This window comes from Rummeliibacillus sp. NPDC094406 (genome assembly GCF_044763875.1).
Taxonomy (GTDB): domain Bacteria; phylum Bacillota; class Bacilli; order Bacillales_A; family Planococcaceae; genus Rummeliibacillus.
Genome location: NZ_JBIWGZ010000006.1, coordinates 173,015 through 278,754 on the forward strand (window position 1 = coordinate 173,015; position 105,740 = coordinate 278,754).

The 105,740-nt window shown below is 35.7% G+C and carries 94 protein-coding genes, 8 tRNA genes, 1 pseudogene and 1 other annotated feature (1 of these 104 cut by a window edge); of the genes and pseudogenes, 26 read left to right on the forward strand and 77 right to left on the reverse strand.

Annotated elements, in window-relative coordinates:
* Window positions 1-972, reverse strand: partial view of a lipoate--protein ligase gene (gene lplA, locus ACIQ4I_RS16030; protein ID WP_403097796.1) — the 5' portion only. The gene continues 21 nt to the left of window position 1, outside the view; only the first 972 of its 993 coding nucleotides appear in the window; its start codon is at window positions 970-972; its stop codon lies beyond the left edge, outside the window.
* A 139-nt stretch (window positions 973-1,111) separates the two neighbouring features.
* Here lplA and yhfH point away from each other — a divergent pair, with 139 nt between their 5' ends.
* Window positions 1,112-1,237 (forward strand): protein YhfH, encoded by a 126-nt coding sequence (gene yhfH / locus ACIQ4I_RS16035; RefSeq protein ID WP_397539902.1) that lies wholly within the window; start codon window positions 1,112-1,114, stop codon window positions 1,235-1,237.
* A 424-nt stretch (window positions 1,238-1,661) separates the two neighbouring features.
* On the opposite strand, the gene ACIQ4I_RS16040 is transcribed toward yhfH, so the two are convergent.
* The 11 genes from ACIQ4I_RS16040 to hemE form a co-directional block, all read right to left on the reverse strand.
* Window positions 1,662-2,696, reverse strand: a complete 1,035-nt coding sequence (locus ACIQ4I_RS16040; protein ID WP_403097799.1) for an LLM class flavin-dependent oxidoreductase — start codon at window positions 2,694-2,696, stop codon at window positions 1,662-1,664.
* A 13-nt stretch (window positions 2,697-2,709) separates the two neighbouring features.
* Entirely contained in the window at window positions 2,710-3,546 is an 837-nt protein-coding gene (locus ACIQ4I_RS16045) for a VOC family protein (RefSeq protein WP_403097801.1), read from the reverse strand.
* 422 nt (window positions 3,547-3,968) lie between these two features.
* Window positions 3,969-6,440 (reverse strand): YhgE/Pip family protein, encoded by a 2,472-nt coding sequence (locus ACIQ4I_RS16050; RefSeq protein WP_403097803.1) that lies wholly within the window; start codon window positions 6,438-6,440, stop codon window positions 3,969-3,971.
* A gap of 69 nt (window positions 6,441-6,509) precedes the next feature.
* A complete protein-coding gene (locus ACIQ4I_RS16055) occupies window positions 6,510-7,079 on the reverse strand; it encodes a TetR/AcrR family transcriptional regulator (protein WP_403097806.1) in 570 nt (189 codons plus the stop codon).
* A gap of 112 nt (window positions 7,080-7,191) precedes the next feature.
* Window positions 7,192-7,677, reverse strand: coding sequence for a FixH family protein (locus ACIQ4I_RS16060; protein ID WP_403097809.1), 486 nt, complete (start codon window positions 7,675-7,677; stop codon window positions 7,192-7,194).
* 3 nt (window positions 7,678-7,680) lie between these two features.
* A complete protein-coding gene (locus ACIQ4I_RS16065) occupies window positions 7,681-9,072 on the reverse strand; it encodes a HAMP domain-containing sensor histidine kinase (RefSeq protein WP_403097811.1) in 1,392 nt (463 codons plus the stop codon).
* Complete coding sequence (locus ACIQ4I_RS16070) at window positions 9,069-9,752, reverse strand: response regulator transcription factor (protein ID WP_403097814.1); 684 nt, start codon at window positions 9,750-9,752, stop codon at window positions 9,069-9,071. The genes ACIQ4I_RS16065 and ACIQ4I_RS16070 overlap by 4 nt, the downstream gene beginning before the upstream one ends.
* Window positions 9,749-10,711 carry a YncE family protein gene (locus tag ACIQ4I_RS16075; RefSeq protein WP_403097816.1) on the reverse strand — a complete coding sequence of 321 codons (963 nt, stop codon included), beginning with the start codon at window positions 10,709-10,711 and terminating at the stop codon, window positions 9,749-9,751. The genes ACIQ4I_RS16070 and ACIQ4I_RS16075 overlap by 4 nt, the downstream gene beginning before the upstream one ends.
* 236 nt (window positions 10,712-10,947) lie before the next feature.
* Window positions 10,948-12,372: a protoporphyrinogen oxidase gene (gene hemY, locus ACIQ4I_RS16080; protein ID WP_403097819.1), complete on the reverse strand. Its 1,425-nt coding sequence runs from the start codon at window positions 12,370-12,372 to the stop codon at window positions 10,948-10,950.
* A gap of 9 nt (window positions 12,373-12,381) precedes the next feature.
* Window positions 12,382-13,314 carry a ferrochelatase gene (hemH, locus tag ACIQ4I_RS16085; RefSeq protein WP_403097821.1) on the reverse strand — a complete coding sequence of 311 codons (933 nt, stop codon included), beginning with the start codon at window positions 13,312-13,314 and terminating at the stop codon, window positions 12,382-12,384.
* A gap of 20 nt (window positions 13,315-13,334) precedes the next feature.
* Window positions 13,335-14,384: a uroporphyrinogen decarboxylase gene (gene hemE, locus ACIQ4I_RS16090; RefSeq protein WP_403097824.1), complete on the reverse strand. Its 1,050-nt coding sequence runs from the start codon at window positions 14,382-14,384 to the stop codon at window positions 13,335-13,337.
* A 296-nt stretch (window positions 14,385-14,680) separates the two neighbouring features.
* On the opposite strand from hemE, the gene ACIQ4I_RS16095 reads away from it, so the two are divergent.
* Together ACIQ4I_RS16095 and ACIQ4I_RS16100 are read left to right on the forward strand one after the other, a co-directional pair.
* The gene (locus tag ACIQ4I_RS16095) at window positions 14,681-15,199 is read left to right on the forward strand and encodes an antibiotic biosynthesis monooxygenase family protein (RefSeq protein WP_403097827.1); all 519 of its coding nucleotides are present in this window, start codon (window positions 14,681-14,683) and stop codon (window positions 15,197-15,199) included.
* A 111-nt stretch (window positions 15,200-15,310) separates the two neighbouring features.
* The gene (locus ACIQ4I_RS16100; protein WP_403097829.1) at window positions 15,311-16,501 is read left to right on the forward strand and encodes an amidohydrolase; all 1,191 of its coding nucleotides are present in this window, start codon (window positions 15,311-15,313) and stop codon (window positions 16,499-16,501) included.
* A 47-nt stretch (window positions 16,502-16,548) separates the two neighbouring features.
* Here ACIQ4I_RS16100 and ACIQ4I_RS16105 read toward each other — a convergent pair whose 3' ends face one another.
* The 5 genes from ACIQ4I_RS16105 to ACIQ4I_RS16125 form a co-directional block, all read right to left on the reverse strand.
* Complete coding sequence (locus tag ACIQ4I_RS16105; protein WP_403097832.1) at window positions 16,549-17,415, reverse strand: DMT family transporter; 867 nt, start codon at window positions 17,413-17,415, stop codon at window positions 16,549-16,551.
* Between the two features lie 38 nt (window positions 17,416-17,453).
* Window positions 17,454-18,464, reverse strand: coding sequence for an LLM class flavin-dependent oxidoreductase (locus tag ACIQ4I_RS16110; RefSeq protein WP_403097834.1), 1,011 nt, complete (start codon window positions 18,462-18,464; stop codon window positions 17,454-17,456).
* Window positions 18,465-18,552: 88 nt separating this feature from the next.
* Window positions 18,553-18,864 carry an ArsR/SmtB family transcription factor gene (locus tag ACIQ4I_RS16115; protein ID WP_403097837.1) on the reverse strand — a complete coding sequence of 104 codons (312 nt, stop codon included), beginning with the start codon at window positions 18,862-18,864 and terminating at the stop codon, window positions 18,553-18,555.
* A gap of 142 nt (window positions 18,865-19,006) precedes the next feature.
* Window positions 19,007-20,188, reverse strand: coding sequence for an ABC transporter permease (locus ACIQ4I_RS16120; RefSeq protein WP_403097840.1), 1,182 nt, complete (start codon window positions 20,186-20,188; stop codon window positions 19,007-19,009).
* Window positions 20,181-20,921, reverse strand: coding sequence for an ABC transporter ATP-binding protein (locus ACIQ4I_RS16125; protein ID WP_403097842.1), 741 nt, complete (start codon window positions 20,919-20,921; stop codon window positions 20,181-20,183). Before ACIQ4I_RS16125 ends, ACIQ4I_RS16120 begins: the two co-directional genes overlap by 8 nt.
* A gap of 104 nt (window positions 20,922-21,025) precedes the next feature.
* Between ACIQ4I_RS16125 and ACIQ4I_RS16130 the strand changes: the two genes are divergently transcribed.
* The 6 genes from ACIQ4I_RS16130 (at window position 21,026) to ACIQ4I_RS16155 (ending at window position 25,286) form a co-directional block, all read left to right on the forward strand.
* Complete coding sequence (locus ACIQ4I_RS16130; protein ID WP_403097844.1) at window positions 21,026-21,451, forward strand: HIT family protein; 426 nt, start codon at window positions 21,026-21,028, stop codon at window positions 21,449-21,451.
* 1,024 nt (window positions 21,452-22,475) lie between these two features.
* The gene (locus ACIQ4I_RS16135) at window positions 22,476-23,003 is read left to right on the forward strand and encodes a tryptophan transporter (RefSeq protein ID WP_403097846.1); all 528 of its coding nucleotides are present in this window, start codon (window positions 22,476-22,478) and stop codon (window positions 23,001-23,003) included.
* 183 nt (window positions 23,004-23,186) lie between these two features.
* Complete coding sequence (locus ACIQ4I_RS16140) at window positions 23,187-23,567, forward strand: YtxH domain-containing protein (RefSeq protein WP_403097849.1); 381 nt, start codon at window positions 23,187-23,189, stop codon at window positions 23,565-23,567.
* A 113-nt stretch (window positions 23,568-23,680) separates the two neighbouring features.
* On the forward strand, window positions 23,681-24,202 hold the full coding sequence (locus tag ACIQ4I_RS16145) for an HTH-type transcriptional regulator Hpr (RefSeq protein ID WP_403098001.1): 522 nt from the start codon (window positions 23,681-23,683) through the stop codon (window positions 24,200-24,202).
* 284 nt (window positions 24,203-24,486) lie between these two features.
* Complete coding sequence (locus ACIQ4I_RS16150; RefSeq protein WP_403097852.1) at window positions 24,487-25,035, forward strand: DUF3267 domain-containing protein; 549 nt, start codon at window positions 24,487-24,489, stop codon at window positions 25,033-25,035.
* A gap of 65 nt (window positions 25,036-25,100) precedes the next feature.
* On the forward strand, window positions 25,101-25,286 hold the full coding sequence (locus ACIQ4I_RS16155; RefSeq protein ID WP_119414565.1) for a hypothetical protein: 186 nt from the start codon (window positions 25,101-25,103) through the stop codon (window positions 25,284-25,286).
* A gap of 94 nt (window positions 25,287-25,380) precedes the next feature.
* Here ACIQ4I_RS16155 and ACIQ4I_RS16160 read toward each other — a convergent pair whose 3' ends face one another.
* Window positions 25,381-25,512, reverse strand: a complete 132-nt coding sequence (locus ACIQ4I_RS16160; protein ID WP_403097855.1) for a YjcZ family sporulation protein — start codon at window positions 25,510-25,512, stop codon at window positions 25,381-25,383.
* Window positions 25,513-25,662: 150 nt separating this feature from the next.
* Here ACIQ4I_RS16160 and ACIQ4I_RS16165 point away from each other — a divergent pair, with 150 nt between their 5' ends.
* Window positions 25,663-26,544 (forward strand): peptidylprolyl isomerase, encoded by an 882-nt coding sequence (locus ACIQ4I_RS16165; RefSeq protein ID WP_403097857.1) that lies wholly within the window; start codon window positions 25,663-25,665, stop codon window positions 26,542-26,544.
* Window positions 26,545-26,632: 88 nt separating this feature from the next.
* On the opposite strand, the gene yhaM is transcribed toward ACIQ4I_RS16165, so the two are convergent.
* The 3 genes from yhaM to ACIQ4I_RS16180 are packed head-to-tail and all read right to left on the reverse strand — an operon-like array spanning window position 26,633 to window position 31,697.
* Window positions 26,633-27,571, reverse strand: a complete 939-nt coding sequence (yhaM, locus tag ACIQ4I_RS16170) for a 3'-5' exoribonuclease YhaM (RefSeq protein WP_403097860.1) — start codon at window positions 27,569-27,571, stop codon at window positions 26,633-26,635.
* Complete coding sequence (locus tag ACIQ4I_RS16175) at window positions 27,568-30,462, reverse strand: ATP-binding protein (RefSeq protein WP_403097862.1); 2,895 nt, start codon at window positions 30,460-30,462, stop codon at window positions 27,568-27,570. The genes yhaM and ACIQ4I_RS16175 overlap by 4 nt, the downstream gene beginning before the upstream one ends.
* 11 nt (window positions 30,463-30,473) lie before the next feature.
* Window positions 30,474-31,697, reverse strand: a complete 1,224-nt coding sequence (locus ACIQ4I_RS16180; RefSeq protein WP_403097865.1) for a metallophosphoesterase family protein — start codon at window positions 31,695-31,697, stop codon at window positions 30,474-30,476.
* A 158-nt stretch (window positions 31,698-31,855) separates the two neighbouring features.
* On the opposite strand from ACIQ4I_RS16180, the gene ACIQ4I_RS16185 reads away from it, so the two are divergent.
* Window positions 31,856-32,041: a YhzD family protein gene (locus ACIQ4I_RS16185; RefSeq protein WP_403097868.1), complete on the forward strand. Its 186-nt coding sequence runs from the start codon at window positions 31,856-31,858 to the stop codon at window positions 32,039-32,041.
* 113 nt (window positions 32,042-32,154) lie between these two features.
* Here the strand turns inward: ACIQ4I_RS16185 and ACIQ4I_RS16190 are convergent, their stop codons facing one another.
* On the reverse strand, window positions 32,155-32,943 hold the full coding sequence (locus tag ACIQ4I_RS16190) for an enoyl-CoA hydratase (RefSeq protein ID WP_403097871.1): 789 nt from the start codon (window positions 32,941-32,943) through the stop codon (window positions 32,155-32,157).
* Between the two features lie 484 nt (window positions 32,944-33,427).
* Window positions 33,428-33,662: a binding site (T-box leader), on the forward strand.
* 112 nt (window positions 33,663-33,774) lie between these two features.
* Between ACIQ4I_RS16190 and ACIQ4I_RS16195 the strand changes: the two genes are divergently transcribed.
* Window positions 33,775-34,947, forward strand: coding sequence for a pyridoxal-phosphate-dependent aminotransferase family protein (locus tag ACIQ4I_RS16195; RefSeq protein WP_403097874.1), 1,173 nt, complete (start codon window positions 33,775-33,777; stop codon window positions 34,945-34,947).
* A gap of 15 nt (window positions 34,948-34,962) precedes the next feature.
* On the forward strand, window positions 34,963-36,549 hold the full coding sequence (gene serA / locus ACIQ4I_RS16200; RefSeq protein ID WP_403097877.1) for a phosphoglycerate dehydrogenase: 1,587 nt from the start codon (window positions 34,963-34,965) through the stop codon (window positions 36,547-36,549).
* Between the two features lie 67 nt (window positions 36,550-36,616).
* Here serA and ACIQ4I_RS16205 read toward each other — a convergent pair whose 3' ends face one another.
* The 14 genes from ACIQ4I_RS16205 to ACIQ4I_RS16270 form a co-directional block, all read right to left on the reverse strand.
* Window positions 36,617-37,216: a histidine phosphatase family protein gene (locus tag ACIQ4I_RS16205; protein WP_403097880.1), complete on the reverse strand. Its 600-nt coding sequence runs from the start codon at window positions 37,214-37,216 to the stop codon at window positions 36,617-36,619.
* 228 nt (window positions 37,217-37,444) lie between these two features.
* Complete coding sequence (locus ACIQ4I_RS16210) at window positions 37,445-38,236, reverse strand: HAD family hydrolase (RefSeq protein WP_403097883.1); 792 nt, start codon at window positions 38,234-38,236, stop codon at window positions 37,445-37,447.
* 325 nt (window positions 38,237-38,561) lie between these two features.
* Window positions 38,562-39,461 carry an ABC transporter ATP-binding protein gene (locus tag ACIQ4I_RS16215; protein WP_397539936.1) on the reverse strand — a complete coding sequence of 300 codons (900 nt, stop codon included), beginning with the start codon at window positions 39,459-39,461 and terminating at the stop codon, window positions 38,562-38,564.
* Window positions 39,454-40,512, reverse strand: coding sequence for an ABC transporter ATP-binding protein (locus ACIQ4I_RS16220; protein WP_403097886.1), 1,059 nt, complete (start codon window positions 40,510-40,512; stop codon window positions 39,454-39,456). The genes ACIQ4I_RS16215 and ACIQ4I_RS16220 overlap by 8 nt, the downstream gene beginning before the upstream one ends.
* 15 nt (window positions 40,513-40,527) lie before the next feature.
* Window positions 40,528-41,454, reverse strand: a complete 927-nt coding sequence (locus ACIQ4I_RS16225; protein WP_403097889.1) for an ABC transporter permease — start codon at window positions 41,452-41,454, stop codon at window positions 40,528-40,530.
* A complete protein-coding gene (locus tag ACIQ4I_RS16230) occupies window positions 41,451-42,383 on the reverse strand; it encodes an ABC transporter permease (protein ID WP_403097892.1) in 933 nt (310 codons plus the stop codon). Before ACIQ4I_RS16230 ends, ACIQ4I_RS16225 begins: the two co-directional genes overlap by 4 nt.
* Window positions 42,384-42,663: 280 nt before the next feature.
* Window positions 42,664-44,307, reverse strand: coding sequence for a peptide ABC transporter substrate-binding protein (locus ACIQ4I_RS16235; protein ID WP_403097895.1), 1,644 nt, complete (start codon window positions 44,305-44,307; stop codon window positions 42,664-42,666).
* 393 nt (window positions 44,308-44,700) lie between these two features.
* A complete protein-coding gene (locus tag ACIQ4I_RS16240; RefSeq protein WP_403097898.1) occupies window positions 44,701-45,597 on the reverse strand; it encodes an ABC transporter ATP-binding protein in 897 nt (298 codons plus the stop codon).
* Window positions 45,590-46,648: an ABC transporter ATP-binding protein gene (locus ACIQ4I_RS16245; protein WP_403097900.1), complete on the reverse strand. Its 1,059-nt coding sequence runs from the start codon at window positions 46,646-46,648 to the stop codon at window positions 45,590-45,592. The genes ACIQ4I_RS16240 and ACIQ4I_RS16245 overlap by 8 nt, the downstream gene beginning before the upstream one ends.
* 20 nt (window positions 46,649-46,668) lie before the next feature.
* The gene (locus tag ACIQ4I_RS16250) at window positions 46,669-47,604 is read right to left on the reverse strand and encodes an ABC transporter permease (protein WP_403097902.1); all 936 of its coding nucleotides are present in this window, start codon (window positions 47,602-47,604) and stop codon (window positions 46,669-46,671) included.
* Entirely contained in the window at window positions 47,604-48,533 is a 930-nt protein-coding gene (locus tag ACIQ4I_RS16255; RefSeq protein ID WP_403097904.1) for an ABC transporter permease, read from the reverse strand. The genes ACIQ4I_RS16250 and ACIQ4I_RS16255 overlap by 1 nt, the downstream gene beginning before the upstream one ends.
* A gap of 119 nt (window positions 48,534-48,652) precedes the next feature.
* Window positions 48,653-50,281, reverse strand: coding sequence for a peptide ABC transporter substrate-binding protein (locus ACIQ4I_RS16260; protein ID WP_403097906.1), 1,629 nt, complete (start codon window positions 50,279-50,281; stop codon window positions 48,653-48,655).
* 522 nt (window positions 50,282-50,803) lie between these two features.
* Complete coding sequence (locus ACIQ4I_RS16265) at window positions 50,804-51,631, reverse strand: DUF2785 domain-containing protein (protein WP_403097908.1); 828 nt, start codon at window positions 51,629-51,631, stop codon at window positions 50,804-50,806.
* 497 nt (window positions 51,632-52,128) lie between these two features.
* The gene (locus ACIQ4I_RS16270; protein ID WP_403097910.1) at window positions 52,129-53,259 is read right to left on the reverse strand and encodes a glycerate kinase; all 1,131 of its coding nucleotides are present in this window, start codon (window positions 53,257-53,259) and stop codon (window positions 52,129-52,131) included.
* Between the two features lie 127 nt (window positions 53,260-53,386).
* Here ACIQ4I_RS16270 and ACIQ4I_RS16275 point away from each other — a divergent pair, with 127 nt between their 5' ends.
* Complete coding sequence (locus ACIQ4I_RS16275) at window positions 53,387-54,487, forward strand: CdaR family transcriptional regulator (protein WP_403097912.1); 1,101 nt, start codon at window positions 53,387-53,389, stop codon at window positions 54,485-54,487.
* 43 nt (window positions 54,488-54,530) lie between these two features.
* On the opposite strand, the gene ACIQ4I_RS16280 is transcribed toward ACIQ4I_RS16275, so the two are convergent.
* The 3 genes from ACIQ4I_RS16280 to ACIQ4I_RS16290 all read right to left on the reverse strand — a co-directional run bounded on the left by ACIQ4I_RS16280 (window position 54,531) and on the right by ACIQ4I_RS16290 (window position 58,004).
* Window positions 54,531-56,048 carry a coproporphyrinogen III oxidase gene (locus ACIQ4I_RS16280; RefSeq protein ID WP_403097914.1) on the reverse strand — a complete coding sequence of 506 codons (1,518 nt, stop codon included), beginning with the start codon at window positions 56,046-56,048 and terminating at the stop codon, window positions 54,531-54,533.
* A 215-nt stretch (window positions 56,049-56,263) separates the two neighbouring features.
* Window positions 56,264-56,614 carry a YlbF family regulator gene (locus tag ACIQ4I_RS16285; protein ID WP_403097916.1) on the reverse strand — a complete coding sequence of 117 codons (351 nt, stop codon included), beginning with the start codon at window positions 56,612-56,614 and terminating at the stop codon, window positions 56,264-56,266.
* Window positions 56,615-56,864: 250 nt separating this feature from the next.
* Complete coding sequence (locus ACIQ4I_RS16290; RefSeq protein ID WP_403097918.1) at window positions 56,865-58,004, reverse strand: DUF445 domain-containing protein; 1,140 nt, start codon at window positions 58,002-58,004, stop codon at window positions 56,865-56,867.
* Between the two features lie 166 nt (window positions 58,005-58,170).
* On the opposite strand from ACIQ4I_RS16290, the gene ACIQ4I_RS16295 reads away from it, so the two are divergent.
* Entirely contained in the window at window positions 58,171-58,374 is a 204-nt protein-coding gene (locus tag ACIQ4I_RS16295; protein ID WP_403097919.1) for a YheE family protein, read from the forward strand.
* Window positions 58,375-58,584: 210 nt separating this feature from the next.
* Here ACIQ4I_RS16295 and ACIQ4I_RS16300 read toward each other — a convergent pair whose 3' ends face one another.
* The 4 genes from ACIQ4I_RS16300 to ACIQ4I_RS16315 form a co-directional block, all read right to left on the reverse strand.
* The gene (locus ACIQ4I_RS16300) at window positions 58,585-59,355 is read right to left on the reverse strand and encodes a hypothetical protein (RefSeq protein WP_403097921.1); all 771 of its coding nucleotides are present in this window, start codon (window positions 59,353-59,355) and stop codon (window positions 58,585-58,587) included.
* 23 nt (window positions 59,356-59,378) lie between these two features.
* Window positions 59,379-63,188, reverse strand: coding sequence for an AAA domain-containing protein (locus ACIQ4I_RS16305; RefSeq protein WP_403097923.1), 3,810 nt, complete (start codon window positions 63,186-63,188; stop codon window positions 59,379-59,381).
* Window positions 63,189-63,639: 451 nt separating this feature from the next.
* The gene (locus ACIQ4I_RS16310; protein WP_403097924.1) at window positions 63,640-65,382 is read right to left on the reverse strand and encodes an ABC transporter ATP-binding protein; all 1,743 of its coding nucleotides are present in this window, start codon (window positions 65,380-65,382) and stop codon (window positions 63,640-63,642) included.
* Window positions 65,382-67,121 (reverse strand): ABC transporter ATP-binding protein, encoded by a 1,740-nt coding sequence (locus tag ACIQ4I_RS16315; RefSeq protein WP_403097926.1) that lies wholly within the window; start codon window positions 67,119-67,121, stop codon window positions 65,382-65,384. Before ACIQ4I_RS16315 ends, ACIQ4I_RS16310 begins: the two co-directional genes overlap by 1 nt.
* A 601-nt stretch (window positions 67,122-67,722) precedes the next feature.
* Here ACIQ4I_RS16315 and ACIQ4I_RS16320 point away from each other — a divergent pair.
* Both ACIQ4I_RS16320 and ACIQ4I_RS16325 read left to right on the forward strand, forming a co-directional pair.
* Window positions 67,723-69,075, forward strand: a complete 1,353-nt coding sequence (locus ACIQ4I_RS16320; protein WP_403097928.1) for a hemolysin family protein — start codon at window positions 67,723-67,725, stop codon at window positions 69,073-69,075.
* Window positions 69,076-69,167: 92 nt separating this feature from the next.
* Window positions 69,168-70,064: a cation diffusion facilitator family transporter gene (locus ACIQ4I_RS16325; protein ID WP_403097930.1), complete on the forward strand. Its 897-nt coding sequence runs from the start codon at window positions 69,168-69,170 to the stop codon at window positions 70,062-70,064.
* A 110-nt stretch (window positions 70,065-70,174) separates the two neighbouring features.
* On the opposite strand, the gene ACIQ4I_RS16330 is transcribed toward ACIQ4I_RS16325, so the two are convergent.
* Window positions 70,175-71,191, reverse strand: a complete 1,017-nt coding sequence (locus ACIQ4I_RS16330) for a DUF2332 domain-containing protein (protein WP_403097932.1) — start codon at window positions 71,189-71,191, stop codon at window positions 70,175-70,177.
* Window positions 71,192-71,614: 423 nt separating this feature from the next.
* Here ACIQ4I_RS16330 and rsgA point away from each other — a divergent pair, with 423 nt between their 5' ends.
* Entirely contained in the window at window positions 71,615-72,694 is a 1,080-nt protein-coding gene (gene rsgA / locus ACIQ4I_RS16335; protein WP_403097934.1) for a ribosome small subunit-dependent GTPase A, read from the forward strand.
* 172 nt (window positions 72,695-72,866) lie between these two features.
* Here the strand turns inward: rsgA and ACIQ4I_RS16340 are convergent, their stop codons facing one another.
* Both ACIQ4I_RS16340 and ACIQ4I_RS16345 read right to left on the reverse strand, forming a co-directional pair.
* Window positions 72,867-73,514, reverse strand: coding sequence for a response regulator (locus ACIQ4I_RS16340; protein ID WP_397539961.1), 648 nt, complete (start codon window positions 73,512-73,514; stop codon window positions 72,867-72,869).
* Window positions 73,515-73,528: 14 nt separating this feature from the next.
* Entirely contained in the window at window positions 73,529-74,644 is a 1,116-nt protein-coding gene (locus tag ACIQ4I_RS16345; RefSeq protein WP_403097936.1) for a GAF domain-containing sensor histidine kinase, read from the reverse strand.
* A gap of 240 nt (window positions 74,645-74,884) precedes the next feature.
* Here ACIQ4I_RS16345 and ACIQ4I_RS16350 point away from each other — a divergent pair, with 240 nt between their 5' ends.
* Both ACIQ4I_RS16350 and ACIQ4I_RS16355 read left to right on the forward strand, forming a co-directional pair.
* Entirely contained in the window at window positions 74,885-75,310 is a 426-nt protein-coding gene (locus ACIQ4I_RS16350) for a disulfide oxidoreductase (RefSeq protein WP_403097938.1), read from the forward strand.
* On the forward strand, window positions 75,311-75,829 hold the full coding sequence (locus ACIQ4I_RS16355; RefSeq protein WP_403097940.1) for a thioredoxin family protein: 519 nt from the start codon (window positions 75,311-75,313) through the stop codon (window positions 75,827-75,829).
* A 450-nt stretch (window positions 75,830-76,279) separates the two neighbouring features.
* Here ACIQ4I_RS16355 and ACIQ4I_RS16360 read toward each other — a convergent pair whose 3' ends face one another.
* Window positions 76,280-77,608 (reverse strand): DUF2252 domain-containing protein, encoded by a 1,329-nt coding sequence (locus tag ACIQ4I_RS16360; protein ID WP_403097942.1) that lies wholly within the window; start codon window positions 77,606-77,608, stop codon window positions 76,280-76,282.
* A 170-nt stretch (window positions 77,609-77,778) separates the two neighbouring features.
* A complete protein-coding gene (locus tag ACIQ4I_RS16365; protein ID WP_403097944.1) occupies window positions 77,779-78,606 on the reverse strand; it encodes an aldo/keto reductase in 828 nt (275 codons plus the stop codon).
* A gap of 154 nt (window positions 78,607-78,760) precedes the next feature.
* On the opposite strand from ACIQ4I_RS16365, the gene ACIQ4I_RS16370 reads away from it, so the two are divergent.
* Window positions 78,761-80,059 (forward strand): NCS2 family permease, encoded by a 1,299-nt coding sequence (locus ACIQ4I_RS16370; RefSeq protein ID WP_403097946.1) that lies wholly within the window; start codon window positions 78,761-78,763, stop codon window positions 80,057-80,059.
* A gap of 44 nt (window positions 80,060-80,103) precedes the next feature.
* On the opposite strand, the gene ACIQ4I_RS16375 is transcribed toward ACIQ4I_RS16370, so the two are convergent.
* The 3 genes from ACIQ4I_RS16375 to queG all read right to left on the reverse strand — a co-directional run bounded on the left by ACIQ4I_RS16375 (window position 80,104) and on the right by queG (window position 82,282).
* Window positions 80,104-80,259, reverse strand: a complete 156-nt coding sequence (locus ACIQ4I_RS16375; protein WP_403097947.1) for a multidrug ABC transporter ATPase — start codon at window positions 80,257-80,259, stop codon at window positions 80,104-80,106.
* Window positions 80,260-80,656: 397 nt separating this feature from the next.
* Window positions 80,657-81,130: a tRNA (uridine(34)/cytosine(34)/5-carboxymethylaminomethyluridine(34)-2'-O)-methyltransferase TrmL gene (trmL, locus tag ACIQ4I_RS16380; protein WP_403097949.1), complete on the reverse strand. Its 474-nt coding sequence runs from the start codon at window positions 81,128-81,130 to the stop codon at window positions 80,657-80,659.
* 15 nt (window positions 81,131-81,145) lie between these two features.
* The gene (queG, locus tag ACIQ4I_RS16385; protein WP_403097950.1) at window positions 81,146-82,282 is read right to left on the reverse strand and encodes a tRNA epoxyqueuosine(34) reductase QueG; all 1,137 of its coding nucleotides are present in this window, start codon (window positions 82,280-82,282) and stop codon (window positions 81,146-81,148) included.
* A gap of 62 nt (window positions 82,283-82,344) precedes the next feature.
* Here queG and ACIQ4I_RS16390 point away from each other — a divergent pair, with 62 nt between their 5' ends.
* A complete protein-coding gene (locus ACIQ4I_RS16390) occupies window positions 82,345-83,034 on the forward strand; it encodes a B3/B4 domain-containing protein (RefSeq protein ID WP_403098003.1) in 690 nt (229 codons plus the stop codon).
* 85 nt (window positions 83,035-83,119) lie between these two features.
* Here ACIQ4I_RS16390 and ACIQ4I_RS16395 read toward each other — a convergent pair whose 3' ends face one another.
* From ACIQ4I_RS16395 to ACIQ4I_RS16460, 14 genes are all read right to left on the reverse strand, one after another.
* Complete coding sequence (locus ACIQ4I_RS16395) at window positions 83,120-84,127, reverse strand: ABC transporter ATP-binding protein (RefSeq protein WP_403097952.1); 1,008 nt, start codon at window positions 84,125-84,127, stop codon at window positions 83,120-83,122.
* Between the two features lie 7 nt (window positions 84,128-84,134).
* Entirely contained in the window at window positions 84,135-85,067 is a 933-nt protein-coding gene (locus ACIQ4I_RS16400) for a C40 family peptidase (RefSeq protein ID WP_403097953.1), read from the reverse strand.
* A gap of 1 nt (window position 85,068) precedes the next feature.
* Window positions 85,069-86,157 (reverse strand): dipeptide epimerase, encoded by a 1,089-nt coding sequence (locus ACIQ4I_RS16405; protein WP_403097955.1) that lies wholly within the window; start codon window positions 86,155-86,157, stop codon window positions 85,069-85,071.
* A 20-nt stretch (window positions 86,158-86,177) separates the two neighbouring features.
* On the reverse strand, window positions 86,178-87,101 hold the full coding sequence (locus ACIQ4I_RS16410; protein ID WP_403097957.1) for a S66 peptidase family protein: 924 nt from the start codon (window positions 87,099-87,101) through the stop codon (window positions 86,178-86,180).
* A gap of 111 nt (window positions 87,102-87,212) precedes the next feature.
* Window positions 87,213-88,838, reverse strand: a complete 1,626-nt coding sequence (locus ACIQ4I_RS16415) for a peptide ABC transporter substrate-binding protein (RefSeq protein ID WP_403097959.1) — start codon at window positions 88,836-88,838, stop codon at window positions 87,213-87,215.
* A 55-nt stretch (window positions 88,839-88,893) separates the two neighbouring features.
* The gene (locus ACIQ4I_RS16420) at window positions 88,894-89,943 is read right to left on the reverse strand and encodes an ABC transporter ATP-binding protein (protein ID WP_403097961.1); all 1,050 of its coding nucleotides are present in this window, start codon (window positions 89,941-89,943) and stop codon (window positions 88,894-88,896) included.
* Between the two features lie 5 nt (window positions 89,944-89,948).
* Window positions 89,949-90,884 carry an ABC transporter permease gene (locus tag ACIQ4I_RS16425; protein WP_403097963.1) on the reverse strand — a complete coding sequence of 312 codons (936 nt, stop codon included), beginning with the start codon at window positions 90,882-90,884 and terminating at the stop codon, window positions 89,949-89,951.
* On the reverse strand, window positions 90,881-91,819 hold the full coding sequence (locus ACIQ4I_RS16430) for an ABC transporter permease (RefSeq protein WP_397539979.1): 939 nt from the start codon (window positions 91,817-91,819) through the stop codon (window positions 90,881-90,883). The genes ACIQ4I_RS16425 and ACIQ4I_RS16430 overlap by 4 nt, the downstream gene beginning before the upstream one ends.
* Before the next feature lie 33 nt (window positions 91,820-91,852).
* Window positions 91,853-92,677, reverse strand: coding sequence for a M55 family metallopeptidase (locus tag ACIQ4I_RS16435; RefSeq protein ID WP_403097965.1), 825 nt, complete (start codon window positions 92,675-92,677; stop codon window positions 91,853-91,855).
* Between the two features lie 360 nt (window positions 92,678-93,037).
* Window positions 93,038-93,958 carry a S66 peptidase family protein gene (locus tag ACIQ4I_RS16440; RefSeq protein ID WP_403097967.1) on the reverse strand — a complete coding sequence of 307 codons (921 nt, stop codon included), beginning with the start codon at window positions 93,956-93,958 and terminating at the stop codon, window positions 93,038-93,040.
* Window positions 93,959-94,254: 296 nt separating this feature from the next.
* Entirely contained in the window at window positions 94,255-94,521 is a 267-nt protein-coding gene (locus ACIQ4I_RS16445; protein ID WP_403097969.1) for a hypothetical protein, read from the reverse strand.
* 361 nt (window positions 94,522-94,882) lie between these two features.
* Entirely contained in the window at window positions 94,883-96,268 is a 1,386-nt protein-coding gene (locus tag ACIQ4I_RS16450; RefSeq protein ID WP_403097971.1) for an NAD-dependent succinate-semialdehyde dehydrogenase, read from the reverse strand.
* 14 nt (window positions 96,269-96,282) lie between these two features.
* Window positions 96,283-97,587, reverse strand: a complete 1,305-nt coding sequence (gene gabT / locus ACIQ4I_RS16455) for a 4-aminobutyrate--2-oxoglutarate transaminase (RefSeq protein ID WP_403097973.1) — start codon at window positions 97,585-97,587, stop codon at window positions 96,283-96,285.
* A 195-nt stretch (window positions 97,588-97,782) separates the two neighbouring features.
* Complete coding sequence (locus ACIQ4I_RS16460) at window positions 97,783-99,189, reverse strand: APC family permease (protein ID WP_403097975.1); 1,407 nt, start codon at window positions 99,187-99,189, stop codon at window positions 97,783-97,785.
* 383 nt (window positions 99,190-99,572) lie between these two features.
* Between ACIQ4I_RS16460 and gabR the strand changes: the two genes are divergently transcribed.
* Together gabR and ACIQ4I_RS16470 are read left to right on the forward strand one after the other, a co-directional pair.
* On the forward strand, window positions 99,573-100,979 hold the full coding sequence (gene gabR / locus ACIQ4I_RS16465) for a MocR-like transcriptional regulator GabR (protein WP_403097977.1): 1,407 nt from the start codon (window positions 99,573-99,575) through the stop codon (window positions 100,977-100,979).
* A gap of 142 nt (window positions 100,980-101,121) precedes the next feature.
* Window positions 101,122-101,397 (forward strand): histidine kinase, encoded by a 276-nt coding sequence (locus tag ACIQ4I_RS16470; RefSeq protein ID WP_403097978.1) that lies wholly within the window; start codon window positions 101,122-101,124, stop codon window positions 101,395-101,397.
* Between the two features lie 220 nt (window positions 101,398-101,617).
* Here ACIQ4I_RS16470 and ACIQ4I_RS16475 read toward each other — a convergent pair whose 3' ends face one another.
* Both ACIQ4I_RS16475 and ACIQ4I_RS16480 read right to left on the reverse strand, forming a co-directional pair.
* Entirely contained in the window at window positions 101,618-102,484 is an 867-nt protein-coding gene (locus tag ACIQ4I_RS16475) for a glycerophosphodiester phosphodiesterase (protein WP_403097980.1), read from the reverse strand.
* A 256-nt stretch (window positions 102,485-102,740) separates the two neighbouring features.
* Window positions 102,741-102,863, reverse strand: a pseudogene (locus ACIQ4I_RS16480) (hypothetical protein); the annotation flags it as partial.
* Window positions 102,864-102,998: 135 nt separating this feature from the next.
* Here ACIQ4I_RS16480 and ACIQ4I_RS16485 point away from each other — a divergent pair.
* Window positions 102,999-103,280, forward strand: a complete 282-nt coding sequence (locus ACIQ4I_RS16485) for a hypothetical protein (RefSeq protein WP_403097982.1) — start codon at window positions 102,999-103,001, stop codon at window positions 103,278-103,280.
* A gap of 328 nt (window positions 103,281-103,608) precedes the next feature.
* Window positions 103,609-103,950 (forward strand): hypothetical protein, encoded by a 342-nt coding sequence (locus ACIQ4I_RS16490; protein WP_403097984.1) that lies wholly within the window; start codon window positions 103,609-103,611, stop codon window positions 103,948-103,950.
* Between the two features lie 109 nt (window positions 103,951-104,059).
* Here ACIQ4I_RS16490 and ACIQ4I_RS16495 read toward each other — a convergent pair whose 3' ends face one another.
* The 10 genes from ACIQ4I_RS16495 to ACIQ4I_RS16540 form a co-directional block, all read right to left on the reverse strand.
* On the reverse strand, window positions 104,060-104,578 hold the full coding sequence (locus tag ACIQ4I_RS16495) for a hypothetical protein (protein WP_403097986.1): 519 nt from the start codon (window positions 104,576-104,578) through the stop codon (window positions 104,060-104,062).
* A gap of 83 nt (window positions 104,579-104,661) precedes the next feature.
* Window positions 104,662-104,844, reverse strand: a complete 183-nt coding sequence (locus tag ACIQ4I_RS16500) for a hypothetical protein (RefSeq protein WP_403097988.1) — start codon at window positions 104,842-104,844, stop codon at window positions 104,662-104,664.
* Between the two features lie 118 nt (window positions 104,845-104,962).
* Window positions 104,963-105,043, reverse strand: a tRNA-Leu gene (locus ACIQ4I_RS16505).
* Between the two features lie 34 nt (window positions 105,044-105,077).
* A tRNA-Cys gene (locus tag ACIQ4I_RS16510) sits at window positions 105,078-105,151 on the reverse strand.
* 16 nt (window positions 105,152-105,167) lie between these two features.
* Window positions 105,168-105,242: transfer RNA gene (locus ACIQ4I_RS16515), tRNA-Gly, on the reverse strand.
* Between the two features lie 8 nt (window positions 105,243-105,250).
* A tRNA-Gln gene (locus tag ACIQ4I_RS16520) sits at window positions 105,251-105,322 on the reverse strand.
* Window positions 105,323-105,326: 4 nt separating this feature from the next.
* Window positions 105,327-105,402, reverse strand: a tRNA-His gene (locus tag ACIQ4I_RS16525).
* Between the two features lie 43 nt (window positions 105,403-105,445).
* Window positions 105,446-105,521: transfer RNA gene (locus ACIQ4I_RS16530), tRNA-His, on the reverse strand.
* 32 nt (window positions 105,522-105,553) lie between these two features.
* Window positions 105,554-105,627 (reverse strand) — tRNA-Trp (locus tag ACIQ4I_RS16535).
* A gap of 19 nt (window positions 105,628-105,646) precedes the next feature.
* Window positions 105,647-105,730, reverse strand: a tRNA-Tyr gene (locus ACIQ4I_RS16540).
* Window positions 105,731-105,740: the final 10 nt, after the last annotated feature.

Sequence of the window (105,740 nt, forward strand, 5' to 3'; positions counted from 1 at the left end):
GTCTTCTTTTGAAACGCCACCAAAGTATTTTGGAATATCAATGCCTTCTAAGGCATCCGAAATTGTATGTGGTTCATATTTTTTTCCATTTAGTACATTTTCGATATCTTCCATATCTCCGACACCAAAGAAGTCGCCGAAAATATGAACTTCTTCCATGATACCTTTGTTTACTTCTAAACGTAAATCAATAAATCCAGAAGAGAATTTTTTTGTACGTTGAATATTGAATTTCGGTGATTGACCATAGTTCCAATCCCATTGTTGATAGCGTTCTTCAGATAGTTTATATATATTTTTCCAATCTTCTTCTGTCAGTTCGTAATATTGAATGTTTTCTTCGCCGCCAAAAATGGATTTTAAAATCTCCATTCTGAATTCCTCTACTGAGATTGGGTTTTCCATAAAATCTACAATATTAGCAACACGAGAGCGGACTGATTTTATACCTTTGGATTCAATTTTTTCTTTCTTCACTTTTAGCGCTGATACAACAGCATCTATATTGCAATTATACATGAGTGTTCCGTGACTGAACATGCGGCCTTTTGTTGAGAACATTGCATTTCCAGAGATTTTACGTCCTTCTGCAAGGATATCATTACGACCAGATAATTCCGAATCAATACCTAATTTTTTCATAGCATCTACGACAGGTTGTGTGAACTTTTTAAAATTTTGAAATGACTCACCGTCATCCTTTGTCAAAAAGCTAAAGTTTAAATTGCCTAAATCATGATACACAGCTCCACCACCAGATAATCGACGCACTACGATAACACCATTCTCTTCCACGTAGTCTGTGTTAATTTCTTCAATTGTATTTTGGTTTCTTCCAATAATAATTGAAGGCTGATTAATATAAAACAGTAAAAAAGAATCTTTTTCAACATTCATTGTTTTTAACGCATATTCCTCTATCGCTAAGTTAATGCGTGGATCATTAATTCCTTTGTTATCAATAAAATACATACTTTTCACTCCTTATATATTGTCATAAATTATTTTAACTTAATTTTAAACTTTTGTATTGACACAAACATCTGTGTTATAATACAATACATAATAACAAAACAGTAATATAACAGTATTGATAAGGAGGAGATTTTCAATGTTAGAAAACGTTGTTGAATTTTTTAAGAACTTACCAGATAAACACTGTGTAGAATGTGGCGAAAAAATTGAAGAACAAAGCGAGTGCTATACAAACACTTGTGAACATTGCAACACTCTTTAATCTTTTACTAGTCTTTTATATTACGTACTAAACGCTTCCCCAAAAACGTTTAGTAACTCACTTCCTCGTCTTTTGTCTGAACCGCAGAAGATGAACTTATAAGTAAATCGCTTACGTAAAAAGCGTAAAGAGCCTGAACAACTCTTTACGCTTTTTTTATTTATTTGAGTCAATTTCATAATTCCATTTTGTTTTTTTTAATACGAACATTTCAACACATTAACTTTTCAATATTGGGATGTTCCGCTACAGACGGCGCTTTCCACGGGCTTGGCTTCAATCTCCTCGTCACTACGTTCCTGCGGGGCTTTCAGTTCAAGCTTTTCCCGTAGGAGTCGCCTTCTTTCGCTCCACAATTTCCAAAATTGGATATCATTAAATGTTCGTATATTTTATATGAATAATGCATTATGAAATTGATTCATTAATCTTTAATATATTGATTGACTTTAGGCATGATTTTTGTTGCTAATAGTTCAATAGAGTGCGCAACTGTTTCAAACGGTTGACCTCCAATATCTAACTGTGCCAAAAATCTCGTATGACCAAGTAGTTCGTGTTGCTTCAAAATCTTCTCAACAACCTCATCTGGGCTTCCGACAAATAAAGCTGTATTAGGACCTGTCATTTTTTCAAAACCTTCACGATCCAAACGGAAAGTCATACCACGTTGCTTATTAACGTAGCCCCAATAGTTCTTGTAGTATCCATAAAACTCATCTCTAGCTTTCTGACCATGTTCTGTAAAGTAACCATGACCAGTAACAGCTACTTTATATTGCTCTTTCGGATGTCCTGCTGCGATAAATTCACGTTTATACGCTTCTACCAGCGGAACAAAGTAATGTGGATCTCCACCAAGTATTGCAAGTGCTAAACCCATACCAAAGCGTCCGGCTCTCATCGCACTCTCTGGTGTACCGCCAACACCTATCCATGTTGGGATCACTGTTGATGCACGAGGGGAAATTTCTGCATTTTTTAGCGGCGCCCGTAAATTACCATGCCAACTTAATCGTTCTTCCTTATTTAATCGTAGCCATAGCTCCAGATGCTCTTCGAATAACTCATTGTACTGTTCTATGTTATATCCGAATAATGGGAAGGATTCGATAAACGCTCCTCTTCCTGCAATTATTTCTGCACGTCCATCTGATAGTAAATCCAATGTCGCAAAATCTTCATATAATCGAACAGGATCAACTGTACTTAATACTGTTGTAGTACTTGTTAGATGAATATTCTTTGTTTGTTGAGCAATCGCACTTAACACAACCGGTACAGATGAAACAGCATAATCTAAACGGTGATGCTCTCCAACGCCAAATATTTGTAGCCCTAGTTCATCAGCTAATTTTGCTGCTGCCATTACTTCATTAATTCGTTCCTTTGCCGATACAGTTTGACCAGTGTATGGGTTTGGGCCGATATCAGCTAATGTGTATACGCCAAATTCCATTGTCTTCTACTCCTTATTTTTCAACAATTATACGATTGCCAAATGGATCAACTGTAATAAAACCATTTTCTATTTTTTCAACTGATGCACCTATTGTAGTTAATCGTTTCATGATATCTTCATCACGTTCATCTAATTGCACTGTAAAGCTTTGCAAACCGACTTGCTTTTCAGCGGGCTTTGGTGCACCTTCGCCATTCCATGTATTTAATCCGATATGATGGTGATAATCCCCAGTAGAGATAAATAGTGCTTGTCTGCCGTATTTTAGCACTACTTGATAGCCTAATGCTGAGTAAAATTCTTTTGCTTTTTCGAGATTTCCTACATGTAAATGAATATGTCCCATCACAGTATTAGCGGGTAGCCCTCTCCATTCACCCTGTTCACTTTGCATTAAATCTTTAAAATCCAAAGGTTCTGTTTTCATAAATACTTGGTTACCATTCCATGTCCATTCTTCAGGTACACGGTCTGCATAAATTTCAATACCATTGTTGTCCGGATCGCTTAAATAAAGTGCTTCACTCACATCATGATCGGATGCTCCAAAATAGATACCTCTTTGTTGTAGATGCTTAACAATATTCGCCAATTCTTTACGACTAGGTAGAAGAATAGCAAAATGATATAGACCTGTTGTTTTTTGAGGCGATTGATATGCACCTTCTGGTTGAATAATTGATAAAATGCTTGATTGACCATCTGTTGTGAAAGTTACACGGTCTACTGTTTGCTGTAAAATTTGAAATCCAATTATCTCTGTATAATATTTTATAGAACGGTCTAAATCTGCTACTTTTATTTCAACATGTTTCACATACATATTAGGTTTTTCATGATACTTCATGACAGTCCCTCTTTTCTATTAACTTACTTTTCGTAACTTACTATATTTTAGTTATTAAATTATGTCAAGTAACTTGTTTTCCAAAAGACATATGCATTAACTTAGATAAAATAACGGCTAGAAGAAAAAGAGGATGATAGATTCTATAGTTAGAGTAAATTGTATTTTTTGTTTACGCATCCAGTTGATTGGAACGGAGGGCGGCGACTTCAGTGGGAAAAGCGGGACAGTCGAGACCCTGGACTGAGCAACGCGAAGGAAGCGGCTCGGCCCCGCCCACGGAAAGCGTCCGCCCGCAGTGGAAATCGACGGTCTTTTTAGCGTAAAAAAAAGCTGTAGACAAACTCAAAATCTCTTGAGTTTATCTACAGCCTGAGATCAGAAGAATATCCAATCTCAAATTAAAATGCTAATTTATTTTCTTACTCTGCAGCTTCTTCTTTTGAATAACGTTTTGCAAATAGCAAAGCAAAGTATCCACATGTGATCGCCAAGAAGACCACCATGTATATCAATAAGATTCCACTATTAAATCCGAAGAAGCCCATGTCTCCTGTTGAAATAGTTGCTTTAAAGCCTTGTACTGAATATGTCATTGGTAAAATTGGATTGAAAATATGCAATGCTTTTGGTACTAATTCTAATGGGAATGTACCTGCACTTGTTGTTAATTGAAGAATAAGGATAATAATCGCTAAGAAACGTCCTGGATCCCCTAATATTGTAACGAGCATTTGAACTAAAGCTATAAATACATAACTTGAGATCAATGTCATTAATATAAATGCTCCAACATTGGCAATTTCAATTTTCAAACCAAACACAGCAATTGCTACAACAATTAAGGATTGGATTAAACCAACTACTGCTAATACAACTGTCTTACTTGCAAACCATGCGAAACCATTTTTAGGTTTAATGGCTGGTTCTACTAATGGGAAAACAATTGAAATCAGTAATGCCCCAACAAATAAGCCAAGTGAGATGAAGTATGGAGCAAAACCTGTACCGTAGTTTGGTACTTTGTTGACTTCTTGTTTTTCAACATCAACTGGTTCACCGACCATATCATATGTTTTTTGTGTTGCATTTACACTTGAAGCAGTCTTATGTGCATCTGCAAGGTTTGATTGCAATGTACCTGCTCCATCTTTCAATTCAGTTGTACCATCTGCAAGTTGTTGTGAGCCATCTGCAAGTTGTACTGCTCCACTTACGAGTGATTGCGTACCATTACTTAATGTCCCTAAGCCACTTGCTAATTGACCTGATCCTGTTTGTAATTGACCCATACCACTTACAAGTGATTGTGTACCATTACTTAATGTTCCTAAACCACTTACTAACTTTCCTGATCCTGCTTGCAATTGACCAAGTCCATTATTAAGAGAAGTGATACCAGTATTTAGTTGACCAGCACCAGCATCTAATTTTTTTGCACCTGCAATTGAAGTGCTCCAATTAGAAGCAAGTTTATCTGTACCCGCTGCTAATTGTTTTGTTCCTGGAGCTAATTCGCTGCTGACAGATTTGTTCATCTTATCTAAACCAGATGAAACTTGTGCAGCACCTTGTTTTAATGCCGTTAAATCGTTTGTTGTTGGTGCTTTAATGCCTGCAACGTTGTTATTAAGTTGTGTCGTACCTGCGCTTAACTTAGTTGCACCTGCATTTACGTTAGAAGCACCTGTATCAATCGCAGTTGCAGTTTCAAGTAGCGTTTTTTCTTGATCTGCTGGCAGATTCATCGCTTTTATTTGAGCGATTAATTGTTTTGTACCTGCAGCAAGTGATTCTGTTCCTTTTGTTAAGTCTGATGCACCATTGTTAAGATTAGTTACTCCAGTTTGTAGTGATGAAATTTGTGACGGCATTTCTCCTAAACCTGTAACAAGTTGTGAAACACCATTTGAAACATTTTGTGCACCAGGAGCTAATTGTGATAACCCTGAGCTTAATGTACCAACACCATCATTTATTTTTTGTGCACCATTATTTAAAGAATTGATATTCGATGTGTTACCTTCTAATCCTGAAACTAAGGATTCAGTTCCCTTTTTAAGATCTGATGATCCACTTTGTAATTGGCTTGATCCATCTTTTGCTGAATCTATACCACTTTTTAATTCAGTCGATCCACTTGCTGCGGATTTGGCACCATTATTTAATTGGTTGGCACCACTTGCTGCTGAATCAATACCATTTTTCAAATCATTAGAGCCAACTGCTGCGGATTTGGCACCTTCAGATAATTGTGTTGCACCGCCTTTGGCAGACTGGATACCATCATTTAATTGATTAGCACCTTTACCAAGTTCACCTGCACCTTTTTCTAATTTGCCAGCACCGTCTGCTGCATCTCCAAAACCATTGCCCATTTTTTTAATATTAGCATATAGTGTTTTGGCATAAGTAGCTGAAACTTGTTTGTTTACTTCTTTACGAACTAATTCCACCGCTGAACTACCAATTTGTCCCCCTAAGAAGTTAAAACCTTCATTCGGTTTATAAATAATTTTCATTTGTTCAGGGTCATCTTCTAAAATTGAAGCTGCATTTTTTGAAAAATCTTTTGGAATCACAAGTTCCAAATAGTAATCGCGATTTTTTAATCCTTTATTTCCTTGAGCTTCTGATGTTTCAGTAAACTTAAATTCTTTACTCTCTATCAAATTATCGACTAGTTCTTTGCCGAATTGTTCTTCCTTGCCTTCAATAGTAGCGCCTTCATCATTATTAACGATCGCCACTGGCAGGTCCTCTAATTGTGAATAAGGATCCCAAAATGCCCAAAGAAACATACCTGCATACATAACAGGGACAAATAAAACGGCAATTATAGCAACCAGAACTTTTCTAGAATGAAAAATCTTACTCCATTCTGCTTTAATCACAAATTTTTCCTCCTCAAAAACCAATTGACTGATTTCCTCATTCGGTCATTTTCCTGAAAAAAAAGAGTCTCACGGTAAGAGACCTCTGAAAATAGTATCTCGAAACAATGCTACGATCTTCTCTTCAGATAATTCCGAATCATGTGTAGCACCCCAGTCAGCTACAAATCCAATATACGCTTTAAATAAAAGATATGCCACTAATTCAGAATCGCATGGACGTAGTTCTTTTTTCCCAACGGCTATATCTATTTTCTCAGCAATATAAGAAACAATTTCTTTTTCTATACGAACTAACATCATCTTTACAGTTGGTGTTCGCAGTTCTTTTTCTTCTTCTACCAATTTTGCATAGAGTTGATGTACTTCTCTAAACTGCAAAATTTTCATTAAAACATTATGTGCATTTTCTTGAAATGGACGTTCTGGTGAAATTTCTTCTTCTGCTGTCAATTTCATTTCCGAAATCATTTTAACGACAATCTCCTGAAAAAGTATTTCTTTATTTTCAAAAAAAGTATAAATTGTACCTTTCCCTACATTTGCAATTTTCGCCACTTGATCCATTGTTGTTGCTTTGTATCCAAAAAGAGAAAAGGATTTGGAAGCTGCTTCTAGAATTTCTTGTCTCCGATCCATCTTGTTTCTCACCTACTTTCTTCCTTCAAAAATGACCAGAAAACACTTTTGGTCATCTGGTCATTTATTTTACACTTATAATTATTTAGTTTCAAGTCATTTTAGAAAAAAATTAATGATCGTCTGCAGAAGAATCATCCATTCCCATGCTTCCATCATCTTTATCTTCTTTTACTTTGCTCATATCAGGATTTCCTACTACAATTTTTTGTTTTGGCATTGTGTGTAAACCACGTGCAGTAGTATGTGCATATATATAGTAAACCCCATCATGAGCAAATTTAGTTGTAGCTTTATATATACCCTCCTTATCCAATTTCCCCTCCATCATTTGACCATGATCACGATTTCCTGATTCCCATACTTCAAATTTCACTTCATCTGCATCATTTACATTCTTGCCACCTTGCGTAACGTGAGCAATTAAATCTACGTCTTTTCCTGCTTCTACTTTTTCGGGTGTTTGGATATCTACTTTTACTTCAACTGCAGTTCCTTCATTATGTGAAGTAGAATTGTCTGTTTTTGAAGTATCTGCATTATTACAGCCCGCCAGTACAACTGCGATTAACGCTAGACTAATTAACATTTTCTTCATAATTTATAACTCCTCTATTAATGGTATTTGTATCGTTACGATTGTTCCAATACCTAATTCGCTAGTAATATACCAAGTTCCTTTATGATATTTTACGAGTTGATCTACGATAGAAAGCCCTAAGCCACTACCACCATCACTTCTACTACGTGCTTTATTGACTCGATAAAATCTTTCGGCAATATGTGGCATGTCTTCTTCTGGAATTCCAATGCCATGGTCTTGTATGGTAATGATAGCAAGATTCCCTTCTCTTTTGGCACTCATAATAATCTCTGTCTTTTCTTCTGAATATCGAAGAGCATTTTCAATTAAATTGATCAAAATTTGCTGTACTTTTTCTTCATCAGCATTTATGATAATTTCTTCATCTATGTCTGTACGTAAATTGATTGCCTTTTGATTCACTTGTTGCTCTGTGATATGAACCACTTCGCGAATTGTTTCAGCTAATGGTAAGGGATATAAAGTAACAGTATCTGTTTGATTGACAGCTCTTGATAATTGTAGAAGTTCATTCGTCAATTTTTCCAAGCGATTTGCTTCACGTACGATTAAAGCTAACGTTTCTTGTCTTTGTGACTCTTCGATATAACCACGTTCTAATGCCTCACCATAGCCTTTTACATAACTAATCGGTGTCCGTAATTCATGGGAAACTGTAGCCAAGAATAGCTTTTGCTCCTCGTCTTCTTGCTGAATCGATGTCGCCATCTTATTAAAGGTTTGAGCAAGCTGACCAATTTCATCTTTAGAATTCACTTCAACGCGCGTTTCATAATCACCCACTGCCATTTTTTCTGCTGCATTTTGTAAATCTTTTAATGGTTTCATAATATGTTTTATTCCTTTAAATACTCCAAAACCAATTAAAAATATGAAAATTGCTGCACTACCTAATAAAATAAAGACTTCTTTTGAAGCCATTTCTGTTATTTTAGCAAGAGGAAAATAAATATAGATAATTCCTTCTAATCGATTATGATCTGTTAAAGGGATGATAGCTGAAATCACTTGACGATCAAAGCGCTTTTCATACCCTTTTTTTGTAATCGTCTTTCCTTTTAAAAGTTGCTCTCTTTCATCTGGCCCAATCAATGTATCATAATCGATATCAAATGGTACGCAAGCACTTAACTCCCTAGGATTCCGAACCGCAAATACATTGACATTTGAATAGGAATTATAGTGGTCAATTTTGTTGATAAAATCATCGGTTACTTTTCCACCATCATACATTGTTGACAACTTTTCACCAATTTCAACCATTGAATTTTCAGCATCTTTTACATAAAGTCCTTCATAAAGGAAATTTGTAAGAACATACATGAATAATACAGTGATAGCCAAAAATGCTACAATTATTATCCAAATTCTTGTAGATAATTTCGTCATTTCGAAACCTCGAAACGATAGCCTAGTCCCCAAACTGTGTGTATAAATTGCCCAGCCTCATGACCTAGTTTTAATCTCAATGTTTTAATATGTGTATCTACTGTTCTAGTACCACCACTGTAATGTAAACTCCAAATTGTTTCTAATAACTGTTCCCTCGTATAGACAACATTTTCATTGTCCATAAATAAATGTAATAGCTCAAATTCCTTTAATGTTAATGGAATGACTTTGCCAGATACATATACTTTTCGAGAAATTTCATCTAACTCAATTGAATCTTTTACGAGCAGTTTGTTTGTGACTTCTACGACTTCGCCTCTGATTCTCCTTAGTACAGCTTGAATGCGTGCTACTAATTCATTTGAAGTAAATGGTTTTACAACATAATCATCAGCACCAATTGTTAATCCTTTTACTTTGTCCTCATTGGCATCCCTTGCAGTTAGGAAAATAATGGGTACATCTGATGTTTTTCTAATTTCCGTACACACTTCAAATCCATTCATATGAGGCATCATAATATCCAAAATAATCAAGTCTACTTGATGCTCTATTAGTGATTTAATTGCTTCAAGTCCACCATTTGCTTGGAGTGTTTGAAATCCTGATTGGCGTAACATAACATTGATCAGATTTCTCATATCTTGTTCATCATCTACAATAAGTATTGTCGTCATTCTTCTGTCTCCCTTACTAGCAATTGGAATGGACCCTTCCCAACATTAATTGTTTTAGCTATCTTCCCATTTTGTAAAAAATATAAGTGATGGTCATCATAGCCTGCAACTACGACATAGTGTTTAAATAGATTCAACGTAAACGGATTAGCTCCAACCTCTAGTTCACGTTTTACTTTCCCATCCAAGGTCACTTCAGAAATTGTACTTTCGCCATGGCTGATCACATAAACACGATTATCACTTTTCACAAGTCCAACTGGCATCATAGGTAGCTTTATTTGAGATATTTTCTTCCCTGTATTAAGGTCAAATATATCAACTGTTGAATTTGGTTTTATACCTTCCCCATGACCGCCAAGCCAAAGCTGATCATCCTTTACCACGACCATTCCGTTAGATGACTTTTCAATTGGCCATTCCTTAAGTGGTTTTAAACTCTTCGTTTGCAAAATGGAGAGCTTTGTATCTTTATAATTCACTACAATTAGCTGACCATTATGAATCAACATTGACATGGGATAATTGCCGACTTTTTGTTTAGCCATTAACTTTCCTTGTTCGTTATAAGCAGTTATACGATTGGTTTTACCATTAGCTAGATAGATTTGTTTATGTACTTTATCATAGATAGCATTTGTAACACCCACTCCAGTATCTATGGAAAATTCCTGCTTACCCGTTGTTAAATTATAAACAGTTGCTTTTTTGAGCTGAAATCCATATAACAATATTTGCTGCTGGTTAATCAAAGTAGCACCCGTATATCCTTCATCTAGTTTCCAAGTTTCGAACACTTTACCTTGTTCGTTGATAAAACTGATAGATGGTGCTTGTATATTAACCGATGCGATAAAATCTTGATTCTTCGGAATGGAAGGGTAAGCCGTCTTCCCGCAACCTCCCAAAATAATTGCAAAACTCAAAAGAAAGATCATCCAAAACTTTTGCCATCTCACAAGCATCACCCCCTTATCTTATTTTACTGTGAATTTGTGAAAAATAAATGAAGTACAATTGGGCAGATTGTGAACAATTTGATTTGACTTATTGTTCTGAATGATACCCACAAAGACGATCAATCATAAACCTCTGAATAGTTGACAAGATATTGTTTAGCTCTACTCAGAAGCTCATTAGCACCACTCAACCTAGCATTGGCGCTATCCTTTTAATATAAAAACTCCATCTCTTGCTAGAGATAGAGTTTAGTTTGAAATATAGAGGCTAACACTTCTGTTGCTGATTTTTTCCCTTGTACGATACAATCAGTCAGGCTGATGCCTTCATAGGAATTTCCTGCAAGTCGAATAGTTGGATAAGATGCATGTAATTCTTTTTTTGCTTGTTCCACTCTTATTCGATGCCCGATTGTATACTGTGGCATCGAATCTTTAAACCGAGATACAATTGTATTAATTGGTTTCTCATCAATTTTCAACATGCCATGTAAATCTTGTAATACTACTTTTTCAATCTCATTGTCCGATAATTCAACAATGGATTCATCGCCCGAACGACCTACATAGCTTTTCAGCACAGCACAATCTTCCTGTATCGCATGGGGCCATTTACGATGGATAAGAGAACATGCTGTAATCGAATAATCACTATTTCGTGAGACAACAAATCCATCACCATCAAACTTTTTCTTTATGGCATTATTTGAAAAGATCATCGATACAGCCGCAACCGTTTTGACAGGAATATCAAGCAAGCTTTTCAAAAGTCCTTCATGTTTAAATAGCTTTGTAGCTACATGATGAGGAGTAGCTACAATAACACCATCAACAGGAATGGAGTTTTGATTGTTTAATAGTAAGATAATTTGATCCTGCACTTTTGAAATACTTTCAACTCGAACGCCTTTATAAATGACCGCCATTTCTAACGACTTTTCTAAAGCAGAAATTAAACTTTCTAAACCATATTTAAACGTTCTAAAAGTACTTTCAAGCGTACCTTCTTTTAGTTGTGAATTTTCCTTTTGAATTCCTCTGATTACACTACGATGCTTTAGACAGGCCTCAGCAAGATTTGGAAGTGTTTCATGTAAGCTTAATTGATCGATATCACCTGAATAAACACCTGATACAACAGGTTCGATTAAGTTTTCAACGACTTCCTCTCCAAATCGTTTGCGCAAAAATCCCCCTAATGATTGATCTTCTTTTACGTTGGATGGAGGTAATAATAAGTCACAAGCGGCCCTTACTTTGCCACTCCAAGAAATAATATCTGATTTAGCAAAGGGCATAATTTCAGTAGGTATACCTAAAATTGAGCCATCTGGAATTGGAGATAGTTGCTTATTAACAGCTACATAAGTTTTACCAGGCACTTTACTGATAATCTGATTTTCCATTCCTAGCTGCTTTGCTAATTCTTCAATTACTCGATCTTGATCGAGAAAAGAGTCTGGTCCTCGTTCGATGATAAAATTGTCTTTACGAAATGTTTGTATTTTGCCACCTAATCTGTGAGTTGCTTCGATTAGGACAATTTCAAGCGGTAGCTTCTGATCCTTTGCCTGTTGTTGCAAATAGAACGCAGCTGTTAAGCCCGTAATCCCTCCACCGATAACGGCAACCCTTCGCTTTTGTTCAGTCACATCAATCATCACTTTCTATTAGGCATGGGCTAAAGCTTTTTGTACAGCATCTGCCAAAGCGTCTATAAATAATGGATTGTCATTTGGCATTTTCGGACGGTGGTATTTTGCACCTAATTCTTCACATACTGTTTTACATTCATAATCGTTATCGTAAAGTACTTCTAAATGTTCTGCTACAAATCCTACCGGTGTGTAAACAAAAGAACGATAGCCTTTGTTGTTATATAGGTCACGTGTTAAATCTTGAACATCTGGTCCAAGCCAAGGATCTTTTGTTTGCCCTGCAGATTGCCATCCGAATTCCATGTTTTTTACACCTGTACGTTGTTGAAGAATATCAGCTGTTTCGTGTAATTGATCTGCATATGGATCTCCCATAGCAATAATTTTTTCCGGAAGAGAATGGGCACAAACAATTAGACAAGCTGTTTCACGTTCTTCATCAGACATAGCTGTAAATTCTGCATTAATCTTCTCTGTCCAATATTGAAGGAATTTCTCTTCTTTATACCAGCTATCAATTGTGTGAATGGTTAAGTTACCAAGTTCAGTAGCCTTTTCTTTAGCACGCGTATTATAAGATTTAGTTGAGAATGAAGAAAAATGTGGTGCTAAAACAAGAGATACTGCTTCTGTAATACCGTCGTTATGCATTTTTTCAACAGCGTCTTCGATGAAAGGTGCAATATGTTTTAGACCAATATATACTTTATATTCCACTTCATCTTGTACTTCGTTTAGACGAACTTCTAATGCTTTGGCCTGCTTTTCTGTTGTTTCAGCAAGAGGTGAAATTCCTCCAATTGCTTGATAACGACTACGCAAGTCTTCAATATGTTCATCACTTGGACGGTGCCCATGGCGAATATGTGTATAGTAAGGGATTAAATCTGCATCCGTTTTAGGCGTACCATATGCCATAACTAATAAGCCTATTTGTTTTTTCATTTTCATGTCACCTCAAAGTATTATGAATGCGCTTTTATTTTTTGCGCACTATATTCATGTATTAATGATGTCAATCGTTTTAAGACATCAGGATTTACAGATGGAAAGACGCCATGACCTAAATTGAAAATATGGCCAGGTACTTCTAATCCTTGATCGATAATTTCTTTTGTACGTGCTTCAAGTATTGACCAATCTGCTAGTAATAGCGTAGGATCTAAATTTCCTTGTACGGGCTTAGTTATCCCCATTGCTCGTGCTTCATTTATAGGTAAACGCCAATCTAAGCCGACTACATCTAAAGGAAGATCTTGCCATTCTAATGCTAGATGACTTGCACCAACACCAAATAAAATCATCGGTACACCTTCGTCTTTAAGCTCATTGAAAATGCGTGTCATAACAGGTTTGATAAAGATACAATAATCACGATGACTGAGTGCACCTACCCAAGAATCGAAAATTTGGAACGCTTTTGCACCAGCTTTAATTTGAGCTTTCAAATCTGTGATAATCATATCGCCAAGTTTATCCATTAAAACAAACCAAGCCTCAGGCTGAGATACCATAAATGATTTTGTTAAAGCATAGTTTTTAGAAGGGCCACCTTCAATCATATAACTTGCTAACGTAAACGGCGCACCTGCAAAGCCAATTAAAGGTACATCTAATTGTTCTTCAGTTAAAAGTTTGATGGTATCAAGTACGAAAGGCACGTGCTCTTCTGGGTTAAATTCCCTTAGATTTTTTACATCCTTCGCTGAGCGAATTGGATTAGAAATTACTGGACCTATCCCGCCCTTGATTTTAACATCAACACCCATGCCTGGCAGTGGTGTTACGATATCTTTGTATAAAATAGCTGCATCTACACCATAGTTTTGCACTGGTAAATGTGTTACATAAGCACATAATTCAGGTTGATGTGTAATTTCTTCTAATGAGTATTTTTCTTTTATCTTACGATATTCAGGTTGTGAACGACCTGCTTGTCGCATATACCAAACTGGTGTATAGGCTGTCCTTTCACCTCGTGCTGCGCGCAATAGCGTATCATTAAATGTTCCCATGAACAGTAAAACCGTCCTTTCATCAATTCAGTAACTACTTAATTCGACATTCATATCCATTTTTCATGATAGACGTTTCTTTATGCGTTGTATAGTTCAACGGACTGATTGTCAAAAAAATGTATAAAATGGTGACATCTTTTTGACAAAGAATCTAATTATGATTTTTTCAAATTTAAGAGATATACTATTATTAACTTTCATAGGAAACTTTATACTTTTTGTTATTCGGGAATATACTGTGATACAATCCCTGATTTTACCTACAAAAGATGTTATTAATAGGAGGAATTTATATGTTCATATATTTAACTTCAGGAACGCCTGAATTTATGCTGAGCCTACAAAAGAAATATTCAAAAGAGAAAATGATTGTATTATACGGTCAAAGTAGCGCTGTTTTACTTCATGAATCGGCAAAAAAAAGTGTATTTTCTACACCACGAAGTTTTGAAATCATTAGAGAAATCAATGAGTTAGATAAACATGGATTTTTTGTTTTAAATCATATTCCTGTTAAAAGTGAAAGTCGAAAATTATTTGAAGATCGTTTTTATGATCAAATTCATACAATTGAAGACGAACCAGGTTTTATCGCTTTTCGTTTACTACGCCCATTACATGACGAAACCTATATTTCACTTACTGAGTGGAGTGGACCTCATTCATATGAGGCATGGAAAGCATCTAGCACATATAAGGAAATTTACGGAAATAATAATACAACTAATGGCGTTGATCAGAGTAATATTTTCACAAGTGCTCCTTATGTTAAAACATTTATAACAAGTCGTCCCGAAGAAGAAGAGCTATAATAAATTAAAAGTCGAGTGTTTTACTCGGCTTTTTTGTTATACTTGAATTATTCTTTAGTACAATTACTCCCTATTAAATTTTTAAAATTTTTAAACAGGAGTGTGATTAATATGTTAGAACAGTTATTACAAGCAATTTATAAAGAACTTGAAGATTCGTTTGATGAAATGCAAGAAATTCGTCGTTACTTACATATGCACCCTGAAGTTTCTTTCCACGAGTATGAAACGGCAGCATATATTCAAAATTTCTACACACAATTAGATATTCCTTTTGAAGCAAATGTTGGTGGTAATGGCGTTGTAGCACGTCTTACAGGAGGAAAATCTGGAAAAACAGTTGCACTTAGAGCCGATTTTGATGCTTTAGCTATTCAAGATGCGAAGGAAGTTTCATATAAATCAACTGTCACTGGCGTATCTCATGCTTGCGGTCATGACGGCCATACTGCTACATTGCTTGTATTAGCAAAAATCTTATACAAACACCGTTCAGAACTTCCTGGTACATACATTTTCATCCATCAATTTGCTGAAGAAATCGCTCCTGGAGGCGCTAAACCAATGATTGAAGCTGGTTGCCTAAATGGTGTGGATGCTATTTTCGGTACTCATTTATGGTCACAATTTGACTTAGGCTCCATCCATTATCGAAGTGGTCCTATGATGGCAGGAGCAGACAAATTTGATATTAAAATTATAGGAAATGGTGGACATGGTGGTGCTCCACATACAACCGTTGATGCCGTTACTGTTGGAGCAGATTTAGTCGTCCAATTGCAGCAAATTATCGCTAGACGAATTAACCCAACAGATCCTGCTGTACTAACCATCGGTTCGTTCCACTCAGGTAGTGCGTTTAATATTATTGCTGGAGAAGCGACTCTAACCGGTACTGTTCGAACATTTGATATTGCCATTCGAGAACAAATTATCGAAGAAATGGAACGAGTGATTAAAGGAGTCTGCCTTGCAGCAAATGCAGATTATGAGTTTAATTTTTTAAGAGGATATATCCCACTAATTAATCATGAGAAAGAAACGACATTCGTTACTCGTATAGCAAATACAATTCCGGGTGTAACAGAAATAACTGAAATGGATGCTGTTATGGTAGGGGAAGATTTTGCTTACTATGTTGAGAAAATCCCCGGTACATTCTTCTTTACGGGGGCTAAACCGAAAGAAGGTATCGCATACCCTCATCATCATGCAAAATTTGATTTTGCCGAAGAAGCCATGCTAGTTGCTGCTAAAACACTTGGTACAGCTGCAATCCTTTATCATAATGAAGACGAATAAAAAACAATAAGCTATGCGTGATAATTTAATCACGCATAGCTTATTTTCTATTGTCTATTAATAATAAAAATACTTAGTAATATTAGAATCAAACCAACAACTAGAGACCACGTAAAGGGTTCTCCTAAAAAGATTGTTCCAATTGCTACTGCCATAAGTGGTACTAAAAACGTTGCTGCTCCTACTTTACTAGCATCTCCAGAGCCCATCAATTTAAAGTAAAGTGCTGTTGCAACCGTTACAGCTAAAATACATGCAAATGCAAGGCAAAGAATAAAAGTACCGTTCCACTCAATGGCAGAAATATCTTCAGTTACTAAACCCGCAGTTCCTAAAGCTAAACCACCAATAATATTTTGAATAGCTACTAACCATAAACCATGTACAAGATTAGCAGTTTTTCGAACATAGACTACTCCAAGTGCCCAACCAATTGATGTTATCAACGCTAAAAATACACCCAATAGTGAAATATGTCCTGTAAAACTTTCAAAACTAACAACTACAACTCCTAAAAAGCCGAGCAACATCCCTGAAATTTTTGATTTCGTTAATGATTCTTTTAACCACAACCATGCAAGTAAAACAACAAGAACTGGCTGTAAATAGACAATGACCGAAAATAGACCAGAAGGTAAAAATTGTAGTCCTATAATCTGAACTCCTTGGAATATAACTGTATTAAATAAAGCTACAATAAAGTATATGTACCAATTTCGCTTCCATTCGATTTTTTTCCATTGTGGTAATAGAAAAAGGGATAGTAATATTCCCCCAATAAAAGCTCGCAATCCTCCAAATAGTAAGGGTGGCGTATAATTTAAAGCTATTTTATAAATTGGCCAGCTAAACCCCCATATTGCTACTACAGCAATAATGAATATAAGCGATTTCTTTTTTGACATCTTCTCCATAAAGTATCCCCTTTGTTGTTAAAACGTGTGATTAGTATTTATCCCTCTTTCATTGTGGAAGATAAAATTTCATACGAACGTACACGAGCCTTGGGATCATAGATATGTGAGCAAGCCATAATCTCATCAACACCTGTTTCTGCTACAAATTTCCCCAAATCATGTGCAATCGCATGTTGATCACCAATAAATGAATAATGAAGAGATTGCATAACTGCTCTCTTTTCAGATTCTGACCAATAGTTATCTAAATCTTCAACTGGTGGTTGTAACTGGTTTTTTGCACCACGAACTACATTCAAAAAGTACAAATATAAACTTGTCGCTGTTTTTTGTGCTTCCTCATTCGTATCAGCAGCAATGACATTTACACAAGCAATCGTATAAGGTTCTTTTAACTGTTCAGATGGTTGGAAAGAATCACGATACATACGTAGAGCTTCTTGCAAATACGTTGGTGCAAAATGACTCGCAAATGCATAGGGTAATCCTAGCATTCCTGCAAGTCTAGCACTAAATAAGCTTGATCCAAGTAGGTAAAGCGGAACATTTGAACCTTCACCTGGATAAGCATGTACATGTCCATTTGGATTGTCACTTAAATATTGTTGCAATTCTAATACATCTTGTGGAAAATCTTCACCTGATCCTTGTAAGTTACGACGAAGTGCTTGAGCAGTAATTGGATCTGTTCCAGGTGCTCTCCCTAATCCTAAATCAATACGCCCAGGATATAGAGCATCCAATGTACCAAATTGTTCTGCAATCACTAGAGGTACATGATTTGGAAGCATAACCCCACCTGAACCTACTCGAATTTTCTCTGTTCCCTGTGCAATATGGCTGATTAAAAGAGATGTAGCTGAACTAGCAATACTCGGACTATTATGATGTTCTGCAAACCAAAAACGTTTATAGCCAAACTTTTCTACATTTTGTGCAAGCTCCAAACTATTTTGAAACGAATAAGATGCGTCATGACCTTTTAATACTGCAACTAAATCCAATACAGAAAGTTCGATATCCTTCAATTTTTTTTGATTCTCCATATTTCTTACGCTCCTTCAATAAATCGTTATATCTGAATATATAGATACGATAATCTGAGAAAAAGGCAGAAAAACATTTACAAACCGCCTATAAATCCCTTTGTATATACTCACTAAATTCCTTAATGACTTTTTCATTTCTTCTATAATATGTCCATTTGCCGATACGCTTTGACTCCAGCAAACCTGCATTTTGCATCATGTTCAAATAGCTTGAAATCACAGACTGAACAAGCTCTGCTTTATCACGAATACTCCCCACGCATACACCTCCATCAAAATGATCATTCTCTGACAGGTGCTGTTGACGGACAAAATGTCGCTCAGGATCTTTGAGCCACTCTAAAATCATCAATCTTTTTTCATTTGATAATGCCTTAAAAATTAGTATAGGTTCCATAATGCCATTATATCTATTTTTTTAGATGTATCAATCATTTTGCTTTTTTAGCTTTTTAATAAGGCTCTATCTCAAATGTCGTGCTAAGACTTTCAAAATATAAAAATCGACTAATCTCGTTAAGAAATTAGTCGATTCATAATTATTTACTTAAACGTAGAGTTAACTCACCTACGATTAATACAATTAAACCTTGTGCATAGAAGTATGGTGTTCCGATACCAGCAAGCAACACAATCATCGCTTGGACAATTATAGTGTAGCGAACAACTTTCACTGTTGCTTTTTTACGCGAATTCTCAGGCAAAGGATATAGCATGTCCATTCTGAAATCAGTTGATGTTGTTAATGCTTGCTTCAATTGAATTGCTGTTGCAAATGCAAGAGCTGCAGCAACCACACCAATAGCAACTGGAATATGGATAAACGCTGCCGCTAATGCAGAAATAGCTGTTAAACGTAGCCATAAATAAAAATGGTCATCCGTACGAACAAAAGAACGGAAAACTAAGTATTCCTGTGTATTTTGTTTTGCATAAGGAATTAATTTATAAGCCCAATCTAGCCATACTCGGCGTTTAATACTACCATGAATATTCGGAACATCTGTAAAATAATTAGCAAATCGATAAATTCCCATCATTCGATTTTCTTCTAATCGAACAAAATGCTCGTACGGGAATGGTGTTTCTTGTAATTTCTTTTTCCAGAACATTGGATAAGAAACGATGATTAATATCATAATAATGATTGGAATAAATTGAACGTACAAAATGGATGCAATGAATACAAACGAACATACCATTCGAACAATGCGGTCCATCCATACATTATGGCCCTTATAAGCCCATCTGTACGAAAACTCACTATGAATATTCCACAGTTTAAGTAAAATTGAAGCGACCAATCCAACCATAATGGTTGATGGCTCAAGACCTGCTACTTGTCGAAGCATTGGCCAAGTCACCATATAAAGTAATACAACTATTATTATTTGAGAACTAAAAGTATATTTTAATGCTTTATTAAAATATTGAGGTAATTTCGTTTCAAGGGGAAGCAAATATACCTCGTCCGGTTTTCGAATAAGTGTAACAGGACGACTGAAACCTAGAAAAACTCCGATTATTGCCGCTGTTAACCAAATTGCCGGAAAATCACTTGATGCAATTTTTAGCCATTCGCTATATTGATAACCAGCTGCTCCAAGAACAAACATAATTACAATGGCTAAATGCCCAGTAAAGACGAAGCGCATATATTTTTGAACCTCGCCCATATAATGGGTGAACCTCGTACGCCAAACATCATGCAAGCTATTCATCGTCTTGCTCCTTTGTCATTGCAATGTATAAATCATCCAGGGTTGCATTTGGCATGTTGAATGTTCGGCGTAAATCATCCATCGTACCATATGCACGCAAACGACCATTATGCAATAAAAGGATTTTATCGCAATGCTTTTCCGCTGTTGCTAAAACATGCGTTGACATTAAAATAGCTGCCCCATCTTTTTTCTTTTCATCCATTTGATCTAATAATGATTGAATCGCTAATGGATCCAGCCCTAAAAACGGCTCGTCTATAATATATAAAGAAGGATTTACTAAGAAGGCACACATAATCATTACTTTTTGGCGCATTCCTTTAGAAAAATGAGATGGAAACCAATTTAAACGTTTTTCCATTCTAAATTCTTTCAATAATGGTGTTACTCGTTCTTCTAATGTTCCTAAATCAATTCCATAGGCCATTGCTGTTAACTCTAAATGTTCCTTTAGTGTAAGTTCATCATAAAGCACTGGCGTTTCTGGTATATAGGAGAAAGAAGATCGAAATTGATCCATATTGTCTTTGATTGACACACCATTTAGTAAAATCTCTCCTTTTTGGGGTGTCATTAATCCAATAATATGTTTGATTGTGGTACTTTTACCGGCACCGTTTAAGCCAATTAATCCTACTAACTCCCCTGGTTCAATAGCAAAAGATAGATCATGAATAACAGGTTTTCGTGTATAACCACCTGTTACCGATTGTAATTCTAATACCGTCATCCGAAGTCAACTCCTCTTCTTCTTACATTTTATCAAAAATTCCTCTTTCTAGCAGTTCCTATGTGGTAAAATGAATAGCAAAATAGTGAAAGGTGTGTTTTTTCATGAGCGATTGTTTATTTTGCAAAATTATCGACGGCTCTATTCCAAGTACAAAAATCTATGAAGATGAGTATGTCTATGCTTTTATGGACATCGGTCCATTAACAAAAGGGCATACGTTATTAATCCCAAAAGAGCATGTAGCGAATGTTTTTGAAATGTCCGAAGAAACAGCTGCTAATCTTTTTAAAGTCGCTCCTCGCATTGCGAATGCAATAAAAGATACATTCAAACCAGCTGGTATGAATCTATTAAATAACAATGGTGCACCTGCTGGTCAAAGTGTATTCCATTTCCATTTGCACTTTATCCCAAGATATGATGAAACAGATGGATATAAACCTACTTGGGTGACAAAACAAGATGAATTTACACCAGATATATTAAATGCTTTAGCAGAAGAAATAAAAGCACAACTAAATAATTAACGGTGATTTTCTTTCATAAATTAAACTAGATTATTCGTAATTTATTCAGAAAGGTATTCAAATCCGATGTTATCGGATTTGGATACCTTTTGTTTTGCGTGAGATAAATGAAAGTGCTCTTCAACAATAAGCATAGTATCCGGTAGAATCCACTCGCTTTACGCAGGCGAATGAAGTGAGGGCACTGAAAAACGATTTTACCCCTAATTTTTATAGTACAAATATACTACAATATGAAGTGGAATTAGCTCCGCTTTCCGTGGGCGAACTGACGAGCCTCCTCGCTTGTGCTCCTGCATCGCTTCGCTAGCTTCGTCGCAGAGAAAATCTCGCTGCGGGGTCTCGTCTAGCTCGTTTTCCCACAGGAGTCTCCGCTAATTCCACTTCAACGAAGATAGCTATACAAGAGTTTTATTATAAATTTACATCTATTTTTACTTTTTCAGTGCCCTCCCCTTTTTCCGCAGGAGTCTCATTCATTCTACCTCATAAATACGCTTTCAATATTTATATATCCAAAGAAAATCCAATGAAAAAAGAATCCCTATCTACAAGAGTTAAAGTCAAATTTAAAACCAAAAAGAGGGATTCTTCATTTTTTATTTTACACAAATAGATTATTTCCCCTTTTTTAAATTCGTAGAAATGGGTAGGAACTGCGACACTCCTGCGGAAAAACAAGTAAGAAAGACCCCGGAGCGAACCGTGAAGAGGCTTTCTTGCTTGTCTGCAGAAAGGGAGCGGTTTCTACCCACAACCAATGATAAACAGAATCTCAAAAATTATAGAATTTATCCCACATCAATATAAAATACGGTTAATTTATGTATAAATGTTTAGTTCAATCTGTAATCATGAATAACTCAACTTTAGTAATATTTAACAATACCTTTGTTTAGTACAACCCCCTCTTGCCTTTCAAACAATTAAACTGTAAAATCATTATAAGTTTTCGCTTTCGATCATGAGGATACGGAAGGAGAACAATAGTCGAGCTTAGGCAACTGAATAGGAGAGATGAGAAATGAATACGAAAAACTTAGTATTAATGGCATTACTTGTTGGTGTTGGAGCAGCACTATACGTTGTCATTCCAGGGATTAACGGTGGTATGAAGCCAGACTTCATGTTAACAATGATGTTTATCGGAATCCTACTATTCCCTAGAGTAAAAGAAGTATTTTTGCTTGCTATAACTACCGGAGTAATTTCAGGACTGTTTTCTACATTCCCAGGTGGATTTGTACCGAATATTATCGATAAATTTGTCACAGCATTTGTTTTTTACGCAATCGTTGTTTTATTGAAAAAAGCAGCTCAAAAAGTGGCAATATCATCAGTCCTTGCTGGTATCGGTACAATAATCTCAGGAAGTGTATTTTTAGGTTCTGCAATTTTAGTAACAGGTGCTGATATTCCTTTCGGCGTATTATTCTTAACAGTAGTATTACCTGCTGTAGCCATTAATATCGTAGCATTCATAATTATTTACCCAATTATTATGAATCTCGTAAAACGCTCTAAATTTACAACAGCTTTGAATCAGGCATAAAGAACAGAGAAGTTGGCCCTAAAAGCTACTTTGGGTCAACTCTTTTACTTCATATGATTAAATATCAAGAGATATCTCATAGATTATTTCTCTAAATATGAGATATCTCATTTTATTTTTTTAAAAACATGTTTTAATATAGTAAATAGAGGAAATACATATAGTAAAAGGAGACTGAATATTATGAAACCATCTGCATTTTTACTTGGTCTAACTTCCGGACTTCTAGGTGCTGCTACTGCAGTATTATTGACAACACCACAATCAGGAAAAGAGTTACGATCATCCATAAAAACTACGAAAAACAATGCAAATAACCAGATACAAGATTTTAAAAAACAAGTTACAAATATTAAAAATTCCGTTAATAACATTAAAGTTGAAGTAAATGAAACAATTCCTAAGTTTGTAGACGATGCTAAATTATCTGTAGCCAACTGGCAAGAAGAAACAGCTCCTTTACAAGAACAACTGCAACAAGAAATCGAAGCTTTACAAAACTCTGTAGAGGAAATCCAACAACAAATGAATGCTTTTCAAAACAGAAAAGTAAAAAGTGAATAGATTCTTTGAATATTAATATTATTACACTAAACTTTCCCTCTATAACATTTCTTTATTCTATTGTATATTTTTGTAAGGCAATGATATAATATTAAGAAATTACGAAAGCGGTGATAGTTATGTCCGAAGAATTAATTGCGGCTAAAGAAGCCATGCTCTATTCACAACGTATTGCTCAATTATCTAAAGCTCTCTGGAAAGCCGTAGAAAAAGATTGGCAATCATGGATTAAGCCATATGATTTGAATATAAACGAACACCATGTATTACTTATTGCCAATAATTTAAAGGGTGCTTCCATCTCTGATATTGCCAAGTTCGGAGTGATGCATGTATCAACAGCTTTTAATTTTTCAAAAAATTTAGAAGAACGCGGCTTGCTATCATTCTCTAAGCGTGATGATGATAAAAGAAATACATACGTTGAGCTCACCGAGAAAGGTCATTCATTACTTTTAGAGCTTTATGAAAACTTTAACCAAACTAAACATAGTGTTGTTGAGGGTTCTGTACCTTTAAAAGAAATGTATGGAAGATTCCCACAATTCTTAGAATTAATCGCATTAATCCGGAATATATATGGTGATGATTTTATGGATATTTTTGAAGATTCCCTACGAAATATAGAAGACTAGTTAGACGTATCAACTCCAAATACTGCCCTAATGCAATTTTGGTGTTGATACGTCTTTTATTTTGACTATGTTAAGGTACTGTTAAATTTTTTTAACCAAATTGACGGCATTCTAAGTGCAAAATGACTATTTCCTTTCAATATCAATAATCCAATTTAACAGGTCATTTATTTTAAAGAAAAAGGCGACTCGTTCAAGAAAAATTTAAGCTTGATTTTCCATTCAAAAAGCTTTATCGTTGTATCGATGATTTTATTTTATTTTAGAAATTGGAGATGCTAAAGTTGCATTGCTGGAAAACCATTAATGTACAGAAACAATACGGCCATGATCGTATTTTTTTATTTTCCGCCATCTTTGTAATGATGGTATTTTCTCTCTTTTATATTTCAATGACTGCTTATAAAGATAGCCCAGTATCTGATCAATTATTCCCACTATTTGTTTTAGTGTTTTTAATGATCTATCCTGCTCATAAGCTTTTGCATTTTTTACCGTTAATGCGTTATCGCAAAAGATTGCGATTTTCTATAGAAAAACAATTTAAGGTATTGCCTGTATTAGCTATGCGTATTCATGAACCTATTTTAAAATCACGTTATCTTGTAGCTCTAGTGGTACCATTTATTGTATTGAACAGTATACTTATTATAGGAGCAATTATTTTCCCGGCTTTTAGACATTATTTTTCTATATTGCTAGCATACCATTGTGGATTAAGCTTAATAGATTTGCTTTATGTAAAACATTTGATTCGCTCACCCAAAAAAGCATTAATAGAAGAGACAGATAAAGGATTTGAGATCCTTATTCCTGTTACAAGCAAACGATGACAAACTTGTCATTACTGGATCTCTTTTGTTATGCTATAGGGGTAAAATAGAGGGGAGGAAAAGACTTGATCATTGCCATTGTCGTCCTATTCTCGGTATTCTATCTGTTCCAAATAAATCGGATGACGTACGCTCTATGCGCTCAGAAAGAAATTCCCGAGGAAAAACAACCTAAAATTTATCGCACAATTAATGTGCTTATAACAATTTTATTGATTTCATTTTACTTAGAAATGATGTTTACTCTATAAAATAGGCTGCTCATGGTCATGATGCTTTCTCGTGCCCTATTAAACTAAAAGGAAAAAGACCATTTACCAGTCGGTAAATGGTCTTTCCTTTTTATTAGCAGCCTCCGCCGTAACTGCTGTAACCCATAAATGCTGCACCAACGATGATCAATAAGATGAATAGAACAACGACTAGTGCAAAGCTATTGTTTGAACCATAGTTACCACCTTGATAGCCTCCACTCATTGTCTTACACCCCCTTTCTTAACTATCGTATGCACTGACTAAAATCATCTATAGGCACTTTTTATTGCAACCTTTTCCTTTTTTTTTCGTTGTATGGTATAGTTACATTTGCATAAGTTGAAGTGACTTAAGTTGGGAGAGATAAGGAAAATGAAAAAAACAGTTCTATCATTAACACTTGCAGCGTCTGTACTTGCATTGTCTGCTTGCGGCAACGCTGGAAACGAAAAAGTTGCTACTTCAAAAGTAGGCGACGTCACAAAAGATCAACTATACAACGAAATGAAAGACTCAGTTGGTGATTCAGCATTACAACTAATCATTATCGAAAAAGTATTGAACGATAAATACAAAGTAACCGATAAAGAAGTTGACGCTGAATTCAATAAACAAAAAGAGCAAATGGGTAGTAATTTTGAACAAACATTAGCTGCTCAAAACTTGACTGAAAAATCATTTAAACGTAGCATCAAATTGAATCTTTTACAAGAAGATGCTCTAGCTGACGGTGTAAAAGTATCTGATGCAGAAATGAAAGCCTATTACGAAGAAATGAAAAAAGAAGTAAAAGCTAGCCATATTCTTGTTGCTGATGAAAAAACAGCGAAAGAAGTTAAAGCTAAGTTAGATAAAGGCGAAGACTTCGCTACACTTGCTAAAAAATATTCAACTGACACAGGTTCACAAGCTGCTGGTGGTGAGCTAGGTTGGTTTGGTCCAGATAAAATGGTCCCTGAATTTACAAAAGCTGCGTATTCACTTAAAAAAGGTGAAATCAGCGAACCTGTAAAAACTTCATACGGTTACCACATCATCAAAGTAGAAGATATTCGTGATGCTAAAGTTAAAGGTACTTACGAAGATAACAAAGCAGAAATTAAGAAAAAATTACAACTTCAAAAAGCTGATCAATCACAATTACTATCTAAAGTATCTAAATTGATCAAAGATGCTGACGTGAAAATTGAAGATAAAGACTTAAAAGATGCCCTAGCTCAATTTACAGGCTCAACTGAAGCACCAACTAAATAATATTTCTAAAAAAACCCTCGGACAAACTATTGTCCGAGGGTTTTTCACCTTCAACGATTCACAATTAAGCGTTAGGGCTATTTTAAAATTAATCAATTGTAGGTTTATAGAACGAGCGATTATCAAGCGGGAATAATCGTTCAGTGAATTCTCCAGGTTGTGTTTTACCTAGTGCGCGTTTTAATGTGTTCATCTTCGCATCAATATTATCAATATAATGTAACATTTCAGCTTCTTGAAGCATTGGTTTTTTTGGACTGCCCCATTCTTCTTTACCATGGTGAGATAAAACCATATGTTGAAGAAGCATTACTTCTTCCCCTTCAATATTTAGTGCATCTGCTGCGCGAGCAATTTCAGTCACCATAATTGAAATATGACCAAGCATATTTCCTGTTACTGTATAACTTGTTGAAACTGGTCCTGATAATTCTACTACCTTACCAATATCATGTAAGATTATACCTGCATATAGTAAATCTCTGTTTAACGTTGGATATAAATCCGCAATCGCCTTTCCAAGCTTTAACATGGACACCACATGATCTAATAATCCTGAAGCATAATCATGGTGATTTTTAGTTGCTGCCGGGAAAGTCATCAGTGCTTGTTGTTTTTCCATTATTAGGTGTCGTGTAAGACGAGAAATATTTGGATTTTTAATTTCGAAGAAAAACTCCATTAATTGGTCGAATAATTCCTCTTTTGGCGTTTCAGCAGATTGTACTAAATCTGTTACAGAGATATTCTCATCTTGATTTACTGGGCGAATTGTTTTGATTCGTAATTGTAATTTTCCGCGATAATCATGAATTTCTCCACCAAGTCGTACAATACCGCCTGCTTGGTACATTTTCTCTTGCTCATCACCAGTATCCCAAAGTTTTGCTTCAACGCTACCACTTTTATCTTGTAAAATGAGTGTCATAAATGGCTTTCCCATTGTTGTAACACCTTTTGTCGCTTGTTTAATGAGTAAATATTGATCGACTGGTGCTCCTGCTTGTAATGTTGCAACCCCATTCATACCGAAGTCAATCCCCTTTCATTTTTGAGTTCTGCCACATGGATGATATTTGCTTTATCCCATTGATCCTGCATATCTTCATGACAGGTAAAATAAAGTATTTGATGTTCGACTGCAATACTTTGTATTAATTGTACCATGTAAGTAATTCGTAAACGATCAAAATGGACAAATGGATCATCCATAATAATTGGAAATGGCGCAGATTGTTTCAATGAATTCGCTAATGCATAGCGAAGTGCAATATAAGACTGTTCTTTTGTAGCTTGGGATAATTCTGCAATTGAATAGCGAATTCCCTCTACTGATAATACTTCAAATCTTCCTTCTGTATTCATATAAAGTGTTTCATATCGATTATTTGTTAACATTTTAAAGAAAGATTCAGCTTGAAGTAATACTGATGGAAGCTTCTCTTCTTTTAGTTGATATAAAGTTTCTTGAATCGCTGATGAAATAAGCTTCGTAATCGCCCATTCTTTTGCATTTTCATTTAAAGCAGCTTTTTTCTGCTCGAATTTTTGCAATTCATTCCCATAATGATCATCCTGTAAAAGATGTTCTGTTTTTGCCTGAAGGGTTGCTTGCTCTTTTATAAGAACATCTTTTTGTTGTTGAAGCTCTAGCTCTTGTACTTTGTATTGATTTACTTGATTATTTGCATCCTGGATTGTCCAATTAAGTAAGAGCACTTTATTGTCGAACATTTGAAGTTGTGCATCAATTTGCTTTATCTCGAGTGTTGTGTTCATAAATTGTGTATATTGATCAGCAGCTTCATAAAAAGCATCCGAAGTTTGGACACCAGCTTCTTTTAATAGCTTCAATAGTTCACCACGATACGCATCATCGAGCAGCTGTAGCTCTTCTAATTGCTGTTGTAATTGTTTCTTTCGTTCCAGTGAGCTATCCATAGCATGTTTTTGCTCCAACATCTGTTGATAACCTTGCTGTACAACAGTAGACAAATTCTCCATTGTACAAGCAACACTACAGGCATTAGTTGCTTCTTGTAACCGTTGTTCGATAAAAATTAGAAGTTGTGTCCTTTGTTCTGATTTCGTTATCATACGGCTATTCGATTGTTGAAGCTCACGAACATTTCTAAATAACTCTGATAATAATTCCGGTTGTAGATTTCCTTTAATTTGAAATTTAGCTAAAAATAAATTCAATTGTTCTTTACTTTGTACCACATACATTTTAAGTTTACTCAACGCTTTAGCTGCCTGTTGTTGTTCCATTTCTTTATCTTCTAATTGTTCCTCTACTAAAGCTATTCGATCATCATATTGACGAATTGATTGTTCAAGACGATCCATTTCAGCCGTTTTTGAACTTGCTCTCTGTATTTTTCTTTCATATTTTTCTTGTTGACTGCTGTTTTTCGGATGCTTATTTTGACGTCCAAATAACGAAAAGATAATAATCGCAGCAACTATTCCTATAATTGAAACCATCATTTTCTCTTGCGTTATACCAAGAATGATAGAAATCACTGCTAGTACGATGCTTAGTAGCTTCGCTAATTGCTCTGGCCCTTTTTCGTTTTGCTGTTGTAAAATGGCTTTTGCTTCAAGTGCCGCTTCTTTTTCTTTATGCCATTCGTTCAAACGTTCTTTATCTTTTTCGGTAGGCATATCCTCATATAACTCATCAAGTTTTAATGATAATGATTGAATTTCTTCCTGTAATCGGTCTGCTGTACGTTGTTGGAATCGATATTGTTCTTCTTGTTCTTCCAGTTGTTTAATTAGTCTCTTAAACTGATCTTCTTGTTGTAAAGATACTTCTGCTTGTAAGACTGACTGCTGCTCGTCTACATGAATAAGACCTAAAAGTTGAAATTGGGTTTTCATATCTTGCTGTATTGCCTGTATTTCTCTTTCTATCTGACGAATTTGTATTTGCCACTCTCGCCATTCTCCATCACGATCAACGAGCTCTTTTAATATATTCAGACGTTTTTTATCAAATCCTGCACGTAAATCAGACAATAACAAGTCATAATCATATTGAACTTTTTTTAAAGTTGCTTCGTTTGTTAACTTTCGATCTTGCAATTGTTCATATCGATTAATGCCATTAGCAGGAAACGATGTATAAGAAATAGAAGAGATTTTCAATTCTAATTTACGTTTTTCATCCAGTAAAGGTGCAATCTGCCGAAACTCGTTTAACTGATGCATGTCAATTTGTAGTTGTTGTTCTTGTTCTTGTAAATATACTAATTTTGTTTGAATTTCATTAATTCTTTCCATTGACGGTTCATAGCTATCTAACTTTTTACGTTCCTCTTTTAGTTGCTGGTCTTGTTTTACTAAACTAGCTATCTGTTGATTTAAAAGAGGGACTTTGCCTGATTTTTTAAATAACTCTTGCTGCCTTTTTTCCAATTGTTCTTTAACATTTGATAACTGGTCTGCTCCGGTAGTACCTGATGCTAGTAAAACACGACTTAATTCTTCTTCAGATAGATTTTCGATTTGTTGTAATTGATGTACTGAAAAAGAGAAAACGGCTTCAAAACTTTGACGATTATAGCCTCTTACTATTTTCGCTAATAACTCTTCATGGCCTTGTTCACCATTAGACAGATATACGGTTACATCACCTGCAGCCTTTCCTTTTACACGCTCAATGATGCAATCCCCAAATTCTTGATCGGTTAAATGAATTTGTCCACCGTATTTCCCACCTTTTTTCGGTTCATATCGAAGCTGTTGCTGATTTTTCTGAGGGAATCCAAAAAGTATTTGCAATATAAATTGTTGAATCGTCGTTTTCCCCACTTCGTTTAGACCATAAAAAACATTGATTCCTTTTGATAGTTCCACCGTTATATCTTCATGCTGCCCAAAACCATAAATAACCAACTTCCGAATATTCATCACAACACCCCCTATCCTTTCTTCACACTCATATATTGCTTAAATAATCGCTTAGCCTCTGAAACAAGATTATTCAATTCTTCACTTGTTAGTTCTTCTAAATATCGGCTACCTTTCGGGTGTTGATACAAATCTTTAACAACCTCTTTCAGTTGCTGCTGATTCCACTCATTTAATACTTGTATGACAGATTCAGTCGCAAGTGTTGGTTCATACATATTAATCGTGTTATTGTCGATTTCAAGAGCTTGAACCCATACAAACGGAGTGATTTCTTCCTCTTGTTCACGAATGACCTCAAGCCATTCTAAAGCACTCGAATTTTCAAATAGTGACATACCTTTTTCATCAATATTCTTTAACTGAAGCCAGACAACACCAGCTCCATAATGCTCACGAAAATCGCCTAATGATTCTCTACAAGCGCGTAGTACTTCATTGGCATGAATTAGGTTTTCACAGTCTACTTCAACCTTTTCATAAACTATCGCTGAAGTTGGCACAAAAGTACAATCTGCAGCAAAGTTTGCCATCGTTACATCATAAAATCCTTTTAAGCCCAGTTCTTTACGATGTCTACTTTGAATATTTCCAGGATATATAATGGGTGGATCCGTATGCAAAACTTGACGCTTATGAATATGCCCGAGAGCCCAATAATCGTAGTTTTTCGAAAGTAATTCCTCAATTGTAAAAGGTGCATACACATCATGAGAGGTATTACCTTGCAAACTTCCATGCAACATTCCGATATGCACAGCATTCTGTTCAGTTGCTATTGGATATGTATCAATCATTGATTGAGGAACATGACGTTCTGGATAACTAAAACCATATATATTGACCTCTGTTTCTCGAATATTCAGTACCAATTTTGTTGTTTCTTTTGGCAAAACAAACACATTTTCAGGTAAAGAAAAGCGTGTCCACTTTCCTTTTAGATGGTCATGATTACCGTAGCTTATAACGACAGGAATTTGATGTGCAGATAGCTGTTCCATACCATTTTGAAAGTTCTTTTGTGCTCGAAGGCTTCGTTCTTCCCCATCATAAATATCTCCTACAATAAGAACGAAATCCGGTTTTACTTCAATTGCTTTTTGAATGAATGTTGAAAAAGCTTCAAATGTACTATTTCGTAATTTTTCAAAACCGTTTTCAGGAAGTTCGGACATTCCTTTAAAAGGACTATCTAAGTGCAAATCAGCTGTATGAAAAAATCGAATCGAAGACATTCAATCCCTCATTTCTTAATACGAATATTTGTTCTTATTTTATCATATATTTATAAGCATTTATAGCGTTTTATGCTCGTTCATAGCAATTTTTAATATACAAATAGATGGCTATTTTTGTATACTGAATATATATTCAGTATAAGGGGTGGAAATTAATGCAAACATTTCGATTTACAGCTTTCGAAAAGTCTGGAGAAATTATCAGAGATGAAGCATGGGAATTCTCAGATGAGGCAACAGCTAAATCACAAGGGGCAGAGAAAATCGAACAACTTGGTTTATCAGAAAAAACACATCGCTTAGTGAATCCAAGTGGTAAGTTAATTTTATTTCATGTATAAAACTAAAAAAAAGAGACAGTTCTCTATTAAGAGATGTCTCTTTTTTTCATTCGAAATTCAATAAAATTTCATAGCATTTCCCATTTAATCTATATTAAAATAATTGTTAGTTTTTATTTACCTTCAAAGTTCGCAGGACGTTTTTCGACAAATGACTGGATTCCTTCCAAATGATCTTCAGTTTTACGCATTCTTGTTTGAGCTTCTGCTTCCATTTCTAGAATATTACTTAGCTCAGCTTGTTTTTGAGTATGTAATATTTTCTTGGTTTCAATCATTGCTACGAGTGGTGAATGTAGTAGTTTTTGAGCTAATTGCCCTGCTTGTTCGACTGCTGTTCCATTCTCCACTACTTCATCTACTAATCCTAATTTTTTAGCAGCAAATCCATTTAACACTTCTCCAGCCCAAATCATTTGTTGAGCCTTTGGAACTCCTAATCTTTCTTTCATAAAGAAATGGCCTGCTCCATCTGGAATAAGACCAACCCCAATAAAGTTCATTGCTAACTTACTATCTTCTTCTACTAGAATAATATCAGTTGCTAAGGCTAAACTAAATCCAAGCCCTGCAGCAGATCCATGAACTGCTGCAATCGTAACCATAGGCAATGAATATAATGCTTTGACCATTCGTGAAATATCTACCATGATCTCTGCAATATCAAAACTTCCTTCTCCAACTGTACCGAGCATTGCTTTAATATCTCCTCCAGCAGAAAATACTTTCCCGCTCCCCTTTAAAATGAGTACCTGTATAGTCGATTCATTTTGTAATGCTTCAAAACAATTTGCTAATTCATTAAGCATTACACCATCCATTGCATTCATTGATTGTGGTCGATTTAAACTTACAATCGCTAATCTACCATTTCTTTCGACCGTAATCGTTTCAAATCCCATTCTTAAACACCCCTTCGCATACTTATGTTTGAATTATCTGTTTTCATACTAAACAAATTCGATTTTAAATAATAAATACCTTCATTTTGACTATTTAATTTTGTTTTTACATAAAAATAACATTCACCTTTGACATCGCAAATCACGAACAATCTTTTATTATTAAAATAATTCCAATATATTAATATTAAGAGTTTTAACCTTAAACTTATGCTTGAATTTTAATCATCAATTTAATTATTTTAAATATTCAAAATCAACAATAAACAATGATTTGCTCTACTTTTGTAATTGCTTTCATAAACATTATTATGACATTATTGTCCTTTCTGAAAAGACGTACATTTATTTTATATAAATTATAAAAAGTTCGTATTCTACTATGTTTTATTAGCGTTCAAAACAATAATTTTAAGAAATTTCGAAAATAAGGTTGACATTCGATGATTTTGGTTTTAATATTGGGTTAAATTTAATACGACGAAAAAATACGACGACGAAGACATGCTTAACGATTTGAAAATCCCACAGCGAGCTGATGGTAGGTGGAAATCAGTGATTTCAACGGTAAGTTCCACTTCTGAGTAGGTATTCTGAACATTCCAAAGTAGGTATACCCGGTCCATGCACGTTAAGCATATAGCAAAGACTGTCCACTATAAAAGGACAGTAAACAAGGGTGGTACCGCGATTGTTCATACAAGCTTTTCGCCCCTTACGACGGTAAGGGTGTGGAAGGCTTTTTATTTTTTGGCTTAATGGCTCATTTATTCCAACAAGCTAGTCATTAATGCTGAATCAATTTTCCAAAAATGAGAGGAGCAATTATTCATGTTACAAGATTATCAACTATTACGTATTCCAGGACCAACACCAATTCCACCAAGCGTTGAGCGTGCAATGGCTAAGCCAATGATCGGGCATCGTGGCAACGAAACTAGTCAGATGATTCAAAATATTAAACCTAGACTGAAAAAAGTATTTGGTACAACTGAGGATGTCATGATGTTAACAGGCAGTGGTACTTCAGGTCTTGAAGCTGCAATCGTAAACGTTGTGAAACCAGAAGATAAAGTGTTAGTTGTTGCTACAGGTGTATTCGGCAACCGTTTCACAAAAATCTGTGAAGCATACCAAATTAACGTAGAAGAATACAAAGTAGAATGGGGTACTGCATTAAAACCAACTGAAATTGCTGAATATGTAAAAGCTAACCCAGATATCAAAGCTGTATTCTCTACTTACTGTGAAACATCAACAGGTGTTCTAAACCCAGTTGGTGAATTAGCTCAAGCGATTCATGCGGTAAATAACGAAACATTAGTCATCATTGATGGTGTATCTTGCATGGCTGGCGTTGAAACAAAAATGGATGAATGGGGCATTGATGTTGTTGTAACTGGTTCTCAAAAAGCATTTATGCTACCTGCTGGCTTAAACTTTATCGCAGCTAGCGAACGTGCTTGGAAAGTAATCGAATCTAATCCGAAAAAAGGATTCTATTTAGACCTTACAAAATATCGTGATAATTTAGCGAAAGACACTACTCCTTTCACTCCAGCATTATCATTATTATTCGGTTTAGAACAAGTACTTGAAAATTTCGAACAAGAAGGTCTTGAAAATGTATATGCTCGTCATCAATTAATGCGTGATATGACTCGTGCAGCTTTCAAAGCTTTAGATCTTCCACTATTTGCTTCAGACGAAGATGGTTCTCCAACTGTTACTTCTGTAAAACCTGAAGACTTTGATGCAGAAGCATTCCGTAAAGTATTAAAAGCTGACTTCAACTTATCAGTTGCAGGTGGTCAAGCAGATCTTAAAGGGAAAATCTTCCGCGTTGGCCATATGGGCTATTGCGCACCAACAGATGTACTTCAATATCTAGCTGCAATGGAAATTGCACTTGTTAAAGTAGGGAAAAACATTCAACTTGGCGCTGGCATTGCAGCAGCTCAGGCGATTTACTTACAAAATACAACAGAAAAAGTTGCACAATAAGGAGAGAATATAGAGATGGCTATTAACATTTTAATCAGTGACCCACTAAGCGAAGATGGTATTTACCCTCTTCGTCAAGAACAAGAACTAGATTTGAATATTGTGATTAACACTGGCCTTCAACCAGAGGAATTAAAAGCAATTATTAAAGATTTCGACGTATTACTTGTACGCAGTCAAACAAAAGTAACTCGTGACATTATCGAAGCTGCAGATAACTTAAAACTAATCGGCCGTGCAGGTGTTGGTGTTGATAATATTGATCTTAATGCTGCTACTGAAAAAGGGATTATCGTTGTTAACGCTCCTGACGGTAATACAAACTCAGCTGCTGAACATACAACTGCGATGATTATGTCTCTTGCTCGCCACATTCCACATGCCTACTTATCATTAAAAGAAGGTCGCTGGGATCGTAAGAAATTCGTCGGAGTTGAACTTAAAAACAAAACATTAGGTGTAATCGGTTTTGGTCGAATTGGTCAAGAAGTTGCTCATCGTGCAAAAGGTAATCGTATGAATGTTATTGCGTATGATCCATTCCTAACTGCTGAAAAAGCTGAAAAAGCAGGTGTTGATTTTGGTACTGTAGAAGATGTAGCTCGTGTTGCCGACTTTATCACAGTGCACACACCACTTCTAGATTCTACTCGTCATATGATTAATGAAGAAGTTTTCAACGTGATGAAAAACGACGTTCGCATTATTAACTGTGCACGTGGCGGTATCATTGATGAAGAAGCTCTTTACAATGCCATTGAATCAGGTAAAGTGGCTGGCGCTGCTCTAGACGTAATGGAAGATGAACCATTCGTAGGCAACCGTCTGCTAGACTTACCACAAGTAATCGCTACACCTCACCTTGGTGCATCTACTATTGAAGCACAAGAATCTGTAGCTGTAGATGTAAGTAATGACATCTTAAGCTACTTTAAAGTCGGAACAGTTCGTAATCCTGTGAACATGCCATCAGTTCCGAAAGATATGGTCGCAAAAGTAGAACCATTCTTCGATCTTGGTGACAAAATCGGTGCATTCGTTTCTAACCTTACAGATGAAGCTGTAGAAGAAATCAACGTTTACTATTCAGGCGAGCTTGCTAGTTTCGATGTTCGACCATTAACAAACAACACTGTGAAAGGTGTACTTACTCGTAACCTTGGCAATCACGTAAACAACGTAAATGCTCGTTACTTAGCTGAACGTAACGCAATCAAAATTAACGAACATAAATCTACAACTGCGAAAGCATTCTTAAACTCTATCTCTGTTGAACTTGTAACAAAAAATGAAACTCATAAAGTCAAAGGAACATTATTAAACGGCCTTGGTGCTCGTATTGTTCAAGTAGATGAATATGTAGTTGACGTCGTTCCACAAGGTCACTTAATCTTCATCAAACATACCGACAAACCAGGAGCAATCGGCCGTGTAGGTACACTCCTTGCCGAAAAAGATATCAACATTGCAACAATGCAAGTTGGTCGCTCAAACCAAGGTGGAAATGCTATTATGATGCTTTCTGTGGATAATACAGTGGACAACGTAGAATTTTTAACAACTCAAGATAACATCTTTGAAGCAAAAGCAATTAATCTATAACGCATTTTATATAAATAATATGAAGCAGCCTCATTTTACGGAGGCTGCTTCGTTATGGTGCATCATATTAATCCAAATATTTTGTAGAATTTAGAAAATGAATAAATACATCTTGTTCTTTAAACTCTATTAAGTGGATTCCCGTGTCGTCTGTAAAAGTCTTGATACTGTTAGCTAAAGGTATGTTCATCGCACAGTTTAGCAGATTCATTATAGTACCTCCATGAGCAACAATTGCTATACACTCAACTTCTTTATACTCCGATTGAATCTTACTTAAAATACGTTCCACTCGATAACGAAAATCAATTTCCGATTCCCCACCTTCGATTGCTACATGCATCGCTCTTCCTTCTTTTGGATAAGGATATTTTATAGCAGCTTCCTTTCTGGACATTCCTGCTAAGACACCATTATTATATTCCATTAAATCCGGTTCTACTATCAATACACAATTACACTTGTCCTGAAGAATTTCAGCTGTCTTTTGAGCTCTTTGCAACGGGCTCGCTATAATAAGTTCCACATTAAAATGAGCAGAAATATAATTTGCCATTTTCTTAGCTTGATCCAAACCTGTTTCAGTTAACGGATAGTCTGCACGACCTTCATGTACATCCAATAAATCTGCTTGTGATTCTCCATGGCGAATAATTAATAATTTCAATTTCAGATCTCCTTTTTATGTATATTGTCTTAATAACCCCTAACGTTTATAAAAAAAAGAGTAGCCAGCTAGCTACTCTGTATATTCAATATAATCGATAAAGCACTAATACCAATGTTAAAATACTTGCAACAATAGTCATCGGATCTTTCAATAATTTTTTCATAGTCTTCATTTCCTTCCCATCGGTATGAACGACTTTTTTCTTTTAAAGTTTCATAATTTCATCTATTTAATATTATCTAATAATTGAACAAGGTCATGTAGCGAATTAATTTCGTAAGTAGGTGTAATTCCTTCAATATGCTGTTTATCTTCACGATTAATCCAAGCAGAGCGCATTTGAACACGAGAAGAACCAAGAATATCAGTCATTAAATTATCCCCTACCATAATAGCCTCATCTGCATCTACTTTTGCCGTTTCTAAAACACACTTGAAAATGGAAGCTGCGGGCTTCCCTTCGCCAAAATCACCTGAAATAATAATATGGTCAAAATAAGGGGCAATTTCTGGCGTAATTTGCAATTTTGTATTTTGCAAACTTGGTGCACCATTGGTCAGTAAAATAAGTTGATACTTTCCTTTTAAAGTATCTAATACTTCAAATGTTTCTTCATAAACAAAAGGACTTTGTTTTCTTACTTCAACAAAGTATTCTCCTAATTCTGCTCCTAGTGATTCATCACTTACACCAAGTTTCTCTAAGCCTCCAGTCCAAGCAGCTTTACGATAATTTGGCGCTATCTTTTTTAGTTCTTGAAATTGAGGTGTAGGATCATCAAATGTCCCCCATAATCCTTCGAATGGGTTAATTCCAATCATTTGTGTGTAATCAAATGTAGGATATGTACTATATAAATCACGTGCAGTTCGTCGTACAGCTTCTTCTAATTGCTCGACATCGATATCAACAACGGACGCAGCTTTCTCACATGTTAATGAAAATGCTGTGGCAATGCTTTTTTTATCCCATAATAATGTATCATCTAAATCGAATATTACAGTTGAAATTGTCATTCGTATACTCGCTCCCTACCTACTTTTTATGCTGTTAAAGATATCGTAGCATATTTTTAAATTAAAAAAACGGAATTTTCTTTAACTTTTATTTTTTTATTTACAATTAGGAAATACATAACTTTTTTGGTTCTCATATTATTTTATTATTAAGATTTTTGATATATACGAATTCTATGCACATTCATTTATAAATAAAACAATCATGAGCTTTGGCTCCCAACCCATTCAACAAAAAACTCCTGCCGAAAAAATTTCGACAAGAGATTCTTTTGTATATTAAAATTTTTTGAATTTGAAATTACACTATTTTTCCACTTTCGAATTACTCTGCTCGCCATTTCGTGATTTGATCGTCTGTACCATACACAAAATGCCCTTCAACTACTTCATGCAACGTTTGCTCACCATCGACTTCTTCCTCTTTATAGGGGATCCTTGTTCGCTTACTTTCTGAAATAGGATCAGGAAGTGGAATTGCAGATAATAGTGATTTCGTATATGGATGTATTGGATGTCGGTAAATATCTTCTGATGTACCTATTTCGAGAATTTTACCGGCACGCATTACCGCTATTCGATCACTTATATATTTCACCATTGAAAGGTCATGTGCGATAAATAAATAGGTCAAACCATGTTTCTTTTGTAGCTCTTTCAACAAGTTTACAACTTGGGCTTGAATGGAAACGTCAAGTGCTGAGATCGGTTCATCGGCAATGATAAAGCTTGGATTTAAGCTAAGAGCTCTTGCAATTCCAATACGTTGGCGTTGACCACCTGAGAATTCGTGAGCGTAACGATTCATATGCTCACGATTTAGTCCCACTGCTTCGAGCAATTTGCCAATGCGCTCTTTTCGTTCTTTTTTATCTTTGTATAGGCCATGAATATTGAAACCTTCTGCAATGATTTCACCAGCAGTCATTCGTGGATTTAAAGATGCATAGGGATCCTGGAAAATCATTTGCATTTCCTTATTAAAAGATTTTAAATCCTTATGATTCTTTTTATCATGCACATTACGTCCTTTAAAGATAATTTCACCATCTGTAATGTCATATAAACGAATAATGGATCGACCAGTAGTTGACTTTCCACACCCAGATTCCCCTACAAGCCCTAGCGTTTCACCTTTAAAGACATCGAAGCTAATACCATCTACGGCTTTGATCGAACCAAAATACTGTTTTAAATTTTTTACTTCTAATATTTTCTCAGCCATTTTTAGCTTCCTCCTTCTCAAGATAGCCTTCTATTCGCTTACGCACTTCTTCTGGAACAGAAACTTCTGGTGCATCTGGATGTAGTAGCCATGTCTTTGCGAAATGTGTTTCACTCACTTGGAACATTGGTGGCTCTTCTTCATAATCTATCTGCATCGCAAACTCATTACGTGGTGCAAAGGCATCTCCTATTGGAGGATGAATTAAATCTGGTGGTGATCCTGGAATCGTACGCAATAATTCATCTGTATTGTTATCTAAGTCCGGCATTGAACCAAGTAAGCCCCATGTATATGGATGCTTTGGATCGTAGAAAATTTCATTTACTGTACCGTATTCGACAATTTGTCCAGCATACATAACAGCTACATGATCCGCAACATTCGCAACTACCCCAAGGTCATGTGTGATGAAAATAATGGATGTATCACTATTACGTTGAATATCCTTCATCAACTCTAAAATTTGAGCTTGAATTGTAACATCTAGTGCTGTTGTAGGTTCATCGGCTATGAGCAGTTTTGGTTCTGCTGCAAGTGCAATAGCTATTACAACGCGTTGACGCATACCACCCGAAAATTCATGTGGGTATTGTTTGAATCGTTTTTCTGGGAATGGAATCCCTACTTCAACAAGTAGCTCAATTGCACGTTTTTTGGCAAATTCACGTGTTGCTTTTTTGTTGTGTTTTAAAATAACTTCCATGATTTGCTTCCCAACTTTCATTGTTGGGTTTAAAGCAGTCATTGGATCTTGGAAAATCATCGCAATATCGTTACCACGAATTTTCGTCATTTCTTTTTCAGTGCATTTTACTAAGTCCTTGCCGTTAAATAATATTTCTCCGCTTGCATAAATTCCTGGCGGCTGTGGTACGAGCTTCATTAATGCATTACTCGTTACTGATTTTCCTGAACCCGATTCACCTACAATCGCTAGCGTTTGACCCTTTTCTAAAGAAAAGTTAACGCCGCGAACAGCATGAACGAGCCCTGCATATGTTTTGAAATTGATTCGTAAATCTTTTACTTCAATAATCTTTTCGCCCATTCTATTCACCCTTTTCTATTTACGTAATTTTGGATCAAGCGCATCACGAAGACCATCACCTACTGCATTGAAGGCAAAAATCGTAACCGAGATAAATACAGCAGGGAAAATCAGACGCCAAGGTGCTGTTTCTAAAGCGTTGTTCCCTTCAGATGCCATTGTTCCCCAACTTGCCATTGGTGCTGGTACACCTAGTCCTAGATAACTTAAGAAAGACTCCGTGAAAATAGCAGTTGGAATTGTTAATGTCATTGTTACTAAGATTGCACCAAGTGCATTTGGCACTAAGTGCTTCAGAATTATATGTTTGGTACCTGCTCCAAGTGTTCTAGCGGCAAGTACGTATTCTTGGTTCTTAATTGAAAGTACCTCTCCTCGGACAATTCGTGCCATGTTTACCCAACCTGTAATGGAAAGAGCAATGATCATTGGCAACAACCCTGGTTGTAATACTACTAAAAGAATGATTACAACAAGTAAATATGGAACCGCTGTTAAAACGTCGGCAATACGCATCATAATATCATCTAAACGACCGCCAACTAATCCTGAAATTGCGCCCCATGCAACACCAATGATTAAATCAATAATCGCTGCTGTAATACCGATGAATAATGAAATACGCGCACCGAACCAAACACGGACAAATACATCACGCCCAAGATCATCGGTACCAAACCAATGTTTCAATGACGGTGCTTTATTATATACACCTAACTGTTCACGATAGCTGTAAGGAGATAACCATGGAACGATTATAGCCATCAAAATAACGATGATTAATATGATTAAACCAACAATCGCTAGCTTATTATGCGAGAAACGATACATAACTTCCTTCCAGAAGGAAACGGACTTTTCAGCAAGTTTATCTGTTTCTGCATGATTTCCACCAACGATTTTAAATTTATCTTTTGTAATATTTGGTAGCTGTTGTGTCATGATTTTTTCGCTCCTTTCAGCTTAATTCGTGGATCGATGAATCCATATAAAATATCAACGATTAATACTGCGAATAACAAGATAATTGAGTAGAACACGGTTGTCCCCATAATGACTGTGTAATCTCGGTTCGTGATACTTGTAACGAAGTATTTTCCTAGACCAGGGATTGCGAAAATTTGCTCAACTATGAAACTACCTGTAACAACACCAGCAGCTAATGGCCCTATATACGTAACAACTGGTAATAGAGCATTTCGTAGTGTATGTTTGAATACAGTTGTCCATTTTCCTATTCCTTTAGCACGTGCCATTTTCACATATTCACTATGATTTTGTTCAAGCATACTTGAGCGAGTTAGTTTTGCTATAAAGCCCATATGTGTTATAGCAATTGCTAGTGCAGGCAAAATACTGTAGGTAAATCCATTCCATCCGCTTATAGGAAATAACTGTAATTTCAGCCCTACAAAGTATTGTAGTAAACCTGCTAAGATAAATGATGGTACTGAAATACCTAACACTGCAAAGGTTGTTGCTAAATAATCCGGGAGTTTGTTATGGTATAACGCCGCAATTACTCCGATTATTACACCAAATCCGACAGCTAATAGCATGGCTTCAATCCCTAATGTTAGGGAAATTGGGAAGCTTTCAGAAATCATATCGTTTGTAGAGCGACCTTTATATTTCATCGATTCACCAAAATCAAATTGGGCTGTAGCAACTAAATAATCTTTATATTGAATGTACCAGGGGTTATTTAAGCCGTATGACTCGTTCAGCTGTTCTTGAATAGCTGGGGGGAAATTCTTTTCAGATGCAAACGGGCTACCAGGGGCAAGTCGCATTAAGAAGAATGTAATCGTCACAATTACAAATAATGCGATGAAAATATAAACACATCTCTTTAAGATGTACTTGAGCATTTTAATTCCTCCTTTGATTCACATTTGCGAAATAAAGGGCTGCTATTTAATCGATGATCTCGACTAAAAGCAGCCCAACTACCTTGTAGTAGATATGATTTGTCTATTAATTACAATAAAGTGAAACTTCCATTAGTGGGGTTTTCTTCATCCCCATTGATGGTTAGTTGAACCAATCGGGCTTTTACGGGCAGTTATCCCCCACCTATCTTCTTTGCTTCTCTCAATCTTGAGGTGGTGGTATTACTGCCCGTTAATGCGGGATCAATAGTTTTTACTATTATTTTTGAATATCTACAGACTTAAGGTCAATTTCGCCCAATTTGTTTGGTTCCATGTTTTTCACATAATCTTTTTGTACGTAGTTGTTAACATAGAAGTAGATTGGTGCTACAGGGAATTCTTGAGTAATGATTTTGTTACCTTCTTTTAAGTACTCAAGACGTTTTGCTTCGTCAGTTTCTTTCACAGCTTTTTCCATAAGTGATTTGTACTGTGGATTTTCCCAACCAGTATCATTGTTACCGTTTTTAGCAGTATCATATCGTTCTAGGAATGTGTAAGCATCGTTGAAATCAGCAATCCACCCCATACGAGCTGCGTCGTAGTCTAGAGCAGATACTTTATCAAGATATACTTGCCATTCAGAGTTATCGATTTTTACTTCGATTCCTAAGTTTTTCGCCCAACCTTCTTGAATGTATTGAGCGATTGCTTGGTGAGCTTCACTTGTGTTAATCGAAATACCAATCTTAATATCACTTGCTTTTTTAATACCTAATTCTTTCATACCTGCTTCAAGTGCTTTTTTAGCACCATCTATATCGTTATCTTTGAAACCATTATTTTCATCTTCAAAACCAGCGATTGCTATAGGAACATCACTAAGAGCTGCTGGCTGTCCACCTTTAAGAATGTCTTTTGATAAACCTTCGCGGTCAATTGCAAGAGTTAAAGCTTTACGAATGTTCGCGTTTTTAGTGAATTTACCTTTAGTATTGAATTTGTATTCATATACTGCAGCGTAGTCTTTGTTTTTAAGTGTACCGTCTTTTTTGTAGCCATCCATTGCATCAAGTGGAACAACTTGGAATGGAGAACCTAAGTAATCGATGTCCCCACTTTGGAACATACGGTGTGCTGTTGCTTCAGATTCAACCATTTTCATGTTGATCGTATTTAAAGCTACATTGTCTTTATCCCAGTAATCAGCATTCTTTTTAATCGAAATAGAATCACTGTGTTTCCATTCATCAAATGTAAATGGACCATTTGTTACGTAAGTGTCTCCTGCTTCAGCAGCCCACTTTTTATTGTCTTTAACTACTTTTTCATTAACTGGCAAGTAAGTATAGAAGGCAGTTAATTCTAAAAAGTAAGGTGTTGGATTTTCAAGAGTTACTTCTAAAGTTTTGTCATCAACGACTTTAATACCTACAGCATCTTCTTTACCTTTACCATCGTTGTAAGCTTGAGCGCCTTTGATTGGGTAAAGAATTGAAGCGTACTCAGAAGCATTTTTAGGATTTAATGCCCATTTCCAAGCGTAAGCGAAATCTCCAGCTACAACTTGATCGCCGTTTGACCATTTTTGATCACGTAAAGTAAATGTATATTTCAATTTGTCGTCACTTACTTTAATATCTTCTGCAGCAGCGTTTTGTACTTTACCATCTTTGTCAACACGAGTTAAACCTTCAAAAAGACTGCGAAGAATTGCACCAGAAATATTATCATTTGCAAGTTGCGGATTCATGCTTGGCGGTTCTGAAGCAATAGTTAGATTTAATGTTTTATCTTCAGATTTAGTTTCTGTTGTCTTTGATGACTCATCTGTTTTTTCTTTAGATCCACCAAAGTTACATGCTGCTAATACAAGCATTAAAGCTGATAAAAGCACCAGTGATAAAAACTTTTTCTTCATAATAATCCCCCTTATTTTGTTAAAATAATATTATTTATAGCTACTAACTAAAAGTAACTATCTATTACTATAGCAGAGGATAAAATATAAAAAAACAAATTATCTAAATTTTCTAAAATACATCAATTTTCTAAAATTTATGTCATATAAACTATTTATGTATAAATATTATTCTATTATCAAAATATATTAATTTAAAATGTGATTTATGAATTTTTATACATTTTGTGAATTTATCACCCCAGAGACCCCCTGAAAATTTCTTACGCTCTAAAGCGTTAAAGTGTCTGTTTGAGTTAAAAAAAGCCCTCATCAAGAAAATTGATGAGGGGCATTTGAATATTCATTACCAAGCTATTCTCTTATTAATTCCTAAGAGACTATGAGACTGTGTTATTTATACCATTTGGCAATTTGTTGATCTGTGCCATAAACAAAGTGTCCTGGGAATACTTCATGAGTTGAAGCATCATCCCCTGTTTCTTCGTGTTCATAAGGTATACGAGTACGCTTACTTTCAGAAATTGGGTCTGGTAGTGGAATCGCTGAAAGTAGAGATTTCGTATAAGGATGTACCGGGTATTGATAAATATCTTCTGAAGAACCAAGCTCTAAAATTTTCCCACGACGCATTACAGCGATACGATCACTGATATATTTAACCATTGAAAGGTCATGTGCGATAAATAAATAAGTTAAACCATGTTTATTTTGTAGCTCTTTCAACAAGTTTACAACTTGGGCTTGTATGGAAACATCCAGTGCTGAGATAGGTTCATCCGCAATGATAAAACTTGGATTTAAACTTAATGCACGTGCAATACCTATACGTTGGCGTTGACCACCAGAGAATTCATGAGCATAGCGGCTCGCATGTTCTCGGTTTAGCCCTACTGCTTCAAGTAATGAGCCAATTTTCTCTTTGCGTTCTGCTTTGTTTTTATATAAGCCGTGAATATCAAAGCCTTCTGCAATGATTTCTCCGGCTGTCATACGTGGGTTAAGTGATGCATATGGATCTTGGAAGATCATTTGCATTTCACGGTTAAAGTCTTTTAATTCTTTTCGAGACTTTTTGCCATGGATATCTTTCCCTTTGAATTTAATCTCACCGTCTGTAATATCGTATAGGCGAATAATGGAACGACCAGTCGTAGATTTACCACAGCCTGATTCGCCAACTAGACCAAGTGTTTCACCTTTGTAAACATCGAAGTTAATACCATCTACAGCTTGGATTGAACCGAAATACTGTTTTAAATTTTTAACTTCTAAAATTTTCTCAGCCATTTTGAGCACCTTCCTTCGCTAAATATCCATCGATTCGTTTTTGAACCGCTTCTGGCACTGGAACTTCCGGTGCATCTGGATGTAGTAGCCAAGTTTTTGCGTAGTGCGTATCACTTACTTTAAACATTGGTGGTTCTTGTTCGTAATCGATTTGCATTGCATACTCATTACGTGGTGCGAATGCATCACCTTTTGGTGGATTGATTAGATCTGGTGGTGAACCTGGGATTGTACGCAACAATTCATCGGTACTATTATCAAGATCTGGCATTGAGCCAAGTAATCCCCAAGTGTAAGGGTGTCTTGGATTATAGAAAATCTCATTAACTGTGCCGTATTCCACGATTTGCCCAGCATACATAACTGCTACACGGTCTGCAATATTCGCTACGACACCCAGATCATGCGTAATGAAAATAATGGATGTATTACTTTTCCTTTGAATTTCCTTCATCAATTCAATAATTTGTGCTTGGATTGTTACGTCAAGTGCCGTTGTTGGTTCATCCGCAATTAGAAGCTTTGGATTAGCTGCAAGTGCGATGGCAATAACTACGCGTTGGCGCATACCGCCTGAAAATTCATGTGGGTATTGTTTAAAGCGTTGCTCAGGATATGGAATCCCTACTTCATCAAGTAATTCAATTGCACGTTTTTTCGCAGATTCACGGGTAGCTTTTTTGTTGTGTTTTAAAATAACCTCCATGATTTGCTTACCAACTTTCATCGTTGGGTTTAAGGCAGTCATTGGATCTTGGAATATCATCGCAATATCGTTACCACGGATTTTCGTCATCTCTTTTTCAGATAAAGGAATGAGGTCTCGTCCTTCGAATAGGATTTGACCATGATCATAAATGCCTGGTGGTTGAGGAATGAGTTTCATCAAAGCATTACTTGTAACACTTTTACCAGAACCTGATTCACCAACGATGGCAAGTGTTTCACCTTGTTTAAGGTCGAAACTAACACCACGAACCGCGTGAACAATACCTGCATACGTTTTAAAGTTAATTTTTAAATCTTTTACTTCTAATAATGTTTCACTCATTTTCTCACCTACTTCCTTGATTATTTACGTAATTTTGGATCTAATGCATCGCGAAGACCATCGCCAACTGCATTAAAGGCAAAAATCGTTACCGAGATAAAAAATGCTGGGAAGATTAGACGCCAAGGTGCTGTTTCTAATGCGTTATTCCCTTCAGATGCCATTGTTCCCCAACTTGCCATTGGTGCTGGAACACCTAGTCCTAAATAACTTAAGAAAGACTCTGTAAAAATAGCATTTGGAATCGTTAATGTCATTGTTACCAAGATTGCACCAAGTGCATTTGGCACTAGGTGTTTCAAAATAATATGTTTAGTACCTGCACCTAGAGTTCTTGCAGCAAGTACGTATTCTTGATTTTTAATTGAAAGTACTTCCCCACGGACAATACGTGCCATGTTCACCCACCCTGTGATAGAAAGTGCGATGATCATTGGTAGTAAACCTGGTTGTAGCACAACAAGTAAGATGATTACTACTAATAGATAAGGAACTGCAGTTAATACGTCAGCAATACGCATCATAATATCATCAATGCGACCACCTAATAAACCTGCGATAGCGCCCCATGCAACACCGATGATTAGATCAATCACAGCTGCAGTTAAGCCGATAAATAGAGAAATTCGAGCCCCTACCCATACACGTACAAATACGTCACGTCCTAGATCATCAGTTCCAAACCAGTGCTTTGCAGATGGAGGAGCATTATATACGCCTAACTGTTCTCTATAGCTATATGGAGAAAAAACAGGAACGAAAATAGCAAGTAACATAACAATTGCTAAAATAATCAAACCTACAATCGCTAATTTGTTATGAGAGAAGCGAAGCATTACTTCCTTCCAGAAAGACACTGATTTTTCAGAAAGTTTTTCTGTATCCGCATGATTTCCACCAACAATTTTGAACTTGTCTTTTGAAATCTTAGGAGTTTCCTTTAAAGATTGTGTCATTATTTTTTCGCTCCTTTCAGCTTGATACGTGGATCGATGAATCCATATAGAATATCTACTAGTAATACCGCAAATAATAGAATAATTGAATAGAATACTGTAGTACCCATAATTACCGTATAATCACGGTTTGTAATACTAGTTACAAAATATTTTCCTAAACCAGGAATTGCGAAGATTTGTTCCACGATGAAACTACCTGTAATAACACCAGCTGCTAATGGTCCTAGATACGTAACAACTGGTAGAAGAGCATTTCGTAGGGTGTGTTTGAAGACGGTTGTCCATTTACCAATCCCTTTAGCGCGTGCCATTTTCACATATTCACTATGATTTTGTTCAAGCATACTTGAACGAGTTAGTTTTGCGATAAAACCCATATGTGTAATCGCGATTGCAAGTGCAGGCAAAATACTATAAACGAAGCCATTCCAACCACTAATCGGTAATAGCTGCATTTTTAGGCCAACAAAGTATTGTAATAATCCCGCTAAAATAAAGGACGGAACAGATATACCAAGGACTGCAAATGTAGTCCCTAAATAATCGGGGAATTTATTATGATAGAGTGCTGATACAACACCTATTAAAACACCTAAACCAACTGCAAGAATCATTGCTTCAATACCTAATGTCAAAGATATCGGGAAACTTTCACTGATCATATCATTTGTAGAACGACCTTTATATTTCATAGATTCACCAAAATCGAATTTTGCAGTTGAAATTAAATAGTCTTTATATTGAACATACCATGGATTATCTAATCCATATTCCTCATTAAGAGCTTGCTGAATTTCAGGTGGCACACTCTTTTCGCTTGCAAATGGGCTACCAGGAGCAATTCTCATAAGGAAGAATGTAACAGTTACAATTACAAATAGTGCAATCAGTATATATCCAAGTCTTTTTAAAATATACTTAACCATTCGTATAGCCTCCTCAATTTTTCATAATAGAATGGGTTGCCGAGTACTCACCGAAGTGATGCCTGGCAACCCTAATTGTCATTACTTACCAGAAGGCTAGTAATACAAAATGTTATGAATTATTTTTCGATTTTAACATTTTTAAGGTTAATGTTTCCTAGTAGGTCAGGAGCCATACCTTTAACGTAATCTTTTGCAACATATAGATTCGTATAATCATAAATTGGTGCTACTGGATATTCAGACATAAATACTTGTTCAGCTTCTTGAAGAAGTTCTAAGCGTTTTGCTTCATCAGTTTCTTTAGTAGCTTTAGCCATTAAGTCTTTATATTTTGGATTTTCCCAACCAGTGTTGTTGTTACCGTTATCAGCAGTTGTATATGCATCTAAGAATGTGTTTGCATCATTATAGTCACCAGTCCAACCCATTCGAGCAACTTGGTAGTCTAATTTTTTCACTTTGTCTAGGTAAACTTGCCATTCAGAAGTATCCATTGTTACGTCAATACCTAAGTTTTTATGCCAACCTTCTTGGATGTATTGAGCGATAGCTTGGTGAGCTTCGTCAGTGTTAATAGAAAGTTTGATTTTAATATCACTAGCTTTAGAAATACCTAATTCTTTCATACCTTGGTTAAGGGCAGCTTTTGCACCTTCAACATCGTTGTCTTTGAAGAATTGTTTTTGAGTATCCCAACCAGAGATTGATTTTGGAACGATACCATTAGCAGGTTTTTGTTCACCTTTTGTAATGTTATCAATTAATCCTTGACGGTCAATTGCAAGAGTTAATGCTTTACGGATATTTGCGTTTTTCAACACTTTATCTTTTGTATTGAATTTGTAGACATAGCTTGATCCTAAATCCGAAATGTGTAGTGATTTGTCTTTCTTATAAGTGTCAATTTTATCAAGTGATACTGATTGGAAAGGCGCACCGATAAAATCAAGATCACCACTTTGGAACATACGGTCAGCTGTAGCAGCAGATTCAACCATTGTAATTTTGACTGTATCAAGATCTACATTGTTTTTATCCCAGTAGTTTTTAGATTTTTTAAGGGTTACTGATTCGTTGTGTTTCCATTCAGATAATTCGTATGGTCCGTTTGTTACGTAGTTTGCACCAGCATCAGCTGCCCAGTCTTTTTTACCTTCTACTACTTTTTGATCAACTGGGAAGTAAGAGTAGAATGCAGTTAATTTTAAGAAGTACGGTGTTGGATTGTTTAATTTTACTTCTAGCGTTTTGTCATCGATAGCTTTTACACCAACATCTTCAACTTTACCTTTACCAGTGTTGTAAGCTTCTGCACCTTTGATAGGGTATAAGATGTAAGAATATTGCGAAGCATTTTTAGGGTTTAATATCCATTTCCATGCATATTCGAAATCACCAGCTACTACTGGATCTCCGTTAGACCATTTTGCATCACGTAAAGTGAATGTGTAAGTTAATTTATCATCGCTAACTTTTATATCTTTAGCCATAGCATTCTCAACTTGGTCTTTATCATTAACACGAGTTAAACCTTCGAATACCCCGTTTAAAATTGATCCAGATTGATTGTCTGTTGCTAATTGTGGGTTCAAGCTTGGTGGTTCTGAAGTGATTGCAAGGTTAAGTGCTTTTTCACCTGAACCTTTTGAAGAATCGTCTTTAGACTTGTCTCCGCCAAAGCCACATGCCCCTAATACTAAAGTAAGAGCAGCAAGGATTGATAACCACATAAAGTTTTTCTTCATGTTGAAAATCCCCCATTACTAATATTGAATTTTTGCTATTTTTAAATAGCTTGTTATTACTATATCAAACAAATAAACAGAATAAAAGAAGTTGATAGAATATTTTTAAATTCGGGATAATTGAAGGAATTCTAAACTATCATCAATTTCGAAATTAATAGTTACATTTTGCATTTTTATTTAAAAACAATGGTCGAAATAGTCAAATAAATAATAAATATGTTACCGCGTTTATATTTATTAATTACTGTATTTTCAGTCTATTGTCACAATTTAAAAAAATATTAGCGTACTAATTTGATAAAGTGTAATACAAATAATGTAAAATAAGTAATTTATATAGAGATATTTATATTAATAATTTATTGTTCAGTATTTTGTGAATTATTAGTATATTTTTACATATTTTATACTTTCGAAAGCAAAAAGGCCCTGCATTTACATTAGAGTAAATACAGAAGCCTATTTGCAAAATTACTTTTCTGATAAAGTATTCAGGATATCTTTCGAGCTTATTGCAGGTTAAATTTCATCTAAACAACGACCTATTCGTTGTTGGATCAAAGCCCACTTTTCGTTTGAGCTTGTACAGATGTAAAAACTTTTTAAAAAGCTTTTACAGTTGGCATAAAGCCTCCAATATTTTTCCTCGTCAATCTTATCCTTTTGTTGTTTTAAAAAGGAAGGGATTTTCGTGAATAATTCTTCAACAATTTCAGGAGGTAAACCAATTTCAAGCATTTTCATAATTGGAGTCAAGAGGCGTTCATCTTCATCTGCAACATACACGTCAGCAAAAGTGAATACTTTATTTACAAGTGCTTGATAAATAGCTGAAAAATGTTGCACTTTCAATTTAGGATTTTTGACTACTTCATCAATTGCATCTGCGGTATGTGCAACGCTATGAGCCCACCCTTTTTCAGGTACATAACCTCTCAAATCCTGTTCTAAATCTAAATATAGGAGCAACTCAGCTCTTACTTTTTCCAATAATGGTAAAGAAAGAAATGAGCGTTCTAAGTCTTTACTCAATATTAATGCAATTAATAAAACTGAAAAAGAACGTTTAAATATGTTATCCGTACCAACGTCTCCTATTTCATAAAACAAATACTCGTCCCCTAATGCTTTTGTAAGCAAATCAATGAGCACGTCATCTGATAGTTGATCATCATAATGAATAATTTGACTGAACTGACGATAAATTAATCCATCCCTAAGCTCAGGATCTGGTGAACCAATATGCTCCATCATTGCGTCAAGAAGCTCTTGCTGATCATAGTCCTTCCCTGTGCTTTCTTCATTTTGAATATCAAGCAGCTGTTTTTTTAATGTTATTTCATCCATATAAGAAACCTCCAATACGAATATTTCATCGACTGAATCGATATTTGAGTAGTAATTTTTTTGTCGATTACTCTGTATTGACTTTATTATTATAGCATTCTAGTCTAATGATGTCTGATACTTAGCATGTTCCATCGTATGTAATCTATGCTTCACTTATGCATTAGTTATTCTTACCATTAGATAATTTTCCGTATCAGTGCTTAATCGCTATGCTTTCGTCTAAAAGCATAGCTTTCCGGGCATTTTGTTAAGTCGCGCGAAATTGATTCTGTACCTTAAATAAAAAAACTAATGCATTAGTATGCACTAGTCTCTCAAGAATTTATATTACACATATAGTACTCAAATTATCATTGTACCTTGAAGTGAGGTTGCCATTATTTGAGCTTTAAAAGTATCTGTTACTTTTATGCGGCTAAGTTAAGTGTACCCAGAAGAAACTATTGTTTACGCGACTGACAGTCATTGCTCCTGTACCAAGTGCCGTAACAACCCTATAAATTCATTAGTCTTTGAACCGTTTCATGAGTTCTTTGTTTTAAATGAAATGCAGCGTTCGCAATGGATTCTTCACTTGAAACTTTTTCGTTCGCTACACTAGCAATCTCAATAAAATAATTTGCTAGCTGTTTTCTACTTTTCCCCTCTACATATCCAGAAATCAACACAGCTGGTACATGATGTTTTGCTGCTAATTTTGCAATACCAATTGGTGCTTTTCCAGATAATGTTTGTAAATCTGATTTTCCTTCCCCCGTTAACACATACGATGCTGATTGAAGGTGCCCTTCAAAATCAATTGCCGTCATGACAACATCAATTCCTGGTTTTAGTTGTACTGGGAAGAAAGCTAGGAAAGCCCCCCCTATACCTCCAGCAGCACCTGCTCCTGCCTTTTGATGTAGTGCAATACCTGTTTCTTTTTCAATAAGATCTGCTAGATGATTTAAATTCGCATCAATAGTTTTTACCATCTCTTCAGTAGCACCTTTCTGAGGACCGAAAACTATCGTGGCTCCATTTGGACCTACTAGTGGATTATTTACATCACAAGCTATTATAAACTGTGATGCTTTAATCCGTTCATCAAAGTTGCTTGTATCAATTTTTTCTAAGCTTTGTAATGCTTCTGCACCTTCTGCTAATTCCTTCCCTTGAGTATCTAAAAACTTCATACCCAGTGCACGTAGCATTCCCGTACCTCCGTCATTTGTAGCACTTCCGCCAATTCCAACGACAAATTTTCGATAACCTGAGTTTAACGCATGAAGAATTATTTCCCCTGTGCCATATGTTGAAGCTGTTAAAGGATTACGTTCACCCTTTGATAATAGTGTTAAACCTGAGGATTTAGCCATCTCAATCATGCAAGTTTCTTCATCACCAAGAATTCCGTACTCTGCAGAAATCATTCTGCCTAATGGGTCCCGAACTTGAACCGATCTAATCTTCCCATTCGTTGCATTCACAAGAGAATTAAGGGTTCCTTCACCACCATCTGCTACAGGTAATAGTACAGTTTCAATTGTTTCATCTACATTATGGATAGCTTCTGCCATAACTTTTGCCGCATTTGTTGCGGATAATGATCCTTTAAAAGAATCTGGGCAGACAATGATTTTCATGGCAACACCTCCTATAAGTAAAGCGCTTACAAAAAATTATAGTGATAATTCTTTGTTTTTACATTATACTTAGTGTATAAATTTTCTGTCTTATAACAGATATTTTTTAGACATAAAGGAGTATTGAATGATTTCAAAACAATTGGCTAATCAAATAGTCGAGCAAACCATGTTAAGGCTTCATCGGAATATCAATGTAATGAATACAAATGGTATGATCTTAGCTTCTGGCGACCAATTACGTGTTGAAAGCATTCATGAAGGTGCTAAAATTGTAGCAGAATCTGAAAAGCCACTAATCATTACAGAGCAAAACATGCATTTATTTCCGAAAACAAAACCTGGGATTAATCAACCAATCTATTTTCAAAATGAATTAGTAGGTGTAGTTGGTATTACTGGGGATCCAAATGAAATTTTAGAAATTGCCTCACTCGTACAACTTACAACAGAGATGATGGTCCATCAAGCATTGATTGCCACTCAATCTGAATGGAAGCGTAAAATGCGTGAACATATCTTTGAAGATTTGTTAAACCAAGTACCATTAGATAAAGTGATGATTGAACGTTTATCTAAAGTTTCTTTTATACCAGAGCCACCATTTTATCTGATTATTATTAAAGCAACACCTAAACAACAGGCCTATCAATCATTTATAGAATACTTAGAGGATTTCTATATACATGAATCTGTTTTAGTTGGAAAATATCAATCAGATGAACATTTTATATTAACATCTGGAATTGATGGTAAAGTTGTGAGGAAAAACCTAACTACTTTCATAAACCAAACTAAAAAATATGTTCATGTAAAAATGGGAGTAGGACAGACAGTAAATCAGTTGTGTAAGATTCATTACGCTTATGATACTGCTAAAACAGCAATGGAATACAGTAAACCTTCGCAAGTAATTACATTCTATGAACATGTCGAGCTCTATTCATTACTAAAAAAGAAGGATTCACCCGAAGCACAACATTTTACAAATCGAATTTTAAAAAATCTGAACAATAAGTTGATACATACATTAGAAGAATACTTACATTGCAACCAACAACTTCTATTAGCTGCTGAAGTTCTAAACATACATAGACATACATTGTCCTACAGGCTCAACCAAATTCATGAACAAACAGGATATAATCCTCTCGTTTTTCAAGATGCCATTGTATTGCAAATTGCATTATGGCTGAGTAATAAATATAAAAAGAAAGAGAGACATTGACGTCTCTCTTATCTGGATTGCTTTAAATCAAATTAAATTGAAATTATTTACTTACCTCAAAGCCATATAATTCATCCAATGCTTGAATCTTTTTATGAATTGCATCTTCAAAAGTAAGAATATATGCTGCAGGGTCTTTCGGGTTATGATATTGAGTAATCTTACTTGTTTCAGCATTCACAAGTTTTGTTGAAGCACCACACCCCAAACCAATAATCGTTTGGACTTCCTCCATAATGACGATATTATAAATACTTTCTTCACCTGGAATCGAATAACCTACATTCTCTAAGTTACCTAATATATTCTTTTGTCTATATAGATAATACGGTGTATACCCATGTTCAGCTGTCCAATCGTGTGCACGATGCATCATTGCTTCTGCTGTTTTACGATCTGCTACTTTATATTTATCCTTATTGTGTGTCATTTCTGATGCGCGTTTAAATGAAAGTGTATGGACTGTCAAAGATTCCGGCATCATTTTTTCAGATTCACTAAGTGAATGCTCAAATTCATCTATTCCTTCATTCGGAAGCCCTATGATAAGGTCCATATTAATATTATTCATGCCGGCTTCTCTTGCCATCCAGAATTTATCGATTGTCTCTTGAACCGTATGATGGCGACCAATTGCCTTCAAAGTTTCATCTGTATAAGATTGAGGATTAACACTAATGCGATCAATTCCCCATTTTTTCAAAACCGCTAATTTTTCTGGAGTGATGGTATCTGGTCTTCCTGCTTCCACTGTTATTTCTCGAATTGTTTCTGTATGGGGGAATGAATCAAACATAGTTTTATACAATGCATCCATTTCATCTGCTTCAATTGAAGTAGGAGTACCTCCCCCCCAATACACAGACGTGATTCTCATCTCATGCTCCGTTAACCATTTACCCATTTCTTCAATTTCATAATGCAATCCGTCTAAAAATGTAGCAACTTTCCCTTGTTTGCGGTTACTTTGAATGGCATATGCTGGGAATGTACAATATGCACATTTTGTTGGACAAAATGGAATGCCAATATAAATACTTACTTCATTGCCAATTGTGTCTAAGTCAGGAATAGTCTTTAGCTGATTTTTCACAATACTATTTAACATACTAATTTTTTCATCAGTTAAACTAAATTCATCTGTCAGCTTATCATGGATTTCATCATCTGATAATCCAGCTTTTCTAAATTTATGATAAAGCTTTGTCGGACGAATACCTGTTAGAATTCCCCATTGTTGTTTGATTTCTGTCATTTGTTCAAGCGTATCAAGTAAAACATGTGATAATGCACGTTTCAATCGAATTTTTTGCTCTTTATCAGTTCCTTCAGTTTCGAACTTTTGCTCAAAATGACTTTTATAGAATTGCTCATTTACTTGAAGTGTTGCGTCTGCAATAATTGTAAAATGCTCATCAGTATAATGATTGAAATGAACCACCAAATCTGGGGTCATGTCTTTTTTCGCAAGCTTTGTATCTTCGAAAAACAAATTCGTTATATCAAGAAATACACGCATAAAATCTTGTGGGTATTCTTGGTCTATTTTTAATACTTTCATTCAATTTTTCACTTCTCTCTGTAAAGCTTTTTGATAATACATATATATTTTGATGATTTTATCTTCTCTAAATAAAACAATTGTACTTTTCAAAACATCGAATCTATTGTAGCAAATTTTTGTATAAATCTCGAAAGAAATCTTAATTTAAGGGGTATTCGTACATATAAAAAGCCCTCAAGCATTTTTGCCTGAGAGCATTTTGATGTTACATACTAGTCATCCAATTCTTGATATAACCCTTGAACAGGTTTGACAAGTACTCGGTTGATCTCCTCGATTAGACCACTTAAAGCCATTTCAGCTTGTAGCATATTACCGATTTTTTCATTTTGTTGAGATAGTTGTGCTGTTTTTTGAGCATATTGTAGTTCATCTTCTCCAATTTGTTCACCTTTCATTTGTTTTTCTTGTAATGAAAGTTGTACTTTACGGAAGTTTTGGAAAAGTGCTTTTGCATCTTCATCAGCCTTTACAGTAGCAATTGCTTCTTCTAAAGCTTTAAACTCGCTTGTTTTACGGAATGATCCTTCCAAAGCATTAATTTCGTTATAAATATTAATCATTTCATTTCCCTACTTTCTTTTTTATTTGGCACTGTTAAATATGATCGTTGATATTTGAAAAGAAAAGACATTTTGCCTGCACGCCGATCGTAAAGCGTGTAAAAGCTTTGCTCGCGACGAAAACGTAGCGCGTGAACCAAACCGGTGAGACAACAGAGTTGCGCTGGGATTTGGGCACTTAGCGCACTGGCACTTTGTATAAAAATTTAACAGTAGCCTTTAACATAGCCTATTATTTAAGCTAGCTAATTTAGAATATGGTTACAATGATACCTTGTATGACACCAATTACTCCACCAAGAACATAACCTAGTACAGTAATCATTTTGAATTCGCGTTTTGAGATCCCTAACACTAAATCCTCTAATACTTGTACTGGGAATGTATCCACTTGTTCCTTTACAATTTCTTGTAGGTTCAGGCGGTTGATTGCGTCTTCTAGTTTATCTTCAGCCATTACAAAAGCTTTTTCTACTAGTTGAGGTACGACATTTTGGGCTATCCAGTCTGCACCGTCTCTCCAATAGTACACAAGTGGCTTGTCTAAACGGTTTTCTAATTGTAGTTCTTCTTTTACATAGGTTTGGATTCTAGCTGTTGTTGAAGTGAAATCCAATTCTCCTACTAATTGTGTAACAGATTGTACTTTTATCTTTTTCCACTCAGATGTCAATAAGTTCGTTAATAATACCATTGTACCAGGTGCATTTAAAAACTTATTAATTTCTTTTTGGAATCGTCCAACAAGTGAAGTTGAATCTCCCAAGAACATCTGAATCATTCCACCAAGTGTCCCCTTTGAATCTAAAAAGTCATCGATTAAACGTTTAATCGTTTGATAACCTTCCTCTGATTCGAAATAATCTTCGCCTTTTTGCAAAATATAACGAGAAATATCAGGAATCTTTGTTGTGGCTTTTTCTTGCCATGATTCTGGTAGCAAAGCTTCAATTGAATTGGTCGATAAAACATTTTTCAAATGGGCAACTTGATTTACAACAATATTGTCAATCTTACCTTCAATTGTTTGTGGTAAATTAGTTACACCAATTTGCTGTACCCACTCATTAATTGTTTTTTCTTCGGTAAATACATTTTCTTTGATTTTATCATTCAACCATTGTTCAACTATTCGTTTGTTACTTTCAGTGAACAGCTTTTTGCGGAACATTTCTGGAGTCAATAAATAGTTAACAACTGTTTTCCCAAGCTGTATGGCTAATTCATCACGTCTTCTAGGAATTAAACCAGGTGTAAATGGCAATCGCCAAGAACCCAGATAAATTGGATTATATGGTCTGAATAGCATTTTAATCGCAATATAATTGGTGAGCCCACCAATTACAGCTCCTACAACGGTCATAAATAAAATCGATAATAGCGTATGCATCTGATTCACCCATTTCTTCAAAACTAAGCTATATTATAGCAGACAGTTCATTGTTATAAAAATGAATAGGCATTTTTCGACATATACTTAGGTTTTACTTTGAATAATTCCATTGGCAATTTATACTAAATAAAATGAGATTTCCACTTTGAAAGGAGCCCTACATATGATTCAACATTTTAGCTATAAGCCATTATACGAAAATCAACAACTACCAGGCTGGACTGTCAGTTTCTTTTATAAACAAAATCGCTACGAAGGAATATACGAAAAAGATGGGGCGATTAAGTGGAATAGTGAAACACCACCTAATGAGGAACAAATTAAAAAGATGGTGCATGAATTGATGTTGTTCCATGTTTATGATTAAAGAGATTAGATTGCTCTTCTTATTCGCGCCTACTATGCTGGACAAAGCACTATTTTCTGCCGCGGATTAGGGCGAGCATTTTTTAATTGTTTCCATTGGCTCCACTCACAGCTCCATTAGCACCACTCGATCATTGTTTGGCACTACACTCCGATAATTTTGCACAAGTGCTGTACTCAAACTTATGAAAAAAGAGTAAGCCTAGTTGACTTACTCTTTTCCATCTAAATACTCTTCACGCCATTTTAGCAATTCTTTTTCTGTTAGTAATTTTTCTAATGTTTCATCCCAATGTCCTGTTAATGTATTCCACACTCGAACATAGAGTAAATCCTTTTCCTTGTTATAAATAACGAATTGAATGCATGGAATGTCATTGAATTGTATCGTTTCTTTGGATTCAATCGAAGTGATGAAGGTTTGTACTGCTTTCTCATCAGGTTCTTCAACATCTGAATCAGGGCGATTTTCTTGCAGTGCACTGATGATCACTTCATCATCCACTTCCATCGGTTCTTCTGAAGCATAGGCAAAGGAATCTGGCAATTCATCGAAATCATCCAATTGTTCAATATCGCCTGACAAAAAACCTTTATGATTTGAACTAAAGAGTAATTGTTGTATTTCCTCTTTCTGTGCTTCTTCAAAAATACCGTTTTCTAACTGTTTCTTTCCTCTTGCAGTTAAGTGATAATACTCCGTTTTTTCCACCAAACCCGTATTTTGGAGATTTTGAAGTAAATCGCGGATGAATAATTCTTCCACTAACAATAAATCACTAAGTTCCTTTGGTTCTGCAATTTCTGCTTGTTGACAACTGAGTAAAATCATCTTCATCAAGATATCCATTGTTAATCTTTTTACTGGTTGATATTTAAACTCGATTGATTGTATAGGAAAGCACCAGCTTGAAGTAGCTAAAATTTCCACCTTAGGATCTTGTTTAATTTTATTTGTTAGCTTTTTCTCTAATGTTTTCAAGATAAGTGCCTCCCTTCAAAGAACTATTTTGGATTTCCTTCTTCATCACGAAGACCATTTTGTGATTTGACAACTTCAAGTAAATGAGCATACATTTCACGTGATTCTTTTTTCTTAGCACGTTTTGTAAACATTTCTGTACTTCCGACTAGAATGAGTAATTCTCTAGCACGTGATAATGCTACATTTAATCGGCGATAATCATTGGCAAATCCGATGTCTCCACCTTTATGTTCTGTATTGCGGACCATACTAACGATGATGACATCCATTTCCATCCCTTGGAATCGGTCAACAGTTCCTGTACGAAGCTGCAAATGATTTAGTTTTAATTCTTGTTGGACGAGATGGTCAATTTTCTTCACTTGTTCTCCATAGAAGCTGATAACTCCTACACTTTTTTTCGTGCTTTCTGGTAATTTTCCACTTGTAATGGCCATTGCCGTTGCATGATCCAGATCCAATAAAGTTTGACGAATGGTATCTAACTCTCCTGGATTAAAGCGGCTCTTACCATTTTTCATCTGTTCTTCAAAATATGGTTTTCTACTTGGCATATCTAGCCAGATTAAGTGATCTTGGCGTTTTACATAATGACCTTCTAAGAAATGATCACGTACCTCATCCGAATCCTCTAAGCCACAGCGCAAATGGTCGTCTTCATTTTCATAAAATGGTGTGATCGTTTTCATAATATTTTCATGCATACGATATTGAATCGCTAGCATTTGTTTATTACTTTTCGGTAAGTTTTTAAATAAGCGTTCAAATAAAGATTCTTTTAATAGTTTTTTCAATTCGTTGATTTCTTGTAAATCATCGCTTTCATCGATAATTGCTTTAAGCGTTTCTTCCAACGTATCATCTCCGATTAACGGTGGTAGTTGATGGTGGTCACCTACCAAGATGATTTTCTTACCTTTTAACATTGGAAGAAGCAACTCGGGTGGCGTTGCTTTTGATACTTCATCGATAATAACAACATCAAACGTTGGATAGTTGTCCATAAATTCTTTTCTTGCAGAGGCCACACAGGTTGTCCCAATGACATTGGCATGATTAACATAAAGTTTTCGAATTTCGTCTAAATCATGTTCGCTGGCATTTAACAATAATTGATGCCATTGTTGTTGTAACTGCTGTTTGATTGGTAATTGTTGTTTATCGTGATGTAGCTTTTCAATTGTCTTTTGTACAACTTTAATCGTTTCTTCTGTATATTGCTTTTGTCTTGTTAAATCTTGTTGCAAAATTTGTTCTAATTCTTTTAGTCTCTTTTCTTGAACAAGGCCATTAGCATTGATTTCTTTTACTTGTGCTTCTTTTTGAGCAAATTGTTCTAATGCTTCTGCTTCTTCTTGAACAATTAATTCGAACTCAGATTGCATTTGTTGGAGCTTTGGCATAGTACTGGCTACAGTTTGTCTTTGCTCCGTAAGCTGCTCCAATTCTTTTTCATCAATCATCATCTGCTCTTGCAATTCACCAAGTGTTACAGTCATTTCTTCCTCATGAATCGAACCATGTAATTTATCAATCTTCTGCTTTAATTGTTCGACTTCCGCATTCCAACGGTTTCCTGCGTTCAATAACCCACTTTCATGTTGCTTGGATGTATTTAAAATATAAGAAACTTGGGCTTGTACTTCCTGTTTCATCATTTGGAACAGGCGCATAATTTCTAGTCGTTGATTTTCAAGCATCCCGAATTGCTCTTCGACAAAAAGGCGGCGATTGTACAAGCGTTCTAGATAACCATATAGCTGATTAACAAAGAGATCCGGTGTATCAAGAAGGAATTTTTTAAAATGATCGATTGCTTGGTCGATTTCCCGAATGGAATAAGAAGAATATCCGTTAGATGCTTGTTCCTCTACTTTTTGCAAAATCTGTTGACTCTGTCCCATACCAATTTTCTCTTCTAAAAATCCAATTGCACCATTTAAGCGATTTCGTACATCTTTCCATTCGTTATAGCCAAACATTTGCGCTTTTATGCGTTCAAAAGAATTGCGTTGCCACTCGATTTTCGTATTTGCTTGAATATGATGTTCTTCCATAAATACATTCAAATCTTGAATCTTTTTGCATTCTTCTATGGCTTCTTTTGAAACTTGCAATTTTTTATGATTTTCAAGCCATTCAGCATAAGATGTTCTTGCATTTTTTAGAGCAACTTCTGCTTTTTCCAATTCACCTTTTGCGATAAAATATGAAACCTGCTGACGTAGCTTCACAACTTCTGCTTGTTTTTGTTGCTCAGCCTCTTCTATTTTTTCTAATGAACCGTATTTAGATAATAGTTCTTCCAACTGCTTGATTTGTTGTTCAACAGTTGTTTTTTTAGCTGTTAATGCTGTTGATTGTTCTTCTATTAGTCGTAGCTCTTTACGCGATATACCTAAAGATTTCTTTAGATTTTTAATCTCTTCTTCTACAATGACATAATCTTTTTCAGCTAGCTCTTGTTCAGTAATTTTCTCTTCAAGTACTTTTAGCTGTTCCTGTAAGCCTTGCATTTCTGCTTCTTTTTTATTAATTGCTAAATCTAACTCTGTCGTACGATCTCTATGAATCGCTAGTTCTGCTTCTAAATCGTGTAAAGTTTGTTCACGCCAATAGAGTGCAACATTATCTTCAATGAATTTTTTACCTTCTTCTTCGATACTTTCCGTACGACCATATCGAAGAATACGGATATCTTTGTTTGCGAGTAATCGGCTCAATGCATTATCAACAGCTAAATTGGATTGTGAAGCGACTAATGTTTTCAAACCCGCTTTGGCATTTTGCTGACAGATTTCAGAAATGACAGTCGTTTTCCCAGTACCCGGAGGACCTTGAATCACAAATAAATCTTCTGCGGACATGGCGCCAATGACTGCTTCCCTTTGGAATTCATTTAAACGATTATCAAATTGTAGGTCCGCTCTTTTTTTAGGCTGTGTGATTCGTGGGCGTTCTTCAAAGAGAATTTTTTCTAAATTGGCATTGGCAGCAAGCCCTTTTTCTAAGTCGCTGAAGCCTTTTCGTAATCGCCGGATTTGGCTTAGTGTTGCAAAGTTACTAAATACCAGTTCTTTTACTTTTGGATGCCATTTATTTTTTCTTATTTGTTCCTGGATAAATGGGCGTAAATCGATTTCAACTGTCTTTTTCGAAGGCTGTGCTTTTAATACAGCACCTAGTTCATCTTTTGAGCCTTGAATTTTGGCACTTAATCCCTTTACCTTTTTCCATTCGCTTTCCTTTAAACCATTAATTTTGACGGTCATTCTGGTAAAATCTTCGTTAAATTCATAATGAGAAAAAGAGGCAGTCATATCATCAATCGTTGCGTCTCGTTCTTGGATATTCAAATAACCTTCCCAGCTTGAAATACGCTTTTGAACATATTTTGAACGTTCTTCTGCAATCGGTAACTCGCGAATTTTACTATGTAATTCAAGAGGTAAACCAACTGTATTTCGTGCATTTGTTGCAAATTCCATTTTCGTTTTAAATCGTCTATTGGTATGGACAGGTACTCGCTTACTTAACACACGGAAGTTCGTTGCGAGTAATCCATCATATTTTACAATGCAATTCATAACTGCTACTTGCTCATCTAGTTTTTCAGAAAGCACCTTATTTTCTACGTTATTGAAATAGAGCGTAATAGCCATTTCATCCTGAGATGTATTTTGAACATGCTCAATATGCACGACAAATGATTTTTGTAGATGAAAAAAAGCATGTTCATCCTTTCCCCATGCTAATACGCCTTCTCGCGCTTTGTTTGTAAGTATCAAATTTGTGCGCATCACTGCAGGCTTATCTATCACTTGTGCCATGAACATAACTTCCTTTCTTACTATTAATACAGAATAAAAAAACGCTAATATCTATCATACCAGTTTTCTCTCCTGAGATGGAGTGATGAAGTTCTTAAAAAAGAAAAAATCCAACTAGGAACGAAGATGTTCATAGTTGGATTTCTAAATCATTATAGGTGAACTTTTACTTGAATCAATTTCATAATTCAAAGATTTGATAATAAAGATGAACATTATTCTCTTGAATTGAATGATAGTTCTGCACCATGGTATAGGTTCTTCATTTTCGCTACAGACGGACGCTTTCCGCGGGCAAGCATCAAGCCTCCTCCTCACTTCGTTCGTGCGGGGTCTTGCTTAGCTTGCTTTTCCCGCAGGAGTCGCCGTCTTCCGCTCCAACAAAAAGGTTACACGTTTTGTTTATTGGTGAAATTTAGAATTATGAAATTAACTTAGGTAAACTTTTGAATTATTTCATTTCGCCAGATTGGAGTTTATACATTTGATTATATTTACCGCCAAAAGCAAGAAGCTCTTCATGAGTACCTTGTTCAACTATTTCTCCACGATCGAGCACTAAAATACGGTCTGCGTTTTTAATAGTAGAAAGTCGGTGTGCAATGATAAATGTTGTACGGCCTTTTTTCAATACTTCCATTGCATGTTGAATAATCTCTTCCGTTTCCGTATCAATATTAGATGTCGCTTCATCCAATATTAATATTGCTGGATTGAATGCAAGAGCTCTCGCAAAGGAAATAAGTTGACGTTGACCTGATGATAGTGTACTCCCCTTTTCAATAACCGGTTCATCCACTCCACCGGGTAAATTCTCTAATACACGTTCACCGCCAACTGCATTCAACGCTTTTTCAACCGTTTCACGCGAAATCTCCGGATCATCCAAGCTTACATTGGATGCAATAGTACCTGTAAATAGATAAGGATCTTGTAATACGATGCCCATGTGCTCACGAATTGTTTGACGAGAATAGTCTTGAATATTTATCCCATCAATTGTTATTGAACCCTTTGTAACATCGTAAAAACGGAATAGTAGATTCATAATCGAACTTTTCCCAGATCCTGTATGTCCTACAAGTGCGATTGTTTCACCTTGTTTTGCCTCAAAGTTAATATCTTTTAGCACATATTCCTCTTCTTTATAAGCAAACCAAACATGATTAAATGATACGTTTCCGTGATATCGGTTAATCCTCGTATCATCCACAGCCTCTCCTGGCTGATCTAATAATTCAAAAATACGTTCAGAAGCAACATTCGCTCTTTCTAGTCGAGCTAACTGATTCACTATATTAGTAACGGGATTGAACAAACGCGTAATATAATCAACAAATGCATATAACATACCAATTGAAATTACACGATTTCCAGTTAATTCAGCACCACCAAAGTACCAAATAAACATGATAAATGTAAGAGAACGAATGACACCAACTAAGTTGTGTGAAGTAGCAGAATCTAACAAAACAAGTTTATTTTGATATTTATAATATTCATCATTTAATTCATTAAACTCATCAGCCATCTGCTTTTCACGTCCAAAAGCTTGAATAATGGTCATACCATTAATAGACTCGTTAATCATACCGTTCATATCAGAAAGCTTACCTCGTACGATATGATTATATTTTGCTGCATATTTGCGATAAAGAATAGCCCAAATGATAAGTAATGGAATCACGAGCAATGCAATACAAGCCATTTTCCAATCTAGGAAGAATAATGTGATATAAATCCCGAATATTGTCATAAAACTTGCTGCGAATTGTGATACGACCGTCACAAACAGGTCATGAATTGCTTCCGTATCATTTGTCACTCTTGATACAACTTTCCCCGCTGGTAATCGATCGAAATAGCGAATCGGTAATGTTTGTATATGCTGATATACATCATTTCGCATTTTTTGAATAATACGATTTGCACCCATTTGTAATAGAATGTACTGACCATACCGGAAGATCGCTGTAATGATAGCTAAACCAAAGAATACAGCAAGTAATATTGCCATTGGTTTAAAATCTAGACCTGCAGTTGTTGCTTTTGCTATATGATCATCAATAATTTTCTTAGCAACTAATGGACCTGCTAAGTCTGCTGCTACTGCAATCGCTAAGAGGAAAAGCCCTGTAGCTAATGTTTTTTTATAAAGTAGTGCATATTGCCAAAGTCTTTTTGATATACTCATTATTTCGCCCCCTCAATCTGTTGGCGATCATGTTGTTCTTTGTACCAACCATCTTGTGAGATGAGTTGCTCGTGTGTACCTTCTTCAACGATTTTGCCGTTTTCTAAAACAATAATCCAATCTGCATGCATAATGGCTGATAATCGATGCGTTACGATTATCGTTGTTTTATTTGTGCGGATTTGTTGAATATTCTTGATAATGTTACTTTCTGTCTTTGCGTCAACTGCTGACAACGAATCATCCAATATTAAAATCTCCGGATCACGTATCAATGCACGTGCAATCGATATCCGTTGTTTTTGACCACCAGATAATGATATCCCTTTTTCACCTACTAATGTATTTAACCCTAAAGGTAGCATTTCTAAATCTTTTTCAAAGCATGAAACTCGAATAGCTTCTTGTAACTCTTCTTCAGTAGCATTTGATTTACCAAATAGAATATTTTCTCTAATGGTACGAGAAAATAGCACATGATCTTGAGGTACATAGCCAATCCAATTGCGTACTTGTTCTTTTGTTTGCTCCTCTATCAATTCCCCAGACAATTTTAAATTACCTTCGCCAGTAGGATATTCTCGTAATAATTGCTTCACGATTGTCGTTTTACCACTGCCAGTCTTACCTACAATCCCTAATGTTTGACCTTTTTTTAGAGATACTTCTAAATGAGATAAATTAATAGAATGTGATTGTGGATATTGGAACGTCACATCATGAAATACGATTGAGTTCGGTTTTTCAATAACCATAGGCGCCTGTGGATTTTCTACATCTTCTTTTTCATTCAACGTTTCTTGAACGCGATCAAGAGATGCATTACCTCGTTGCATAACATTAATTAATTCACCAATTGCGAACATCGGCCATACGACCATACCAAGATATACGTTAAAGGTTACTAAGTTCCCTAAAGTCATATCTCCAATTGAAACTAAATATGCTCCATAGCCAAGACCAATCATATAGCTTAACCCTGTTAATACCCTCGTAATTGGCGTAAATAAAGCATCGATTTTTTCAACGCTCATGTTTTTTTGATATACGTCTTCCGTCATATTCGCAAATTGTTGTTCTGTTTCTCGCTCATGTACATAGGCACGCACAACACGAACACCTTCGACAGCTTCTAGTACACGATCATTCATCTGACCAAAAGCATCTTGTGCAGTCATATAACGTTCATGAATCTTCTTACCTAATACTTGCATCGTAATTGCTAATATTGGTAATGGAATAATAGCCGCAAGTGTTAACTTCCAAGAGACTGAAAAGCCCATCATCAACACAATCGTTGCCAAATATAAAGTAGAATCTAAAAGCGTCATTATACCAAATCCAGCAGTTTCAGAAACGGCACGCAAATCGTTGGTAGCACGAGCCATTAAATCCCCTGTTCGATTTCGTTCATAAAATGGTGGTGACATTTTTAGAAACTGATTAATTAAATTTTTTCGTAATTTGCGCTCAATAACATTTGAGCCCCCAAATAATTGGTATTGCCAAATAAAATTTACTATATACGCTACAACTAATACCGCTGCTAATGCTCCAACAAATTGTAACAATAGCGTACTGGTCAACGTCTCGCGATAAATAGCATCAATAGATTCGCCAATCAACCATGGTGGTATTACTTCCAGAATATTCGCTATGATTAATAACACTACTGCAATTGTATATCGCTTCCAGTTTTCTTTAAAAAACCATTGAAGTTTTATTAGTACATCGAACATAAATCTTTCCTTCCCTTCTCTTTGTAAGTCTAGCTAGCCATCATCAATCGAATCCTTGTTTAAATGTCTTGTCATTTTCTGAATATACATAACGCTCTCTCCCTTTTTGTTTTTACACTAGCCATTTGTGATTAAAGGCAACAAAAAAGCGCATACCCTTAAAAGAGCATGCGCTAATTTAAAAGAGTACGGGAGCACACCCGTACCATCCATTAATTCAAATGATAAAGAAAACGGAATTGGGTGTGGATTCATTATGAAATTCTCTATTCATTAAACTAAGTTGTAACATTTTCATAATCCATACCTCCATTTCCTATTTGTTATTTAGTGTTCCTCAATATTAGCATTCCGAATTTCCAATTGTCAATACTTTTTGAATATTTTGTACAATAATACTAAAATTACTCATTTACTCATAATATTCCCTTAAAGTACTTATAATTAGGTAGAAAATGTGAGAAATACTGACAAAAACATCTAGATAATTTGTTTTTTTTCGATAAATATCTTATGATTATCATACTTAAATATTTTTATTATCACAGGAGGTGTACACTTTGTTCTCCCCCTCATTTGGGTCTTGGAACAAAGGAAGTCTTTGGACATAGCCATACGGTTGACAGCATTTGCTGTCTTGATCGCATGTTCAGCAGTTTTCGTAGCAACAGAGTTTGCTATCGTAAAGGTTAGAACAACTCGAATTGATCAGCTTATCGCTGAAGGTAACAAAAAAGCATTAAAAGCAAAAAAGGTAGTCACAAATTTAGATGAATATTTATCTGCCTGCCAACTAGGGATTACCATTACATCTTTAGGTTTAGGGTGGTTAGGGGAAGGCACAGTTGCAATACTACTAGAGCCATTATTTGACCTACTAAACTTAAATGATAGTATTACTACAATCCTATCATTTATCCTATCATTCTCTATTGTGACATTTGTACACGTAGTTATGGGTGAGTTAGCACCAAAAACATTAGCGATTCAAAAGGCAGAAAGTGTAGCACTTAATATATCTGGCTTTTTAATCATATTCCATAATGTAATGTACTTATTCATCAAAATCCTAAATTCATCAGCCAATGGCTTAGCTGCCTTATTTGGCTTAAAAGGAATGAAAGATTCTGAAGTCGCAATGAGTGAAGAAGAATTACGACTCATCTTATCTGATAGTTTAAAAGGCGGCGAGATTAATCAGTCTGAATATAAATATGTTAATAGCATTTTTGAATTCGACGATCGTATTGCCAAAGAAATCATGGTACCTCGTACTGAAATCATTGGTATTGAAAAAGAATTAACATTAAAAGAAGTATTTGAAGTAATGGGTGTAGAACAATATACTCGTTACCCAATTATTGATGGTGATAAAGACCATATTATTGGTCTGGTCAATATGAAGAATCTTCTAACTGCTTATATTAAAGATCCAGAAAACGGTTCAAAACCGGTTACTGAATATATGCAACCTATTATTCGTGTATTTGAAACAATGCCAATAAGTGATTTACTTCTAAAAATACAACGTGAACGTATCCATATGGCAATTTTAATGGATGAATACGGTGGTACTTCTGGTCTTGTTACGATTGAAGATATTATCGAGGAAATTGTCGGTGATATCCGAGATGAATTCGACCAAGATGAAATCCCTGAAATCCGTAAAATTGAAGAAGACCACTTTATTTTAGATGCCAAAATGTTAATCGAAAATGTTAATGACTTCTTAGGTATTAATATCGAAGAAGATGACATCGATACAATTGGTGGCTGGTTCATGACAAAAGATTTCGATGCTGTAAAAGGCGAAAAAATCACTGACCAAGGTTATGAATTCATCATCAAAGAATTAGATGGTCACCATATTCTTTATCTAGAAGTCATTAAGCTTCCAGAGGAATCAGCAGAAAACGTTCAAGATAACGACCCTACTGATTCAAATGAATTTTAAATTTCACCTTAACTAAACAACGAACGACGCACACTTAAATTAAAGTGTGCGTCGTTTTCGCTTGTCTGAAACTTTTGCAAGGGGGAAACATTGTGGACTTATATAAAAATTTAAGAGAAGGGGAAAAAGGTGCCTGGCTCAGTATTTTCACCTATCTTATTCTCAGTTCTGTCAAATTAGCCATTGGTTTTATCGGACATTCTACTGCTCTGAAAGCAGATGGATTAAATAATACAACAGATATTATCGCATCTGTAGCTGTTCTAATCGGATTAAGAATTTCTCAAAAGCCACCAGATAAAGACCATCACTACGGTCATTTACGTGCTGAAACGATATCTTCACTTATTGCTTCCTTTATCATGGCTGTTGTAGGTTTTCAAGTACTCTTTAATGCTGGAAAAAGCTTTATCGATCATAACCACCCCACTCCTTCATTATTGACAGCATTTGTTGCACTGGGTAGTGGCGTTGTGATGTATTTGGTGTACCTTTTCAATATTAGATTAGCAAAACGTATTGAAAGTTCTGCCGTAAAGGCAGCGGCTTATGATAATCGTTCAGATGCTTGGGTAAGTTTTGGTACTTCAATTGGTATTTTCGGTGCCATTTTTGGTTTTCCTATTATCGATTCCATTACTGCTTTTGCCGTAGGATGTCTAATCATAAAAACAGCTTATGATATTTTCTTTGATGCTGTACATACGTTAACAGATGGATTTGATGAAGAAGAGTTGGAAACCCTATCTGTGCTTGTTAAAAACGTAGATGGTGTCATTCAGCTAGTTGATTTTAAAGGACGGAATCACGGTAATTTGATTTTCGCTGATCTCACTGTCACCGTAGATCCAGCACTTAATGTGTGGCAAAGTCATCATATTACGGAAGAAATCGAAAAAACAATTCGTCGTGCTAAACCTTTTGCTGTTGTACTTGTCCATATAGAACCAGAAGGTTTAACACGCGAACATGAGCACAATCTTTTTTAGAACCAATTAATAATACATTGCAGTAAAATTATTTAGGTGAAATAAAAGTCGATTTCTTGAATATCAGGAAATCGACTTTTCATTTATTTATATCGCTCTCTTATTACATTTTATACCCATGTAAACCATCTTGCATGCCCATCTGTTTTCCCCAGTACACGTTCTGAATGGATTTTATTAGCTACGATGTAATCTTGATGAAGATTAGTATCGTACATGTTGTTGTAGCAATGATATAGAGGACGTTTTGTACTAATTCCCTTCAATTTTTCGATAAGTTCAACTTTAGCTGCTGGTGGAATTTGATTGGCAACATGAGTATGGAATACCACAATTAGTTGATTTTGTGGTATTTGTTCACAAATTGATTGAATTTGTTCCACAGCATCACCACGAATAAAATGGATATCTAAATTTTTGATTATTGTAGCAGCCTTATTAAATAGATTTCTTCTTTCATGATGTTCTGGCCAAATAAGTGCTTGTAACCATTTCAAATCATTTGTATTTTTCAAATCAATAGGATTTAAATCCATGCCGATACGTGTTTGAACTACAGGATTTCTCGTAATAGATGCTGGTAACGCTTTTCCTCGATTTTGAGAATTGATTGTTAACAAGCTTTGTTGATTACCTGCTTGTATTTCATTGTTATAAAGATAGTGATATTGCTCCACACCTAGCTGTAAGCCTGCACTTGTACCAATTTCTATAAGTGCTAAGGGCATTTGATGTTTTTCGTATATATCTGCAAACATTGGGTATAAATAAGCACAACGTCTTACTTCATTTGTTTGCACAAGTTTTGTTCGAAATAACTGTTTAAGCTCCTCCTGATTGGCTAGAACAAAATTTTTAAAGTAAGGAAAGACTCCATTTATTGAAAATAGGTTTTCTGTAAAGGAAGCATAGAAATTTTTCAAATAATCTTGTGAATCTATTAATAAATATTGAGTTGCTGCAAAAAATAGATTGGGTACTGGCTGTCCTTCAGGTATAAAACTAGCTAGCTGAATTAGATCAACATCCTCTGCAATTTGATAAGAAAGTGATTCATATAATTCACTTGAGTTTTCACATTCATTTTTTGCGAAACGACGGAAAGTTTCACTTAGATTTCGAACCATACATTTCACCCTTCCATTATTTATCAGATGCACATCTTATATAACACTATAAATTAATTGTATAATTTAGTAAATTAAATAAATTTAAATGATTTAATTAAGATTTTTAATCAAATAGGTCGAAAGATGAGTTATTATTTACATTGTTATTTCGGAAAAATTAGATTTAAAACCATTGACAATTATGTTAAGTGTTGGTATTCTGTTATCAACTTATTGAAAAAGAAAGAGGTGAGGTATTATGACAATTTTATCAAGCATTGAAATTATGCAAATTGGTTTGTTACAGTACGCTCACTTTTCGTATACTATCTAAGTATGCTTTCTTTTATTGTGCGTATAACCTGTAGCTGCCAATTTGCAGTTACAGGTTTTTTTATTTAAAAGCGGAACACCCGCTTACACACAATAGGAGGAAGAAAAATGAATTTAACAAATTTCGGTTGGAATAATAATTGGCAAGACCAATATGATATGTATCAAATAGCAAGTCCACATAAAAATGTAACGATCGGTCGTGTTTTATTAGAACATAAACATTCTTATCGGGTAATAACTGAATTTGGGGAATGGCTTGCTACGCCATCCGGTCATTTCCAATATAATGCTCAAATGCGTCGTGACTTTCCTGCGGTAGGTGATTGGGTCGTTTTAGAACAGCTACCAGGAGAAGAAAAAGGTATTATCCATTCAATCCTTCCGCGCACTTCGCTGTTCTCGCGTAAAGTAGCTGGATTTACCGTTGAAGAACAGATCATTGCCGTTAATGTAGATCATGTTTTTTTAACTATGAGCTTGAACAAAGATTTTAACTTACGACGATTAGAAAGGTATTTAATAGCCGCATACGACTCGGGTGCAAACCCCATCATTATCTTAACAAAGAAGGATTTATGTAATGATGTATCAAGTTATTTAAGTCAAGTTGAAACAATTTGCTTTGGCGTTCCTGTTTATACTGTTAGTAGCTTTACAGGTGAAGGAATTGACGAATTACATCAATTGCTAGCTGATGGCAAAACAGCTGCTTTACTAGGTTCTTCAGGTGTTGGCAAATCTTCATTGACCAATGCACTTTGTGGGCAGGATGTGATGACTGTCCAAATGATTCGGGAGGATGATGACAAAGGGCGCCACACGACTACACATCGTGAACTCTTCCAATTACCACATGGAGGTTTACTCATAGATACACCCGGAATGCGGGAATTCCAATTATGGAATAATACAGATAGCCTCGACAGTGGTTTTAGCGATATCGAATCGTTCGCAACACATTGTCGCTTTCGAGATTGTGAACATAAAAAAGAGCCTGGATGTGCTGTACTTGCAGCCATTGAAGAAGGTACACTCGAGCAAGAAAGATACGACAACTATTTTAAGTTAAAACGTGAACTCGCTTATATCGAAAGAAAAACAAATGCGCAGGCTCAAGCAGCTGAGAGAAATAAATGGAAACAAGTTACGAAGCAAATCAGAAATAAGAGTGGCAAAAAAAGATAGTGTGAACAATGCTTTTCTATCCTTTTTCTTCATTCTAAAGAGCATTGTATGTCTCAATTAATCTTATAGATTTTTTTGCACGACTCTGGCTCTCACTTGCAACCTAATTGACACTACTCATCTGTTTTCACATCTAAAAAAGGCAACCCGTATCATACGAGTTGCCTTTTACTTATATTTCACTAGTCTCAGTCAATCCGTGCTTTACTGCATATAGAGCTGCTTGTGTACGGTCTTGTACTTCAAGCTTTGCAAAGATATTCGAGATATGCGTCTTCACTGTTTTTTCCGTCACAAATAGTGATGATGCAATTTCTTTATTGCTCTTTCCCTTCGTAAGCTCTGCTAATACATCTTGCTCTCTAGGAGTAAGTGGATGTTTGACATGTGGAAGTTCTTCCATCATTTCGCGATTACGAATAAGCTGAGTTGTTGCTTGAGGATGAATAATATTTTCCCCTGCTATGATACGACGAATAGCTAAAACAAGTTCATCTGGCTCGATATCTTTTAATTGATATCCTGCTGCTCCTGCTTCAATCGCTGGTACAACATGATCTCTGTCAGAGAAGCTTGTCAGCATCAATATTTGTATCTCAGGAAATTTAGCCTTAATTCGCTTTGTTGCTTGAATACCATCCATTTCTGGCATTACTAAATCCATTAACACGATGTCAGGATGTAATTCAGTTGTTAGCTCAACAGCTTCCTTGCCATTACTTGCTTCCCCAATTACCTCAATATCCTTCTGAGTTTTAAGGAAGAATAGCAATCCTCTTCTGACAACATGATGATCATCCGCTATTAATACTTTAATCATTCACATATCCCCCTTTAATAAGGTAGGCGGATTAAGATTTCCGTACCCTTTCCTAAATTACTCACCCAATCAACCGTTCCCCCCAATGCGTTTGTACGGTCACGCATACTTTGCAAACCAATTGATGGTAACTTTACGAGAGAGTCAACTTGGAATCCTCTACCTTCATCTTTTATAACAAGTAATACATCTGTTTGTGTTATTGTGATAAAAATTTCTGCTTCTTTTACTCCTGCATGCTTTCTTACATTATTGAGTGCTTCCTGTGTTAGTCGGAAAAGTGTTTCTTCAATACGCGAAGGCAATTGTAGTACACCAGAAACTTTTACTTTTAGTTGCAACCCCAACATTTCTGCATATCCTTTTATCGCTTCCATCAAGCCACTTTCAAGTCCTTTTGGACGAAGCTGCCAGATTAGTGCCCGCATTTCGGTTAATGCTTCCTGTGTTAGATTTTGAACTTCTTTAAACGTTTCTTTAATGTCAGGTTGCTCTGACATTTCAATTCCAGCTCTAGATGTTAAAGTAACAGAAAATAATAACTGATTAACTGAATCATGTAAATCTCTTGCAAGCCGATTTCGTTCTTGAACAAGTGCCATTTCCTGCTCTTGTTTTGTTAACAGAATTCGTTTAATCGCTGAACCCATTTGGAAAGCAACCGATTCGAGTAATGCAAGCTCATCATCTGAAAAGCGTACTGTATTAGGGGAGGCAACATTGAGCAAACCAAAACGCTCTTGTCCAGATTGCAAAGGTACAGTTGCATGATGCGTAATTCCTGCACAATCTCCAATACAAGCTGTAGTTGCATTTTCAATCCGTTGGCATTCGATTATGTTAGATGCCTTTAACAATTCCTGATTACGATATTTGGATATGCACCAACAACCACCTTTGCTCAAAAACTGGCAATTATTCTGTTCTAACGCACGTGGTAAATTTACATGCGCAATCATTTCATGTCGCCCTCTACCATTCACAAAAAAAATCCAGCCAGTTTCAAAATTGGTACCTTCCAAAAACTTGCGTAGTGCTCCTAGTAGCATTGGTTGCATTTCAGTTTCTTCATTTAATAATTCTGCAATTTCTTTTAATAAACTAATATTTGAGTGATCTGTAGGTTTCATCAAAAAGCCTCCATTCTCGGATGCCCATTATTTCTATTGTTCCTTCTATCATACCACTGCCCTCCATCGCTTCCCATGATTTACATCTCAGTAATTTGACCGAGAAGGAATTATACTTTTGCTTTGAAACAAGCTATGATAGAATGGGAATAAAATCCACTTTCGAGTATAAATAATTTACAACGATTTGTATTACATCTATAATCGGAAAAGAAATATACTAATACTAGGAGATTTCATATGTCAAAAAAACTGGAGAATAGCCTTCTATTTATGTGGGTTGTATCACTAATCGCTATGATGGGTTCTCTATATTTCTCTGAAGTTCAGCATTTTGAACCATGTAAGTTATGTTGGTTCCAACGTATCTTAATGTATCCCCTTGTCATCATTTTAGCAGTCGCATATGTTCAAAGGAATGCTCGTATTGCAGTAACAAGCGCCATATTCTCTTGTTTAGGTGCATGCATAGCATTGTATCATTATGGTATTCAAAAAATACCAGCTTTACAAGAATCCGCTATTACTTGTGGCCGAGTACCTTGTACATCTGATTATATTAACTGGTTTGCTTTTATTACCATCCCATTCCTTTCACTCGTAGCATTTATTTTAATAGCAGGTACAAGCTTTTACATGTTAAAAGCACTCAAGGAGGACAAATAATTGGCAAACTCAAACAAATCCACTGCACAAAAAAAGGATAATAAGCTTACAATATTATTAATCATTGGGTTTATTATTATTGCAGCTTTTGGAGTCCTATACTTTATAACCAAGTCTGATGAAGACAAGCTAGCAAACAATCCTTATGGTAAAACAGATTTAAACCCAGCAACAGTTGATATCTTAAAGGATAAAAATTATCAAAATATAATTTTACCTGATCAATTAGAAAAGAAAATTGCAAGCGGGAAAGAAACAATGGTTTACTTCTTTAAATCCGATTGTATACACTGTCATAAAATCACACCAATCTTAATGCCTCTTGCAAAAGATATGGGTGTACATATTGATCAGTTTAACCTTCTTGAATTTGAACAAGGATGGGATCAATATAGTATCGAAGGTACACCAACACTGGTTTACTACAAAGACGGAAAAGAACAGTTACGTGTAGTTGGTGAGCAGACCGAAGATACATTTAAAAAGTTCTTTGAGGCAACCATTCTGAAGGGTAAATAAATTTAGTCTTAAAAGTCTCTTCTTTATAATAAGTACATTGCTTTTTAATGGGCAATGTACTTTTTTAATACAATAATTTTCTCAAGTTCATATTTTCAGCTTCTCATTGGGCACCTTACACTCAAAATTAATGGTTCTATAACAAATGCTGGGGGAATATTTCAAGTTATCTTATAAACTTGTTCTGGTACATGCTCCTGTATCGCTTCGCTAGCTTCGTCGCAAATGACACATTGACTCACTGCCGATCCTCCTCATTCGCTAACGCTTGCTCCTGCTTCTTCAAAAAGCCCATTTGAGTAGTTTTATTATGACCAATTGTTTGTATCCCCCAACAGATAGTACAGAGCTAAACTAACTAGTTATAACGCAAAAAGAGGCTATCTTAAAAGTGTAGACAATCACTTTTAGATAGCCCTTAGATTTTATTAAGACGAAGGCAATAGCTTTTTAATACTTCTCTTGTACCCATTGACAGAACAATGTGTAATCATATTTCACTTGCTCTTTATAATTAACAGCAGCATATGTAATATGACGAACAAACTGATCGACATTGCCAATGGCTTTTATAATTTCAACTTCACTATGATGTGTTAATAGTACAGATTCAATGTCCGCATCAGCTCGCGCATGAATTTTTGCAGTAACGCGCCCCATCGTTTTTAGTGTTTGGTCATAGTCTTTTAATGTAACAAGCTTATCTGCTTTTACTTTCTTTTTATACGGTGAGCGTTCACGAATGTAAAAATGTTTATCTTCTATAGTCACATAACCTAAATAAGGATCTTCTAAATGATGCATAGCCTTTTGAGTTGCAACTACACGCTCCCCTTGATGTGCATGTTTTTTCCAGAACACATCACTATATGGTAAGAAATAAGCAGGAATGGAAGTACGCACTTCTTTCATTTCTAATACTAAATCATCCGTACCACCCGCTTCTTGTCCACCTTCAATAAGAATATAAAAACGACTTAGACCAATCGAAGCGGTGCCTGTACCGTATTTGCGTGCAACGTCTTTTACTTGATAATATGAAGGATCCTGCTTGTTCTCCGGATCAATTGTCAAGAAATATTGTTTCATAACTGCTTGAGTTTTCTTTAGTTCTTCATCTGTTACAGGCTGGATTTCTTCATTCCAGTTGAAAACGCGCTTTCCTTCTTCATTGATATATGTGATGTCTGTTAATAAATGATCACGTTGTCTTTTTCCAAGTTTCTTCAATACTTTTTTTACAGGGCCTTTTGTATTCTCTTGCGTAAACGTTAACGTCAATGGATCATCTATATTCTCTTTAAAGCGCTGCAATTGTTTGTAATAACTATGTAAGTAGTGAGCAATACGTGCTTTTTGTTCAGCATCACTTAGCCCTTCCGCATCTGTATACAAAGCGATACTGACCGCCATTCGAAACACATCATACAAATAAGATCCAACATAGCCTTCATCAAAATCATTCACATCATAAACAATTTCACCTGCTTCATTTTGAAAACAACCAAAGTTATCCATATGCAAATCCCCTTGAATCCAAGCTGGCTTATCTATCGGTGTATTGTAAGGAAATGGAATTTTAGTTACATCATAATAAAACAAATAGGCACTGCCTCGGAAGAAACGGAATGGGCTTTCTATCATTTCCCCATATTTCACTTTACGTTTGTCATCATCTAATCCCATACATTCCACATCAAATTCATTAAATATTGTTTCTAACATATACTCACGTAATGTGCGTCTCGTATGCTGTACACGATCTACTAATAACTTCATCGTTCTCTCTCCTTTTTATTCACTAACTACCTTTATCTTACAACGAAATATCTAGTATCACTACTAAAAATATCCATGTAAAGGGTACGAAAAAAGATGACTTCTCGTTCCAATTTGAACAAAAAGTCATCTTTAATTTATCTTAAAAACTCCATAGAAAGGTTTCCCTATTAATACTTAAAATGATCTGGATGTGATCCAAATCGCTCATTGCGATTAATGGTATCAATTGTTGCCATATCTTCAGAAGTTAGTTCAAAATCAAATACATTTGCATTTTCTTCAATACGGCTTGGTGTCACTGATTTTGGTATAACAATATGATCACTTTGTAGATGCCAACGAATAATTGTTTGTGCAATAGATTTACCGAATTTGGAACCGATTTCTGCAATTGTCTCATCATGTAACACGTGACCACGACCTAGTGGTGACCATGCGGTGATGACTATATCATTTTCTTTACAGTAATTGCGCAATTCTACTTGTGAAAGGTACGGATGCAATTCTACTTGATTGACCATTGGTTTGATGTTAGCTGAAGCAAATAATTTCTCGAGATGATGTATTTCATGATTTGAAACGCCTGTTGCTTGGATTAGTTTCTCATCATAAAGTCGTTCAATCGCACGATAAGTTTCTGCAAATTTCTCTGGAACTGGCCAATGTGTTAAATATAAATCCAAATAATCTGTATTAAGTTCAGTTAATGTTTTCTCAAACGCTCTTAATGTTTCATCATAGCCTTGGTCGGTATTCCAAACTTTTGAAGTGATGAATATATCTTCTCTTTTCTTATTTGATGCACGAAGAGCTTCTCCAACTTGTTGTTCATTTTTATAGAAAGCTGCTGTATCTACTGCGACATAGCCAGTGTCTAGTGCTTTTTTAATTGAATTAAATGCTTCCTCTGGATCATCCATTTTGTATACACCTAATCCGAATCGAGGCATTTCAATACCATTATGTAATTTTTTTGTTGATGTTATTGAGTACATGTCGTTACCTCCTTTTGGGTAATCTTATTATACAGACATTGTCAAAGTATTTCGAGAATAACGACTTTTTTTAAAGGGTTGCAATCTTACACAAAAGCGAATATTATATTAAATGTTGTTTCAAATGTTCGGATTTTAGAAAGAAGGTATTTCATTGTTTCACCTGAAAGAAAATGGCACAAACGTTAAAACTGAAATTATTTCTGGTATTACAACGTTTCTTACCATGGTATATATTATTGTCGTGAACCCTGCTATTTTATCAGATGCAGGAGTTCCTGTAGACCAAGTATTTATGGCAACCATTATCTCTGCTGTTGTCGGTACTTTATGGATGGCACTATGTGCTAACTATCCGATTGCGATTGCACCAGGTATGGGCTTAAACGCATATTTCACCTCTGTTGTTTTAAATTCTAACGGTAAGATTGATTACATGACTGCCTTTTCTTCTGTATTTGTTGCAGGTATTATTTTCATTATCTTATCGGTAACTCCGCTTCGTGCAAAGCTTATTACTGCTATTCCCGAAAACTTAAAACGTGCGATTACTGCCGGTATCGGTTTATTTATTGCTTTTTTAGGTTTACGAATGGGTAGCGTAATTGTTGCAAATAAAGATAATTTAGTAGCTCTAGGAGATTTAACCTCTCCAGGCGTTATGTTAACATTATTTGGTTTAATCATTACGGTTATTTTGATGGTTCGTAATGTTAGAGGTGCCTTATTTATCGGTATGGTTGTTACAGGGATTGTCGCCTCATTTACTGGTCAACTAAAAATTGATAAAGTCGTAGCTAAGCCTCATTTACCAAATGATATTTTGATCTGGAATCCACTTGATGCTTTTGGTGACGTCATTCATTACGGCTTATACGGAGTTGTTTTTTCATTCATCTTAGTCACTTTGTTCGATACAACTGGTACACTTGTTGGGATTATGAAGCAAGCTGGTTTGATGAAGGGAAATGAATTACCACGTGCACGTAAAGCTCTATTAGCTGATTCACTTGGCACAACAATCGGAGCGATGTTTGGTACAAGCCCAACATCAGCATTTGTTGAATCTTCTGCAGGTGTTGCTGCAGGAGGGCGTACTGGTTTAACCACTTTAACGGTTGCTATCCTATTTATCATTGCTTCCTTCTTTGGACCTTTGGTAGGATCTGTTTCTGGTGTAGCTGCAATTACATCACCAACGCTTGTGATTGTCGGTACATTAATGATCTCTTCAGTAAAAGACATTGAGTGGCATCAATTCGATGAAGCTTTTCCTGCTTTCCTAATCCTTTTAATCATGCCTTTAACATCGAGTATTTCAACTGGGATTGCCTTTGGTTTTATTGCCTACCCAATTTTGAAAATCGTAAAAGGTGAAGCAAAGAAAGTTCATCCATTGTTATATATCTTCGCAATATTATTTGCGATTCAACTAATTTTCTTACAACATTAATACAGAAAAGAGTTGTCCAAAAGCAGTTTTTGGACAACTCTTTTCTATTTATCATCAAATTGTTCAGGGTCTTGATCACGTCCAACTCTTTCTAATTCAGTTTCTTCACGTCTTTTTTCCATCTGCTTTCCTAGTGCTTGAACATCTTCAAATGAAGTTGCCATCGACCCATTTTCAATTTGTTTCTTATCTTTACTCATTGTCATCAATCTCCTTTATCACTAGTATGTCATTATCTATTCCCTGTTATCATAAGGGTTATGCATCATAAGGCATTTACGAACAATGAGCGATTTCCGCCATATTTAAAATACAATTGACGTATCATTTCCCTATAAATTAGGCTATACTTGAAGAGAACTTTTTCATTATCATTAGGAGGGTACTTCCATGAAATTAATTTTAATTCTTGGTGTGATTTTGTCATTCTTAGTTGCAATTTTTACTGCTGGTTATGAAGACAAACAAGGTGCTTCTAACAAATAATTTTTTTCATTTAAAAAGAGGACAACCTATAATGGTTGCCCTCTTTTTATATATATAATTGTTGATATTAGTTATTGAGCTGGTACTTTTGATAAAAAAACAATAACATAATTAGTGCATTCCTTTGAAACCTTGTTGACGTAAGGCTTCGAAAATAACAATCGCTGCTGTATTTGATAAATTTAATGAACGCACATTTTCACTTTGTGGAATTCTTAAGCATTTATCTTGATGATCTTGGATTAATTCTTTCGGAATACCTGTTGTTTCTTTCCCAAACATAAAGTAAATTTCTTCTTCAGGATTACTAAAGTCAAAGTCAGAATAAGGTTTCGTACCGAAAGTTTCAATATAGTAGATTGAACCACCAGTATTCTTTTCGTAAAATTCTTCTACTGAGTCATAATATTTGATATTGACGCTATTCCAGTAATCTAAACCTGCTCTTTTTAACATTTTATCATCTGTTGAAAATCCCAATGGACGAATTAGATGTAGATGTGTATCCGTTCCTGCACAAGTTCTTGCAATATTCCCTGTGTTTGCTGGAATTTCTGGTTGATATAATACGATGTGTAAAGACACTTCGAGACACTTCCTTTATTTTTTTGCTAAAAATGTTAAACCTTTTTGAATTTCCATTTGAACTTCTTCATCTTCTTCATGAAGTAAGCCTTCTTGTAATACTTCTTTTACACCTTCTCCACCGATTTTGCCAATTGCCCATGCTGCAGTACCTCGAATAACTGGACGCTCGTCTTTTTGGAAAACTTCTATTAAAGAAGGTAAAGCTGATGTTTCTTTAAAATGTGCCAGTGCAATAATCGCATTGCGTTGAATTGGCTTTTTCCCTCTCCACGAGCCTGAAATATGTCCATAGGTTTCTTTAAATTCACGATTAGAAATTGTCAGTAGAGGTTCTAATAATGGCTTTGCAATTTCAGGTTCTGGTTGAAGCGCATCATGGATCCAATTAAGTTTCCCTTTATTCTTTGGACAAACGGTTTGGCAAGTATCACAGCCATATATACGGTTTCCTATTTTAGCACGGTATTCATCTGGTAAAAAGCCCTTCGTTTGGGTTAAATAAGCGACGCATTTCTGTGAATTAAGTTGACCACCTTGTACAAGTGCACCAGTTGGGCAGACATCTATGCAAAGGCGACAATCTCCGCATTGATCTTCCATCGGTTCATCTGATTCAAATGGCAAATTGGTAATTATTTCTCCCAGATAGACATAAGATCCAAATTCAGGTGTAATGATGGCGCAGTTTTTTGCACTCCATCCAATCCCTGCACGTTCAGCAACAGCTCGGTCTGATAATTCACCTGTATCAACCATTGAACGTAGACGACAACCAGGTACCTTTTCCTGAAGAAAAGCTTCTAGTAAAGCGAGTTTTTCACGTAAAACTGTATGATAATCTGTCCCCCATGATGCACGACAGAATATCCCTCTTCTTGCACCTTTTTTTCCTTGAGGAGCATCCTTCATTCTAGATGGATAAGCAATAGCGATTGCAATGATGCTTTCCGCTTCTTCTAACAACAACTGCGGCTCTGTACGCTTTGTAATATCTGATTCTTCAAAACCAGATTGATATCCTAACTCTTGTTGGCGGCGTAAACGATTTTTTAGTTCGCTAAATGGTGATGCAGAAGTAAAACCAATTTTATCGATACCAATGCTTTTTGCATAGGCCATTACTTGTTGCTTTAGTTCGATGATGTTCATTTGGTTTCACTCCCTCTCTATGATAAACTGGAAAAAAATATATGATTAGGTGATGTATAGTGATTAAAATTACATTGGACTCATCCATAACAAATAAAGTACCTACATTTAAAATCGGCATTATCCATTATACCAAAATTGTCGTAGCAGAATCTCCTCAAATGATTAAAGGTCGAACACAGTTGTATCAAGAAAACCTATATTTGGAATTACAAGAACAACCAGTTACCGAAAGACCTGGCATTAAAGAATGGCGTACTACCTGGAAAGCATTAGGTGCTGACCAAAATCGTTATCGCCATTCTACAGAAAGCTTAATGCGCCGTGTATCAAAGCAAAATTATTTAACGCCCTTCCATTCAGCTGTTGATTTAAATAATTTCTTTTCGCTTCAATACGAAATTCCAATTGGTATTTACGATGGCAATTTACTAGATGGTGATATTACGATTGCACTTGGAGATGAAAAAACAGGCTATGAAGGATTAAATGGCCGTTATAATTCATTGAAGAATATCGCCTACTCAAGAGATACTGAAGGACCATTTGGTAGTCCGTTTGTCGATTCAAAACGTACCTCAGTTACGGAAAACACAACTGATGCTATTCAAATATTCTATCTTCGCCCATCTGTATCCAAAGAGGAATGTACAGAGCTATTGGATGCTGCCGGTAAGATGTTTTCTCAAATCCATGGTGGAGACTATACGGCAGCAATACTAACCAATGAACAAGCACATGTGGAAATATAGCTGATTGACCTGTCCTTTTTGAAAAATTTATGATCATTAATATGAAAATGAAAAGCACTCTACATGGTAGAGTGCTTTTACTATTTTACACTTCTGTCGTAGAAGCTTCTTTCTCTGCTTTCATCACATCATCATCATATAAATGACAAGCAACAAAATGTCCCGGCTCCTTTTCTTTCCATCTTGGTTCAACATGCTTACAAACTTCATGGGCCATTGGGCAACGAGTATGGAATACGCAGCCTGATGGTGGAGTAATTGGGCTTGGTAATTCCCCTTTTAAAATAATACGTTCTCTTTGTTCTTCTATATCCGGGTCTGGAATAGGAATTGCAGATAATAATGCTTGTGTATATGGGTGGAGCGGTTCATGATAAAGTTGCTCTGAAGTCGTCAATTCTACCATCTGGCCTAGATACATAACCCCAATACGACTTGAAATATATTTGACCATCGACAAATCATGAGCGATAAACAAATAAGTTAGTTCTTTTTCCTTTTGTAAACGTTGTAATAGTTTAACAACAGATGCTTGAACTGACACATCCAATGCTGAAATCGGTTCATCAGCAATGATAAATTCTGGATCTAACGCAAGAGCTCTAGCAATACCAATTCGTTGCCGTTGCCCGCCTGAAAACTCATGCGGATAACGATTGGCATGCTCTCTATTTAAACCTACATCCTCCAATAGTTCGTAAACACGATTTCGTAACTTACTTTTATCTTTGTACAATCCATGGATTTCCATCGGTTCAGCGATAATTTCAAAAACAGTGGATCTTGGGTTTAGAGAAGCATATGGATCTTGGAAAATCATCTGCATATTTTTCAACATTTGATCGCGTTCATTGCCAGATTGTTCATGAACATCTTTGCCTTCAAATAAAACTTTACCTTCAGTACGATTATATAGACCTAAAATAGTTCGACCTGCTGTTGACTTCCCACATCCAGATTCGCCAACAAGCCCAAATGTCTCCCCTTTTAAGATATCAAAACTGATGCCATTAACAGCTTTTAATGTACTGCCTTTTCCTAGATCGAAATGTTTTTTTAAATTTTCTACTGATAATAAAACTTCCTTCGTCATGATGTCTTCACCCCAGTTCTGCTTGATATCGACTTACTCCACAAAGCTCCTCTTCGAACTTTGTGCCAGTTAAATGAATAATTTCGACAGTCTTTCCGGTTTGCGGAGAATGAATCATTTTCCCTTCCCCGAAGTAAAATCCTACATGTCGCACAGGTGCTCTACCAAAGTCGTTTGCAAAAAATAGTAAGTCACCAATTAGCCATTCATCTGGATTTTCTTTGTCAATTGCTTGACCTGCTTCTTTTTGTTCCCCTGCATCTCTTGGAATAATGATTCCAGATGCTTTTGCCATGTTATATGTAAAACCTGAGCAATCATAACCGTATGATGACATGCCTCCCCAGAAGTAAGGTAAATCCAGGAATGCTGTGCCTTTAATAACAGCTTGCTCCATGGTCGTAGGATTTCCAGTTGCTCTACTAGATGTGATTTCTACTCCATTTTTACTTAAATATGCTTTACCATTTGGTGTATCAACATGATAGTATTTTAAACTCTCGTCTCGTAATGGAAGAATTGTATTAAAAGGTAGTACCAGTAACGGCATTTCATCCTCTGTCCATAATTGAGCTTTATCAGCTGTAATGATGGCATATTTTTTTGATTCTGAACCATTACTCTCAATTAATTGTGTTAAAGGAACCCATCCCGGATATCCCCGTTGATCTTTGGTAGATGGTTGATGAATTGCAACAATTTTTGCCCAATCGTCAATAATCTCATCTACAATCACTTCTTCTCCATAAAGTAGTTGTGTTTGCACACGATTCGCCTCACATAAGTCTAACCTTTCCTTATACTGCAAGGCTTCAAGCCATTTTACAAGGTTTACAGGATTACCAGTACCGTCCACATCAATATCACGTGCAGATGCTGGTGATGTCCATATAGTAGCTACAGGCACTGCACAACGCCAAAGGTTATTTAAAGCTGTCATATTAATTTCCCCCTTTGTTAATCCGCACAATTCCTAATCCTGGTGAGGGATCAAAAGTTATCTTAGAGCCATCATATTGAATGCCCCCCTCAAGCAAATCCTCTTTTAACATCAATGGTGCATCAAAATCATAGTGAATGATATTCGATTGACTCGCTGCAAAATGAGCAGCTGCTCCAACCCCTAACTTCGTTTCTATCATACTCCCTGTCATACATTTCATATCATGACTTGCAGCTAAAGAAGCAATTTTCAAAGCTTGATATATGCCACCAGCTTTCATCAATTTAATATTAATCAAATCAGCTGCTCTCATTTCAATAACTCGTTTTGCATCATAAATAGAAAATACGCTTTCATCAGCCATAATTGGGGTCAATGTATGATCCGTTACATACTTTAATCCCTCGATGTCATGGGCTAATACAGGCTGTTCAATAAATTCAATATTCAGTTGTTCGTCTTCCATTTGTCCGATTGCTCTAACCGCTTCTTTTGCTGTCCAACCTTGGTTTGCATCTAAGCGCAGTTTTATATCAACGCCAACAGCTTTGCGAATTGCTTTAATTCGCTTAATATCTTCTTCAATTTCGCCAATACCAACTTTTATCTTTAAAATTTGAAAACCAGAACGTACATAACTTATTGCATCCTGGGCCATTTCAATTGGCTCATTCACACTAACCGTATAGTCCGTTATTAATTCGGATCTTGCACCCCCTAAATATTGATAAAGAGGTAAGTCAGCCTCTTGTGCCAATAAATCGTATAATGCCATATCAATAGCTGCCTTTGCGCTCGTATTATGAACCATCGAACGATGAAGTGATTGGAAAAGTTGCTCATGATAACGTAAATCTTTTCCTATCAACAAAGGTTTGAAAACCTCTTCAATTGCAAATTGAATACTTGCTAATGATTCCCCTGTAATAACATGTGTTGGTGGCGCTTCCCCAAATCCTTCTCTACCATCATCTAATTGAATACGAACATAAATTGCTTCTGCGACAGTAACCGTGCGTAATGCTGTTTTAAAAGCTTTCTTCAAAGGTACTGCTACTTGAAACGTTTCGATTGAACGAATGATCATTTTTTCTCCACCCCGTTTTGTTATTGAACCCCTGGTTGTATTGTGATTGTTTTTTCATCCGCATCTAAAAATGCATTTGCTCCAAGTGGGACTGCAAAATGTGGCTGACAATGCCCAATCTTGACATCTTTCACGATTGGAACTGAAAGCTTACCAAAGTAATGTTCAAATACTTCATCTAATGTCAATGAAACCTTTCGTTTTGCTGGTTCTGCATGGCTAAAGTCAGCAATAATAACACCTGCAACATTATCAAATTTCCCTGCTTGTCTAAGCTGATTTAGCATACAATCAACTCGATATGGTTCCTCGTCTATATCTTCAATAATAAGAATTTTACCTTTTGTATCCACTTCATATTTTGTACCGATTCCATTTGATAACAAGCTAAGATTACCCCCTGTTAACTCCCCTTGGCATTGTCCTGGACGAAACATTTCAATAGATGCAAAAGACTCATCATATTGGAGTACGGTTGGCTCAAATAATTGCTCGAACATCTTTGCGGATTTTTCCTTGAATGAATCTTTTCCGACATCTGATCCGAGCATTGGACCGTGAAATGTTATGAAATCGGAATATCTCCCAATGGCTGTATGTAGAAATGTAATATCTGAATATCCCCAAAATACTTTTGGATTATGAGCGATTAAATCAAAATTAATGCGATCTGTATAGCGAGCCGCTCCGTATCCCCCACAAGCACATATAATACCTGCAATACTCGGATCTGCGAACATTTGATGTAGGTCGTTTAATCGTTCATCATCTGACCCAGCTAGATAGCCATTTACTTGGAACAGCGATTCTCCAAATTTATAATTAAGACCTAGCTTTTGTAAAAAATCCAATGAATGCTCTAAACTCTTTAAATTCGGTGGACTTGAAGGTGCAATAATACCGATTGTATCCCCAGGCTGTAATTTCTTTGGTTGACGTTTCATTTTATTACCTCCCTTTCTTTCATAAATAAAACGATAAGGTAAGACTCATAAAAAATTATCATCTTATTTAAGAGAGAAAGAGCAGTGCCACATGGTGACACCGCAATTTTGTTATTTTTTATCTGCCCATTTAAGCTCTAAGTAACCTACTGGGTGACGAACAACACCAGTTACAGACGGTTTTTGCAACGTTAATTGATTGTAGAAATAAAGTGGAACAATTGGCGCTTCATCGATTAATATTTTTTCTGCGTCTTGAAGCATTTTCCAACGTTTATCATTATCCTTTTCTTTTTTAGAATCAGCAATTAATTTATCGAATTGTTTATTTGACCAGTTTGTACGGTTCATAGAAGAACCTGTGATAAAGCTTTCAATTGCATTCACTGGATCTGCATAGTCAAATAAGAATGATGAACGTGATAATTGGTGTTTCAACTCTTTTTGTTCTGTCATAAATACGCCTGATTCAACATTTTTGAGTTTAATATCTACACCAAGATTTTCTTTAAATTGACTTTGAAGTGCAACAGCAATTTTCTGATTATCCGGGCTAGTAGAATAGGTAAGAGTAACGGCCGGTAGTTTTGACCAACCTTCTTCTTTCATACCTTCTTTAAGTAGTTTTTTCGCTTCGTCTTTGTTGAAAGTGATTAGATCGCCAGTTGCTTCACGGAAATCTTCACCTTTTGAATTTGAGATGCCATAACTTACGAAACCATGTGCAGCTTTTTGGCCTTGTTTTGTTACATAGTCCACAATGTTTTGTTGGTCTACAGCTAAAGCAAATGCTTTACGAACTTTTTCATTTGTAAATGGTTTTTTGTCTACATTAAATCGATAGAAAGCAATGCCTGCTTGGTCTTCAATCTTAAGTTCTTTATTGTCTTTCAATTCTGCAGCAAGTTCTGATGGTACAGATGAAATATCCAGCTCATCGTTTTGATACATTTGATATTCAGTGTTTGTATCATTAACCATTGCCCATTCAACTTTGTCTAATTTCACAGTATCTTTATCCCAATATTGATCATTCTTTGTAAATACCATTTTAGAATCGTGTTCCCAAGATGCTAATTTGAAAGGACCATTACCAACAAATGAATCTGCTTCTGCAAACCATTTTGGATTTTCAGTCGCCACCTTTTCATTTACTGGGAAGAAACTTGGATTTGAAATAATGTTCAAGAAAGCTTCAGTAGGCGCGTTTAATTTTACGACAAACGTTTTATCGTCTTTTGCTTTGATTGCAATTTTTTCAGCTTTGCCTTTACCAGTGTTGTATGCTTCAGCACCATCAATAACATAGGCTAAAAATGCCGCGGGAGAAGCTGTCTTTGGATCTAGCATATGTTTCCATCCGTAAACAAAATCACCAGCAGTTACATTATCACCATTTGACCATTTTGCATTATCTCGAAGTGTAAATGTATACGTTAATCCATCATTTGAAATATCAATTTTCTCTGCTGTTGCTGGTTCAGGCGTGTTTTTGTCATTTAAACGAACTAGACCTTCCATTAAGTTATTTAATGGGGCCCATGACACTGCATCAAATGCTACAGAAGGATCAAATGAGTTTGGTTCAACACTGTTATTTAATCGTAAAACCTTTTCTCCTTTTTTCCCATCACTTGATGTGTCTTTTGATTTACCTGCGTCTTTGGTTGCTGTACATGCTGCTAATACAAGAATCAGCATCGAAATGAATACTAACGGAAGCCATTTTTTCTTCATACATTTCCCCTCTTTCCCCTTTTTATATTTATGTGAAGCACTAAGTGCCCATCACCTATTTATCAAATAACCCCTTTGATCGTGCATCTTGCAGCCAACAATCTGTATAGTGACTTGTAGATAGATAAGTTGTCTCCGGTTGTACATAATCACACACTTCCATCGCAAATGGACAACGTGCTACAAAGGCACATCCTTTTGGTGGTGCAAATAAGTCTGGAGGTGTTCCTTCTATTGGTTCTAGTTCCTCTTCCAACAAATCTAGTCGTGGTACTGAATTTAATAAGCCCTTTGTATATGGATGAGTCGGCTGATAAAAGATCTCACGTTTCGTACCGATTTCGATAATCTTGCCTGCATACATAACAGCAATACGATCTGCGATTTTCGCTACTACGCCTAAATCATGTGTGATTAAAATAATAGAGACGCCAGTTTTTTGTTGAATTTCTTCAAATATCTCAAGAATTTGTGCTTGAATTGTTACATCAAGAGCAGTTGTTGGTTCATCTGCGATTAATAATGTCGGTTCGCAAATTAATGCTATTGCAATAACAATTCGCTGTCTCATCCCACCTGAAAATTGATGAGGAAATTGTTTTAGGCGCTCTTTCGGATTTGAAATGCCTACTAAATCTAATATTTCTATCGCCTTTTTATTGGCTTCAGCTTTGCTAATCGATTTATGGGTTCTAAGACCATCTGTTAGCTGCTCCCCAATTGTTAAAGTTGGATTCAACGCCGTCATAGGATCTTGGAAAATCATTGAAATATCTACTCCTTGGATTTTCCGTAATGCCTTTTTATCTAACTTCGCTAAATCTTTACCCTTAAAAAATACTTTGCCATTCGATATTTTGCCTGGAGGCTGAGGGATCAACCCCATAATGGCATTAGATGTTACACTTTTCCCACAACCGGATTCTCCTACTATAGCGAGCGTTTCTCCTTCATGCAGATCAAAGGTTACGCCCCGAACAGCATGAACTTCACCACCATAAGTTTTAAAGGTTACATGTAAATCTTGAACTTCTAGAATCTTCTTACCAACTGCTGTAGAGAGATTTTGAAGTTGTTCATCGCTTTGTTGCGTTTTACTTGTCATCCCTCTCACCCCCTAAGTTTTGGATCCAGAGCATCTTGCAACCCATCACCTAAAACGTTAAATGCAAACATCGTAATCGCTATAAATAATGCAGGGAAGAATAATCTCCACCAGTAACCTGATAAAATAACTGGCAATGCATCATTCGCCATTACCCCCCAACTAGCATAGGGTGCTTGAATACCTAAACCTAAAAAACTTAAGAATGCTTCTGCGAAGATTGCACTAGGTACTGTTAATGTCATTTGAACAATAATAGGTCCCATTGTATTTGGGAGTAAATTTTTTCTAATAATTCTGAATGTTTTGGCCCCAAATGATTTAGAAGCCGTTACAAACTCATAATTTTTAATCTGTAATACTTGACCACGTACAATTCGAGCCATACCAACCCAACCGGTAATCGTTAATGCGACAATTATCGTTGTTAAACTTGGTTCCATGACTACCAAAAGTAAGATCACGACTAATAAATGTGGTAAACCATATAAAATCTCAATTATACGCATCATAAATAAGTCTACTTTGCCGCCTTTATAACCACTAATTCCTCCATAGATAATGCCAATCGTAACATCAATAATAGCGGCCATTAATCCAACAAATAATGAAATACGTGCCCCATACCATGTTCTCGTAAATACATCTCGGCCCATCTCATCAGTACCAAACCAATTATTCATTGACGGCGCTTTGTTTTGATTTGGTAAATCAGTAGTTGTTACTGAATGTGGAGAAAACATTGGTACAAAAATAGCAGCTAGTCCTAAGAAAATTAAAAAGAATAAGCCAAACATTGCTAATTTATTCTTCTTTAAACGTCTCCATGCATCTGCCCAATATGAAAGTGATGGACGGACAACATTTTCTGCTTTTGCTATATCTTTTTCCTTTGGTTTAAACCACTCGTCTTTTACTTCAATATCGTGCACATTCGTCATGATGCATCACCTGCTTTTTTATGCAATTTGATACGTGGATCTAAAATACCGTAAACAATATCCACTAGGAATAACATAAAAACTAAAAACGCACTATAGAACACCGTGGTTCCCATAATTACTGGGTAATCACGATTATTAATACTTTCTACGAAATATTTCCCCATACCAGGAATGGCGAAAATCTTCTCAATAACAAACGTTCCTGTTAAAATTCCGGCTAACATCGTTCCCATAATCGTTACAACCGGCATCATTGCATTACGCAATGCATAGCGTACAATGATTCTCCACGGTTTTAGTCCTTTTGCTTTTGCCATTTTAATATAATCCTGCGTCAATACTTCTAGCATACTGGCTCTTGTTAGTCTTGCTATAATAGCCATCGGACCTGTTGCTAATGCGAGTGTTGGTAGCACCATATGCTTTGGACTTTCCCAAGTTGCTGCTGGGAACCAGCCAAGCTCTCCTGCAAACACCTTAATTAGTAATGTAGCCAAGATAAAGTTTGGTAACGAAATCCCTATTACAGCAAACGTCATGGCAAAATAATCGATTACGCCATTATGGCGAAGTGCTGCTAAAGTTCCTAGTATTACCCCCGATATAACGGCGACTAATATCGTAACCATTCCAAGTTCAAATGATATTGGAAAACCCCGGCTGATCAAACTATTCACAGTCTCATTTGGCTTTTTAATCGAAGGTCCAAAATCAAATGTTACTATGGCCTCTAAATAACTTAAATATTGCTTTGAAAGTGGTTGATCTAGCTTATAAAATTTTTCTAAGTTTGCTTGAATTGTTGGATTCGTCGTTCGATCACTATCTAAAGGTGACCCAGGAATGGCATGCATTAAAAAGAATGTTAAAGTTGCAATAATTAAAACTGTCACGACCATCATCAAAAATCGTTTGATGATATATTTCACCATACAAATCTCCCCTTTGATCTTTCTATGATGTCATTAACAATATTTTGCTTGATAAGCCAGCTCCGCCATGACCAACATTGCTCGATATGCTTCTAGAATATCTTTTGCACAAAATTCTACGATTGTTGTACCTTCAATAATTCTTGTTCCTGGCATTAATGCAGCCCATTCTGCTTGTCCATAATTGGTGAATTCAATTTTTAAAATTGGATTTTCCGGTGGTGTTAATGGTTTAATTTCACCCTTTTTAGCAATTGCCTCAGCTACTTTTTCAGCAACTAACGTGCGAGCTTTTTTCGGATGCAGTGTTTTAACACAAGATCTTGAAATAGATTCTTTTACAGCTGCTGTGACAACACCAGGAATTAACGCTTCGATTTCTTTGCATGCACAATCATCACCTGCTAAGAAAATAACAGGTACCCCATAATACCCTGCTACGTATGCATTGAATCCAATTTCTCCAATCTCTACATCATTGATGAACATCGTTCTGAAACTAAATGTCATTGAGTGGCTCATAACACCTGGCTGACCAGCTCTTGCATGGTAACCATCGAACATAACGCCATCAAATGTTGCATCTACATTATGTACCATCGAGAATTGCTTGAAGTCTCCAGATATTAGTGTTGCATCTTCATGCAATTCTTCAACAAATAAATTATTCATCTTCGAGTGGCTATCATTTACTAATACTTCTGTTGCCCCATTATGAAATGCTGATTCGATTATGGCATTTGCTTCTTGTGTCATAATTCTTCGCGAATTTTCATAATTGTGTTCTGAAGATGTTACAAACGTATAATCTGGTAACCCTGTAATGCCTTCCATGTCTACTGAAAGAAAATATTTCATCCTTGTTCCCCCTATCAATCTCCTGTTGCTTATTGATAGGTTACCAGAAAAATTCTGAATATTCAATTATTTATAAGTAAGAAAATGTAACATATCTTTATTTTTACAGTAAATACATTTTTATTTCATTATATCTAATAAGGATAATGTTTATTTTTTACTAATGAGTCAATTTCATAAATGCTTTTCTAGTTAAAAAATACAAATATTATTTAAATAAACAAATCAATAATTCAGATAGTACTTCAATTCTAGTATTTATTTAGTATTCCGCTCTAGATGGCGCTTTCCGCTTCATATTTGTTAAACAATTCAAAAATAAAAGATCCAATTTTTTAATAAAATTAGATCTTTCGTTTGCTATTCTACACCTGGCAAAATTGCCAAATCTTTGTTCTCTGCATCTAAAATGACATCTACCCCTAATGGAATACCTACATTCGGTTCACAATGTCCAATTTTAAAACCACTTACAACTGGTATATTCAGATCTTTGAAATAAGATTCAAATAATTCTTCTAAAGTTGGTGAATCTTCATATTCTCGCGGATTTATTTCTGTAAATTCACCAATTACAATTCCCTTAACTTGTTCAAATTTACGTGCTTGTCTTAGTTGATTTAGCAATCCATCAATTTGTGCAGGTTCTAATCCTATATCTTCAATGAGTAGAATTTTACCTTTTGTATCAATTTCAAATTTAGTGCCTAAACTATTTGCAATTAATGTTAAGTTACCACCAGTGATTTCTCCACGCGCTGCTCCACCACAAATAGTTGTAAGTGGTGAAATACTTTCATCATAGTGAATCTCTGCTGGTTGGAATAGCTGCTTAAACATACGCTTCGAGCGTTCTGTTACATCGTCGCGTCCGATACTTGATAATGTAGGTCCATGGAAAGTTACAATATCTGAGTACATGCCGATCGCATTGTGCAAGAATGTAATGTCAGAAAAACCCCAGAAAATTTTCGGATTTTCTTCTAATAATAAGTAATCAATCTTATCAGCTATTCTTGCTGCTCCAAAGCCCGCACTCGCACAAAAAATCGCTTTAATTGTTGGATCCTCAATCATTTCTTGCAAATCCTTGGCACGTTGTTCATCTGTTCCTGCAAGATAATGATTATTTAGCTGTATCGTATTCCCTAACACATAACGTAAACCTAATTCTTCTAAAAAACCGAGTGATTTTGTTAATCTTTCTATATTCGGAGGACTAGATGGGGCAATAATCCCAACTGTATCCCCTTTTTGTAATCTTGGTGGACGTCTTTTCATATTCAAAACTCCTATGTTAATTTATATAACTATCCCTTACTTTACCACCTATTCTATTGAAAAAGCGAGTAGAGTATTATCATACTTATAATTATTCAAGTAAGAAACCGACCCTTATTTTAAGTTTACACAATATTGCTAGCCCTATTAATATAAATCGTTTATCTATTTATTGCTAATTTAACCGAAATTTCAATTGGCTCTTTAAAAATAATAAAAAGCCCTAACAAATTCGCTAGAGCTTCATTGATCTAATTATTTATTTTTGTCGACCTTATATATTTACCTTGTAAATTCTAACGTGTCTTGTAATTTACGTCCGATTCTTCAAGTTGCACACTAGCATTAATTTGCGGTAATTTTATACCAATCCCTTGCTCTTTGTTATAGTCAATCCATTTTTGCTTCTCACGCTCGACTGCTCTATTTTGCCATTCCAGCCATCCACACTCAGAACAATGACTCTCTACATAACTGTTGCCGTGTGTATCTTTATGGTGGTAAATTGTATTCGACTTACAATTGTAGCAATAGATAATTTTATGATCAGTTTGCATGTACATAATGAAGTCCTCCCGTATTTCGCAATTATTACTTCCATAATTTACGATTAGGTATCACTTTATACAGGAGATTTATCTTTTTAAAAATATGTTTCCGCAATTTTGGTTGTTTCATCCGCGGTTTCAACTCATATATCCGCGGTTATCTAAATTATATCCACGTATCCAACAATTTATATCCTATTATACAGAGGATTCTGTGCTTTAATGGGAGCAAATCTATTTTTTTACACAATAAAAAAAAAGCAACAGTAAAAGGAATTTCCAAAATAAAAAGACTACCTCAAATTAGGCAGTCTTTTTTATTCGTTTAAAATCGACAAATTTCTTTGACAATAAAAAATATATCTTTTGGTATTCGTTATATATTTGTAGAAATATATTTTGTTTCTAGGTACGGTTCGATGCCTTCAAGGCCACCTTCACGTCCAATGCCACTTTCCTTCATTCCACCAAATGGAATATGTGCCCCAGATGGTGCACCATCGTTCCAGCCTACAATACCAAAGTCAAGATTTTCACTCAAGTACACACCCGTTTTATAATTTTCAGTAAAGAAGTAAGCTGCTAGGCCATATGGTGTACCATTGGCAATTTCGACTGCTTCCTCTAATGTATGGAAACGTGTAATTGGTGCTACGGGTCCAAATGTTTCTTCCTGCATGATTTTCATTGTATCATTTACATCTACAACAACTGTTGGTTGAATGAAATAATATCCTTTTTCATCATCATAATTATATTCATTGCCACACGCAATATCTGCACCTTTTGATACAGCATCTTCTAACTGATTAACAATTTTATCGAACCCTTTTTTATTAATAATTGGGCCTACTGTTACGTCCTTTTCTAGTCCATTACCTAATTTTAATTGTTTCACTGCTGCTACAAATTTTTCTGTAAACGCGTCCACTACACTATCTTGCACAAGTAAGCGGTTTGGACAAACACAAGTTTGACCTGCATTACGGAATTTCGCATTAATTGTTTGTTGTACAGCCAAATCAAGGTCTGCATCCTCTGCAACGATTAAAGGTGCATGACCACCAAGTTCCATCGTTGCATGTTTTATCGTATCAGCACAATTCCGCAAAAGTTCCTTACCAACTGGCGTTGATCCTGTAAACGTAATTTTGCGTACGTAAGGGCTATCTGTAAATAATTTACCGATACGTGGTCCATCACCATTGACACATTGCACAACATCTTTTGGAATACCTGCTTCATGTGCCAATTCAATTAAACGAATTGTTGTAAGCGGTGTTTCCTCTGCCGGTTTTACAATAAATGTACAACCTGCTGCAAGTGCTGGTGCAGCTTTTCGTGTCATCATCGCTGCCGGGAAGTTCCAGGGAGTAATCGCTGCTACTTGTCCAATTGGTTGTTTAATAACTGTTAAACGTTTGGACTCTTGATGACCTGGGATTGTACGACCATAAATACGTTTTGCTTCTTCTGCGTACCAATCGATGTAGCTTACTGCATAATCAACTTCTCCTAGACCTTCTGCAAGTGGCTTACCATTTTCACGTGTAATTAATTCACCAATTTCGGCACGATGTGCACGAACTAAATCAGCCCACTTTGATAAAAGTGCTGAACGTTTATGTGCATTTACTTTTGACCATGTTTTAAAAGCAGTATGACCTGCTTTAAGTGCAGCTAGAACTTCTTCATTACTTGAAACAATTACTTCTTGTAAATCTTCACCTGTTGCAGGGTTGGTTACTATAAATGTAGACATTAACGACTTCCTCCTTAGCTATTCGCAAAAGCGTCTTCTAAAATAGCAAAGCCTTTTTCTAATTCTTCATCCGTGATCACTAGTGGGGGTAAGAAGCGAATCACATTCCCTTTAATACCAGCCGTTAATAATAACAATCCATGCTGATTTGCATAATTTGCGATATCAGTTACACGATATTTATCTGCTTCACGAGTCACCGGATCTTTAACAATTTCCATCGCTACCATCGCACCTAAACGACGAATATCTCCGATTTCGGGATATTTTGCTTGTAATGCTTTTATTTTGTTTTCAATTTTTTGACCAATAATTTCAGCACGCTCTGGTAATTTTTCCTCTTTCATAATTTCGATTACCGCTAACGCCGCTGCATTGGCTGTTGGACTACCAGCATATGTACCACCCAATTGACCTGGTTCGGAAACTTCCATGATTTCTTTACGTCCAATCACACCTGAAAGTGGCATACCAGCTGCTAAAGATTTCGATACAGTAATTAAATCTGGCACAACGTCAAAATGCTCGATGGCAAATAATTTACCTGTGCGTCCAAATCCTGTTTGAATTTCATCCGCTATGAAGACGATGTTGTTTTCGTTACAGAATTTCGCGATTTCTTGTACGAATTTTTTCGGTGGTACGATGAATCCACCTTCCCCTTGTAATGGTTCCATTACGACACAAGCTACCATTTCAGGAGATACTGTTGTTAAGAAGAAGTCTTTAAATTCAGCAATAATACGATCTACGTATTCTACTTCTGTTTCACCAGCTGGTTTTTGATATAAGTATGGATATGGTGCTTTATATATTTCAGGTGCAAATGGACCAAAGCCCTCTTTGTATGGTTTAACTTTACTTGTCATGCCCATTGTTAAATTTGTACGACCGTGATAGCCACGTGTAAACGATACGACGCCTGATTTTTTCGTATAACGACGGGCAATTTTCACAGCATTTTCAACTGCCTCTGCACCAGAGTTTAATAAAATAACTTGTTTGTCATGTGTACCTGGTGTAACTTCACAAAGCTTTTCTGCTAACTCAACATAGTTTTCATACATGATAACATTGAATCCTGGATGAATAACGTGATCCACTTGTGCTTTTATAGCCTCCACTACTTTCGGATGATTGTGGCCTACATTAATCATACCGATACCTGCTGCAAAATCAATCCATTCATTTCCCTCTATATCAATAACTGTTGCCCCTTTTGCCTCTCTTGCAAAATTCAATGAACCATTGCTTACAGCTCGAACAACATATTTTTGTCGTTTTTCTAGTAATTCCTCTGTTTTAGTAGTGACTTTCATTTTTATTCCTCCTCGTGTTGTGATTACAGAAAATTATGTCATCTTCTGATGAAAAGAAAAGAACCAATTTTCAGCTTTTTTAGGATCCAGATAAACTAAATAAAAATAGTTATATCAAATAGATACTCGTCTTATCTAAATAACATCAAATATGCTTATTACAAATAACTATCTTCTAACATACATAACGCTTCATCATTCTGAAGTATAATTTTCGCTTTTCTCAAAAATATTTTCTGATACTTTCATAGAGTTTAAAGAATATAATCCAAAGCCAATTAAGCACCAAACACCTAGAATAACCCATTCCATAGGCCATACTAATGCAGACGGCATACCAGGTAGGTAGAATGAAATAAATAAAATACTTAAAACAATCGCCATAATACCAGTGAATTTCCAATATTTAATTCTGTAAGGGCGATGTAATTCTGACTCTGTTTTACGTAGCTTGATAAATGCAATTGAAACAAGTAAATAACCAACTACAATCCCTACACCACCTGCATCTACTAGCCATACCAATGCTGGGCGCCCTAAAAATGGCGCAATTGCCGCTAAAATCCCTAAGAAGATAATCGCGTTTGTAGGAGTTTGATATTTAGGATGCATATATGAAAACCATTTTGGAATCATATTATTTTCAGCCATTGCATAAAGAATTCGGCTACCACCAATAATGAAAGCATTCCAGCTCGTGATAATTCCTGCAATACCACCTATTACTAAAATATAACCCCAAATTGGACTACCAAACAAAGCAACCATTGCATCTGCTGTTGCAAGTTGACTCTTCAAGAGCTGATCATCTGGAAGTGCCACAGCTACACCAAATACAACAAATAAGTAGAAACACACAGCACTTATAATAGATACGATAATAATGCGACCAATTGATTTACCAGGTGCATTAATTTCCGCAGCCACTTGTGGAATAACGTCGAAGCCAACAAATAAAAATGGAATCATAACAAGGACGGAAAGCGTACCACCAATACCATCAGTGAACATTGGATCTAGATTCTTTAAATCACCGTGAGCAATGGCACCATACACTATTAACCCTGCCACTAATACAATCGCTACTGTAAAAATGTTTTGGAAAACTGCAGCTGGCTTTATTCCAAAGAAATTGAGCGCTGTTAAAGCAATCGAACCAACTGTACCAATCAACGCCCAAGTTAAAAAGACTTCCCAACCACCTAAAGTCCAAAGACTCACTTTATGCTCTACTGGCATTACATAATCAATTACAGTTGGTAAAGCAACTGCCTCAAATGTAACGACTGATACATAACCAAATAGCACTCCCCAAGCTGTTACAAATGCACTTTTCTTACCAAATGCTCGCTTTACAAAGACGAGTCCCCCGCCTGTTTCTGGCATCGCAGATGATAGCTCTGCATATGTTAGACCAATGAAAATAACTAATAGACCGCCCAGTATAAAGGCAATTACCGCTCCTAGAAAACCTGCACTTGCTACCCATTCTCCTGAAAGAACAACCCAACCCCATCCAAGCATTGCCCCAAGAGATAAAAACAGTACATCAATCTTCGACATTGATTTCGTAAAATTTTTATTATTATTGTTATTACTCATATGTATTCCCCCTTTGTGTTTGGCTCTTTCCGATAAAGTAACTCTTATCGTTTAGATAAAGTGAATCACTTGTGTTTTTACAGCTTCCACTACTTTTGGATGATTATCCTACATAATCATTCCGATACCTGCTGCAAAATCAATCCATTCCCCTTAAAATCAATAACTCTTACCTCTTTTGCAAAATTTATTGAGCCATTGCTTACAGCTCGAAAACATATTTTCGCTGTTATCGTAGTAATTTTTCTGCCTTAGTTGTGACATTCACTTTTCAATTCCCCCTTGTCCAGCGTTTACAGAAGATTATGAACAGCTTATCATTAAAAGAAAAGAACCAATTTTTTTATTTTTTAAGAACCAGATGATTGAAAGGAAGATTTCAAATGATAGCAAACCGAAATGCAGAGAGAGAATATAAATATAAACAAATTTATCAACAAATAAAAAATCAAATTTTATCTGGTATCTATAAGCCGCAAGAAAAGCTTCCATCAAAACGGCAATTAGCGGAGCAATCAGGAGTCAGCACTAACTCTATTATCGTTGCATTAGATCAGTTACTTGCTGAAGGCTATATTTATAGCGTGGAGCGAAAGGGATATTTTGTGGAGGATATTACGCTTTATGTAGCAGATGAAAAAGAAGTTAAACCTTTACCAAAACATTTGAAAGAAACAAGGATATCTTCTTCAGACATTATTTCATTTTCACATATGAGTGCAAATATGGATTTATTTCCATACAAAGAATGGTTAAAGTGTGAGCAGAAGGCGTTGAAAACATTTCATCATGAACTTTCGTTTATGTCGCACAATCAAGGACCAATTGAAGTTCGTCAAACTTTAGCACAATACATAAGCTTTAATCGAGGAGTACGCTGCGAACCGGAACAAATTATTTTTCATTCCTCAAGTCAAGCGCTCGTTTCACAATTATTAGAATTATGCGGTGACAACAAATCCATTGCATTAGAAAATCCTGGGTATGCTCGCTATTATGAGTTGATTCAACGAAAAGGATGGAAAGTTCATACTGTACCTCTCGACGATAGTGGATTCCAAATTGAAGCCATTCAACATAAAGACATTGGTCTACTTTACACAACGCCGTCACATCAATTTCCTACAGGTATTATTATGCCTGTATCACGTCGTTTTGAATTATTAAATTGGGCAAATGCCAAAGAGGGGCGCTACATAATCGAGGATGACTACGATAGTGAGTTCAAATACGGAACAAGTAATATCCCTTCCCTTCAAAGTCTTGATCGTAATAATCGTACAATTTATACAGGAACATTCTCTAAGACGTTATTCCCTGGTATTCGTATTAGTTACATGGTGTTGCCACCAGAATTATTAGAGGTCTATCGTGAAAAATTCGATTACTTACTACCACAATGCAATACATTGAACTTATATACATTACTTTATTTTATAAAAGATGGCTTCTACCAAAAGCATCTTCGCAAAATGACACATCATTTTGAAGCGATGCGACAAAAGCTTATTAAAGAGCTAAAAAGAACATTCAAAAATGACATAAACATATTAGATGTTCCAGCCGGCTTACATTTTCTCGTTAAAATAAAGACGACACGAGATTATGAAGAAATTACCGCGAGAGCAGAGAAAGCTCGTATTCATTTTTTTAATATTAAAAGATTTTCATTAAGTGAAATACAAGAACCTGATGATGAACATAGCTTTATTATCGGCTTTGCAAGCTTGAAGGAAGAAGAAATGAAAGAAGCTGTTCAACGACTCTTTACAACTATTAAAGGATCGTAAAATGAAAAATAGATAGTCTTATATGATATGTAGCATGCTTTCTCAAAAACAAAAATTAACTTTACATCACTATCTCTTTATAATGAAAAACAAGTTGCTTCTTGTTAAAAAAGGCAATTTTAATGAAAGTGAGGATATTGTGATGAGAAGATATTTGAGTATCGTTTCATTAATGTTGTTCTTCTTGTTAATCGTTTTAGGTTTTATCACTCCACAAGTATTGAATCCATTACCTGATTCTTGGGACATAATTATATTATTATTACTACTACTAGGTTCATTTCTCACTGCATTATTTAGTAAAAATGGTCTTTTAAAAATAATTGCTCTAATTATTTCTTCTATCGGAATGTTAGTTTTATTAGTCTTAACTCTAAACGCTATCGGCATAATGATATTTGGTAACTTTGGGACGTAGAAGGAAATCAGAGTAATCGTTTTCTATCATGTCCTTGATAATATAAAATGCTCAGAAATATTGTTTATCAACATTTCTGAGCATTACTGAACGCTATTTCCATTAATGATACCGACGTGGATTTTAATCTAGAAAAGTTAAGACTTTCAAACATCAAAACACTGTCACTAACACTTAATTAGAAAGTTTTTTTGATTATCTATTATCAAGGCGCTGAAATTTACTTTCCTTTCTTAACCTCATTCAGCAAGTCTGGGAAGTTTGTAAACATTCCTGTTACACCCCAGTCAATTAGCTGCTGCATTCTTTCTTTGTCATTTACTGTATATGGGTGAATTTCAAGTCCACTGTTGACTACCTTTTGTATATATTCTTGATTTAAATACGTGTGGTTTGGTCCCACTCCAATCGCATATTCCTTAATCTTTGCGATTTCTTCATCTGTTATCACTGCATTCTTTTTATAGGATAACAATTGAATTAGTTTCAGAGATGGATCCATTTCATTCATTATTTTCAGACTATCAGCACTAAATGATTGAAGAAGTAATTTCTGTTTATTGATGTCATACTTATCTATAAGACGTAAAAGTTCTTTTTCCATCCCAGGGTATATGTCAGGTGATTTCGTTTCGATATAATAGCTAGCATTCTTTCCGAACTTTCGAAAAATCTCTTCAAGAGTTGGTACTTGTAATCCAACATACTCTGACTTAGCATATTGTGGATATGCTTCATTAAACCAGCTTCCAGCATCCAAATGTTTGATTTCATCTAGTGTATAGTCTTTTACAAGGCCTGTCCCATCTGTTGTGCGATCCAACTTTTCATCGTGCATAGCAATTAATTGGCCATCCTTTGTCATCTGTAAATCGATTTCAATATAGTCGCCATGCATTTTTTCTCCCATTTGATAGGAAGTAATTGTATGTTCAGGAGCATAACCAGAAGCACCACGATGTGAGACATTTTCGATATCCTTATATTTTTCTTTAGCCATAGCTGTTCCTCCATCTGTTGTCGCAATCCCCCCGACTAATACCAGAGCACCAAGAGCAGATAACCATTTTCTTTTCAATTCCAACATCTCCTATCTATTCTAATAGACTTCTATTCAAGAATAACAGGAGAATATTAATCTCTTTTAATTATCTTGTAAATGTTGGTAAATAATATATATAGAGAGAAATGATAGTTTTACCGTAATTCTAATTACCCTATTCCATTTTCACTAAATTTATTGGTTTTTCTTATTAAAAGAACAAAACGCAATGAATCTCCCCTTAATTTATACCATGAGAAACGATTAGAGGAACAAGATTTCTGCTAAATATGATCATAGTTCAAAAAAACAAAAAAGAACGTCTAACTCTTATTACACCTTCGGCAAATTGAATATCATCTATTTCATTTCCAACAACTTCAGAAAGCCTTACACCAGTATCAAAAAGCAAATAAATAATTGTATAATCTCGTAAACCTGATTAGTAAACTACTATTAAGAAAGCCGATTTTTTATAGTAGACGAGAGTATAGCACAATCATTCATATTAAATCTTTCATATACTTTCATAAATTTATTTTTTGAAAGGATGATGTATATGGGAATAACACCGTATATGATTGATTTGGGTACACTCGGGGGAACATTCAGTGAAGCTCATGATATAAATGAACGTGGACAGATTGTGGGATTTTCGACTACGGCTAATGATTTGGAATTCCATCCTTTCCTATGGCAAAACGGTGTGATGACCGATCTCGGTACGCTCGGAGGAACATTCAGTTTTGCTTCTGATATTAATAACCGTAAACAGGTTGTGGGAGATTCGGAAACGGCTGATGGGGAAGATCATGCATTCCTATGGAAAAAGCAGATGTGAGCGAGCAATTATTTTTTCAAATTCAAGTATAAGATTTATGTATATCGGCAGTTCTTTAGATAGTATATTTACTTTACCTATTTTTTTCTCTTAAAAACAAACAGTCGAACCGAATCATTGACGTTGATGAAATTACTATGTCTAAATTCCAAGAGTTATTTACAACAATCCGTCCAATCCATATGGATTGGTTTTCTACAGTTCTGCCTCAAAATATAAAGTCATCAGTAATTCAAATGCAAATAAACTCCTGAAAATATTCTAGTGGATCTTGGAACTGGGCCAATCACTGTACATGGACTAAGACACACACATGCATGCATGTGTGATGCTTTACAAAAAGATATCCATTTTCTATGTAATAAAATGTAAATTTGATAAAAAAGGAAATCGTGAAAAAGATAATTTCCTTCCTTTTAACGCTCGAGCGACTAACAATTATGGTGACCGTAATGCTATGGCTTACGTTTATAACCGCTTTATGAACCCAAACGAAAAAAAGTTTTTTACATCTCGTGGCGTAAATGTAAACGAGGATTTATTGGCAGTATCTGATTTAATACAATTCATCTTTAGGGGTTGTATCAGAAATGGCGAACCAATGAATTGTTATATTCCTTCAGAACGAATGAGAAGCTTATTGAAACAATGGGCGAATTTCGAAGTTTAAAATACTTGAATATTAATATACAAAGCCTCTTGTAGTACAAGAGACTTTTTTGCATAAACAGTAATTAATGTCAGTTACCGTTCGTTTGCAGTGTTATCATACGTTCATTTTATACGGGACTTGGTGGAGTAACGACAAAATCAGGCATATTAAACACATTCCCTATCTGTGGTACACCAGCTGTGTCGATACCAACCATGCTGATTCGACATGGGTTAGGTGGATATATTGATGATGCTGAAAACGGACCTGTCACACGTGCTTCAAACATAGGGGCACCTGGTAAAAAAGGTGAACTGAAAAAGGCATGGACCGCCAATGTAGACTGGGGAGAAATCGTAAAAGTAACAGGTACTGCGTTACAGGTTGGATCAGATAATGGATCACAAGATGATACTGATGGTTGGATACCAACAGGTGTTGCTGGTGCTCCACATATAAACGCCATTTTAGCGGTCTCTTGATTTAAACAATTCGTACGGTCAATGACGGAAACGGTGACTGTCTGTGGTTTGTCCGATACATTTAAAACATTAACCACAACCCTCTCCGTATTAGGATTTCGCCAAACTGGACCTGTTGTCAAAGTAATTGGCTTAGAAGGCTTTGGATTAGAAGACTTTGGCATAGAAAACACCTCCTCTCTATCAGTCTACCATTATAGTATTCGTGATAGAGAGGTAAAGAAACGGCACATTGCCCCTGGAGATATCAAATATCAGGTAACCAAATATTTAAGCTCTCATGATAATATTTGAATGTATGTGGCCTCAAGTTCCTCAGTTTACAATCTTCGTAAAACAGTTTTATAGCTTCTTCATCTGGGGCAACAAAAATATTCTTTGTTGCTATATGTAATTCTTCTTGTGATAATAGATTTCTTCGTTTACTCATTGCACACTACTCCTCGCACACTATTTGTAATTATTCAGTAGTACAAGGGAAAATAAAAAGACTCCACAGAATGAACTGTGAAGTCTTGATATACCAACGTTGCTCGTTGATTATAGGATACCGGTGGTCGGGGTCGAACCGACACTCCAAAGGAACACGATTTTGAGTCGTGCGCGTCTGCCAATTCCGCCACACCGGCATATTATTATTAGAGTTATTATTTTTAAATTTAATGGAGGCGGCAACCGGATTTGAACCGGTGATAAAGGTGTTGCAGACCTGTGCCTTACCACTTGGCTATGCCGCCTTAGTATTAATTTAAATGGAGCGGAAGACGGGGTTCGAACCCGCGACCCCCACCTTGGCAAGGTGATGTTCTACCACTGAACTACTTCCGCATATTTAACTGGGGTACCTGGATTCGAACCAGGGCATGACGGAATCAAAATCCGTTGCCTTACCGCTTGGCTATACCCCAATAATGGGGCGACTGAAGGGGATCGAACCCTCGAATGCCGGAACCACAATCCGGTGTGTTAACCACTTCACCACAATCGCCATTATATAATTTTAAATACATTGTTTGTTTAATGAAAATAAATGGGGCGACTGAAGGGGATCGAACCCTCGAATGCCGGAACCACAATCCGGTGTGTTAACCACTTCACCACAATCGCCATTATATTGGTTTTTTCATTAAATTTATAATTGGCAGGGGCAGTAGGAATCGAACCCACATCAAAGGTTTTGGAGACCTCTATTCTACCGTTAAACTATGCCCCTATATAATAAGTATTAAATATGGTGGAGGGGGGCAGATTCGAACTGCCGAACCCGAAGGAGCGGATTTACAGTCCGCCGCGTTTAGCCTCTTCGCTACCCCTCCGAAAACATGG

Coding starts and splice junctions, on each gene's coding strand:
- ACIQ4I_RS16190 (WP_403097871.1), bottom strand. CDS start 32,943: ATGGGATTTGAAACGATTACGGTCGAAAGAAATGGTAGATTAGCGATT.
- gabR (WP_403097977.1), top strand. CDS start 99,573: ATGATAGCAAACCGAAATGCAGAGAGAGAATATAAATATAAACAAATT.
- ACIQ4I_RS16410 (WP_403097957.1), bottom strand. CDS start 87,101: ATGAAACGTCAACCAAAGAAATTACAGCCTGGGGATACAATCGGTATT.
- ACIQ4I_RS16195 (WP_403097874.1), top strand. CDS start 33,775: ATGTTACAAGATTATCAACTATTACGTATTCCAGGACCAACACCAATT.
- ACIQ4I_RS16215 (WP_397539936.1), bottom strand. CDS start 39,461: ATGGCTGAGAAAATATTAGAAGTAAAAAATTTAAAACAGTATTTTGGT.
- ACIQ4I_RS16210 (WP_403097883.1), bottom strand. CDS start 38,236: ATGACAATTTCAACTGTAATATTCGATTTAGATGATACATTATTATGG.
- ACIQ4I_RS16375 (WP_403097947.1), bottom strand. CDS start 80,259: ATGAGTAAAGATAAGAAACAAATTGAAAATGGGTCGATGGCAACTTCA.
- hemE (WP_403097824.1), bottom strand. CDS start 14,384: ATGGGAACATTTAATGATACGCTATTGCGCGCAGCACGAGGTGAAAGG.
- ACIQ4I_RS16165 (WP_403097857.1), top strand. CDS start 25,663: ATGAAAAAAACAGTTCTATCATTAACACTTGCAGCGTCTGTACTTGCA.
- ACIQ4I_RS16400 (WP_403097953.1), bottom strand. CDS start 85,067: ATGACAGCTTTAAATAACCTTTGGCGTTGTGCAGTGCCTGTAGCTACT.
- ACIQ4I_RS16070 (WP_403097814.1), bottom strand. CDS start 9,752: ATGACGACAATACTTATTGTAGATGATGAACAAGATATGAGAAATCTG.
- ACIQ4I_RS16120 (WP_403097840.1), bottom strand. CDS start 20,188: ATGAATAGCTTGCATGATGTTTGGCGTACGAGGTTCACCCATTATATG.
- ACIQ4I_RS16140 (WP_403097849.1), top strand. CDS start 23,187: ATGAAACCATCTGCATTTTTACTTGGTCTAACTTCCGGACTTCTAGGT.
- ACIQ4I_RS16040 (WP_403097799.1), bottom strand. CDS start 2,696: ATGGAATTTGGCGTATACACATTAGCTGATATCGGCCCAAACCCATAC.
- ACIQ4I_RS16285 (WP_403097916.1), bottom strand. CDS start 56,614: ATGATTAATATTTATAACGAAATTAATGCTTTGGAAGGATCATTCCGT.
- ACIQ4I_RS16100 (WP_403097829.1), top strand. CDS start 15,311: ATGTTAGAACAGTTATTACAAGCAATTTATAAAGAACTTGAAGATTCG.
- ACIQ4I_RS16180 (WP_403097865.1), bottom strand. CDS start 31,697: ATGTCTTCGATTCGATTTTTTCATACAGCTGATTTGCACTTAGATAGT.
- hemH (WP_403097821.1), bottom strand. CDS start 13,314: ATGAAAAAACAAATAGGCTTATTAGTTATGGCATATGGTACGCCTAAA.
- ACIQ4I_RS16315 (WP_403097926.1), bottom strand. CDS start 67,121: ATGTTCGATGTACTAATAAAACTTCAATGGTTTTTTAAAGAAAACTGG.
- ACIQ4I_RS16450 (WP_403097971.1), bottom strand. CDS start 96,268: ATGTCTACATTTATAGTAACCAACCCTGCAACAGGTGAAGATTTACAA.
- ACIQ4I_RS16330 (WP_403097932.1), bottom strand. CDS start 71,191: ATGGTTCGAAATCTAAGTGAAACTTTCCGTCGTTTCGCAAAAAATGAA.
- ACIQ4I_RS16435 (WP_403097965.1), bottom strand. CDS start 92,677: ATGAAATATTTTCTTTCAGTAGACATGGAAGGCATTACAGGGTTACCA.
- ACIQ4I_RS16125 (WP_403097842.1), bottom strand. CDS start 20,921: ATGACGGTATTAGAATTACAATCGGTAACAGGTGGTTATACACGAAAA.
- ACIQ4I_RS16280 (WP_403097914.1), bottom strand. CDS start 56,048: ATGAAAGTATTAAAAATAGACCAAGAATACCCACAAGATTTTATGCGT.
- rsgA (WP_403097934.1), top strand. CDS start 71,615: ATGAATTTAACAAATTTCGGTTGGAATAATAATTGGCAAGACCAATAT.
- ACIQ4I_RS16350 (WP_403097938.1), top strand. CDS start 74,885: ATGTCAAAAAAACTGGAGAATAGCCTTCTATTTATGTGGGTTGTATCA.
- queG (WP_403097950.1), bottom strand. CDS start 82,282: ATGAACATCATCGAACTAAAGCAACAAGTAATGGCCTATGCAAAAAGC.
- ACIQ4I_RS16235 (WP_403097895.1), bottom strand. CDS start 44,307: ATGAAGAAAAAGTTTTTATCACTGGTGCTTTTATCAGCTTTAATGCTT.
- ACIQ4I_RS16270 (WP_403097910.1), bottom strand. CDS start 53,259: ATGAAAATCATTGTCTGCCCAGATTCTTTTAAAGGATCATTATCCGCA.
- ACIQ4I_RS16485 (WP_403097982.1), top strand. CDS start 102,999: ATGGGAATAACACCGTATATGATTGATTTGGGTACACTCGGGGGAACA.
- ACIQ4I_RS16130 (WP_403097844.1), top strand. CDS start 21,026: ATGAGCGATTGTTTATTTTGCAAAATTATCGACGGCTCTATTCCAAGT.
- ACIQ4I_RS16395 (WP_403097952.1), bottom strand. CDS start 84,127: ATGACGAAGGAAGTTTTATTATCAGTAGAAAATTTAAAAAAACATTTC.
- ACIQ4I_RS16470 (WP_403097978.1), top strand. CDS start 101,122: ATGAGAAGATATTTGAGTATCGTTTCATTAATGTTGTTCTTCTTGTTA.
- ACIQ4I_RS16055 (WP_403097806.1), bottom strand. CDS start 7,079: ATGGATCGGAGACAAGAAATTCTAGAAGCAGCTTCCAAATCCTTTTCT.
- ACIQ4I_RS16135 (WP_403097846.1), top strand. CDS start 22,476: ATGAATACGAAAAACTTAGTATTAATGGCATTACTTGTTGGTGTTGGA.
- ACIQ4I_RS16360 (WP_403097942.1), bottom strand. CDS start 77,608: ATGAAGTTATTAGTAGATCGTGTACAGCATACGAGACGCACATTACGT.
- ACIQ4I_RS16095 (WP_403097827.1), top strand. CDS start 14,681: ATGTTCATATATTTAACTTCAGGAACGCCTGAATTTATGCTGAGCCTA.
- yhaM (WP_403097860.1), bottom strand. CDS start 27,571: ATGAATGGGGTTGCAACATTACAAGCAGGAGCACCAGTCGATCAATAT.
- ACIQ4I_RS16415 (WP_403097959.1), bottom strand. CDS start 88,838: ATGAAGAAAAAATGGCTTCCGTTAGTATTCATTTCGATGCTGATTCTT.
- serA (WP_403097877.1), top strand. CDS start 34,963: ATGGCTATTAACATTTTAATCAGTGACCCACTAAGCGAAGATGGTATT.
- ACIQ4I_RS16255 (WP_403097904.1), bottom strand. CDS start 48,533: ATGGTTAAGTATATTTTAAAAAGACTTGGATATATACTGATTGCACTA.
- ACIQ4I_RS16290 (WP_403097918.1), bottom strand. CDS start 58,004: ATGCATACGCTATTATCGATTTTATTTATGACCGTTGTAGGAGCTGTA.
- ACIQ4I_RS16430 (WP_397539979.1), bottom strand. CDS start 91,819: ATGGTGAAATATATCATCAAACGATTTTTGATGATGGTCGTGACAGTT.
- ACIQ4I_RS16245 (WP_403097900.1), bottom strand. CDS start 46,648: ATGAGTGAAACATTATTAGAAGTAAAAGATTTAAAAATTAACTTTAAA.
- ACIQ4I_RS16440 (WP_403097967.1), bottom strand. CDS start 93,958: ATGAAAAGACGTCCACCAAGATTACAAAAAGGGGATACAGTTGGGATT.
- ACIQ4I_RS16115 (WP_403097837.1), bottom strand. CDS start 18,864: ATGGAACCTATACTAATTTTTAAGGCATTATCAAATGAAAAAAGATTG.
- ACIQ4I_RS16065 (WP_403097811.1), bottom strand. CDS start 9,072: ATGACGAAATTATCTACAAGAATTTGGATAATAATTGTAGCATTTTTG.
- ACIQ4I_RS16340 (WP_397539961.1), bottom strand. CDS start 73,514: ATGATTAAAGTATTAATAGCGGATGATCATCATGTTGTCAGAAGAGGA.
- ACIQ4I_RS16250 (WP_403097902.1), bottom strand. CDS start 47,604: ATGACACAATCTTTAAAGGAAACTCCTAAGATTTCAAAAGACAAGTTC.
- ACIQ4I_RS16500 (WP_403097988.1), bottom strand. CDS start 104,844: ATGAGTAAACGAAGAAATCTATTATCACAAGAAGAATTACATATAGCA.
- gabT (WP_403097973.1), bottom strand. CDS start 97,587: ATGAAAGTCACTACTAAAACAGAGGAATTACTAGAAAAACGACAAAAA.
- ACIQ4I_RS16230 (WP_403097892.1), bottom strand. CDS start 42,383: ATGCTCAAGTACATCTTAAAGAGATGTGTTTATATTTTCATCGCATTA.
- ACIQ4I_RS16305 (WP_403097923.1), bottom strand. CDS start 63,188: ATGGCACAAGTGATAGATAAGCCTGCAGTGATGCGCACAAATTTGATA.
- ACIQ4I_RS16495 (WP_403097986.1), bottom strand. CDS start 104,578: ATGCCAAAGTCTTCTAATCCAAAGCCTTCTAAGCCAATTACTTTGACA.
- ACIQ4I_RS16220 (WP_403097886.1), bottom strand. CDS start 40,512: ATGGGCGAAAAGATTATTGAAGTAAAAGATTTACGAATCAATTTCAAA.
- ACIQ4I_RS16460 (WP_403097975.1), bottom strand. CDS start 99,189: ATGAGTAATAACAATAATAATAAAAATTTTACGAAATCAATGTCGAAG.
- hemY (WP_403097819.1), bottom strand. CDS start 12,372: ATGATTGATGTGACTGAACAAAAGCGAAGGGTTGCCGTTATCGGTGGA.
- ACIQ4I_RS16045 (WP_403097801.1), bottom strand. CDS start 3,546: ATGAAGTATCATGAAAAACCTAATATGTATGTGAAACATGTTGAAATA.
- ACIQ4I_RS16295 (WP_403097919.1), top strand. CDS start 58,171: ATGATTCAACATTTTAGCTATAAGCCATTATACGAAAATCAACAACTA.
- ACIQ4I_RS16420 (WP_403097961.1), bottom strand. CDS start 89,943: ATGACAAGTAAAACGCAACAAAGCGATGAACAACTTCAAAATCTCTCT.
- ACIQ4I_RS16225 (WP_403097889.1), bottom strand. CDS start 41,454: ATGACACAACAGCTACCAAATATTACAAAAGATAAATTTAAAATCGTT.
- ACIQ4I_RS16405 (WP_403097955.1), bottom strand. CDS start 86,157: ATGATCATTCGTTCAATCGAAACGTTTCAAGTAGCAGTACCTTTGAAG.
- ACIQ4I_RS16490 (WP_403097984.1), top strand. CDS start 103,609: ATGCTTTACAAAAAGATATCCATTTTCTATGTAATAAAATGTAAATTT.
- ACIQ4I_RS16260 (WP_403097906.1), bottom strand. CDS start 50,281: ATGAAGAAAAACTTTATGTGGTTATCAATCCTTGCTGCTCTTACTTTA.
- yhfH (WP_397539902.1), top strand. CDS start 1,112: ATGTTAGAAAACGTTGTTGAATTTTTTAAGAACTTACCAGATAAACAC.
- ACIQ4I_RS16445 (WP_403097969.1), bottom strand. CDS start 94,521: ATGTACATGCAAACTGATCATAAAATTATCTATTGCTACAATTGTAAG.
- ACIQ4I_RS16275 (WP_403097912.1), top strand. CDS start 53,387: ATGATTTCAAAACAATTGGCTAATCAAATAGTCGAGCAAACCATGTTA.
- ACIQ4I_RS16060 (WP_403097809.1), bottom strand. CDS start 7,677: ATGAAGAAAATGTTAATTAGTCTAGCGTTAATCGCAGTTGTACTGGCG.
- ACIQ4I_RS16105 (WP_403097832.1), bottom strand. CDS start 17,415: ATGGAGAAGATGTCAAAAAAGAAATCGCTTATATTCATTATTGCTGTA.
- ACIQ4I_RS16365 (WP_403097944.1), bottom strand. CDS start 78,606: ATGTACTCAATAACATCAACAAAAAAATTACATAATGGTATTGAAATG.
- ACIQ4I_RS16475 (WP_403097980.1), bottom strand. CDS start 102,484: ATGTTGGAATTGAAAAGAAAATGGTTATCTGCTCTTGGTGCTCTGGTA.
- ACIQ4I_RS16425 (WP_403097963.1), bottom strand. CDS start 90,884: ATGACGAATGTGCACGATATTGAAGTAAAAGACGAGTGGTTTAAACCA.
- ACIQ4I_RS16345 (WP_403097936.1), bottom strand. CDS start 74,644: ATGAAACCTACAGATCACTCAAATATTAGTTTATTAAAAGAAATTGCA.
- ACIQ4I_RS16240 (WP_403097898.1), bottom strand. CDS start 45,597: ATGGCTGAGAAAATTTTAGAAGTTAAAAATTTAAAACAGTATTTCGGT.
- ACIQ4I_RS16265 (WP_403097908.1), bottom strand. CDS start 51,631: ATGGATGAAATAACATTAAAAAAACAGCTGCTTGATATTCAAAATGAA.
- ACIQ4I_RS16175 (WP_403097862.1), bottom strand. CDS start 30,462: ATGAATATTCGGAAGTTGGTTATTTATGGTTTTGGGCAGCATGAAGAT.
- ACIQ4I_RS16160 (WP_403097855.1), bottom strand. CDS start 25,512: ATGAGTGGAGGCTATCAAGGTGGTAACTATGGTTCAAACAATAGCTTT.
- ACIQ4I_RS16110 (WP_403097834.1), bottom strand. CDS start 18,464: ATGGAGAATCAAAAAAAATTGAAGGATATCGAACTTTCTGTATTGGAT.
- ACIQ4I_RS16310 (WP_403097924.1), bottom strand. CDS start 65,382: ATGAGTATATCAAAAAGACTTTGGCAATATGCACTACTTTATAAAAAA.
- ACIQ4I_RS16185 (WP_403097868.1), top strand. CDS start 31,856: ATGCAAACATTTCGATTTACAGCTTTCGAAAAGTCTGGAGAAATTATC.